This is a genomic window from Streptomyces griseoluteus (genome assembly GCF_004784465.1).
Lineage (GTDB): Bacteria > Actinomycetota > Actinomycetes > Streptomycetales > Streptomycetaceae > Streptomyces > Streptomyces griseoluteus.
This window is the reverse complement of sequence record NZ_SRRU01000004.1, coordinates 1-112,123: the sequence shown is the minus strand read 5'-3', so window position 1 is coordinate 112,123 and position 112,123 is coordinate 1. Positions and strand designations below refer to the sequence as shown.

Below are 112,123 nucleotides of genomic sequence, written 5' to 3'. Positions count from 1 at the left end.
GACACCGGTGGCGACCAGGGCCAGAACGGAGCCGAAGGCCAGCCGGGAGAAGCGCCGCACCGCATCCGTACCGAGCGGGGTGTCGGCGGGCGCCCGGTACAGGGCGACGAGCAGCGCGGTCAGTCCGCCGAACCAGCAGGCGACGGCGAGCAGATGCACGATGTCGACCGGCATGGCGATACCCGGCTGGAGCCCGGTGGACGCGTGCTCGGCCATCGCCCAGCTCGCCGCGAGCCCGGCCCCGACGACGATCCCGCCGATGGCGAGCCCGAAGCCCAGGTCACGGCGCTCGGCGGCCGCGTCCTCGTCGGCCCCCTCCTCTTCTTCCCGCCGCGCGTACGCCCCGAAGAGCACCGCGACGAACAGCGCGGCGGCGGCGAGCAGCAGCAGCCGGGAGACCAGCGCGGCCCCGGTCTTGGTCTGGAGCACCTGCCCGAGCAGGTCGAGGTCGAAGACGTCGCTGAGCTTGCCGGAGGAGGTGTACGAGCCCCGGAGCAGCAGCAGCCCCAGCGTGGCCGCGGTGAGCGTCAGCCACCCCCCGACCACGAGCCGCTGCAGCGCCCGTACCCCCGCGCCCTGCCGCCAGCAGGCCAGCACGAAGGCGGCGCCGCCGGCCAGCACGATGAAGCCCGCGTAGGACAGGTACCGCCCGACGGCGTACAGCCAGCCGACGGGCCCGCTGCCCGCGCCCGCCCCGGTGTCGGAGACGACCGTGCGCGAGGGCGCGCCGATGGAGAAGGTGTAGGCCCCGGCGACGGGGTGGCTGTCGGCCGAGACCACCTGGTAGGCGACGGTGTAGGTGCCGTCCGCCAGCCCGGCGTGCAGCCGGACCGCGTAGGTGGTGCCGCTGACGTTCGCCGGTTCGCCGGACTGGACCGGCTTGCCCTTGGGGTCGAGCACGCGCAGCGAGTTGTCGCCCATCGCCACCTGCTCGGAGAAGGTGAGCGAGATCTGGGTGGGGGCCCGGTCGACCACCACCCCCTGCGCGGGGTCGCTGCCGGTCAGCGCGGCGTGCGCGGAGGCGGGCGCGGCGCCCGCAAACAGCGCGCCGGTGACGGCGAGGAGCAGCAGTACCAGGGTGCGCAGCCGGGGGGTGATGGTCCGCGTCAAGGTGGTCCCTCCCTCAGTGTCCGGTCGACGGGTTGTACGTGGCGGACCGCACCGGCATCTCGACGGTGAGCGGGCCGGACCTGGCGAAGCCCAGCTTGAGCTTGACGGTCTGGCCCTGGCGCGGCTTCTGCTTGAGCTGCTCGAACATCAGGTGGTTGCCGCCGCTTCGGAAGACGAGCCGGCCGTGCGCGGGCACCGCGAAGGAGGTGCGCTCGGCCATGGTGCCGCCGCTGGTGCTGTGCATGGTGACCCGGCCGATGTCGCTGCTGACCGAGGTCAGCTCGTCCTGCTCGCCACCCCTGTTGGTGACGGTGAGGAAGCCGGCGGCCATGTCGGCGGCGACCGGCTGGGGCATGTAGGTGGCGCTCACCGACAGCTCGGGCTCGCCGGCCCCCTGGCCGGAGCCGCACCCCGCGAGGGCGAGGGCGGCTGCGAGGGCGGTGACGGGCAGTGCGGCCCGCTTCACGGCTTCGCCCCGCGCACGAGCTTGGGCAGGTCCTTGGTCCAGTCGTCGACGGTGGCCTCCTCGCCGTAGAGGACGTAGCCGCCGTTCGTCTTCGGGGAGAAGGCGATGACCTGGGTGCCGTGGACGGAGACGGTCTTGCCGTTCTTGTCCTTGCTGGTCGGCTCGACCGAGATGCCGAGCGAGCGGGCGCCCGCCTGGATGGTGGCGAAGTCGCCGGTCAGGCCGGTGAAGCGCGAGTCGATGCTCTTGAGCCAGGTGCCCAGCTCGGCCGGGGTGTCGCGGCCGGGGTCGGTGGTGACGAAGACGACGCGCAGGTCGTCCTGCTCGGACTTGGGCAGCGCCTTCATGGCGACGGCGATGTTGCTCATCGTCGTGGGACACACATCGGGGCAGTGGGTGTAGCCGAAGTAGACGAGCGTCGGGTGGCCCTTGGTCTCGGCCCGCAGGTCGTACTTCTTGCCGTGGGTGTCGGTGAGGACCAGGTCGGGCTTGGCGAACGGCTGGTCGAGGACAGTGGCGGCCTTGTCGGAGCCGCCCTCCTCGGAGACCACGGAGACGGGCGAGGAGGCGGAGTCGTCACCGCTGCCGCAGGCGGACAGGGTGAAGGCGGCGGCGGCCAGCAGCGCGGCCGCGGCCAGGGTCTTCTTGCGCGGAGCAAGCGGAGAGAGCATGGAGAGATGTCCCGGGGGGTCGATGACTCCCGCGCGCACCGGGGCCGTACCGGGCGGGCAAGGCCCCGGTGCGCGCGGATCAGTTGAGGTCAGGCGGTGCGGCGGCGGCCCGCGAGGACGCCGTAGGCCACGCCCGCCACGCCGATCACGATGCCGACGATGCCGAGCACGCGGGCGGTGGTGTCGGTGCCGCCGTCGGAGTCGGCGGCCGCCTCCTGGTGGGCGTCGTCCTTGTCGCCGCCCTTGGCGTCGTCATCGGCGGCAGCGGCCGTGCCGTGGTGGTCGTCGGTAGCGGCGGACAGCGCCAGCGTCGGGGCCGGGTTCTCCGGCTCGTCCTGGCCCTCCTGCGGCACCTCGATCCAGCGGACGACCTCCTTGTTGGAGTACGTCTGGATCGCCTTGAAGACGAGCTGGTCGGTGTCCTCCGGCAGCGCGCCCAGCGAGAGCGGGAACTTCTGGAAGTAGCCGGGCTGGATGCCCTTGCCGTCGGCGGTCCAGGTCACCTTGGTGACGGCCTCGCCGATCTTCTCGCCGTGCACGGTCAACGGCTTGTCCAGCTTGGACTTGGTCACCTTCACGCTCCAGCCGGGCACCGGCTGCGGCATGACGGAAGCCAGCGGGTGGTCGGCGGGGAGGTTGACCTCGACCTCGGTGGTGGAGGCGTTGTCGCGCTCGTTGGGCACCTTGAAGTCGACGGTGGCGTAGCCGCCCTTGGCCGCCGTGCCCTCCGGCTGCACGGAGACGTGCGCGAAGGCGGGGACCGACACGGCGAGGACGGTCGCGCCCGCCACGGCGACGGCGGCGGTGACACGGGAGGCGGTACGGGAGATCTGCATGCTGGGAAAACTCCGCTCTTGAGCGAGATCCGGTGCTGAGCCCGGTGACGGTGAGGGGTGCGCGGGGCGCGTAGGAGAGGCGCACACGCGCGTGCCGCGTGACGGCGGCCCCTCCCCTCCTCGTACGAACGGGAGCGGTGGTCGCGTCAGGCGGCGAGACGGAACGCGTCGGCGGGCGGGCCGCGCCGGATCACCGAGTGCTGGAGCGCGGCGGCCTGCGGGACCGGCGCCTCGTCCCGCTCGGTGCGGCGCAGGCGCGGGGCGGGCCCGGCCGCGGGCAGCAGCCCGGCGTACAGGGCGCGGGTCAGCGCGAGCGCGGCGCGCAGGGAGCGCACGAGTGCGCCCTCCGCGACCCCGTGCGTCGACAGCTCGACCAGCCGCAGCACGGCCAGGTCGCCCCGGCGCAGCAGCCAGCCCAGGGCGAGCGCCGCGAGGAGGTGGCCGAGAAGCATCGGCAGCGAGAGCAGTGAGAGCGCCGACGGCACCGGGCCGGCCGGGGAGCCGGCCATACCGGAGGCGTGTCCGCCGGTCGCCGCGTGCCCGGTGAAGCGGCCCGAGGCGTCGATGAGGCGGGCGTCGAGCAACAGACGGTAGGCCTGGCCGGGGGTCAGGGTGGCCGGGCCGGACCCGCACAGCAGTTGCGCGGCCCGCTGGACCATCTCGTCGTCGGCCGCGCCGGAATGCGCGGTGCCCAGGGACGCCATGGGCTGCGCGGTGTGCTGGCCGAGGCCGAACAGCGTGTGCAGGGCGACCTGGCAGAGGGCGAGGAGGGCCGCGATGGCGGGCACCGACCGGGCCCGTCCGGCGAGCGGCGCCATGACCAGCAGGGACCCCGCGAACCCGGCGCCCAGTGTCCACAGCGGGACGTTCGCGCAGGAGGCCGTGGTGTGCCCGGCGGCGGCCAGCACGACACAGACCGCGGCGAAGACCGCGGCCCGCAGCAGCCGGACGCGGGGTCCGGGTCGCGCCGTGCGCGGACGGGGGGCACTCATGGCGGGGCTCATCATCGCACTGCGCCCGCCGCACCCCCGAGGCAGGGCCGCCGGATCGCGCCACCGCCGGGACGCGCGCTGCGGCGACGGCCGTACCTCATACCCCGATTCGTCCCGGCGCACATCGACCATATGGGCGGCATCACGTCACTTGAGGGCTTACGGGCGCTCACGCACGGCAATAGGTAACGGTATGTCGAGCCGCGGCCAGGAGGCTGGAGCATGAGCATCTGGTGGTCACTCCATCTGCGCCGCGATGCCGCGAGCGTCCCGCTCGCCCGCCGGCTGCTGATCGGCACCATGGAGACGGCCGGTGTCGACCCCGACGTCTCGTACGACATCTCCGTGGCCCTCACCGAGGCGTGCGCCAACGCCGTCGAGCACGGCGGGACCGCGCGTGGGGGGCACACCGAGGCGTACCGGGTGACGGCCTATCTGGACGGCGAGAAGTGCCGCATCGAGGTGGCCGACTCGGGCCCCGGTGTCCCGTCCGCTCCCGCCCCGGACATCCGGATGGCCCGTGTGGACGCCGAGGACGGCCGGGGCCTGTGTCTGATTCGGGAGCTGGCCGACCACGTCCACATCGGCGCCCGGCCGGGCCGCACGGGCACCGTGATCAGCTTCGACAAGATCCTGAAGTGGAAGAAGGACCCCTCGCTGCTCACGGCGTGAGGGGTCCTTCACAAAAGGGCCGGGCACGATGCCCGGCCCTTCGTCGTGTCGTCAGCCCTTGAGCGACGCCATCCACGCCTCGACCTCGTCGGAGCGGCGCGGCAGCCCCGCCGACAGGTTCCGGTTGCCCTCGGCGGTGACGAGGATGTCGTCCTCGATCCGGACGCCGACGCCCCGGTACTCCTCCGGCACCGTCAGGTCGTCGGCCTGGAAGTACAGGCCGGGCTCGACGGTGAGGACCATGCCGGGCTCCAGGGTGCCGTCGACGTAGGCCTCGGTGCGGGCGACCGCGCAGTCGTGGACGTCCATGCCGAGCATGTGACCCGTGCCGTGCAGGGTCCAGCGGCGCTGCAGGCCCAGCTCCAGGACGCGCTCGACCGGGCCCTCGACCAGGCCCCACTCGACCAGCTTCTCGGTGAGCACGCGCTGGGAGGCGTCGTGGAAGTCGCGGAACTTGGCGCCGGGCTTCACCGCCGCGATGCCGGCCTCCTGGGCCTCGTACACCGCGTCGTAGATCTTGCGCTGGAGGTCGGTGTAGGTGCCGTCGACCGGGAGGGTGCGGGTGACGTCGGCGGTGTAGAGGGTGTGGGTCTCCACACCGGCGTCCAGCAGCAGCAGGTCGCCGGAGCGGACCGGGCCGTCGTTGCGCACCCAGTGCAGGGTGCAGGCGTGCGCGCCGGAGGCGCAGATCGAGCCGTAGCCGATGTCGTTGCCCTCCACGCGCGCGCGGAGGAAGAAGGTGCCCTCGATGTAGCGCTCCGAGGTGGCCTCGGCCTTGTCGAGGACCTTCACCACGTCCTCGAAGCCGCGCACGGTGGAGTCGACGGCCTTCTGCAGCTCGGCGACCTCGAACTCGTCCTTGACCAGGCGGGCCTCGGAGAGGAAGACGCGCAGCTCCTCGTCGCGCTCGGCGGTGACCTTGTCGGTCAGGGCCGCCTCGATCGCGGCGTCGTGACCGCGCACCACGCGCACCGGGCCGGTGGCCTCGCGCAGCTTGCCGGCCAGCTCGCGCACGTCGGCGGCCGGGATGCCGTACAGCGCCTCGGACTCGGTCAGCGAGTGGCGGCGGCCGACCCACAGCTCGCCCTGGCCGGACAGCCAGAACTCGCCGTTCTCGCGGTCGGAGCGGGGCAGCAGATAGACGGTGGCGTGGTGACCGTCGGCCGTGGGCTCCAGGACCAGGACGCTGTCCTCGGTCTGGTTGCCGGTGAGGTAGGCGTACTCGGTGGCGGCGCGGAAGGCGTACTCGGTGTCGTTCGAGCGGGTCTTCAGGTTGCCCGCGGGGATCACCAGACGCTCGCCGGGGAAGCGGGCGGACAGCGCGGCGCGGCGGCGCGCGGTCTCGGCGGCCTGCGGGATCGGCTCCAGATCACGCAGCTCGGTGTCGGCCCAGCCGGAGCGCATGTTCTCCGCCAGCTCGTCGGAGACACCGGGGTAGAGACCGTTCTTGCGCTGCTTGATGGGCTCCTCGGCCTCGGTGGCCTCGTCGGTAACGGCGTTGAGCTCGTCGGACACTGATCCTCCTCGGTACGGCGTGTGATCTCCCCCAGCGGGCACGCGGCGCTCGCGTCCACGCCCGAGCGAGGGTGCCTCCATCATCGTACGTTCGTACCGAAACCGGACCGGTCGTGCCTGCCTGGGCTCAGTCGAAGCGGGCCGCCAGGAGCACCACGTCCTCGTCGCCAGCGGCGGTGTCCTCCTCCGGCAGGAGGGTGGCGAGGACGTGGTCGGCGACGGCGCCGGGGTCGGCCCGCAGGGCGCGCGGTACCGCGGCCGCGGCCGCGTGCAACCGGGCGAAGGCCCGGTCCATGGCCGCGCCGGTACGGCGGAGCAGCCCGTCGGTGTAGAGGAGAACCGTCTCTCCGGACTGGACGCCGAACTCCACGCTGGGCGCCTCCCAGCAGGCGAGCATGCCGAGGGGGGCGGACAGGGAGGTCTCGACGTACTCGGTGCGGCGCTCCCCGATGAGCAGCGGCGGGCTGTGCCCGGCACCGGCCAGGGTGACCCGGCGCGCGGCCGGATCGCAGTAGGCGAACAGGGCGGTGGCCGAGCGGGCGGGCTCGGTCAGCCGGAGCAGCAGCTCCAGGTCGGAGAGGACGGCGACCGGGTCCTCGCCCTCCATCACGGCGTAGGCCCGCAGGGAGGCGCGGAGCCGGCCCATCGCGGCGACGGCGCCCGGCCCGCTGCCGGTGACGGAGCCGACGGAGAGGCCGAGGGCGGCGTCGGGCAGCGGCAGCGCGTCGTACCAGTCGCCGCCGCCGCGCGGGCCGGTGCGGTGCCGGACGGCGAGCTGGACACCGGGGACGCGGGGGAGCCGGGAGGGGAGCAGTTCCTCGGTGAGGGTGGCGGTGTCCAGGCGGGCGCGCTCCACCTCCAGCAGCAGGGCGAGGTGCTCGGTGGTCTGGCGGAGGTAGAGCGCGATGAGATGTCTGTGGTGTTCGTCGGGGGCGGCCGGTTCGTCGTAGAGCCAGACGGCGGCGCCGATACGGGTGCTGTCGGTGGCCAGCGGCAGGGCGTGGCTGGCGGCGTAACCGAGGCGGGCGGCGACCTCGCGGTGGCGGGGGTCGAGGCCGGGCTCGGCCAGGAGGTCGGCGGTACCGGCCAGCAGCGCCTCGCGCGGGACGGTCTCGATGTGGCCGAGATCGGCCCGGCCCAGGCCGAGGCCGACGGTGCTGCGGGGGCCGAGTCCGTCGCCGGGTTCCAGTACGACGAGACCGCGCCGGGCGCCCACGAGGGCGGCACCGGCGCGCAGCAGTTCCTCAAGTGCGGCTGGCAGGGCGGATGTTCGGCACATCCGTTCGGTCAGCTCATGAAGAGTGGTGAGGTCGGAGACCCAGCCGGCCAGCCGGTCCTGGAGCAGGCTGCCGGGGGCCTCCGCGGCGGCTACGAGGGGTGGTGTGCCTCCCGGGGCGTCCGGTGCGGGACCGGCTTCCGGGGCGGGGGGTGCGGGCGCGACAGTGTGGGCGGGAGTGGGAACCGTGGGATCGATTCCGGCCACTTTCGGAGGGTGCGGGGCGTTCATGGCGTCCGGCTCTCGGACCGGTGCGTCTTGCTGAAAAGCATCGCAAACCCCCATGTGATTCTGCGCCGCCAGCAGTGTCTCCACATGTACACGCACTCGTGAGGGGATGTCCAGCATTGTCCTGCGGGGATTCCTGGTGTTGGTGGGGTGCGGGAGGGATATCCCGGAACCCCTTGCCCTACTGGCAAGTTGGCTGGAAACTGCCTCGGGTGGAGCGTCATTGCGGTCGACTGGCCCTGCTCGACGGAGCGTCACCACGGTCGTGCGGGGTACGTACTCGAGAGAAGTCCAGGGGTGGCCACAGGCCGCCCGGAACCTGGCGAAGGACCCGGACGTCATAACCACCGACGACCGGGCCCCATCCTCCCGTGGCGGAGGCGGAGAGAAACACGCGCGACGGCAAAACGCCAGACTTCGCCACCCCCGTGCCGTGTCCGTGCTCCTGAAGAACCGCACGTCTGAAGAACCGCACGTCGGACGCGGCCGTTGTTCCATCCCTGGGGGTTCCCCCGCCGTACGCGGGGGCGTGATGCGCCAACAGGTACGCACAGTGAAGTGATCCACACATGTTGTGATGTCCACGGTGTTGCCAGCGGTGCAACGGAAAGGAACGAGCGCTCATGCGCGAGATCCTCGGAAGCCGAAGCGGCCTTCCGCCCCGGCGGGGCGACGACGGCCCGGCGCTGATCGACGCGGCTACGACCTTCGCGGCGATGTGGCGGTGGCCCGTACTGCCGGGCACCGCCCCCGATCCGCAGGGTCCGGCCGGCTGCTCCTGCCCCGACCCCGCCTGCACGGTGCCCGGCGCCCATCCCGGTGACCCCGATCTGCTGGCGGCCACCACCGACGCCCGCATGGTGCGCTGGTGGTGGACCAGCCGGCCGGACGCGCCGATCGTCCTCGCCACCGGCGGCCAGGCCCCCTGCGCGGTCAGCCTGCCCGCAGCGGCCGGAGCCCGCGCGCTGGCGCTGCTGGACCGGCGCGGCATGCGGCTCGGCCCGGTCGTCGCGGCCCCGCACCGCTGGGCGATCCTCGTGAAGCCCTACTCCATGGAGCAGTTGGGCGAACTGCTGTACGCCAAGGACTTCGTCCCCGGCTCGCTCCGCTTCCACGGCGAGGGCGGCTACCTCGCCCTCCCGCCCTCCACCACCGGCCAGGGCGAGGTCCACTGGGAGCGCGCCCCGCTGCCCGGCTCCGCCTCCCCGTGGCTGCCGGACGTGGAGGCCGTGGTGGACGCGGTGGTCGAGGCCCTCACTCGTACGGGTGTGAGCGCGCCCGAGTTGTAGGGGTGTCGGGGGCGCGCGGGGCCTTGGGGCCGCGCGCGCTCGTTATCTTCCGCCCATGCTGCGAAATCACCGGTCCCGCGCGGGCGGGCCGGGAGCCGGTCCGCTCCGTACCTCCGCCCTGGCGGGCCTCGTCGCGGCGGCCCTGCTGCTGTCGCTGGGCGGGGCGTCGGCGGAACAGGGGGCGGACGGGGACGGACGTGCGGCTTCGGCTTCGGTGCCCTCTTCCCCGGACCGGATCACCCTCTCCCGCTGCGGACCCGAACTCGCCTCGCCCGACGGTCTGGAGGCGCAGACCTGCGTCCTGACGCGGGGCGGCGACACCTGGGCGCGGGTGTACTACCGCAACACCACCGGCGACGCCCTGGACGCCGGCCTGAGCCTGCTGGGCCCGGACGGCCGGGCGGTGCGTACGACCTGTGTCACCGGTGCGGACGACGCGCCCGCCACCTGTGAGACTCCGCGCGAGCGCACGCGGGGCGCGGGGGCCGCGTACACGGCCGTCTCCGAGTTCGCGCGCGGCGCCGAGGACCCGCTGCTGCTCCGCTCCGCCAGCAACTCAACTCCGCGGAACTGAACGGAAGTTGGCGAAGGACCATGGCTGACCCGGCCGGGCGCGGGCATGGAAAGGCCCGGTTGCTGGCGACGGGGGATGCACCAGCAACCGGGCTACTGGAACGGTAACAAGAGATCGGCGGTTCGCAAATTCGGTCCTGCTCATTCGGACACCGATTCGCTTGTCACACCGAGGAGTTGTGACAGGAGTCACCTGTTCCTGACAGGCGTCACCCGTCCCCGTCCTCCAGGCCCTGTGGGGGGTCAGCTCAGGGTGACCTGCCGGTTGGTGAGGCCGCCGCGTGCCCGGCGCTCCTCCGGGGTGAGCGGCTCGGTCACCGCGAGGGCCGCGGCCAGCCGCTCGGCGAACTCGGCGGCTGGCTTCTCGATCTCCTCGGCGCCGACCCCGCTCGGCAGGTCCCACACCGGCACGGTCAGCCCGTGCGCGCGGAACGAGCCGACCAGGCGGGTGCCCTCACCCAGGCTGGACGTGCCCGCCGCGTGCAGCCGGGCCAGCGCGTCCAGCAGGTGCTCCTCCTCGTGCGGCATGACCCAGCGCAGGTGGTTCTTCTCCGGGGTCTCGCACCAGTACGCGGCGTCCACCCCGGTCAGCTTGACCGTGGGGATCGCGGCGGAGTTGGCCCGCTCCAGGGAGGCGGCCACCTCGGGCGTCGCGTTCTCCGCGTCCGGCACCCAGAACTCGAACCCGCTGTGCACGACCGGCTCGAAGGGGCCGTCGGCGGCCAGCAGGTCCTGGAGCCGGAGAGCGTCGGAGGGGGCGCGGCGGCCCTCCACCGGGGTGCCCGGCTCGGCCACCAGGGCCCGCTGGAGGGTGTCGGCCAGATCGCGGCTGATGTCGCCGGAGGCGGTGTCGTTCTGCAGGCCCAGCAGCACCGAGCCGTCGTCGCGGCGCAGTGCGGGCCACGCCATGGGCAGCACGGTGGCCAGCGTGACCGAGGGGACGCCCTCGGGCAGGCCCTCCTTCAGGGTGAGTTCGACGGTCGCGGCCGGGACCAGCTCGCGCAGCGCCACCCAGTCGCACTCGCCCGGCAGGCCCTCGAAGGGGCGCTGCACCAGCTCGGTCACGGCGTGCGCGGCCGCGCGGCCGTGGCACGCCTTGTAGCGGCGGCCGCTGCCGCAGGGGCACGCCTCGCGGGCACCGACGACCGGAACCTCGCCCCCGGCCCCGTGCGGCTGCGGGCGGCTGCCCTTGGTCTGGGGTCGCTTCTTGGCCATCGTGGCTGTCTCCCGGTAACGGCTGGTCTCGTACGGTCGGGAGCCTAGCCGTTCGGGCCGCGAGCCACGGGAACCTGGGGACGACGCGGGCGGGGGTGGGCAGTGCCTGTGGACAACCGCCCCTTTCGGGACCCTCGTTCAGTCCAGGCTCTCGAACGCGTCCGTGAAGCCGAGTTGGGCCAGCGCGGCGACCGGCGCGGGGGTGGTGACGCGCGTAGCGAAAGATTCGAGCGGGGCGCCGGCATCGGGATCGTGCACGTCCGCGTGGACCACCACCCAGACGGTCACCTCGCCCGGCACGTCGTCCCGTACGCCCCAGTCGTCGGCGAGCGCGTCGATGATGCTCAGGCCCCGGCCGCCGTGCGCGGTGACCGAGGGGGTGGCCGGGGCGGGGCGGGTCGGGCCGCCGCCGTCGGTGACCTCCACGATGAGCCGTCCGCGCGGGTCGATCCGCCAGTCCGCGCGCACCGCGCCGTCCCCGGCCCGGGCGCCGCCCAGCGGGCGTCCGTGCCGGTACGCGTTGCTCAGCAGCTCCGACAGAATCAGCACGGCGTCGTCCACGACCGGTTCCGGGACCCCGCCGCCGCGCAGTTGCGCACGCATCCGGTGCCTCGCCTTCCCCACGCCGGCAGGGCCATGAGGTACGGCCATGCTCGACGACGCGGGCACTTCCTGTGCCACCACCAACGCCACCCCCGAGACCTCCTTCGCCCCACGCCACGGTGTGGATGCCCCATTGGCCTGAACCGGAAACCGGCCAGTCTCGTTCCGGCGACGCATTCGCAATCCCGGTGCGGGAGGCGAACGCGCCGGAGCACTCCCGGAGTCCGGGGGAGGGTCAGCGGCCGAGGCGGCCGAGCACCTCGCGCGGGCGGTTGGTGATGATGGCGTCGACGCCGAGTTCCACACAGAGGTCCACGTCGGCGGGCTCGTTCACGGTCCACACGTGCACCTGGTGACCGGCCTCCTTGAGCCGTCGTACGTACGCCGGGTGGCCGCGGGCGATGCGGATGGAGGGGCCTGCGATGGTGACGCCCTCGGGGAGGCGTCCGTCACGCAGGCGCGGGGTGGCGAACTGGGCGAGCAGTACCAGGGGCAGGGCCGGGGCGGCGGCGTGCACCCGGTGCAGGGAGCGTGCGGAGAAGCTCATCACGCGCACCGGGGAGGCCTCGGCAGAGGCGGGGGCGTGCAGCCCGTACCGGCGCAGCAGGGCGAGCAGGCGTTCCTCGACCTGGCCGGCCCAGCGGGTGGGGTGCTTGGTCTCGATGGCCAGCTCGACCCGGCGCCCCGCGTCGGCGACGAGTTGGAGCAGGCGCTCCAGGGTCAGGACCGAGGTCTCCTCGCGGTCCTCGGGCCGGTGTTCCCAGTCGGGCTCCTCGTCCCGGCCCGCCCGGCCCTTCCAGGAGCCGAAGTCGAGGGCCGAGAGGTCGGACAGCTCCAGGGCGGAGACGGCGCCCCGGCCGTTGGAGGTGCGGTTCACCCGGCGGTCGTGGACACAGACCAGGTGTCCGTCGGCGGTGAGCCGTACATCGCACTCCAGGGCGTCCGCGCCGTCCTCGATCGCCTTGCGGTAGGCGGCGAGGGTGTGTTCGGGCGCGTCCTCGGAGGCTCCACGGTGGGCGACGACCTGGATCGTGTGGTGTGGTGCGTGGGTCACCGCGTCATGGTGCCACCGACCGGGGGTTGTGCGGGGCGCGCGAGCGGGCAGGCGACCGGGAGGAGTGCGCCACCGGGCGGACCTCCGTACATACTTATCTCACTTATGCCCGAGAAGTCCTATATAAAGGGTCTCCGCGGTCCCACAGGGACCGCTTACGGTGCCCTGACGGCCCGTGGGAAAAGCTGGGTGCGTACAACAGGAACAGGTACGGGACCATGTGCGGCCTTGTCGCGCCGGTCCGCGCGTCTTGGGCGACGGGCGTGCGCACGGCCACGCGCATGACCGACCATGGACGGGCGCGACCGGTCGCGCCCCGTATAAGACGCGGCGCGACCGGTGGGCGACTGAGCATGATCGAGTTCGACCGAGCGCGACCGACGACAACAGCCGTGGATCGAGGAGAGAAGAGCTGTGAGCACCGAGAACGAGGGCAACGCGGTACCCCCGGCCCCGTCCGCACCTCCTGTGCCGGTGGCATCTCCCGCTCCCCCGCAGGGTGACGCGGGTGCGACGGCTCAGCTTCCGCCGGTGCCCTCCGGCCCGCCGGAGCAGCACCCGTACGGGCCCGGCCCCACCCAGTCCTACGGCGCCCCCGAGGGCTCCTGGCCGCCCCCGCCGCCCCCCGGTACGCCGGGTTACGGCGAGGCGGGCGCGGGCGGCGGCTGGGGTGCCTCGTACCAGCAGCCGGCGCCGAAGCCGGCCGGCGGCGGGCGCGGCGGGCTGATCGCGGCGGTGCTGGTGGCCGCGCTGGTCGCCGGTGGTCTGGGCGGCGGCCTCGGCTACACCCTGGCCAAGGACAACGACAGCCAGGGCTCCACCACGATCTCCGCCGCGGACAACGGCGCCTCGCAGGTCAAGCGGGCGCCGGGCACCATCGCGGGCGTGGCCTCCAGGGCGCTGCCCAGCACGGTGACCATCGAGGCGGAGAGCAACAGCGGCGAGGGCGGCACGGGCACCGGGTTCGTCTTCGACACCCAGGGCCACATCGTCACCAACAACCACGTGGTCGCCGAGGCGGTCGACGGCGGCAAGCTGTCCGCCACCTTCCCCGACGGCCGCAAGTACGCCGCCGAGGTCGTGGGACACGCCCAGGGCTACGACGTGGCCGTCGTCAAGCTGAAGAACGCGCCCTCGGACCTCAAGCCGCTCTCCCTCGGCAACTCCGACCAGGTCGCGGTGGGCGACGAGACGATCGCCATCGGCGCCCCCTTCGGGCTGTCCAACACGGTGACGACCGGCATCATCAGCGCCAAGAACCGCCCCGTGGCATCCAGCGACGGCAGTTCCAGCAGCAAGGCGTCCTACATGAGTGCCCTGCAGACCGACGCGTCGATCAACCCGGGCAACTCCGGCGGCCCGCTGCTCAACGCCTCCGGCGCGGTGATCGGCATCAACTCCGCGATCCAGTCGACCAGCGGCGGCAGCTTCGGCTCCGGCCAGTCCGGCTCGATCGGCCTCGGCTTCGCCATCCCGATCAACCAGGCGAAGTACGTCGCCCAGCAGCTCATCAAGTCCGGCAAGCCGGTGTACGCCAAGATCGGCGCCTCGGTCTCCCTGGAGGAGTCCGCCGACGGCGCGAAGATCACCGACCAGGGCGCGGGCGGCGCGGACGCGGTCGAGTCGGGCGGCCCCGCCGCCAAGGCTGGCCTCAAGCCGGGCGACGTCATCACCAAGCTGGACGACTCCGTCATCGACAGCGGCCCCACCCTGATCGGCGAGATCTGGACCCACAAGCCCGGCGACAAGGTCAAGGTCACCTACACCCGGGGCGGCGACCAGCACACCGTCGACCTCACCCTCGGCTCCCGAGTCGGCGACAGCTGAGCCAGGTCCCCCGCCCGCCCCTCGCTCCCGGTACGCTGTACCCCGCTCCGCCCCAGGTGGGCGAAGCGGGGAGGTGTGCCCGAGCGGCCTAAGGGAACGGTCTTGAAAACCGTCGTGGCAGCGATGTCACCGTGGGTTCAAATCCCACCGCCTCCGCGTGGTGAGCAGTGAGAACGGCCCCTGACCTGGAGTTTGGTCAGGGGCCGTTCTTGTGCCCTGTAACCGTGACCGCCCGGTGTTCCCCGTGGTTTCCCGCTCTGTCGGGCACGGCTGGGGCACGAGGAACTTCTGCTCCGTCGCTCTGTCAGTTGATACAGGGCTCCACTGCTTCCGAGACCTCGACCAGGAGTTGTTCGACCCCCGCGCCCCACCGCGAGCTGATTACCAGGTCGCGGGCCGGATCCACCCACAGCAGGTGGCTGCCACCGTTGCCGCGGGCGCAGCGGCCGGTCTCTGGAGCTTTCGGCCACACCGTGCGGTCGTGGTTGAGCCACCAGGACAGGCCGTAGTTCGGCTTGACCCGGCAGGGGGTCCAAAGCTCCTCGATCCAGTCGCGCGAGATGACCTGACGGACGCCCCATACTCCACCGCGCAGACAGAGTTGGCCTAGGCGGGCCAGGTCCAGAGCACTGATCCACAGACCGCCGCCCCAGTGGGCGCCCCCGGAGACTACCGGGACACGGGCGCCCTCGATCTCGGCCACTGAATTCTCGTAGCCGTGCCAGGACCAGCCATCTGAGGCGCCGATTGCCGTCATGACATGGTCGCGCAGCACATCCGGCAGGGCGCGGCCCAGGAGCACCGTGAGCGCGAGGGCAGTGAGGTTCACCCGGACGTCGTTGTAGGCCCAGCCCTCCCCGGGCGGCCCGCCTGCCGACTCCGTGCCCTCGCGCGTGCTTTGTGCGTCTACCTGTGTCGGCTTGCCCCACAGCTCGCCTTCCCACTGGCTGGTCTGGTCGAGGAGATGACGCCACGTGATCGCGCGCCCATGGGGGCCCGCGAACTGGGGGAGGTTCACCGACAAGGACACAGGTTCATCCAGGCGCAGCTTGCCCGTGTCGAACGCGATACCGGCGACCAGGGACAGAACGCTCTTCGTTGCGCTGTAGGCCATCTCCTCGCGCTTCGGGTCGCCCCACGAAGCGATGACTGTGCCGCCCCGCACCACGACACCGCTGGCGCCCTGGCCGTCGAGAAGCGGGCCCACTACCTCACGGTGTGAAGTGTCCGACACCTGTGCGGCGAGGTATGAAGCCATGTCGTCGATGCCGGGCACCGCTCGGTCGGCCTGAGCCCGCACGGACCGCATCAGCATCGCCATGTCAACTCCGTCGAGCGGAGCAACGGGCCCAGGCTCGCCCAATGCCTCACTGTCGGGCCACGACGCCACCACGTCCATCTCAATCTCCGCTCGCCACAGGGGTGTTCTTGGCGATACGCGATCTTGCCGCCTGACGGACACCCGCGGAAGGACATATCCCAGCCCACCACTCACCCCGTACGCCGTCGACCCACACACCGTGGAGCGGGCGTGGTTCATGGCGTCCAGGTGGAGCGCGCCACTGTAGGAACGACCTGGACGCCATGGGCCGCGTCTGCTCGTCTCTGCCTGGGTCGATGGCGTACGGGATGGGAGCACCCGCGCACGCCACAACGGACCCGAGGGCGGCAACGGCGCCCTCTCCCCCCGGTGCCGGCCGATCCCCCGCCGGAGGCATTGCCTTGACCTGGCCCACGCTATGCGGGTGATCGACTCATGGCTTCCGGCCCTATTCACACGTGGGCGCGCGTCGGCGCAGCGCGGGCGGAGCGGGCCGGAGGCAGGAGCGGCGCCCGGAGCGGAGCCGGGAAGCGCGCCCGGCGGGGCGGAGCGCAGCCGGGGCTTGATGAGGTAGAGAAACCTGTAACAGCCCAGGTCACGCGTCGAAGTCGTACTCCAGGATGTAGGACGCGGCGTCGAGCGTCATCTCGTTGATCTCGACGGGGCGGCCTTCGTCCGCGAACGCGGTGCGGCAGATGTGGATGACCGGCGTGCCGGGGGACATGCTCAACTGTGCCGCTTCATCCTTCGACGGCATGCGTGAGCGGATCTCCTCGCGGAAGTGCACTGGCTTGTAGCCGAGTTCGGCAAGCCTGGCGTACGTTCCGCCTGGTCCTGTGTCCTCCTGGGTGATGGCGGGCCCGGCGACCACTGACGAGGGCAGATAGCTCGTCGCGAGCAGGACGGCTTTCCCGTCCAAGACGAAGCGTCGGCGCCTCACGCACACCGTTTCGTCGTCGGCCAGGCCCAGAACCGCGCTGATGCGGTCGGGCGCGGCCTCCTCGGACACGGTGACCTGGTCCACCTCGAGCTCGCGATTCTCGATGTCCGCGGACCAGATGGAACGGTCGCTACCCCATTGCTGCTGGGAAAGTCGCTGGATACCTCGGCGCCGAAGGGGACGGAAGGCTCGGACGAACACGCCGGCGCCCTTGCGGGCCTCGGCGACGCCTTCGTCTCGGAGCACGCTCAACGCCTGTCGGGCAGTCATGCGAGCCACGCCGTGCGCGGCCATCAGGTCGTTCTCTCCAGGGAGGCGATCACCGGGGCCGTATTCGCCCGACTGGATCGCCTCGCGCAGGGAGTCCGCGATCCGCTGGTACTTCGGCCGGCGGTCGTCGTCGGCCACCTGGTTCAGCGGGCAAGACGACCCCAAGGGGCACGCAGGGGGCACGATGACGACGATGACGGCTCCGCTGGAGTGCCCGCACGCGTCTGACCTGCGGCGTCGCGGTCAGCGGCCGTGATCGCAAAAAGGTCTTGAAAACCGTCGTGGCAGCGATGTCACCGTGGGTTCAAATCCCACCGCCTCCGCAGAGGTGAGGGGCGCCCCCGGCCAAGGGGGCGCCCCTACTGCGTGGGGTACCCCGGCCGGTCAGTTCCGCAGGGCTGCCGTAAACGTCTCGCGGCGGTCCGCCAGCCAGGTCTGCACGCGGTCCCAGCGCTCCCAGCCGCCACGCTCAGCCAGTGCCTGGAGGTAGACGGGGTCGCCCTCGGTCACGCGGTGGGTGACAAAGGCGCGGCAGACCTCCGTGGCCTGTTCGATGACGCGGGGCAACTCGGCGCGCTCCTGGGCGGACAGGCCGTATCCGTCGGCGAGGACCCGCAACCGCGCGGGTGCGTCCAGGCCGGCGGGATACAGGGCTGCCGCGGACGCCGGATCGAGCATGGGAACCCAGTAGCGGGCCGTCATGGCCACGTCCCAGAGGGGACGGCCCGGGGCCGCCATGTCGAAATCGATCAGGGCGGCGGCACGGCCGTCCCGGAATACGACGTTCTCCGGGCAGACGTCGTTGTGGCAGAGCATCGTTCCGCCCGCCGGGTCGGCCAGGTCCCTGGGCCACTCGGCACAGGTGTCGATCGCGACGGCCGCGCCGGCCTCGTGCAGGCGCCGCAACAGGCTCCCCACCGACCGGAGGGCGGCCATCGTCATCACCCGGTCCGGGAACGGCGGCAGGGCCACGTCACCCGGGATGAAGGTCAGTTGCTCCCGGCCGTCCACGGTGAGACCGACGGGCACCGGAGCCGCGTGGAAGCCGTGTTCTCTCAGCGAGAGGAGGTAAGGATGCAGCGCACCCGCGTGGGGTGGCGCCGGACGCTCCACCAGCTCACCCCGCCGGAAGACCGCCCCCGCGTTCGCCATGCTTCCGGCCAGCGCGTCACCCCCGGCCTGCACAGCCGTCTGCCTGTCCGGCGTCACGCCCCTTTGTCCTCCGGGTACCACCGCAGCTCGATCGTGTTGCCGTCCGGGTCCTGGACGTAGATCGACGTCGCCTCACCGCGCGCGCCGGAGCGCTGGACCGGGCCCTCCAGGACCGTGAAGTGGCCGGTGGCGATTACTTCGGCCCAGTCCAGGGGGTCCACGACCAGGCAGAAGTGGTCGACGTTGGAGTCGGAGCGGGGGCCCTCGACGATGTCGATGATCGTGTCCGGGGTGATGCGGACGGAGGGAAAGGGGGCCTTGCCGGCGCGCCACTCGTCGACGTTCTCCGGCTGGAGGCCGAGGAGCGTGGTGTAGAAGCCGAGGGAGCGTTCGACGTCGGCGACCTTGAGGACCAGGTGGTCGAATGCCTTGACGTGCAGGGCGGGCACTTTGCCTCCAGAGGCTGTCGGGGACGGGTCCACGATCCACCGGTGCGGGTGCTTCATCAAGGTCCCCCCGCCCTCCGTGCCGCCGACCCCAGCGTCGCCCGTGCCTCCGCCTCCGGCAGGCCGGTGTCCAGGGCCGCGTCCAGGAGGGGGTCCGCCAGCGCGGCCCCCATGCCCTGTTCCCACGCCCGGCACGCCGCCCAGAAGAGGCGGGAGTTGCGCTCGCCCTCGTGCGCGGTGCGGACGAAGTGGAGCAGGGCCGCGCCACCGTCCGCCGAGTGCGCCCGCGAAGACCGTGGCGGCGGGGGCAGGAGGAGGTGCAGCAGGGCCGGGGGACAGGGTGCCGGGCGGAGACGGGCGGTGCCCGGCGCCGTCGCGTACGTACCGCGGGTGCCCCATGAGCCGGGGCCGACCAGGTAGCCGCCCGCGCCCCGGATGTCGATGCCGGGCGCCAGCCGGCTCGCGGAGTTGGGGACCGCCACGTCCGGCGGCCCGGTGAGCCAGAGATGGCGGCCGCCGCTCGGGGTGAGGACGACGACCGTCTCGGGGATCGTGAACCCGTGCCGTACCGCGAGGGCGCGCAGCGCGGCCGGGGAGTCCGTACCGGGCTTGGTGTCCAGGTCGACGCCGATCAGATGGTGCGGGGGCAGCCCGCAGGCGATGCCGTACCCGGTGGCCCAGGGCGCGGCGGCGAACAGGGCGCGCACGCGCGCGGGGTCGGCGGAGGCGTCGTGCACCCCGTGCCCGAGCCGTCCGCACTCGCCGTGGCAGGGCGGGTGCGCGGGGTCGTCGTGGTGCGGGGAACGCAGCGCCGGGAGCTTCCGCCGGGACAGGGGGATGACGGCCAGCCCGCGCTCGGCGGCTGACAGCGCGTGGGCGAGGGCCGGCGGCGTGGTCTGCCGGGCGGAGGTGGCCATGACTCCATGGTCGTACGCGCGTTCGAGTATGGGAAGTGGGCGGGGATGTCCGGTCTGCACCGCAGAGCGAAGAAATGTGGCGATGGGGGTTTATCGACTTGTCCTCACGCTTGCGTGGTAATCGTGCCCCCTGAGGAGATTGGGACGGGGCCGGGCGGGCAGTACTCCGGTGCGACGCCGCAGGAAACGAGTCGGGATGGTCGGCCAACCTCCCCGACTCAAGCCGTAGTCGGTCTGGAGGAAGAGATGGACAGCAGTCACCGCGGACCTCTCCGGTGAGCCGGGGGCGGGGTCCCTGGGGAGGGACTCCGCCGGGGTGTGCTTCGGGGTCATGACAGCGGCGCGGCCGGCACTTCGGTGCCCGCCGCGCCGCTGTCGTACGCCCGGCCCCGTCCAGTCCGTACGCGTGCCGCGCCCCGCCCCGACGACCCCTCCGGGACAACCCCCAGGCCGGGTGGAGGCCCACTCCACCTTCAGGAGGTCCGGCGCACCCCACCCCTACAACCTGAGGCGGACCCGGCTTCGGGACCTCCGGCCGATCCCCGGCGCCGTACCCGCTCCTAGCGTGGAGACATGACCGCACCCGTCTGCATCAGCGCCTCGGCCGCCGCCGCACCAGCGCGGCAGACTCTCCCCCACCCCCGGCTCGCACCGGCCGGGACCTCGCCGTACCCCTCCTTCGCCTCCTACGTCCGTGCCCGCCACCCCGCCCTGCTGCGTACCGCCCGCTCGCTCACCGCCAACCCGAGCGACGCCGAGGACCTGCTGCAGACCGCGCTGGCCAAGACGTACGTCGCCTGGGAGCGCATCGAGGACCACCGGGCGCTGGACGGCTATGTGCGCCGCGCCCTGCTCAACACCCGTACCTCGCAGTGGCGCAGACGCCGGGTGGACGAGTTCGCCTGCGACGAGCTGCCCGAGCCCGAGCCGCGTCCCGGCGCCGACGACCCGGCCGAACGGCAGGCGCTGCGCGACGCGATGTGGCGGGCGATCCTGCGCCTGCCCGCGCGCCAGCGGGCGATGGTCGTCCTGCGCTACTACGAGGACCTCAGCGAGGCCCAGACCGCCGAGCTGCTCGGGGTCTCGGTCGGCACCGTGAAGTCCGCCGTCTCCCGCGCCCTCGGCAAACTCCGCGAGGACCCGGAACTCGGTCTCGCCCGCTGAGTAGCGGAAGCACCGCCACGAGGCGCAGCCCACAGCGCGACTTTCCCTGCCCCTAGTGACATACCGCGCGGTATGTGCGCAGAATCAGCGCGACTCTACTTCCGTACAGGCAACGCTGCCGGGGAGGACGCCCGCTGTGCTGAGCACCATGCAGGACGTACCGCTGCTGATCTCGAGGATTCTGACCCACGGCGCGACCGTGCACGGGTCGTCCCTGATCACCACCTGGACCGGCGAGTCCGAGCCGCACCGGCGCACCTTCGCCGAGATCGGCACCCGCTCCGCCCAGCTCGCGCACGCCCTGACCGGCCTCGGGGTGCGGGACGACGACCGGGTCGCCACCCTGATGTGGAACAACGCCGAGCACGTGGAGGCGTACTTCGCCATCCCGTCCATGGGCGCCGTGCTGCACACGCTCAATCTGCGGCTGCCCGCCGAGCAGCTCGCGTGGATCATCAACCACGCGGCCGACCGCGTGATCATCGTGAACGGCTCGCTGATCCCGCTCCTCGCGCCCCTGCTGGCGCAGCTGCCCACCGTCGAGCACATCGTGGTGTCCGGTCCCGGCGACCGCGCCCCGCTCGCGGGCGGCACCGCCCAGCTGCACGAGTACGAGGAACTGCTCGCCGGCCACCCGGAGACGTACGACTGGCCCGAGCTGGACGAACGCCGGGCCGCCGCCATGTGCTACACCTCCGGCACCACCGGCGACCCCAAGGGCGTGGTGTACAGCCACCGTTCGGTCTACCTGCACTCCATGCAGGTCAACATGACCCAGTCGATGGGCCTGACCGACCAGGACACCTCGCTGGTGGTCGTCCCGCAGTTCCATGTCAACGCCTGGGGCCTGCCGGACGCCGCGTTCATGACCGGCGTCAACCTGCTGATGCCGGACCGGTTCCTCCAGCCGGTACCGCTGGCCGAGATGATCGCGGCCGAGCGCCCGACGCACGCGGCCGCGGTCCCCACCATCTGGCAGGGCCTGCTCGCCGAACTCAGTGCCCACCCCCGCGACGTCTCCTCCCTCGTCCAGGTCACCATCGGCGGCGCGGCCTGTCCGCCCTCCCTGATGGAGGCGTTCGACGCGCTCGGCATGCGGGTCTGCCACGCCTGGGGCATGACGGAGACCTCCCCGCTCGGCACGGTCGCCCGGCCGCCCGCCCACGCGATCGGCACCGAGAAGGAGCTCGCCTACCGGCTCACCCAGGGCCGCTTCCCCACCTCCGTCGAGGCCCGCCTCACCGGCCCCGGCGGCGAACGCCTGCCCTGGGACGGCGAGTCGGCGGGCGAGCTGGAGGTGCGCGGCCCCTGGATCGCGGGCGCCTACTACAACGGCCCCGGTGCCGAACCCCTGCGCCCCGACGACAAGTTCAGCGCGGACGGCTGGCTGAAGACCGGCGACGTCGGCACCATCTCCCCCGACGGCTACCTCACCCTGACCGACCGCGCCAAGGACGTCATCAAGTCCGGCGGCGAGTGGATCTCCTCGGTCGCGCTGGAGAACGCCCTGATGGCCCACCCGGACGTCGCCGAGGCCGCCGTGGTCGCCGTGCCGGACGAGAAGTGGGACGAACGCCCGTTGGCCACCGTGGTGTTGAAGGAGGGCGCGGAAGTCGGCTTCGAGGCGCTGCGGGTCTTCCTCGCCGAGGAGTGCGGGATCGCCCGCTGGCAGCTCCCCGAGCGCTGGACGATCGTCGAGACCGTCCCGAAGACCAGCGTCGGCAAGTTCGACAAGAAGGTGCTGCGCAGGCGGTACGCGGACGGGGAGCTGGACGTCACCCGGCTCTGAGCCTTCTTCGCCGACAGAGGGGCCGGGGGTGTGTGAACACCCCCGGCCCCTCTGTCAGTTGGTGCCGATCCGGGCCAGCAGGTCCACGATCCGCCCCTGCACCTCGTCGCTGGTGGACCGCTCCGCGAGGAACAGCACCGTCTCGCCCGACGCCAGCTTCGGCAGGTCCGCCTGCTCGACCGCCGCCGTGTAGACGACCAGCGGGGTCCGGTCGAGCTGCCCGTTGGCACGCAGCCAGTCCACGATCCCGGCCTGACGGTGCTTGGTCCGCATCAGGTCCATCACCACGAGGTTCGGCCGGAACTGCCCGGCCAGCGTCACCGCGTCGGCGTCGCTCGCGGCCCGCGCCACCTGCATCCCGCGCCGCTCCAGCGTCGCGGTGAGCGCCAGCGCGATCTCCGCGTGCTCCTCGATCAGCAGCACCCGGGGCGGATGCTGCTCGCTGTCGCGCGGGGCCAAGGCCTTGAGCAGTACGGCCGGGTCGGCGCCGTACGCCGCCTCGCGGCTCGCCTGGCCGAGGCCGGCCGTCACCAGCACCGGCACCTCGGCGGCCACCGCCGCCTGGCGCAGCGACTGCAGCGCGGTCCGGGTGATCGGGCCGGTCAGCGGGTCCACGAACAGCGCGGCGGGGAACGCCGCGATCTGCGCGTCGACCTCCTCGCGCGAGTGCACGACCACCGGCCGGTAGCCGCGGGAGCTCAGCGCCTCCGAGGTCGTCACGTCCGGCGCGGGCCACACCAGCAGCCGGCGCGGGTTGTCCAGCGGCTCCGGGGGCAACTCGTCGTCCATCGGCTGCGGACGCGGGGTGTCCGCGACCTCGACCGCGCCGCCGGGACCGTCCAGCGGCTCGGGACCCTCGGCGGCGTTGGCGTCCGGTGCCCCTATGGCGTACGACCGGCCCACGCCCTCGGTGCCCGGAGCCCGGCGCGGCTGCGCGGGTGCCTCCGGGTGCGGACGGGCGCCCGCCTCTGGCTGCGTCTCCGGGCGCGGGGGCGGGGTGCCCAGCTTGCGCCGCCGCCCGCTGCCGTTGGTCGCGTGCGGGGGCGGGGTCGCGGTCGGCTGCTGCACCTGCGCGGCCTGCCGTACGAACGGCACGCCCTGGCCCAGCGTGCGCACGCTGATGGCGCGGCCCTGGGTGGAGTCGGGCGCCTCGGCGGGGAGGGGCTGTGCGGCCCGGGGCTGCGGCGTGAACTGGGGCGGCAGCGCGGCGCCGGGCAGACCCGCGCCCGCCGTGTCGTCGTCCTCGTCATCGGGCCACGGCTGCGGAACGGGCGCCGGGGCGGCGGGCGCGGCGGCGGCCTCGGCGGGCAGCGGCTGCGCGGGTACGGCCGCCTCGGGGGCGGTCGCCTGCGCCGGTACGGGGAGGGGCTGGGCGGGGGGCGCGGCCTGGGCCGGGATCGCCGCCTCCTGCGGCGCCGGCTGGGCCACGGCCCGGCGGCGCCTGCCGGTGGGCGCGGTGGTCGGATGCGGCTGCGGCGGCGTGTGGTCCTCGGACTGGTCCACGGGCACCGCGTCGTGCCGCCCGCCGTCGACGGGGCCGCCCTGGGCGGGGGGCTGCGGGGGTACGGGGGCGGACTGGGCCGGGGCCGCCGGTACGGGAGGCCGAGCCGCGGCGGGGGCCATGCCCTGAGCGGTGCCGGTGGTGGCGGGACCGGGGGTGGGGGCCGGGCCCTGGGCCGGAACGGGGCCCCGGGCGGGGACGGGTACCGCGCCCGGAGCACCCGGCATCGGAGCCTGAGCCTGCGCCGGGACGGGGACCACGCCCGGAGCCGCCCCCGGCATCGGAGCCTGACCCTGCGCCGGGACGGGCGCCGCATCAGGAGCAAGACCCTGCACGGGCACCGGACCAACGCCCGCGGCGCCACCCGGCATCGGAGCCGGAGCGACACCCTGCGCCGGAACCGGTCCCACACCCTGACCGATCCCCCGCACCGGGACCGGACCAACCGCCGGACCGGCGTTCACAGTCATCCCCGGAGCCACCCCGGCCCCCGCGGCCGTACCGGCACCAGGAACCGGCGCCCCTGCCAGCGGGCCCACCCGCACACCCGGCGTCTCCGCCTCCGGGGTCCGGTCCGCCTCGGCAGGCGGCAGGGCGAAGACCGTACGCTCCCCCGTGTCCTGTGCGGCCGCGCGCTCGGCCGCTGCGGCCAGGGCACGGCGGCGCCGCCCGGTCGGCTGGGCATCCCCGGACGGTGCGCCCTCCGCGCTCGGCGCGGGAAGCGCGGGCGGCAGCGCCGCCTGCTCACCGGCGCCCTGCGGAGCCCGCTGCCCGGCGGGCACCGGCACGCCCTGCGGCGGCACCGCGCCACCAAGTCCCGTGTTGGAAGCAGCGGTTCCGGCCGCATGCTCGGCCGCCGTCATCACGGCACCCTCGGCCGCCACTCCGTCCCCGACCTCGGCGGGACGGCCCCGTCGTCGGCCGGTGCCGCTGGAAGCCGCCTCCGCGCTCTCGATCGCGGCCGGGGCCAGTTCCTCGGCCGCCGGGGCACCGCGCCTGCGGCGCCGCCCGGTGGGCGCGGGAGCACCCGGCGCGTCGGCCGCCTCCGCGCCCGCGACCTCGCTCTCCAGGAACGCGTCGGTCGACGACCGCCGTGCCCGCCGCCGGCCGCCCTGCTCGCCGGTGTCGCCCACGAGGGCGACCTCGGCGCCGGTCGACACGGCCTCGCGCGGGTCAGGGACGCGCGCGGCGACCGTACCGGCGCCACCGCCCAGCGGGACTTCGAGGACGTAGGCACGCCCACTCATGCCCGGCACCTCATGTGTCTGGAGCACACCTCCGTGCGCCCGGACGATGCCCCGCACGATCGGCTCGTGCACCGGGTCGCCCCCGGCGTACGGCCCGCGCACCTCGATACGCGCGACCTCGCCACGCTGGGCGGCCGCGACCACCACGGTGTTGTCGAGGTAACCGGCTGAGGAGACAGGGGCGTTGCCGGTGGCGTCCACGCCCGCGACGTCCGCCACGAGGTGGGCGAGCGCGGTGGCGAGCCGCTGCGGGTCGACCTCGGCCTCGATGGGCGGCGCGTGCACGGCGAACTGCACGCGGCCCGGCCCGATCAGCTCCACGGCACCGTCGACACCGGCCGCGACGACCGCGTCCAGCATCACCTTGGTACGGGCGATGTCCTCGGTGCCGGAGTCCAGGCGCTGGTAGCCGAGGACGTTGTCGATGAGGGCGGTGATGCGGGCGTACCCGGCCGACAGGTGGTGCAGCACCTGGTTGGCCTCGGGCCAGAGCTGGCCCGCGTCGTCGGCGGCGAGGGCGGCCAGTTCGCGGCGCAGCTCGTCCAGCGGGCCGCGCAGGGAGGAGGCGAGGAGGGTGAGCAACTGCTCGTGGCGCGCGGCCAGGGCGTCGTACCGGTCCTTCTCGCGCTCGCCGAGGGCGGCGTACCGCTCCTCGCCCGCGGCCAGTTCCTCCTGGAGCTTCTCGCGCAGCCCGGTCAGCTCGGCGGCGCCGCGCTCGGTCAGCTCCTCGACCTCGGTGACGTGCTTCTGGCGCAGCGCGGTGAGGTCGGCGGCGTGCTCCTCGGCGAGCCGCTCCAGCTTCTCGGCGTGTGCCTTCTCCAGCGCCTCCTTCTCGTCGGCGAGGGACTGGTAGGGGCGCCGGTCGGTGAAGGTCATGACGGCGCCGACGAGCTGGTCGCCGTCGCGCACCGGGGCGGTGGTGAGGTCCACGGAGACCTCGTCCCCGCTCTTGGACCACAGCACCTGCCCGCGCACCCGGTGCTTGCGCCCGGAACGCAGGGTGTCGGCGAGCGGCGACTCGTCGTACGGGAAGGGGGAGCCGTCGGCGCGGGAGTGCAGTACGAGGGTGTGCAGCTCGCGGCCGCCCAGCTCACCGGCGCGGTAGCCGAGGATCTGCGCGGCGGCGGGGTTGACCAGCACGATCCGGCCGTCGGTGTCCGTGCCGACGACGCCCTCGGAGGCGGCGCGCAGGATCATCTCGGTCTGCCGCTGCGAACGGGCGAGTTCGGCCTCGGTGTCGACGGTGCCGGAGAGGTCCCGCACGACGAGCATCAGCAGCTCGTCACCGGTGTAGGCCGAACCGTCGTACGCCTGCTGGGGGTTCTCCAGGTTGGCGCTGGTGACCTCGACCGGGAACTCGGTGCCGTCGGTGCGCCGGGCGACCATCCGCGTCGGTTTCGTGCGTCCGGCCGGGTCCATGTGGTCGGGGCGGCGCATCGAGCCGGGGATCAGCTTGGAGTCGAACTGCGGCAGCAGATCGAGCAGGCCCCGCCCCACGAGCGCCGTACCGGGTGCCTCGAACGCCTCCAGGGCGATGGTGTTGGCGTTGACGACCGTGCCGTTGGCGTTGACCAGGAGCAACGCGTCGGGCAGGGCGTCGAGTATGGCTGCGAGGCGAGCAGCGCCTCGGGATGGCCTGCTGCTCACGAGACGCTTCCTCCCTGTCACCGCACCTTGCCGACCGCTCGGGCCATCTTGCCAAGCGGCCCGCGGGGTGTCACGCGAGGGAGTCTAAGGGCTACGCCCGCGCGCACGGCGCCGGATGGGAGGGAGGTACCACGACGAAGTGACGCCGAACATATGCCCGCATCCCACCACGGGTCGCCTTCCGCGGTACGCGACTTGCCCCTGACGTGCACCCCGGTCCGCTGCCGCCCCCTCCGCCCGGCACCCGCCGCCGGCCCTCCCCGGCTGCGCAACCACTCCCTGAGACCTTCGCCGGACCTTTACGGGGATTTCTGCGCCCCGGCACCCGGCAGGAACGGCACCAGCCGGTCCCAGCGGGCGATCTCGCACCCGTTGCGCCGGCTGAAGTCGGCGTCCACGGGGCGGCCGGCCCAGGACCCGGTGACGTGCGCGGTGGCGGGCCCGCCGTCGATCATCGTGCAGATGCTGTCCGGGGGGACGGGGGCGAAGGTGTCCTGACCCCAGCGGGTGTTCTCGTCGAGCACGCGACAGGCGTCGGCGGGGTCGGGGTGATCACCACCCTCGGGATGACAGAAGAGCTGCCGCACACCGTCCCGGCCGGGGCCGGCGCCATGGACGAAGAGGGTGAGGTGATCACCGGTGCGGTCGTCGGGGAGCGGGGGCGGGGGGAGGGCGGGGGTGGTCGCGTGGCTGGGAGTGACGAGGGCCGGGGTGACGGCGGCCGCGTAGGCCGGGAGGGTAGAGGTTGCGGCGGTAGGAGTCGCGTAGGGCGGGACGGCAGAGGTTGCGCGGGTCGGAGTCGCGTGGGCCGGGGCGGCGGAGGCCGCCCGGGCCTGAGCGGCGGCGGGGGCCGCGACGGCCGGGGTGGCGGCGAGGCCGCAGAGGAGGGAGACGGCGAGGGACGCGATGCCGCGCCGCGGGAGAGCACTCATACCCACCCCAACGCGCATCCCCGCCCGACGTTGCGCCTCACCTGCGACACCCCCCGCGGAAGCGGCGCGCGCCTCGCCGGGGAAGCCCTTTGCCCTGCGGGCCAGGTGCCTAGTACCGTGGGGGGCGATTGGTGACACCGCGCTTGCCTGTGTCATCATCTGCACGCACCATTCGCGCGCTCGCGGGAGTGGTTGTGCTGGAGGCGTCGCCTAGTCCGGTCTATGGCGCCGCACTGCTAATGCGGTTTGGGTCTTAAAGCCCATCGAGGGTTCAAATCCCTCCGCCTCCGCCCTGATCCGAAGCCCCGGTCCACTTGGACCGGGGCTTCGGCGTTGCCGGGCTCGTGGCGAGCCCCTGCGTTCGATCTAGGTTTCGACGTTTCCGCAGGTCAGGCAGGGTGCGGGGAACGGATTTCACATGACGGCGGCAGTCATGTAATGTTCTTCCTGTCGCCGGGACGGGCCGAAAGGCCAGGGAAACGGAGACAAAAACAAAAGAACAAGCACTCGTAGCTTAACGGATAGAGCATCTGACTACGGATCAGAAGGTTGCAGGTTCGAATCCTGCCGAGTGCACACAGGTTGAAGGCCCCGGAGAGATCCGGGGCCTTCGGCGTTTCAGGGTCGTACAGCAGCTAAATACAGCAACAGCGTCAGTTGGCGCCGCCCATGGCATCGGAGAGCTTGCCGAGCGCGGCCCGCACCTCTTCCTCACTGGCTTCGGCGTAGACCTCCATCGTCATGGCGATCTGCGAGTGCCGCAGGATCCGTTGAGCCACCTTCGGGTGCACCTTCAGGGCGACCAGGAGCGAGCTGCAGGTGTGCCGGGTGTTCCGGAGCGGGATCACCCGGAGCCCGGCGCGCCGGGCCCGCAGGGCGAACATGCGGGTGAGGTTCCCCGGCTCGATCGGCGTCCCGTACTTCGTCGTGAAGATCAGCCCGCGAGTGTCCTGCCACAGCTCACCGGCCGCATTCCGGTCCCCGGTCTGCTGGGCACGCCGCATTCGGAGCGCCCGGAGGCAGAACTCGGGGAGCGGAAGGAAGTCGTCGGACTCCTCCGTCTTGGTCTCCCGGTGCAGGATCTGTCGGCCCGCGCGCTGGATCTGGTGATCCACGTACAGCTCACCGGCCTCGAAGTCGATCGACTGCCAGGTAAGGCCCAGCGCCTCACCACGCCGCAGACCGAGGCAGAGGACCAGGACCCAGGCCGCGAAGAGCGGATCTTCCCGGGCGACCGAATCGGCTAGGAAGCGCCCCGCCTCGACCACGGACCAGGGCTTGATCCGGCGCCGCCGAGGTTTTGGCACCTTGACCAGGGAGGCCACGTTCTTGTTGATCTCCTCCTCGGTCACGGCGTGCGTGAGCGCGGCCCGCAAGGCGTCACGGGCGGCCTGGACGACCCGCCGGGACGGATAGGCCTCACAGCACTCCCCAACCGCACAGCACCGCTGACGCGGCTTAGCCCGCTTGGCGTCCTTGCCCTGGGCGCAGCACTGGCAGATGCCGGCCAGCTTGGTCAGCCACTCCCGCACGTCCCGGACGGTCAGCTTGTCGAGCCGCTTCCCGCCGAGGTGCGGATTGATGTAGAGCCGCACCGAGCCTTCGTACGACACGTACGACAGCGGAGCGAGGTTGGGCTCCACGATTGACTCGAGCCAGTAGGACAGGAACGCCTGAACCGTCCGGTGCCGAGTCTGCACCGGGCCCTTGCTGGCGTCACTGTGGAGCCTGATCCACTTCTCGTGGGTCTCCTCGCGGGTCTTGCCGTAGACGTACTTGCGCTTGCGGTCGCCGTCCGGGGTAGTCACCCAGGCGTAGGCCGCGAAGCCGTTCTTGTACTGGTAGATGGAGCCCTCGCCGTTGGCCCTCTTTCCGCTCATGCCGCCCGCTCCACGGTCTCGGAGGCGCAGCGGTTCACGTACTCGTCGACCCAGGCCGGGAGGATGCGGCGGTTACGGCCGATCTTCACGGACCGGATCTCCCCGCTCAGGACGAGCGCCTTGGTCTTGGAGAGGCCGAAGCCGAGCATCTCGGCGACTTCGGCCGTGGTGTGCCACTTGCGGGTGATGGTCACTGTCGTCATGCGGTGGGTTCTCCTTCGGTTCCGGGGGCGGGTTCGAGGGTTTCGGCGAGCCAGGCTTCGGCGTCGGTGAGGCCCGTTCCGGCGTAGACCCAGTGGGCGAGGACGAGGGTCGTGTCCGGCTCGGTCCGGGAGTCGGAGGCCGCTTGGGCTCGGCGCCATGCGGCGCGGGCGTCGCGGAGGGCGCCGAGGGTGGTGGAGTAGCGGCGGGACTTGGTGGAGAAGTGGCCGCGGAAGCCGAGCATGTGGGCCCAGGCGCGCAGGCGGAGGTGTTCGAGGTCCTTGCGGGCGCCGAGGGCCCAGGCCGTTCGGATGAGGCGGCGGGCGTGGTCGGTGATGTCTAGCTGGGCGAGTTCGGCGACGAACTTCAGGGGCCGGTCGAGAGCTCCTGTCGCGGTCTCGGCGCCCTTGGTGGCGTACTTGGCGATGTAGGCGGCGACGGCCCGCTCGGTCAGCTCTTGGCCGCCGTCGAAGTCGGCGGAGCGGATGGTGCGTACGTCGAGCTGGCGGCCGAAGGTGAAGACGTGGGACCGGCCTTCAATGACGGGCCCGTCCACGCGGACAGCGGTGGCGGCGGCGTGGATGGCGTCGGTCAGCAGCTCGGCGGTGGCCCAGGCGGGAGGCGGGGTGTCGCCGCCCTCGGGGCCGTCGATGCGGATGACGGCGTGGAAGTGGACGGCGCCCCGCTTCTGGTACTCGGCGACCTTGGCGAAGGACACCCTGGCGTACTCGCGGAAGGTCCGTTGCGTGAGACCGGCGCGCTTGGCGACCTCCCGGCGCAGGTAGGTCGAGAAGCGGCGCCACAGCGGACCGGCGTGCGCGTTCCAGAGGATGGCCGCTTCGTAGTCGTAGGTTTCCGGGTCGAGCGGGGTGCCGAGGGCGGGGTCGTCCTGGTCGTGGCGGGTGCCGCAGCGGCAGGGGCGGACCGAACCGGCCGCGCCGGTGGGGCGGTTGTGGACGGGGCCGAAGCCGGGGGCGGTGAAGGTGGCGAAGACGCGCGGGTGTGCGGCGACACGTTCGGGAACGCCCTTGCCGCCGCGCAGGCCGGAGGTGATCAGGTGGAAGGTGTCCCGGCGGTAGACCTCGGCGCAGGCCGCGCAGCGGGTCGTGCGGCGGTTGTTGCAGCGGACGAGGAGGTGTCCGGCCGGGAGGGCGGCGGAGTCGAGGTGGTGGAGGACGCTCCCGATCTCGCCGGTGCGGGTGTTCACGTCGTATTCGGTGCGGTGGCCGTCGAGGCGGATCGGGTGGGTGCAGCCGCCGAGGCCCGAGAGCTGGCGCAGGAGGGCGGGCATGGTGCCGAGGGCGGGCAGGTCTCGGAGTTCGGTCAGCGGGGGCGGGGTGGCGCGGGTGATGATGGGCTTGCTCCTTCTGGCTTCGGCTGGAAGGGGTGAAGGCCCCCGGGGCGGCGGATGCTTGCCGGTATCGAGGCCGCCCCGGGGGTCTGGTGCGTCAGTGGCGACGCTGATCGCGGAGCATCGAGCGCAGGACCACGACGGCGACGGCCACGGACATGGCCGTGACGGCCACGGCGGCCAGTAGCGCGGTCAGTACGACCCCTCCGACGAGGACGGCCGCGACGGCTCCGGTGCTGACGGAGATCTGCGGGGCCGGGCGCCGGGTGGAGAGTTGGTGGTCGGTCGCCACGGTGTGGGTGTGCGCGGGCGGCGGGGTCGGGGTGTCGGGGTACTTGGGCAGGAACACGGCGAAGCTCTGCTCACCTAGTCGTCTAGTCATGTGAGCCGTTGACGATGCCCACGCCGGAGCGCGTGCCGGACTCGATGGCCGGGGCCATGAAGGTGTGCGAGAGCCAGAAGCCGAAGAGGGCGATCAGGACGACGATCCACGTGCGGACGCCGAGGAACTTGACCGCTCCCCAGGCGAAGAAGCCGAGGACGACGACGAGCGGGAGGCTGACGGTCACGGGAGGCGGGTCCTTTCAGCGGACGGGGCAGCGGTGGGTGCGGGCGGCCAGTTCGGCGGCGGCGCGGCTGTCGTAGTCGGCGGAGAAGCCGCAGCGCGGGGCCGTGCAGGCGGCGGTGTGCTTTTCCCGGCCGAGTCCGTCGTAGGAGGTGCCGACCTGGACGGGGCCGATGCGGGAAACGGAGCGGAAGCGGCGGTTGGCACTCATGGAGGGCTCCTTTCAGAGCTGTGCGGCGATGGCGTCGGCCAGGGGCAGGGGCACGCCGAGGCGGGCGCGCAGGGTCGGGGTGTCGATGGCCGTTCCGGTGCGGTTGTGGTGCTCGGTGGCGACCTTGCGTGCGTGCTCGACCAGGGCCGCCGGGACGGGGACCGCGGGCGGAGCGGGCGCGTCCTCCTGGTCCTCGATGGGCTGCGGTTGCTCCGGTTCGTCGGTCGTCTCGGGGTGGTCGTCCGTCGTCGGCGGGGTCGAGTGGGCGAGGAGGGTGCCGCCGAGGAAGGCGACGGCTGGCCAGCCCGCGACGAGGATGCGGAGCCAGGCCGGTACCTGGTCGATGTCGAGCAGTCCGGCGGTGGCGACGTTCGCGCCGAGGGAGGCGGTCAGCGCGATCACGAACCAGCACCATCTGGCCGCCTTGGCCTCGCCAGAGCGCAGTCGGCGCCAGGCGGCGACGAGCAGCAGGTCGACGGAGACGGGATACGCCCACGCCTTCCATCCGTCCTGACCGGCGGCCGAGGCGATGTCATGCAGGTGGGCGAAGGACAGCGCGGCGGCGATGACCGCCTGAACGAGCACCGCGTCGACGCGGGCCAGGTGGGCGCGCATGCTGCGGCTCCTTCCGGCTTCGGGCATGGGAGGGGTAGGGACGTGGCGCGAGGCGGTCACGCCGACCGGGGGTGAAGGGGGAAGCGCCGGGTCAGTCGGTCACGGGTCGCGGCTTCACGACCGGGGACGGGATCTCGACCGGCGGCGCAGGCACGTCGGGCCGGAAGGGCTTGAGCGCGGGAAGGTCGGGGACCATGTGGGCCCAGGCGCGGCAGATCTCGGCGGCGTCGCCGAGGGAGAGGTAGGGCGTGCGGATGCGGGACCAGCCGCCGGAGGTGTCACCGGCCACGGCGAGGCCGGGACGTTCGGGGGCGATGGCGCAGGCGGCGAAGACGGCTTCCGGGGCGATGTCGCCGAGTGCCATCTTGGCGGAGGCTTCGTCGTTGACGCGGTGGCAGACGCGGCCGGTCAACTGGGCCCGCAGCATGGTCGCTCCCTTGCCCAGCTCGGCGCCGAAGCGCTGCCCGCACACCTCCAGGTGGATGCCGGCGGCGCGGCCGAGCTGGGCGAGCCGGATGAGCTGGGTGACCATCTCGTCCCGCCGTTCCTCGTCCGTCTTCGTGGCGACGAGGAAGAGTTCGGCGACCTCGTCGACGAACAGCACGACGGGTACAGGGCGTTCGCTTTCGGGCAGGCCCCAGATGTCGGAGGTGATCTCCTCGTCCGGCGTGCCGGGGGCGATGCCCTGTCGGGCCTTGATCAGGTCATACCGTTCCTCCATTTCCCCGATGAGCGCGGGCAGTAGTTCGGCGGCCTGCTCCGGGTTCGTGGCGAGGGCCGAGAGCCGTGCGGCGAAGGGCGCGAGTTCGACGCCCCGCTTGCAGTCGATGCCGACCAGGGCGACCGGCTGCCGGGCGAGTCCGGCGACGAGGTGACGCAAGTACATGGACTTGCCGGACAGGGTGGCGCCGAGGGTGAGTTGGTGCGGCACGGTGCGGTAGTCGCGCAGGAAGGGTGTGGCGTCCTCGCGCAGCGCGACCGGCACCCGGAGGAATTCGGCCCGAGTCTTGCGCGGCATGCGCACCCGGCTCAGCACGTCGAAGCCGACGAGCCGCAGCTCGACCACGCCCGGCTTCACCGTGGTGACGTAGACGGCGTGAACTCCCCAGGCGTGCCGCAGCCGTTCGGCGGAGGCGGCCACGTCGGCCGGCTCCTGACCGGGGGCGAGCCGCAGGCGGAGCCGCAGTCCGGTCGTGGTCGGTCGGATGATTCCGCGTCGCGGCGGTACCGGCCGGACCTCGCGGCGGCTGGTGGCCTTGACCGCCAGGACCCGGAGCCGGGACGGGGCCACGGTGAGGCCGCAGGCTTCCATGACGGACCCGTACGAGCCGATCAGCCGGGCGGTCGAGAGCGGTAAGCCGACCGTGGACCAGTAAAGGCCGGGGTGTCGCGCCCGGGCGTAGGCGGCCCCACCGCCCAGTGCGGCGACGGGACCACCCACCTCCAGAAGCGTTGTCAGGTCGGACATCAGGCCGTGGCTCCCACGGTGGCAGGGAAGGTGGCGGGGGTGACGGCGGCGGCCCGGTAGGCGATGCCGTGCCGCTGCTGCCCGTTGAACACGCTCTCCCACGGACGGGCGGCCAGACCGGGCAGCGAGACCGGCGCACCGAGCGCGAGCCCTTCCGACACCCCGCTCTCCGGAACGGTCACCTTGATCAGGGACGACTCCCCCTCCTCGATGTACACGACGCCGATCGTCATCAGCGACTCGCCGCTGACGGCGTCCTTCGCGATCTCGCCCGTCTGCCGGTCACGGACCTTGGGCTCGGGTGCCTCGGTCAGCAGGATCGTCGCGGCCGAGGTCTCCACACGAATGGTGCGCAAGGCTTCTTCCCATCTACTCGTCTATACAAGATGCGATCTGAGAACCCGTCATCGCCGGGAACGAGATCACCTTGCCACACAACTTGCCCACTCGTCTATACGAGTAACCCTGTCGGCGTGTACGAGTCCGAAGAAGTGGCCTCGCGCACCGCCGATCAGGTCGCCGGGAGCTGGTAGGAGAGGACGTAGGCGTCGGCCGCCATCACCGTGTCGCAGACCTCCACGGCCCGCCCTTCGGTGTCGAAGGCGGTGCGGACGAGGTGGATGACCGGCACGCCTGCGGCCAGGCGCAGCGTCTTCACCTCAGCGGGCGAAGGCATCCGGGCGCGGATCTCCTCCTCGAAGTGGTCGAGGTGGTGCCCCAGCTCTTCGAGGCGGGCGTAGATGCCGCCGGGGCCGGGGTTGGGCTCGGCGATCTGGGTACCGCGGGCGATGTCGAGCGGCAGGTAGGAGGTGGCGAACTCCACCGGGCGTCCGTCCAGCAGGTACCGGCGCCGCCGGGCGAGTACACGGCGTACCGAGCCGAGCCGCGTAGAGATGTCCTGGCTCGCCTTCTCCTCCTTGACCTCCAGGCTGTCGACCTGCGGATGACTGCCGGCGGCATCGGCCTCCACGATGAACGCGGACTTGCCCTGCTCGCGATGGCGGCGGGCGAAGCGGTCGGAGGCGAGACGGCGCACGGGCGGACGGGGCCTGACGAAGACGCCCTTGCCGTGCTCGGCGTGCACCAGGCCCTCGCCCGTGAGGATCGAGAAGGAGTTCCGGACCGTCATCCGGGAAACGCCGTAGTGCTCGACCAGTTCGGCCTCGGAGGGCAGCTTCTCCCCTTCTTTGAAGCGCCCACGATCGATGGCCTCGCGCAGCTGGTCGGCGATCTGCCGGAAGACCGCACGATCACTCGTGGGGTCAAGCGTGCCGAGAACGCTCGGTAGAGAGGTCATGGATACTCCTTTAGGTATCTAGACGAGTGGCCGAGTGTTATTGCTACGGTGGAGAGCCTAGCCAGCCGAGAGGGCCGAGGAACGTGAGCACAGAACGCCCGCACTCCGTGAGCGTCGCCGGGGTCATCGTTGACGACAACGGCCGTGCCCTCTTGATCAAGCGCCGCGACAACGGCCATTGGGAACCGCCGGGCGGAGTCCTCGAACCCGAGGAGACCATCCCCGACGGCCTTCAGCGTGAGGTCCTCGAAGAGACCGGCATCAAGATCGCGCTTCCTGCGACCCTCACCGGCGTCTACAAGAACATGACGGGCCTGATCGTCTCGCTGGTCTTCCGCTGCGAAGCGATCGACGGGACCCCCACCACCGGGGACGAGACCAGAGCCCTTCGCTGGGCCACCCGCGAAGAGGTCAGCGAACTCACCGACGAGGCGTACGCGATCCGCGTCCTGGACGCCCTCGACGCGACGAACCCGCCGGCCATCCGCGCCCACGACGGCGTGAAACTCGTCTAGTCCGAACCCGCTGCACATGGCGGCCTACCTGCATGAAGGAACTTGTATGCACGAGTATACGAGTAGTGCTCGGGTCTGGGGGCTGAGTTGCCCAGGATTCCCGGAAGAGGTGAGCCGGGCCCGCCGATGGACCCGCGACATCCTGCGAGGCTCCCCCTTAGCCGAGGACGCCGAGCTGATCGTGAGCGAGCTGAGCGCGAACGCGATCCTTCACACGGCGAGCGGCCGCAAGCACGGTGGCTTCCACCTGGCCGTCGCGGTCTCCGCTCAGGTGGTGGCGGTCTCGGTCACGGATGACGGCGGTACGGGGACGACTCCGAAGGTCGAGCACCAGGACCAGGCCGCCGAGCACGGCCGGGGCCTGAGCATGGTCAGCGTCATCGCTCACCGGGTCGTCGTGCACGACAGCGACCACGGCCACACCGTCACCGCGGAGTTGTACGCGGATGCCCGGTTGGGAGGCCACCCGTGCTGATGAAGCCACCGCAGCGGGGCTACTGGTGCGAGTGCTGGACCGAGAACCTGGCGGAGGAGTGGCCGCCGGCATTGCTGGCATCGTTCGACGCCTACTCCTCAGCCCAGGCGGACCGTTGGGTGGCAGTCGTGCTCCGCACGATCTCACCGGCACTGGACGCGGATGCCTCCGACGCGGCGTGGGAGTGGCTGTACGAGGGGCGCATCGAGACCAGGCGAGCCCTGCTGCGGGCGGAGCCGTGCACGGTGTCTGTCACCCACGCCAGGACCCGGATCACGTGGACCATCCGACCGGTGCTCTTCCTTGCGCTGGCTCACCGTCAGAACACCGAACTACCGGCGTGTGCATACCGGTTCAAGGCCCACGCGACCGACTGAGTTACAACTTTCTCTACTGGTTCAAGCCCCGGCTGCGCTCCGCTCCGCCGGGCGCGCTCCCGGCTCCGCTGCGGGCGCCGCTCCTGCCTCCGGCCCGCTCCGCCCGCGCTGCGCCGACGCGCGCCCACAGGTGGATAGGGCCGGAGGCCATGAGTCGATCACCGCATAGAGCGGCCCGCGGTCAAGGCATTGCCTCCGGCGGGGGATCGGCCGGCACCGGGATGGAGGGGGGCCGTTTGGCGACTGCGGGTCCGTTGTGGCGTGTGCGGGAGCTCCCATCCCGTCCACCGCCGACCCAGGCAGAGCCGAGCAGACGCGGCCCAGGGCGTCAAGGTCGTTCGTACAGTGGCGCGCTCCACCTTGACGCCCTGGACCACGCCCGCTCCACGGTGTGTGGGTCGACGGCGTACGGGATGGGAGCTGGGGTGACTGGGGAGCTGATGTCGTGGGCCACCCAAACCTTCGGCAAGCTCACAGCATCTTTTTGGCCAACTTGCGGTCAGGCGGGTAGGCCCGGGTTCCGTGCCGTTCAGTGCCCTTCAGTGCCGTTCATTGCCATTGAGTGCCCTTCAATGCCCCTCAGTACAAGCGCCCAGTTGCTGGAAGTGAGCGGATGCGCCAACGGCTGGATGAGCACTAAAGCGCACGCTGCTACCGTCTTGAAGCAGCTCGTAGTACAACCTCGCAAGTAGCAACCAGCAAGGCCGAGTTGCGGAGTGACGCCTGTTAGAGTTGGCGAACTGCGCGCACGCCAAAGACCCGTTCGGCGTCTGTCTCTCACCACGTTCGCCGTACGGGTCACTCGACGCCCGAAAGGAAGTCATGTCTACGCACGACGACCGACCGAAACCATCGAAGACGCGAGACAACTGTCTCCCGTCCCGGAATAGTACACCCAGGGCAATGAGCAGAACAGCCGAGACTCCCAACGCAGCCGCGCTGATCTCGTCGCTCGCCAGTCTGATCACGGCCCTGACCGGTCTCGCAGCCCTTCTGCTGCGAAGCTGACCGACCAATCACCGTGCCCCCTGCGGTGCCCGACACTGAGGCACACAGGGGGACTCACGGGGGACGGCAGCGAGCACCCGGAAAACTTGCAGGTCAACGTCTCACCAGGTCAGACGCCATCCACGTACGCGATCTTCCAAACTGGTGCTCAGGGTCTCGAGCGATGCGGCGCTTTCTTAGGGACGGGCGGACAGTCGCGCGCCACGCTCTGAGACTCTGGGCAGATGCTCACTGAAGACGAAGCACGAGGGCTTGTTCTCGCGGAGCTCGCACGGGCCGAAAGAGCAGTACACCTGGAGCTTGCGATCTCCAGGGTTGAACCGGTGTCTTTCGGGTGGGTGTTCTACTGGTGTGCGCGACAGGACATCGGTCGCCCCGCTGGCCAGCGGCCAACACTCGGTGGGAACGGCCCTTTCTTGGTGGATCGGGAGAGCGAGCGGCTTATCCGAGCTGCAACCAGCAGGCCCGTACCCGAACAGATCGCGGACTATGAGCGTCGACTGCGGCATGAGGCTCATGTCCAGAACGCGGCGGCGAAGCAAGCTGTACAGCAAGGAAGTACAGCAACCACGGCAACCGTGGCCATCCGCCACCAACCTCCGACGGCCGACTGACCTGCCGAGCGAGCCTCAGCGACCGCCCCGCCCGTAGTTCGCATCGAGGAGGCCGCAGGGCGTGCCACTTCCGTGCCAGAACGGGCGGGGACTCACGGGGAGTCGAGGTTGCCCAGAGTACGCACGGCCATACGCCGCCCAAGGCAGGGATTCCCAGGTCAGGCCCAGGGTCCCCCAACCTCGCTCCTAAAGCGGTGGCTCCCTGGCAACCAGCGGCAGCGGCCCGCCGGCGCAGGCCACTGCGCGCCGCCGTCCTCGCTGAGGAAGAGCAGGGGGGGCCATGTCCGATCGGCGGCATCGATCAGCCCCGTGCGCAGAGGATGGCCATGTCCACGGATGAGCTGCGCTGCTCGTTGGGTAAGGGGATCCCCCCTTTACGCCTCAGCGATGCTGCGCCTGTTCGGGCACCACAGGAGGTGCCTCACTGAACTGAGGTCCAATCGCAGGCATCTCGGCCCCTGCGAGCTTCATGATCAGTCCAGCTTGCAGACGGGTCTTCACCTCCGGGTCGGTCACTCCTGCAAGTAGCGCGATCGCCTGCTCACCAGCCCGCTCAGCAAGCATGTCGGCACGAAGGGCCTCGGTCTGATCGGCCATGTGTTTCAAGGCGATATCCGCCCGCCGGTGCACCAACTGACCAATCACAGTGGAGACGACACCCGAGCAGCTAGTAACAATCGAAGCGAACATGTCACCACTGGTCTCTGCTCGCCAGATGGCCAGAGTCACGCCGGAAAGGATCACCAGCACGCCGACTGCGGAGATCACCTGGCTTGCATAGAAACTACGGCGCGCCTGCGTGAGCCCGTACGAGTAATACTCGACCAGCACGCTTGCGAACTGATCATCGCGTCTTCGTGCCCCACTGCCCGGTCGAGTGCCATCACCATCCGGTTCGCCACCTTCCCGGTCAACGACCGCGACGTTGCCGCCAGCAAGGTCGCCCCACGTAATGCCGCCTCCGGGTCCCGAGCCAACCAGACGTTTTGCCGTCTCGCGTTGCTCGCGCTCGAAACCTCGCCGGGTAGCCAACAGAGTGCTGACGACCGTGGCTGCTGCGAGAACGGCACCCGCGGAACCCGCCGCGATGTTCAGCCAGTCACCTTGCATTCGCAGCCCCCACCCTGAGCACCTCACTTCGCCGAGACCCAAGCGATCTTACGCACTCGGCTAGAAGGCTCAGCGAGTCCAGACGGACCGCTCCGCCGACCTCAGGGGCGCAAGCGACGCTCGATCTGAGACGATCAAACGGCCCTTCGAATCGCGTCCATAGTCCGGCGACGTTGCTGGCATCACCTGCGGCGGCGCTGATGTCCCCCACCCCCGTCGCTTCGAAGCTGAACCGCCAAGCCACCCGGAGGCGTGTCGGCGGCCCTGGCTGGCCGTCTCAGTTTCCGTCTCATTCAGCCTCGTTCACGGCCGTTCAGGCAAGACCCAGCTTCGCCCCCGAACGAGCGGTTGTTCTCCCATGAACGCACGTGAACGGTCCCGCACGCGCCCCATCACCCCACCAACACAGTTGGAAAGCGTGTTGGCCGTGCAGAGCGCCATCAGGCGCCTGGTCGCGCAGGGCCCGGTTGGGTCTGCCGGACGCCGGGGCATGCCACCAGCGTGCTGCCGTCCTCGTTGAGAAACAGCATGAAGATCCAGGACCGGTCGGCAGCCGTGACTTGGCCGAGTCGAACCGGTCGGCCGTACAGGTCCAGGCGTTGCACGGCTCGCGCTAGGCCGTGCGTCTCGATGCCTCTCCGGAGGGTGTGGCGGAGTCGGCGTGCGTAGATCGTCGCGAGCGACTTGGCTGACGTCGCTCCGTCCCAGACGACGTAGGAAGCGCCGGCGTGGAGAGCAGAGAGAGCGGCTAATGACGTCTCGTCTCCGCGGCCCAGAAGTCGTTCGAGCGCTTCCCGCTTCATGACCCACCCCCGGTCAGGATCCTGCTGTACAGCAGCGAGGTACAGCAACCCCAGCAACCGCCCCAGCCCGGCAGCGGTTTCCACGACCCTCCGCGCGGCCTGTATGACCTTCAACGACCGATCTCTCTAGAGCTACGGATCAGAAGGTTGCAGGTTCGAATCCTGCCGAGTGCACAGTAAAGAGGCCCCGGAGAAATCCGGGGCCTCTTGCGTTTTCCGTGGCGTACAGCAGCGAAGTACGGCAACTCGGCGTTCCGGAGCGGGACGACCCTGGGAGCTTCGGGGTGGACAACAGCCCCCGAGTTGTCAGTGACGGCTGTTAGGTTCCCACTCGCGCTGCCGAGGAGATCATTCGCCGCCCCCCCCGATTTGATCGGTACCTGACATTCGACAGCCGTGTGCGTGATACAGCCCGGTCCATCGGGACCGGGGCCGCTCCTTACGAAGGGGAAGCTTGATGAGAAGCAGTGTGCTGGGCCTCAGCCTGGCCCGTACGGTGGCCGTCCTCACGGCGGCCGTGGCCCTGGCGGTGACGGCGGCACCGCTGACGGGCACGGCGGAGGCCCATGAGGCGGTGACGGGATCACTCAGCTTCAGCGGGGAGCCGGGCGAGTACATCTCCGGCGGCCAGTCGTACAGCTACACCCCCGAGACGACCGAGATGTTCGACATCTCGGGTCCGGTCTCGGGGTCCGCCGTGGGCGCCACAGTCGTCACGCCCGAGGGCGAGCGCTGGTACCTGCACATGGAAGCGCCCTACGGTCAGAAGCTGACTTCCGGCACCACCTACACCAACGCCTCGAGCTGGCCCAACGCTCAGCCCGAGGACCCCAAGCTGGAGCTCAGTTCGACCGACCGGTCCTGCGACACCGGCACCGGCTCCTTCACCATCTCCCACATCGCCTACGGCCCCTACGGCTACATCAGCGAGGTCGACGCCACCTTCGAACGGTATTGCAGCGGCTCCACGCTGCCTGTGCGCGGCGAGCTCCACGCCCGTATGGCCGAGCCGCCGGCGGAGCTCGCCATCGGCATGAGCCTGAACACCACGGGCACGGTCGACACCCACACCCACGAGATCACCGTCGGCGGCTCGGTGACCTGCAACAAGCCTGCCCGCATCACCCTCACCGCCAGCGCCTACCAGACGCAGAAGACTGAAACCGCGTCCGGTTCGTACGAGGACCTGGTCGTCGTCTGCGAGCCCGGGGCCCCGGCTCCGTGGACGGTCGCCTTCCCCAGCAACATCGAGCCCACCGCCTCCTTCAAGCCCGGCGCCGCCGTACTCCGGGGCGTCGGCAGGGCGGACGACCCTGACTACCCGGTGACCGTCAGCACCGGCTTCCCGAGCACCGACATCACTCTCGTCAAGTCCTGATCCCGAAGCGGGCCCGGCCACGTGCAACGGCCGGGCCCGCCTGTCGATCCGGCCCTCCACCACGGGCTCGATCACCGCAGGACCGGGTCATGATCAAAACGAGGCCTGCCAGAGTGCACGTCCTGGATGACGTGAGAGGTCCCTGGCGGGCACGGGTCGTGCGGCGGACAATGGCGTCGTGACGTTGACTATCTGGGTCGATGACTGGCAAATGCAGTGCTGCGGACAGAACTTCGCTGTGGGGGACGTCGTCTCATGGACGCTGGTCGAGGCCGATCCGGAGGACTACGCAGACGTCGTCGGGGAGAAACGTGCGGATGAGATCGGCTTCCGCGAGGAGCACCACGGCCGGGCGGGGCAGCGTGCGGCCACCGCGGTGGAGGTGCTGTCGATCGATGAGGTGCACTGCCGTTACGAGATACCGGCAGGTGCCACGGACCGGCTGAACCTTCCCGTTCGGGGCACGACCGTCCTGGCTCCCGTCGGCAGGGCGGACGGATGGGCCCGGCCCCGCCCGGACGTGGACTTCGCGGGCTACCTGGTGACCGCCCGGCACGTCACAGGTCTGCCGGAGGGTGCCGTCGCATGAAGCCCCTTCCGCAGGAGAACAGCGGGCCTCAGCAGACCGGTGCGTGGCTCGTTCTGCTGAACGTCGCGGCCATGCATCTGAGCGGCGCCCTGCTGTTCGTCGCTCTGGGCCGGCTTCCGTCCGTGTCCACGAAGACCTACGGCCAGGTGTTCGGTCTGTTCGCCTGGTTCCTGGTGCTCCATGTGTCCATCCAGGTGCCGTCCGGCATCCTCGTCTCTCGCTGGGCGGCTCGCGGACAGGTGGTCAAGGCCGGCTCGGTCGCGTTGGCGCTGGCCACCTCGGCTGTCTGCGCTCTCCACTGGTGTGTCGAACGGCAGCCGTCGACATGGGACTTGTGGTGGCAGAGCTGGTGTTGTCTCTGCGTTTCCCTGAGCGGTTACGTCTGGCTGTGTTCCTTGCGCCGCTCCACAGTCCAACGGCTCAGGGAGCGAGTGAGCCGTCATCTGGGCACTGTCGCCGTCTGGGCTCTGCTGCGGCCAACCACGGCATGGCCCCCGCTGAATGGCGAACCGCGTGCTGCCTTCTGGACAGTTTGCTCTGAGGGGTCAGTCGGGCTTTTCCACCGACAGTTCCACTCGGGACTCGTGGGCCAGTGCCGTCGCGCGGGTGAACCAGTCCGTGATGACCGCCAGTTCGGCCGGTGTGTAGTCCGCGAACAGGGTCATCAGGCGGGTGTAGTGGGGGCCGTAGGCCGCCTCCACCCGGGCGACCGCCGAAGGGACCGCCGCCACTCGGACCCTGCGGCGGTCCGTGGGATCGGGGCGGCGGGTCACGAAGCCCGCGCGTTCCAGGCGGTTCAGGATGCCGGTCACCGCGCCCGTCGTGACCTGGATACGGGACGCGAGGTCGCCGGCGGTCAGGAGATCGGGGCCCGCCTGGAGGACGTAGCCGAAGCAGGTGAGGTCGGTGACGGTCAGGTTCAGCCGCCGGGCCATCTCCTGCTGGCCGATCAGGTGCGCGGCGATGAGGTCGTCCATCGCGGTCAGCGCCTGCGCGGGGGTCGCGGGCGGGCGGGACTTGCCGTCCATCTTCCTTGGTTCCTTAGTTTGTGAGATATTCGAGAGGTAAATCTCTTAGTACGTGAGAGATGTATAGGAGGCCGTTCCATGAGTCTGTACGACGAGGGTCACACGATCGCGGGGTGGACCGGGTGCGCCATCGCCACGCTCGGCAGTGGTGTCGGGGGCGCGGGAGTGTGTACGGGGTCCGTTGCGGCTCTCGTGGGCGGCGGGGTGCTCGTCGCGGTCGGCGTGCTGGTCACCTGGGTGCTGCATCTCAGTGGGTGGGGGAAGCCGCCGGGCGTCCGGCCGCGGGCGGAGTGGCGGATGGGGACGCGGGACACGCAGGCCCGCGGTGGCCACGCCGGGTGCGTGGGCTGCGCTCTCGCCGGCCGGCGTCCGGCCTCCGCCCCCGCGGTCACCCGTGCCGAATCGATACCTCTGTCTCCCATCGAGTGAACGTGCCCTGCAACGGCCATAGTTGCTGGTCAGCCTCCCTAGCTTCCGTGGTGGAGGTGATGCTCGATGTACGAGCACAACGACAGGACCCGGCTGCCCGAGCGGGGCGCGATCGACATTGACGACTTCGTGTTCGCAGCCACCGGGGCCCGCGTGCGGAGGTTGACCACTCCGGACGGTGAGCACTGGTTCCCGGCCGTCGACGTGGCGACGAGGCTGGGGTATGTGAACACTCGCCAGGCACTGCTGCACCATGTCCCGAGGGATGGGCACCAGAGTCTCGAAGATCTTGCACGAAGCGTCTATAGCGGAGACGCTTTGCGCAGAATCGCAGGTCACGGGCTCAAGAAGTCGATGCGGATGGTGAGTCTGCGGTCTCTGATCACCCTCGTGAACGCGTGCACCAAGCCCGAATGCGCCCCCTTCAAAGCCTGGGTCTCCGAAGTCATCGTCACCATCCAGCGCGACGGCACATACAGCCTCGACCCCGCCCCGCTCCAGACCGCTCCGGGCACCTCCTACGTCATGCCCGCACAGGTCGCCGACGCCATCGTGCGCCTGGAGGAGCGCAACCTCCGCGCCGACGAAGCCCTCGCCGCCGCCCAGGCCGAGCACCTCGCCGAACTCCGCCGCGCGAACGACGAGCGCAGCAAGGTCAGCGAGCAGCTGGGCGCCCTCACCCACCAAGTAACCGGCGTCCACCACGTCCTCACCCGCATCGCCGACGCCCTCGACCAGATCGCCGACCGCATGCGCCCCGCCCCTCCCCCCGAGCCGCGGCGCGCACCCCTGACCCCCCAGCACCTCCTCGCCACCTGGCGCGACCGCAACCTGGTCGTCACCGAGGACGTGCATGCCGTCGCCGCCCACCTCGCCCCCGCCCTGGTCCACGGCCCCGTCGCCTGCCGTCTGGAGGACGTCGCGGCCCGCACCGGTCTTACACGCGACCGCGTCCACGACTGCGTACGCATGCTGATCAAGCGGGGCTGTGTACGGCAGAGCGGCAGCGCGGCGGACGGGGTACCCGTCTACTCGCTCCCGTAGCCGAAGAGACTCGGTAGCCAAAGAGACAGAGCCCGAAGTCGCACTCAGAGGATGCGGCTTCGGGCTCTCCACGTACCGTACCCGCCTCCGCCGCCGGACCGGCGATGTCGGCGGCATCTCCTACCCTCACGAGTGATGGCAGCACAGATGTGGACGTGTACGGGACTGCGCTGGTCCCCAAAGGGGCCGGAGCTGGTCTGGTCCGGCGGCCGGCGCAGCGCGCTGACGTGGGGGAAACGGGTCGCCTTCGGCGTACCGGAGGACACCGTGCGGCGCTGCGTGGGCGCGCGGGGGAACGCGTGCCCCGCCGGCGCCCCCGTCCCCGCGCGAAGCACCGGCGCCCGCTGCGACGACTGCGCCCGCCTGGACCGCGCGCACTCCGTGGCCGCCGACACGATCGCCGACGACCCCCGCCCGTACCGCGTCTACCTGGCCTGGTTCGGCCCCGGAATGGTCAAGGTCGGCATCACCGCCGTGGAGCGCGGGTCGGCACGGCTGCTGGAGCAGGGTGCCGTCTGCTTCAGCTGGCTCGGCACCGGCCCGCTGATGGCCGCCCGGCGCACCGAGGAGCTGCTGCGGGCCGCGCTCGGCGTCCCGGACCGGATTCCGTACGCCGCGAAGCGCACCGTACGCGCCGCCCTCCCGGCCGGAGCCGAGGAGCGGGCGGCGGAGGTGCGGGAGCTGCACGCACGGGCCGCCTCCCTCGGGAACTGGCCGGAGTCCGTCGTACGAGAACCGTGCCACGTCACGGACCACCTCGCCGCCTTCAACCTCCAGCACGCCGAGCCCGCCACCGGCGCCGTGACCGAGCTGGTCGCCGGAGGACACGTGGCCGGTGAACTCGTCGCCGCCGCCGGACCCGACCTGCACCTGGACACCGGCGGACCCGGAGGCGTACTCGTGCTCGACACCCGTCTGCTCCCCGGCTGGGAGCTGATCCCGGCTCAGGGGAGCAACGAAATCACCCTGCCCGTAAAGGACTTCGCCGCCCGTCAGGACGGCCTCTTCTGACTCTCACCCCTTTCTCAGCGAAATCACAGACTGCCGAAAGGGCTCTCTCAGAGGGTGCGGACAAGGTCTCACCATGACCACGACCTCGCCCCAGGGGCGCACCGAACTGCTGAGGCCGGACGGCAGCCCCGTCCGCGTGCTGGTGGTGGACGACGAGCTGTCGATCACCGAACTGCTGAGCATGGCGCTGCGCTACGAGGGCTGGCGGATAAGGAGCGCGGGGGACGGACAGGGCGCGCTGCGGGCGGCGCGTGAGTTCCGGCCCGACGCGGTGGTCCTGGACATGATGCTGCCGGACATGGACGGGCTGACCGTGCTGAGCCGGCTGCGTCGCGAACTCCCGGACGTGCCGGTGCTGTTCCTCACCGCCAAGGACGCGGTGGAGGATCGTATCGCCGGGCTCACGGCGGGCGGGGACGACTACGTCACCAAGCCGTTCAGCCTGGAGGAGGTCGTGGCCCGGCTGCGCGGGCTGATCCGGCGCTCCGGCGCCACCGACCGGCGCCCGGACTCCGTGCTGGTGGTGGGCGACCTCAGCCTGGACGAGGACAGCCACGAGGTCTGGCGGGGCGAGGAGTCCATCCACCTGACCGCCACCGAGTTCGAGCTGCTCCGCTTCCTGATGCGCAACCCGCGCCGGGTGCTGAGCAAGGCGCAGATACTGGACCGGGTCTGGTCGTACGACTTCGGCGGGCAGGCGAACGTCGTGGAGCTGTACATCTCCTATCTGCGCCGGAAGATCGACGCGGGCCGGGAGCCGATGATCCACACCCGCCGGGGGGCGGGCTACCTGATCAAGCCCGCCGTGTCGTGAGGCCCGTGCGCCGCGCGGGCACCCCACGCACCCTGCGGACGCGGCTGGTCGTCGCGTCCGTCGTGCTCATCGCCGTGGTCTGCGCGGTGATCGGTACGGTGACCACGCTCGCCCTGCACGAGCACCTGTACCAGCAACTCGACGGCAAGGTGCGGGAGATGGCCGAGCGGGCGGTCGGCCGCCCGCGTCCCGGCCCCGGCCCCCTGGACCCGGCCGCCGCCGCGCTCGCCTCGGCGGCGGCCGTCGAGAGCCCCGCCGAACGGGTCACCACCCTGCTCACCCGTGGACCCACCCAGAAGCAGACCGTCGCCGCGTACGTGCGCGACGGCTCGATCGTCTCCGGGGCGGTCTCCGAAGAGCAGAAGGACGGCAGCGGTGTGTTCCGGCGCATGCGCGCGGCCCGCCTCAGCCAGGCCCAGACCGACGCCCTCGCCACCGTCCCCCAGGACGGCGGCGCCCACACCGTCCACCTCCCCGGCCTCGGCGACTACCTCGTCCGGTACGCGGCGAGCCACGACAGCGCCGACCGGTACTACGTCGCCCTCCCCACCGCCGACATGGACGGCGTCGTCGACACCCTGATCCTGGTCGAGGTCTGCGTCACCCTCGCCGGGCTCGTCGCGGCCTCGCTGGCCGGCACGGTCATCGTCGGCGTCGCCACCCGCCCCCTGCGCCGGGTGGCGCGCACCGCCACCCGTGTCTCCGAACTCCCCCTGCACTCCGGCGAGGTGAACCTCAGCGAGCGGGTCCCGGAGTCCGAATGCGACCCGCACACCGAGGTCGGCCGGGTCGGCGCCGCGCTCAACCGGATGCTCGACCACGTCAACGGTGCCCTGCACGCCCGCCAGGAGAGCGAGACCCGCGTCCGGCGCTTCGTCGCCGACGCCAGCCACGAGCTGCGCACCCCGCTCGCCTCGATACGCGGCTACGCCGAGCTGACCCGGCGCGGCGGGGAACAGGTCGGCCCGGACACCCGGCACGCGCTGGCGCGGATCGAGTCCGAGGCGGGCCGGATGACCCTGCTGGTGGAGGACCTGTTGCTGCTCGCGCGGCTGGACGCCGGCCGCCCGCTCCAGTTCGACCGCACCGACCTGGTCCCGCTGGTGGTGGACACGGTCAGCGACGCCCGCGCGGCCGGCCTCGGCCACACCTGGCGGCTCGACCTGCCCGACGAACCGGCGCCGGTGACCGCCGACGCGGCCCGGCTCCAGCAGATCCTGGTCAACCTGCTGGGCAACGCCCGCAGCCACACCCCGCCGGGCACCACGGTGACCGCGCGGGTGCGCAGGCAGGGCGACCGGATGTGCGTGCAGGTGGCGGACGACGGTCCGGGCATCCCCGCCGCGCTGCTGCCGCACGTCTTCGAGCGGTTCGCGCGCGGCGACTCCGCCCGCACCCGCGCCACCGGCTCCACGGGGCTCGGCCTCGCCATCGTGCGGGCCGTCGTCACCGCGCACGGCGGCACCGTGGACGTCGAGAGCCGGCCCGGCCGGACCGTGTTCACCGTACGGCTGCCCGCCGCCGGGCCCGAGCCGGTTCCGCGCTCACAGCCGGGCCACAGCGTCACCACACGGGCGCGACAGGGGAGTTGAGAAGAGTCGGTCCCATGCGAACCGACTCTTCTCCCGGCACCCTCCCGGCACGGGAGCACCTCCCTGCCACGGCCGCCGGCACCCCGGTGCTGGACGTGGTGATCCCCGTCTACAACGAGGAGAAGGACCTGCGCCGGTGCGTCCTCAGACTGCGGGAGCACCTGGCGCGCACCTTCCCCTACGCCTTCCGGGTCACCATCGCGGACAACGCCTCCACCGACGGCACCCCGCTCATCGCCGCCGAACTCGCCGCCCGCCACCCGGACGTGACCAGCGTCCGGCTGGAGCGCAAGGGCCGGGGACGCGCCCTGCGCACGGTGTGGTCCGCCTCCGACGCGCCGGTCCTCGCGTACATGGACGTCGACCTCTCCACCGACCTCAACGCCCTGCTCCCGCTGGTCGCCCCGCTGATCTCGGGCCACTCCGACCTGGCGATCGGTTCCCGGCTCAGCCGGACCTCGCGGGTGGTGCGCGGGCCGAAGCGGGAGTTCATCAGCCGGGCCTACAACCTGATCCTGCGTGGCTCGCTCCAGGCGCGGTTCTCCGACGCGCAGTGCGGCTTCAAGGCGATCCGGCGCGAGGTGGCCCGGGCGCTGCTGCCGCTGGTGGAGGACACCGGCTGGTTCTTCGACACCGAGATGCTGGTGCTGGCCGAGCGGGCGGGACTGCGCATCCACGAAGTGCCGGTCGACTGGGTCGACGACCCGGACTCCACCGTGCGCATCGTGCGCACCGCGACCGAGGACCTGAAGGGCGTGTGGCGGGTGGGGCGGGCGCTGACCACCGGTTCGCTGCCGCTGGACCGGCTGGCCCGGCCGTTCGGCGACGACCCCCGCGACCGCGAGATCACCGACGTGCCCAAGGGGCTGGCCCGCCAGCTCGTCGGGTTCTGCGTGGTCGGCGGGCTCTCCACCCTCTTCTACCTGCTCCTCTACAGCCTGTTCCGGCAGTTCGGCGGCTCGCAGGCGGCCAACGCGCTCGCCCTGCTGCTCTCCGCGCTCGCCAACACGGCCGCCAACCGGCGCCTGACCTTCGGGGTGCGCGGCCGGGGCGGAGCGGTACGGCACCAGGCGCAGGGCCTGGTCGTCTTCGCCATCGGACTCGCCCTGACCAGCGGCTCGCTGGCCGCCCTGAACGCGGCCACCGCCGGCCCCGCGCACAGCACCGAGATCGCGGTCCTGGTCGTCGCCAACCTCGCCGCGACCGTCCTGCGCTTCCTCCTCTTCCGCGCCTGGGTCTTCCCCGACCGCCGCGACCCCGCACCCGCACCCGTACTCGCCCCGGCCGTACCCGCCGCCCTCTCCGAACCCACCACCATCTCCACGGGGGACCCCCGATGACCACCCACTACGACCAGCCCCCGCAGACCGCCGAGACGCCACCCGCACCGGCCGCCGCTCCCAAGGCCACCTTCGCCCGCCGTCTGTGGCGCGGCCGTCCCCAGGACCCGGGCTGGGTCCGTCCCGCCTTCTGGGCACTGCTGGCGGCGACCTTCGTGCTGTACCTCTACGACCTGAGCGCCTCCGGCTTCGCCAACTCCTTCTACTCGGCGGCCGTCCAGGCGGGCAGCACCTCCTGGAAGGCCTTCTTCTTCGGCTCGCTGGACGGCGGCAACGCCATCACCGTCGACAAGCCCTCGGCGTTCCTGTGGCCCATGGAGCTGTCGGTCCGGGTCTTCGGCCTGAACTCCTGGGCGGTCCTGGTCCCCCAGGTCCTCATGGGCGTCGGCTCGGTGGCGGTCGTGTACGCGGCCGTACGGCGCCGGTTCAGCGCGGTGGCCGGGCTGGTCGCGGGCACGGTGCTGGCGCTGACCCCGGTCGCGGCGATGATGTTCCGCTTCAACAACCCGGACGCGATGCTGGCCCTGCTGATGGCGCTGGCCTGCTACTTCACCGTCCGCGCGGTCGAGGACGGCCGGACCCGCTGGCTGGTCTGGGCGGGCGTGGCCATCGGCTTCGCCTTCCTCGCCAAGACCCTCCAGGCCTTCCTGATCCTGCCTCCGCTGGCGATCGTCCACGCGGTCTGCGCGCCGGTGCGGTTCGGCAGGCGGCTGGTCCAGCTCGCGCTGGCCACCCTCGCACTGGTGGTGTCCGGCGGCTGGTGGGTCGCGGTGGTCGAGCTGTGGCCGGCCTCCTCCCGCCCGTACATCGGCGGCTCGCAGCACAACAGCTTCCTGGAGCTGACCTTCGGCTACAACGGGCTCGGCCGGATCAACGGCGACGAGACCGGCAGCGTCGGCGGCGGAGGCGGCGGCATGGGCGGCGGCGGTGGCCGCTGGGGCTCGACCGGCTGGGACCGGATGTTCGGCGCCGAGGTCGGCGGCCAGGTCTCCTGGCTGCTTCCGGCCGCGCTGATCCTGCTGGTCGCGGGCCTGTGGGCCACCCGGAAGCTGGGCCGCACCTCTGTCACCCGTGCGTCGTTCCTGGTCTGGGGCGGCTCACTGCTGATCACCATGGCGGTCTTCAGCTACATGGCCGGCATCTTCCACCAGTACTACACGATCGCCCTCGCCCCGTACCTCGCCGCCGTGATCGGCATGGGCACCGGGCTGCTGTGGGAGCGCCGCGAGGAGACCTGGGCGGGCTGGGCGCTGGCGGCCGCCTCGGTGGCCGCGGGCGCCTGGGGGTACGTGCTGCTCAACCGCACCTCCGACTACCTGCCCTGGCTGAAGTGGCTGGTGCTGGTCGGCGGGCTGCTCGCCGCGCTCGGGTTGTTGTTCCTCGGCCGCGCGCCCCGGAACCTGGCGCTCGGCGCGGCCGCGCTGGGCCTGGCCGCGGCCCTGGCGGGGCCGACGGCGTACACGCTGAGCACGGTGAACTCCGCTCACACCGGGTCGATCCCGACCGCCGGACCGGCGGGCGCGAGCATGATGGGCTTCGGCCGTCCGGGTGGCCGGGGCGAGGGCATGCGCGGCGGCTTCCCCGGCGGGATGCCGGGCGGGCAGGGCCAGGGCCAGACGCCGCCCGGCGGTACGGGCGGCCAGGGCTTCCCCGGCGGTGGCTTCCCCGGCCAGGGCGGTCAGGGCAACAGCAACGGCAACGGCCAGAGCAAGGGCCAAGGCGGGCAGAACGGCCAGGGCTTCCCCGGCGGCGGTTTCCCGGGCGGCCCGGGCTTCCCCGGCGGTACCGGCGAATCCGGCCGCATGGGCGCCCCCGGCGGCGCGGGCGGCCTCCTCAACGGCGCCACCGTCTCCGCCAAGGCCAAGAAGCTCCTCCTGGCCGACGCCGACTCCTACACCTGGGTAGCCGCCTCCACCGGCTCGCAGAACGCGGCCAGCTACCAACTCGCCACCAACAAGGCGGTGATGGCGATCGGCGGCTTCAACGGCACCGACCCGTCCCCGACCCTCGCCCAGTTCAAGCGGTACGTCGCCGACGGCAGGATCCACTACTACATCGCGGGCGGGGGCATGGGCGGTGGCATGGGCCGCACCGGCGAGGCGCGAGGCGGCATGGGTGCCGGCGGCACCGCCACCTCCATCAGTACCTGGGTGGAGGCCAACTTCAAGAAGGTGACGGTCGGTTCGGCCACCTTCTACGACCTCACCCGGAAGCAGGCCGGCTGACCGGGAACACCTTCGGCCGATAATGCCGTACACCGTATAGGGAAAGCGCTATACGGTGTACGGCATGTCCGCTCCCGACGTCTCGGCACCACCGCACCCGAAGGCCCCCGCGGGCCACCCCCGCCGCTGGCTGATCCTCGGCGTGATCTGCCTCGCCCAGCTCACCGTGCTGCTCGACAACACCGTGCTGAACGTGGCGATCCCCTCGCTCACCCACCGGCTGCACGCGGCCACCTCCGACATCCAGTGGATGATCAACGCGTACTCGCTGGTCCAGTCCGGCCTGCTGCTCACCGCGGGCAGCGCCGCGGACCGCTACGGCCGCAAGAAGATGCTGATCGCGGGCCTCGCGGTGTTCGGTCTCGGCTCACTGGCCGCCGGACTCTCGACCACCACGGGGCAGTTGATCGCGGCCCGCGCGGGCATGGGCATCGGCGGCGCGCTGCTGCTGACCACCACGCTCGCCGTTGCCATGCAGATCTTCGCGCCCGAGGAGCAGCCGAAGGCGATCGGCATCTGGGCCGCGGTCAACTCGCTGGGCTTCGCGGCCGGCCCGCTGATCGGCGGCTTCGTGCTCGACCACTTCTGGTGGGGCGCGATCTTCCTGATCAACCTGCCCGTGGCCGCCCTGGGCCTGGTCGCCGTGGTGGCCCTCGTACCCGAGTCCAAGGCCACCCGTGCCGTCGGCGCCACGGGCCTGCCCGCCCGCCCCGACCTGCTGGGCGCGCTGCTCTCCACGATCGGCATGACCGCCCTGGTCTTCGCGGTCATCTCCGGCCCGCACCACGGCTGGTCCTCGGCCCGCGTGCTCGGCTCGGCGGCCGTGGCGGTGGCCGTGCTGGCGGTGTTCGCGTACTGGGAGAGCCGGGTCGAGGAGCCGATGCTCGACCTCGCGTTCTTCCGGGACCGCCGGTTCACCGGAGCGGTCGCGGGCGCGGTGCTCATCACCTTCGGCATGGGCGGCGCGCTGTTCCTGCTCACCCAGCACCTCCAGCTGGTCCTCGGCTACGGCCCCTTGGAGGCGGGCGCGCGCACCGCGCCGCTGGCGCTCACCGTGGTCCTGCTCAACTTCAGCGGGCTCTCCGCCAAGTGGGCGGCCAGGCTGGGCACGCCGGTGGCGATCGCGCTGGGCATGGCGCTGATGGCGGGCGGCCTGGTCTCCATCGCCGAGCTGGCCTCCTCCGGGTACGCCGGGACGCTGCTCGGGCTGGTGCTGATCGGCGCCGGGTGCGCGCTGGCCAACCCCGCCATGGCGCACGCGATCATGAGCGCCATCCCCCCGGAGAAGGCCGGGGTCGGTGCCGGGATCAACGGCACGCTGGCCGAGTTCGGCAACGGTCTCGGGGTGGCCGTGCTGGGCGCGGTGCTCAGCTCCTTCCTGGCCCACGGCCGCACCCTGTCGGCCGGGCTCAGCGCCGGCCAACTGGTCGGCTCCGTCTCTGTGCTGGCCGGTGGCCTGGTCGCGGCGGCACTGCTCAAGCGGGCCCAGCGCGATGCCGCCTGAACCGGGGTGGTTGAGCCGCCCGGACCTGGCAAGGTGTGCGGTGAGCGACGGCCCACGGAGGGAAGCCCGGTGGTGAAGGAAGACGGCCCCCATGAGGACCGCCCCAAGGCCGGGCGGCGCGGCAGCGTCTGGGTGACCGGCAAGGAGCGGCGCGGCCGGGGCGGCCAGCCCTCCGGCCTGGACCGGGACCGGATCACCGCGACCTCGGTCGCCCTGCTGGACGCCGAGGGCCTGGACCGCTTCTCCATGCGCCGCCTGGCGGGCGAGCTGAATGTGACCGCGATGTCCCTGTACTGGTACGTCGACACCAAGGACGACCTGCTCGAACTCGCCCTGGACACCGCCTTCGGCGAGCTTCCGCTGCCCGACGCGGAGGACACGGAGGCCGACTGGCGCGAGCAGTTGCGCGCCCTGGCGACCGAGTACCGGGCGATGATGGTCCGCCACCCCTGGCTGTCCCCGATCGCGGGCCGCTTCCTCAACATCGGCCCGAACTCCCTGGCCTTCTCCCGCGCGGTGCAGCGGGTGGTCGGCCGGGCGGGGCTGCCCGCGCACGGGGTGACGGGCGCGATCTCGGCCGTCTTCCAGTTCGTGTACGGCTACGGCACGATCGAGGGCCACTTCCACGCCCGCATCGCGGACACCGGGCTGAGCGCGGACGAATACTTCCAGCAGTCCCTCAACGTCGCCTCCGAGGTGGCCGGCACCTCGGAGGTCCTGCGGGAGTCCCTCGCCCTGATGGACGCGCGCGGCGGTGACACGGTGCAGGAGATGCTCGACCGGGACTTCGTCTTCGCCCTTGACCTGCTGATCGCGGGCATCGAAGCGATGGTGGCCCGCGGCTGACCCCCCGAGGGCCGGCCACGGGCCACCAAGGTGTTGCTCTACGAGCCGGACGCCAGCCGCGCCGGGAACCCGCCCGTCGCCACCGGCCCCCACCGCTCCGGCGTGACCCGGATGATGGACTTGCCCTGCTCGGCCATGGCCTTGCGGTACTCGTCCCAGTCCGGGTGCTCACCGGCGATGTTCCGGTAGTACTCGACCAGCGGCTCGATGGACTCCGGGGTGTCCAGCACCTCGGCCGTGCCGTCGATCTGGACCCAGGGCCCGTTCCACTCGTCGCTCAGCACGATCAGGCTGACCCGCTCGTCCCTCCCCCAGTGCCTTGAGGGCCTGGGAGGTGCCCCCACGCGTTCCGGGTCTTGGCCCGCTCCGGATACGTGGAGGCCACGATCCGGCCGGAGTCGTCCACCCCGCAGGTCAGCGGGGAGCCCTGGGGCGAGCCGTCGGAGCGCCGGGTCAGCAGGATGGCGCGATGGCGGGGTCGTACGAAGTCCAGCAGTTCCGGCAGGGTCACTTTGGTGTTCGTAGCGATGTCGGGTGCCATGCGCCGAGCCTAAAGGCTGTTGCACAACGGCTGGTCGATCTTCCGGGTCTCCTTCCTGCGGCGTTCCAAGACGGCAGAAAGACGGGCACATTCGGGCAGTTGACCTTGCTGCCGATGGCTGGATCTGAGCGTGATCGCCGTTGTGCAACACCCTTTAGGGGGTGTCTCGTCAGAGCGACGGCAGCACGTCGCCCTGGACCGCCTGGATTTCCAGCTCGATCCGCAGGGTGGTGCCGATGGCGGCGATGCCGGCCTGGAGAACCTGGTTGTAGTTCATGGCGAAGTCGTCCCGGTGCAGCTCGGCCGTCGCCCGGAACGCGGCCCGCGTACCGCCCCAGGGATCGGCGCCGGTGCCGAGGTAGGCGAGGTCCAGGTCGACCGGGCGGGCGATCCCGCGCATCGACAGCTCGCCGTGCACGGTCCACCGGTCGGGCCCGGCCTGGGTCAGCCCGGCCGAGCGGTAGGTCAGCTCCGGGTACTTCGCCACGTCCAGGAAGTCGGCCGAGCGCAGGTGGGTGTCCCGCATCCCGTTGCCGGTGTCGATGGACTCGGCCCGGATGACCGCCTCCACGCGGGACTTGGTGATGTCGTCGGGCGCGATCTCGATGCTCCCGCCGAACTCGGTGAACCGGCCCCGCACGCTGGAGATGCCCAGGTGCTGCGCGACCGCGCCGACCGAGGAGTGCACCGGGTCGATGGTCCACGGGCCGGGCGGCGGCAGCTCGCTGCCGCCCTGCCGGGCCAGGGTGACCGCGCCGACCTCGGCCCGGCCGCTCGCGGTGACCAGCGCGCTGGAGGCGACGGGCGCGTACCCGACGGCGGTCACGATCACCGTGTACGCCCCCGGAGCCAGCGCGGTGTCGTCGCGCACCACGCCCTCGGCGTCGGCCTCGGCCCGCAGCACCTGCGTACCGGTCATGTCGGCCACCGTGACCACCGCGTGCGAGACGGCCCAGCCGTCACGGGTGCGGATTCTCGCGGTCAGTGCCATGGCGTTCTTCTCCCTGCGCGGCTGAGCGCGCGTCGGTCAGGGGACCGGCCCGTGGCCCGCTTCTTCGAAGGCGGGCCACGGGCCGGTCGGGTGAACTACTCGCCGGGGTGGGCGAGTTCGATGTCGTGGCCGTCCGTGCCGGTACCGGCGACGGTCAGCGCGGTGGCCACCGGCGGGTAACCCGTGGCGATCACGGTGTACTCGCCGCTGTCCAGGTCGGTGAAGGCGTACGCGCCGTCCGCACCGGTGGTGGCGGTGCCGACCACGTTGCCCGCCTGGTCGACCAGGGTGACGCGGGCGTCGGCCAGCGGCCCGTGCGGGGCCCGGACGACACCGCTGAGCAGCGCGCCGGTGTCCAGGTCGACCTCCACGCGGGTGACCCCGGTGGTGGCGACCTCCACGGGCAGCGCGCGCGGCCGGTAGCCGGCGGCGTTGACCGCGATCGTCACGGTGCCGGGCACCAGCTCGGTGAACCCGAACTCGCCCTGCTCGCCGGTCTGCGCGGCGGCCAGCAGATCACCGCGCACATCGGTGACGACGACCATCGCGTCCTTCACCGGCTGGGCGCTCCCGGCCGCCCGGACCACACCGGTCAGCCCGCTGGTGCCACTGAGCAGGATGTCGTACGACAGCGGCTCCTCGCCCACCACGACGGTGGACGCCTGCGGCTGGAAGCCGTCCGCGGAGGCGATCAGCACGTACGAGCCGGTGCCGGGGGCGGCCAGCGCGTAGGAGCCGTCGGCCTGGGCGACCGCGCGGCCGAGCTGGCGGCCGGCCAGCGAGATCAGCGTGACCGCCGCACCCGGGACCGGGGCGCTCTCGGCGCCGCGCACGAAGCCCTGCACCGGGGTGCCGCCGGCCGGAGCGGTCTCGCCGGCCATGGCGACGGCCGTCACCCGGGGGGCGGTCGCGGCCGTGGTGGCCGTGCCGTCGGCCGAGGAGGCGCTCTCGGTGGTGGCGAAGGCCATGGCCGGGACCTGCTGGGCCTCGGCGACCGCGGGGGCGGCGGCCGGGTCCGTGACGGGGGCCTCGGACTCGGAGGACTGCGCGAGCGCGCCCTTCGTCTTCAGCGGGACCTCCTTGATGAACAGCGTGATCAGGAAGGCGACGGCGGCGAGGCCGCCCGCGATGAGGAAGACATCGGCGATGCCGTGGCCGTAGGCGCTCTCCAGCAGGTTCCGGATCGGGCCCGGCAGCGTGTTCATGTCCGGGATGGTGTCGGTCGAGCCGGACTGCGCCATCGCGGCCTGGTACTTCGGGCTCAGCGAACCGATGCCGTCCGTGACGTAGTGCGTGATCCGGTGGGCCATCACCGCGCCGAGCGCCGAGACGCCCACCGCGCCGCCGAGGGAGCGGAAGAAGGTGACCGTGGAGCTGGCCGAGCCGAGGTCGGAGGGCGCCACCTGGTTCTGCGTGGCGAGCACCAGGTTCTGCATCATCATGCCGATGCCGAGTCCCAGCAGGGCCATGAAGATGGCCATCTTCCAGTAGTCCGTGTCGTAGCGGATGCCGCCCAGCAGGAGCAGTCCGGCGGTGACCAGGACGCCACCGCTGACCAGCCACGCCTTCCAGCGGCCGGTACGGGTGATGAACTGGCCCGACACGGTCGAGGAGACGAACAGACCACCGATCATCGGGATGGTCAGGACGCCCGACATCGTCGGGGACTTGTCGCGGGCGAGCTGGAAGTACTGGCTGAAGAACACGGTGCCGCTGAACATGGCCACACCGACGAACAGCGAGGCGAGCGAGGCCAGCGTGATGGTGCGGTTCTTGAACAGGCGCAGCGGGATGATCGGCTCGCTGGCCTTGGCCTCGACGAGCACGAACAGCGCGCCGAGCACGATCGAGCCGGCCACCATCGCGTAGGTCTGCCAGGACAGCCAGTCGTACTTGTCACCGGCGAAGGTGACCCAGACCAGCAGCAGCGAGACGGCCGCGGAGATCAGCGCGGCGCCGCCCCAGTCGACCTTGACCTCACGCTTGACCACGGGCAGGTGCAGGGTCTTCTGGAGCACGATCAGCGCGATGACCGCGAAGGGGACACCGACGTAGAAGCACCAGCGCCAGCCCAGCCAGGAGGTGTCGGTGATGACACCGCCGAGCAGCGGGCCGCCGACGGTGGCGACGGCGAAGGTCGCACCGAGGTAGCCGGAGTACCGGCCGCGCTCACGGGGGGAGATCATCGCCGCCATGACGATCTGCGCCAGGGCGGACAGACCGCCGACGCCGATGCCCTGGACCACACGGCAGGCGATCAGCATGCCGGGGTTCTGCGACAGACCGGCCGCCATCGAGCCGACGACGTAGATCACCAGGGCTATCTGGACGAGCGCCTTCTTGCTGTACAGGTCGGCGAGCTTGCCCCACAGGGGGGTGGCGGCCGTCATGGACAGCAGGGCCGCGGTGACGACCCAGGTGTAGGCGGACTGGCCGCCGCCGAGGTCACCGATGATGTGCGGGAGCGCGTTGGAGACGATCGTGGACGACAGGATCGCCACGAACATGCCGAGCAGCAGCCCGGAGAGCGCCTCCATGATCTGCCGGTGGGTCATCGGGGCCTCATCGGCCCCGCCCCCGTGCTTGGCGTGAGCCCGCACACCGGATGGTGTGGTCGTTGCCATGGGCTTCCTTTACTTACGTGATCGCGGGTGTACGGGTTTCTGCGGAAACGGGGGCGGCCGGTCTCGGCACACCGGAGCGGCAGTCGCCGAACGACGCGCGCAGCCGGGTCATGAGCTGGATGAGCTGGGCGACCTCGTCGTCGGTCCAGTCGCTCAGCCGCTCGGCGAGCAGTCGGCTGGTGCGCAGCGACAGCTCCACGAGCTGGTCGTTGCCCGCGGGCGTCAGGCGCAGGATGCGCGAGCGCTTGTCCGCCGGGTCCGGGGACCGCTCGATCCAGCCGCGCGCGGCCACGTGGGCGACATGCCTGCTGGTCACCGACATGTCGACGGCGAGCAGCTCGGCGAGCTTGCTCATGCGCATCTCCTCGTGGCGGCCGAGCAGGGTCAGCACGGCGGCCGAACCGGCCGGGCAGTCGGGCGGGAGTATCCGCCCGATGTCGCGCTTCACGGCGCCGACGGCACTGAGCTGACGTGCCAGCTCCTCGAACTGCGCCTGCTCGGCCATCACACCTCCCGTATTCGTTGCTTTGGGCAACCATAGAGATACTTGGTTGCTGTAGGCAAATAGATCGGTGGCCGATGGCGCAAAAACTTGGCAAAGGCAAGTATTGCGATCGTAAATGTGCAGGTGAACGCGGGTGACCTGCCCGCCTCTGTCCCCATGGCCCCGCACTTGGGGTGGGCACCCGGATTCGCTAGTGTCTCGGCCCATGGCTAACACCCAGGGCCCCCAGGGCAATTACGACCCCGCAGGCAGCACTCAGATGTTCCGCGCGTTCGTCGACGAGACTCCCCCGGCTCGCCAGCAGGAGGCGGCTTCCTCCGGTCCCCGCGTCGGCCTCATCATCGGCGTCATCGTGGCCGTGGCCGTCGTCGCGGCCGTCGCCTGGCTCGCGCTGAAGTGACCCCCGGCTCCCTCTGGGAGCCCCCTCAAAAGCCCGCGGCCCGCGTCCGCGCCGAAGCGCGCGACACGGGCCGGGCGGGCCTTTCGGTCCGTCGGACTCCGGGTCCCTCAGTCCGAGACGAGACCCTCGCGGAGCTGGGACAGCGTGCGGGTCAGCAGCCGCGAGACGTGCATCTGCGAGATGCCGACCTCCTCGCCGATCTGTGACTGGGTCATGTTGGCGAAGAAGCGCAGCATGATGATCCGGCGCTCGCGCGGCGGCAGCTTGGCCAGCAGCGGCTTGAGCGACTCCCGGTACTCCACGCCCTCCAGCGCCGTGTCCTCGTAGCCGAGGCGGTCGGCCAGGGAGCCCTCCCCGCCGTCGTCCTCGGGGGCCGGGGAGTCGAGCGAGGAGGCGGTGTAGGCGTTGCCCACCGCCAGACCGTCGACCACGTCCTCCTCGGAGACACCGAGCGCGACCGCCAGCTCCGGCACGGTCGGGGAGCGGTCGAGCCGCTGGGACAGCTCGTCGCTCGCCTTGGTCAGCGCCAGGCGCAGCTCCTGGAGCCGGCGCGGCACCCGCACCGACCACGAGGTGTCGCGGAAGAACCGCTTGATCTCGCCCACGACCGTCGGCATGGCGAACGTCGGGAACTCCACGCCCCGTTCGCAGTCGAAGCGGTCGATCGCCTTGATCAGCCCGATGGTGCCGACCTGGACGATGTCCTCCATCGGCTCGTTGCGCGAGCGGAAGCGGGCCGCCGCGTACCGCACCAGCGGGAGGTTCAGCTCGATCAGGGTGTCCCGGACGTAACCCCGTTCGGGGCTGTCCTCGCCGAGCGCGGCGAGCCGCAGGAACAGCGAGCGGGACAGCGTGCGGGTGTCGATGTCCCCCGAGGGCACCGGCAGTTCTGCGGCCTCCCCGGCGGCCGGGGCCGCGTCGGGCGCCGGTGCCGGGACGGCGGGGGCGGGCGCGGCGTCGAGGGCCTCAGCGCCCTCGAAGCCGTCGAGGACGTCGAGAGCGTCGAGCTTCTGCGGCGCTGCCACGGTCTTCGTGAGCACCTTCGAGCTGCCCTGTTCTGCGGACATGCCACCCCCTTTGGGTCGCGGGACGGTCGCGGCGCACTGTCCTGATCGAACAGCACGGCCTTCACCTGAATACCGGAGCCGAAGCCTCGGCAAACGCGCTTCCCGCAGAATGTCACATGTCGGCAACGCGCTGTAGTGACATGTCGACACGTGAGACGCCAAGAAGCCCTGGCAGAACGGGGTCTGACGGGCTTTCGGCGCACAATTGCCGACACTGCCGACGTGCCGTGATTCGCTCCTGACGGTGATCATTCGATCCCGCATGCGAACGGCTGCTACCTGCTGTTTTCCGTTCCGTGCTCCCGTGCGCCGGTCATGCCTCGATCCGGTTGGCCGATCTGAGCCGCTGGAAGCTCCGGGCGAGCAGCCGGGAGACGTGCATCTGGGAGACACCGAGTTCGGCGCTGATCTGCGACTGGGTCAGGTTGCTGTAGTAGCGGAGCAGCAGGATGCGCTGCTCACGCTCGGGGAGCTGGACCAGCAGGTGCCGGACCAGGTCGCGGTGCTCGACGCCGTCCAGCGCCGGGTCCTCGTACCCGATGCGGTCCAGCAGTCCGGGCAGCCCGTCGCCCTCCTGAGCGGCCTCCAGCGAGGTCGCGTGGTACGAGCGTCCCGCCTCGATGCAGGACAGCACCTCCTCCTCGCTGATCCTCAGGCGCTCGGCGATCTCGGCGGTGGACGGTGATCTGCCGAGCGCGGTGGTGAGGTCCTCGGTGGCCCCGTTCACCTGCACCCACAGCTCGTGCAGTCGGCGCGGTACGTGCACGGTGCGGACGTTGTCCCGGAAGTACCGCTTGATCTCGCCGACCACGGTCGGCATGGCGAAGGTCGGGAACTGCACGCCCCGGTCGGGGTCGAAGCGGTCGATGGCGTTGATCAGCCCGATGGTGCCGACCTGGACCACGTCCTCCATCGGCTCGTTGCGGGAGCGGAAGCGGGCGGCCGCGTAGCGCACCAGCGGGAGGTTGGCCTCGATGAGTGCCCCGCGGACCCGGTTGTGCTCCGGGGTGCCGGGCGTCAGGTTCTTCAGCTCGCCGAAGAGCACCTGGGTCAGGGCGCGGGTGTCGGCGCCCCGGCGCTTCTCGGGAGGAGGTGCGGCGGAGGGCTCGGGGAGGTTCGCGGGCGCCTCCGCCTGGGGCGGCGCAGTACTGGCCGACACGGTCAACGCCACCTCTTCATCGGTCAATCATCCGTCAAAAGCGGTCATAGCATCACAAGACATGTGCACTGTGTGCAAGCACCGCATAACGCCGTGTTGGCCCTCAAACGACGCCAATGGATGGATCGCCGGACACGAAACAGCCCCCCGCCGTAACGGCGGAGGGCTCGCGTTCCGGGCCTGCCCGGCCCTCAGAACTCGTAGTCGGCGATCACCCACGTGGCGAACTCCCGCCACAGCGCGACGCCCGCCTGATGGGCGGGGTGGTCCAGGTAGCGCTGGAGGGCGCCGGTGTCCTCGACGGAGGAGTTGATGGCGAAGTCGTAGGCGATGGGGCGGTCCGTGACGTTCCAGCCGCATTCCCAGGAGCGCAGCTCGTCGATCTGCCCGCCGAGGGCGCGGAAGGCGGCCACGCCCTCCTGGACGCGCGGGTCGTCGCGCTCGACACCCTCGTTGAGCTTGAACAGGACCAGGTGCCGGATCATGCGGCGTACCTCTTGCTCTTTCGGCCGGTCAGTTCTTCGCGCCGTCCACGACCCAGGTCATGAAGTCCCCGATGGCCCCGGCGGCGTCCGATATGCCCTCGAAGGCTATCTGGACGTAGTCGGCCGCCTTGGCCGGGTCCGTGATGATCACGTACATGGCGAAGACCACGAGCGCGAACACGACGATCTTCTTGGCGTTCACCGCCACCGCGGCCTCCCCTGTCCCATCGGCCCCACTGACCTGCCTGCGGCGGCGAGTGTAACCGCCACGGGCCTTCGCGCACCCAACAGGACGGCCACGATTGTCAATTGGAAGCGCCGAGGCGGGACGCACGAAGGGCCCCGTCCGAAGACGGGGCCCTTCTCAAGCGGTAGCGGAGGGATTTGAACCCTCGGTGACTTGCGCCACACTCGCTTTCGAGGCGAGCTCCTTCGGCCGCTCGGACACGCTACCGAGGGAGACCTTACAGCAAGGTGCCCCGTCGGCAGAAATCGATGGCCGGAGCCCCTCCCAGCAGGGCTTTCGGGACTTCTTCAGCGCCCTCTGAAGAACTCCGTCAGCGGCCGGGCGCACTCCTCGGCGAGCACGCCCTCCACGACCTCCGGCCGGTGGTTGAGCCGCCGGTCGCGTACGACGTCCCAGAGCGAGCCGGCCGCGCCCGCCTTGTCGTCGCGGGCGCCGTAGACGACCCGTTCGACGCGGGACTGGACCAGGGCGCCCGCGCACATCGTGCACGGCTCCAGCGTCACCACCAGCGTGCAGCCGGTCAGCCGCCACTCGCCGAGCGCGGCGGCGGCCCGGCGCAGTGCCAGTACCTCGGCGTGGGCGGTCGGATCACCGGTCGCCTCACGCTCGTTGTGCCCGGCGCCCAGCACGGTGGTGCCGTCCGGGCCGAGCACGACGGCGCCCACCGGGACGTCACCGCCGAGCGCGGCCCGCCCGGCCTCGGCCAGGGCGAGCCGCATCGCGGGACGCCAGGGGTCGCGCACCGGGTCCGCGCTTCCTCGGATCTCGTGCGGCGCGGTCAGCGGACGGTCTCCAGTACTTCCGAGGCGCCCAGCACCTCGGCGATCGTGCCCAGGGCGTCGTTCGCGTCCAGGGCGCGCAGCTCCTTCTCGCCGATCCCGAGATCGCCGAGGATCTCGCGGTCGCCGACCGGGCTGTGCGGGACGGCGTCGGTGTCCGGGGACTCCTCGTCGTCCTCCGTCTCCTCGGCCTCCCCGTCCTCGGTGCCGTCGAGGTCCAGGGAGTCCAGGTCGGGCCCGTCGTCCGCGCCGGGCTCGCGGCCCAGCAGCTCATCGGTGAGGAGCAGCTCCCCGTAGGCGCTGCGGGCGGCGGCGGCCGCGTCGGAGACATAGATACGGGGGTCCTCCTCCCCGTCCACCCGGACGACCCCGAACCAGGAGTCCTCCTGCTCGATCAGGACGAGCACCGTGTCCTCCTCCGGCGAGGCCTCGCGGGCGAGGTCGGCCAGATCGGACAGGGTCTCCACATCGTCGAGCTCCGTGTCGCTCGCTTCCCACCCGTCTTCGGTGCGCGCGAGCAGTGCGGCGAAGTACACCGTGACTCTCCCACTGGTCATAGGTGTGCCGGTCGGGGGGTCCCCCCGGCGGAGGTCCGGGCGGGGGAGCAGCTGCGCTCCGGGGTCCGCCCACTGGGAATCGTGGCAGAAACAAGTCGTTCAGGGGACGTCTTCGGCTCCCTGTGTCCGGCTGTTTCGGCCGACCGTCACCAAACGGCCGACCGTGGGTCCGTAAAGAGCTCACCAGCGCATGCCGCCACCTGCGGATCGTACGTGGCCTCGTGAGCGCCGATCATCCTCGCCGGGAGCTTTCCCCGGTGCCTGCTGACAGGACCGTACGACGGCCGGGGCTACCAGCGGAACGTTCGCATGCGCATGGCGTGGCGCAGCCGGGCCGCCTTGGCGCGGCGCGGCTGGACCCGGTCGCGCAGTTGCCGGGCCTCGGCCAGGTCGCGGAGGAACTGGGCCCGGCGGCGCCTGCGTTCGGCGTCCGTCTCGGGCCGCGGAGGCCTGAAGGGCCCGATCTCCCCGGTCGTCGCCGGGCCGTTGTTCGGCAGGTTCGGCAGGTCAGCCACGGTTTCACCACCCCGGTCGGTCCTGTGCGCATTCCCCCGGACGGGCGTTTTGATGCCGAGACGAGGCACAGGGCGGGCACGGTTACTGTTGAAGGCATGCGTCTCCACGTCGTCGACCACCCCCTGGTCGCTCACAAGCTCACCACGCTGCGCGACCAGCGCACCGACTCCGCGACCTTCCGCCGTCTCGCCGACGAGCTGGTCACCCTGCTCGCCTACGAGGCCACGCGGGACGTGCGCACCGAGGCCGTCGACGTCCAGACCCCGGTCGCCCGGACCACCGGCGTCAAGCTCGCCCGTCCGCGCCCGCTGGTGGTGCCGATCCTGCGCGCCGGCCTGGGCATGCTGGACGGCATGGTCCGGCTGCTGCCGACGGCCGAGGTGGGCTTCCTGGGCATGATCCGCAACGAGGAGACGCTCCAGGCGGAGACCTACGCCTCCCGCATGCCGGACGACCTCTCCGGCCGCCAGGTGTACGTCCTGGACCCGATGCTGGCCACGGGCGGCACCCTGGTCGCGGCCATCCGCGAGCTGATCGGCCGCGGCGCCGACGACGTGACCGCCGTGGTCCTGCTGGCCTCCCCCGAGGGCGTGGAGATCCTGGAGCGCGAGCTGGCCGGCACCCCGGTCACCGTGGTCACCGCCGCGGTGGACGAGCGCCTGAACGAGCAGGGCTACATCGTGCCGGGCCTGGGCGACGCGGGCGACCGCCTGTACGGCGCCGCCGAGTAGGTACGAGGACAGGAAGGGGGGCCGCCCGGTCGGGTGGCCCCCCTTCCTCGTGCTGTCGGGTTCAGCAGGTCTTCTTCTTGGTGGTCGTGACCGCGGCCACCTGTTCCGGCGCGGTCAGCCTGGTCACCGCGCTGTCGGCCGCCGGCCGCTGGGTGAGGGCCTTGAACTTGTCCCCGATGACCAGGTCCAGCTCGGTGCCCTTACGGGCGGCGTCGGTACGCCGCTCGGCGTCGGTGAGCTGGGTGCCCAGCACCGGCAGCGTGGTGTCGAGGGCGGTGGCGGGACCGATGAGCATCCCGGTGCCCTTGACCTTCTTGTCGAACTGCTTGTCCGCGTTGCCCACGTCGCCGATCTTGAAGCCGCGCTTCTTCAGCTCGTCCGCCGTCTGCTTGGCGAGCCCGGAGCGCGTGGTGGCGTTGTAGACGTTCACGGTGATGGTGCCGGGCTTGGGCAGGGCCTTGACCGGAGCCGCCTTGGCGACCTTGGTGCGGCAGTCCGCCGCGTGGCCGGACACCGAGCCGTCGCCGCCGGTGAAGACGTCGATGAGCTGCAGCGTGCCCCAGCCGGCGACGCCCAGCGCGGCCACGGAGGCCACGACGGCGGCGACGAGCCTGCCGCGTCGCCGGGGCGGGCGCATCCGAGGGTAGGTGTCCCCTGTGATCCGGTATTTACCGCCCATGCCGGGGGGAGTCAGCATGCTCATGAGCGCAGCGTAGTGCGCCGAGGCCGCGATGCCTATTAGATGATCAGTCCATCCGGCGTAGCCGAACCCGAAAGGGGTAACCGGCGGGCCGTACGGGCCAGTCGGGCTTGCCCGGAACGCCCGTCAGCCCAGTTCGAGGACGCGGGCGTGCAGCACCTGGCGCTGCTGGAGCGCGGCGCGGACCGCGCGGTGCAGCCCGTCCTCCAGATAGAGGTCGCCCTGCCACTTCACGACGTGGGCGAAGAGGTCGCCGTAGAACGTGGAGTCCTCGGCGAGCAGCGTCTCCAGGTCGAGCTGCTGCTTGGTGGTCACGAGCTGATCGAGGCGGACCGGGCGCGGCGCGACGTCCGCCCACTGCCGGGTGCTCTCCCGGCCGTGGTCGGGGTACGGCCGGCCGTTTCCGATGCGCTTGAAGATCACACGGAAAGCCTACCGGCCCAGACGTTCCGGGCGCAGCCATGGCGGCGGAGTGCGACGCTGAAAAAGACACGGCAAAGCGGGCATTACGGCGACTACCGGCAGTGGCGGTGGCCGGGACGAGGGGCCTTGAGATGAGCGACAGCGCGACCACGCCCGCCCCCGACGGTTCCGGCGCGGCACAACTGCCCGACGTGGCCCGCCCGATCGCGGCCGGCTATACCTTCACCGGTCCGGCGCTGGACCTCGGCGCGCTGCTGTGGGACGGGGTGTGCCACCCGGACGCGCAGGTACGGGTGCCGCTGCCGATGCTGAACCGGCACGGACTGGTCGCGGGCGCCACCGGCACCGGCAAGACCAAGACGCTCCAGCTCGTCGCCGAGCAACTCTCCGCCCAGGGCGTCCCGGTGTTCCTCGCGGACGTCAAGGGCGACCTCTCCGGCATCGCCCGGCCCGGCCAGGGCGGGGACCGGGTGAGCACGCGCGCGGCTCAGACCGGGCAGAGCTGGTCGGCCGAGGGGTTCCCGGTGGAGTTCCTGGCGCTCGGCGGGATGGGCCACGGCATCCCGGTGCGGGCCACCGTCACCAGCTTCGGGCCCGTACTGCTCTCCAAGGTGCTGGGCCTGAACCGTACTCAGGAACAGTCCCTCGGCCTGATCTTCCACTACGCCGACATAAAGGGCCTGGAGCTGATCGACCTCAAGGACCTGCGCGCGGTCGTCGCCTTCCTCACCTCCGACGAGGGCAAGCCCGAACTGAGGGACATCGGCGGCCTGTCCACCGCAACGGCCGGGGTGATCCTGCGGTCGCTGACCGCGTTCGAGGCGCAGGGCATGGCGGACTTCTTCGGCGAGCCCGAGTTCGACACCGCCGGCCTGCTGCGCCTCGCCCCGGACGGGCGCGGCCTGGTCTCCGTACTGGAGCTGCCCGCGGTGCAGGACAAGCCGCAGTTGTTCTCCACGTTCCTGATGTGGCTGCTGGCCGACCTCTTCCACGATCTGCCCGAGGTGGGGGACACCGACAAGCCGAAGCTGGTGTTCTTCTTCGACGAGGCACATCTGCTCTTCCACGGCGCCTCGGCCGCGTTCCTGGACGCCATCACCCAGACCGTGCGGCTGATCCGGTCCAAGGGCGTCGGCGTCTTCTTCGTGACCCAGACCCCCAAGGACGTCCCCTCCGACGTGCTCGGCCAGCTCGGCAACCGGGTCCAGCACGCCCTGCGCGCCTTCACCCCGGACGACCAGAAGGCGCTGAAGGCGACCGTGCAGACCTTCCCCGACTCCCCGTACGGCCTGGAGGAACTGCTCACCGGGCTCGGCACCGGCGAGGCCGTGATCACCGTGCTCAGCGAGAACGGCGCTCCCACCCCGGTCGCCGCCACCCGGCTGCGCGCCCCGGAGTCCCTGATGGGCCCGGTGGACGCGGCCGAGCTGGACCGGGCGGTGCGGGAATCGCCACTGTACGGACGTTATGCACAGGCTGTGGACCGCGAGTCGGCGTACGAGAAGCTGACGGCGGCCCGGGCCCGGCCTCCCGCCGAGGCGCCCGGGGCCAGGCGGGAGAAGGCGCCGGCCGAGGAGCCCTCGCTGGTGGAACAGGTCGTCGGCAGCGGGATGTTCAGGTCCCTGGCGCGCTCGGTGGGCACGCAGCTCGGCCGGGAGATCACCCGTTCGCTGTTCGGCACGGCCCGGCGGGGGAGGTAGGGGGCGTCGTCCGGATCAGTTCGACGACGCGGGGTCTGGCACGCATTCCCCCCAGCTCTCCGAGCAGGGGACCCCCATCGCGTCGACTCCCTCCTCCGCCTTGCAGCCGCACGCACCAGACCCCGCTCGGGCCGGCCCATAGGCGCCGCATCCATCCGCCGGCCTGATCCGGACGACACTCCCCTGGCCCGCCCCCCCCGGGTGCGTCAGCGGCGCTTCTCCTTGGGCGGTCGCTGCTCCTGGGCCGTCTCGTTCCGCCGGCCGGGCGCGTTGCGCCGGGCCTCGGCGCGCAGCAGGGCGCGCAGGACCGCGTAGGGGTCGATGGGCATGGCTGTGGTCCTCCTGGTTCGGGCTGACGTGGGCGGTGCCGACTGCTCGGCCCGCTCAGCAGCGCAGGACGACCGTGCTCAGGAGGGGTGCGGTGTGCGGGGGCCGCGTGCGCTCCGGGTCCGGTGCCGCGCCGGCCGGGGCGGACGCGGGGGCGGGCGGGGGAGCGGTGCGGTCGGGGGTGTCGGCGTGGTGCCGGGGGCGGGCGCCGGGGCGGGCCGGGGTGGCGGGCAGGTCGTGCTCGCACTCCTGGGCCGTGCCCGGCACCGGGCCGGTCTGCGCGAGGGCCACATGGCCGCCGGACACCGACAGGGCGAGCAGCAGCACGAGCGCCCGGAACCAGCTCCGGGCGCGCGAGGCACGAGGACGCGCGGTGCTCACGCAGGTCCTCTGCCCGCCGGAACCCCCCCGCTCCGCCTCCGGCCGCCCAAGTCCGCCCGCACGGCGTACGACGGTGGCGGGAGGTTGACGACGGGAAGGGAGCGGGAGCCGGGGGATCAGACCGTCTGCGGGATGTCCTTGGCGCGGCCCTTGATCCGGATGGAGGTGATGATCTCGACGATGCCGACGACGATCAGCCACCAGCCACCGACCAGGGTCAGCACGGCAATCGACTGGAAGGGGGAGTCGATCAGCACGATGCCGGCGATGAAGGTGACGATGCCGAGGAAGATCTGCCAGCCGCGCGCGGGCATCCCCTTGTCGGAGATGGCGGCCATGGTCTGGGTGATGCCCCGGATCAGCCAGCCGATGCCGATCCACAGCGCCAGCAGCAGGATCGACTGCATCGGCCCTCTGAAGCAGAGCAGGCCCAGCAGGATCGACAGAGTGCCGCTGAGGAAGGCCAGCACTCGCAGCGAGGTCTTCTTGTGCGTGCCGAAGGCGGAGACCAGCTGGAAGACGCCGCTGACCAGCAGGTAGAGGCCGAACAGCACGCCGACCGCCAGCAGGGTCGCACCCGGCCAGATCAGCACCAGGATGCCGAGGATCAGCGAGGCGATGCCGGTGAGCAGCACGACCTGCCAGGCAGCCTGGGACAGCATGTGCAGCGGTCCCTCGAACGGCTCCTCCTGGTCGTGGCGCTCCCGCTCCGCGCGCTCGCGGTCCTTGTCCATCCGGACCGCGTCGGGGCCGGGGGCGGTGCCGGGCTGGGCCTGGCCCGCGCCGGCGTTCGGTTCGTACGGGCCGCCCTGCGTGGGGCCGCCGATGGGAGGCTCGGTCATATTCCATGCTTGGACCGAATGGGGACATTCCGCCACTCGGGGGGCGCCCGACGGGTGTTACTCCTTCGTCCTGGCCGCCTTCGCCGCCTTGGCCGCCGCCTTCATCTCCTGCTTGTGCGCCCGCACCTTGGCCAGCGACTCCGGCCCGGTGATGTCGGCGACGGAGCGGTACGACTTCGTCTCGCCGTACGCCCCGGCCGCCTCCCGCCACCCCTTCGGCGTCACCCCGAGCTGCTTGCCGAGCAGGGCGAGGAAGATCTGCGCCTTCTGCTTGCCGAAGCCCGGCAGCGCCTCCAGGCGCTTCAGCAGTTCGGCCCCGCTGCCGGCGTCCCGCCACACCGCCTCGGCGTCACCGTCGTAGTGCTCGACCAGGTACTGGCACAGCGCCTGCACCCGCTTGGCCATCGACCCCGGATAGCGGTGCACGGCCGGCTTCTCGGAGAGCAGCGCGGCGAACTCCTCGGGGTCGCGGGCGGCGATGTCGTGCGCGTCCAGGTCGTCGGCACCCATGCGGCGCGCGATGGTCTCCGGGCCCTTGAACGCCCACTCCATAGGGATCTGCTGGTCCAGCAGCATTCCGGTGAGCGCGGCGAGCGGGCTGCGGCCGAGCAGCGCGTCGGCGTCGGGGTCCTGGGCGAGGTGCAGGGTGACATCCATGCGGCCATGATCCCGCGCGCGGGATCAGTCCGCCCGCCAGTACCCCAGCGCGTGCACGCGCTGCCTGGGCACGCCGAGTTCCTTGCGGACGTACGAGCCGAGGGCGCGGGTGGTCGCCGTGTCGCAGGCGATCCACACGTACGGGTGCCCGGTGCTGGACAGGATCCCGGGCAGCTCGGCGCGGACCCGCTCGACCAGGTGCTTTCCGGCCTCCCGGCGCGGTACCTCGCGGATCTCGTGCCGCTCGGGGTCGGCGCCGGAGGGGAGCCCGTCGAGGGTGCCCTCGAACCAGACGGTCGCCGGGGCCGAACCCAGGTTTTTGAGCAGGGAGTTGATCGCGGGCAGCGAGGCGGTGTCGCCGACCACCAGGACGCGCGAGGGATCGGGTTCGGGGCGCTGGAAGCCGGTGCCCTGGACGGTCGCCTCGACGGTGTCGCCCTCCTTGGCCGCGCGGGCCCAGTCCGAGGCGCATCCCTCGTGCAGGGCGAACTCCAGGGCGAAGGTGCCGGTCCCGGGGTCGGGGTCGACCAGGGTGTACGCACGCTGGTGGGGGCGGCCGTCGGCGGAGAACCACAGGCGGACCCACATCGTGGGGTGCACGCCGGTCGCCGCGAGCAGTCCGCCGTCGGTCATCCGCAGCCGGCGGTAGTGCGGGGTGACGTCCTCCGCGCCGGTCACCGTGCACGTGAAGTCCTTCGCCCGCAGCAGTCTGAGTACCGCACCCTCCCAGCCCCGGCCCTGACCCATCGTGTCCCCGCCCCTCGCGTACGATTCCTCCACTTGGCTGTGAAGTTAGGCAAGGCTAACCTAAAAGGGAAGGGCTCCAGGGTGACCACCGAGACCTACCGCGACGCCTGGGGCATCCCCCATCTGCGCGCCACCGGTGCCCGCGAACTCGCCCGTGCCCAGGGCCGGGTGACCGCGGCCGACCGCGCCTGGCAACTGGAGGTCGAGCGGCACCGCGCGCAGGGCACCTCCGCGTCCTTCCTCGGCGCCTCCGCGCTCTCCTGGGACGTCTTCGCCCGCCGCGCCCGCCTCGACGACACCGCGAGACGGTGCTTCGCCGCGCTGGAGAGACGGGACCCGGAGACGGCGGACTGGGTCCGCGCCTACGTCGACGGCGTCAACGCCGGCCTCGCCGAAGGGGCCGTGCGCACACCGGAGTTCGCGCGGGTGGGCCTGGCGCCCGGCCGCTGGGAGCCGTGGACCCCGCTCGGCGTCTGGCTGGGCACGCACATCCTGTTCGCCGGGTTCCCGGCCAAGCTGTGGCGCGAGGAGGCGATACGGCACCTCGGTCCCGACGCGGTCGGTCTCTTCGCCACCGACGGCCCCGGCACCTCGGGCAGCAACGGCTGGCTCCTCTCCGGCACCCGCACCACCACCGGTCTGCCCCTCCTCGCCGGCGACCCCCACCGCTTCCTGGAAGAGCCCGGCGTCTACCAGCAGATCCGCCTGTCCTGCCCCGAGTTCGACGTCGTCGGCCTCGCCGTCCCCGGCGTCCCCGGCACAGCCCACTTCGCCCACACCGGCCTCGTCGCCTGGTCCATCACCAACGCCATGGCCGACTACCAGGACCTCTACCGAGAACGCCTCCGCCGCACGGGGGCCGGGGTGGAGGCCCTCTCCCCCGAGGGGACCTGGCAGCGGGCCGTCCGTCGCGTGGAGGTTGTCGAGGTCGCGGGCGAGGGGGCGGTGGAGGTCGAGGTCATCGAGACGGCGCGCGGGCCGGTGATCGCGGGGGGCCCGGAGGGACTTGGCGGGCTGGAAGGAACGCCGGCCCCCTCAGGGTGTACAGGTGAAGTTCCCCCCATGGCCATCGCCCTCCGCTACCCGCCCCGAGTGACGGAAGACCTCGGCTTCAGCGCCCTCCTCCCCCTGCTCAGGGCGCGCACAGTCGCCGACGTGGACAGGGCTCTGGACGCCTGGACCGAGCCCGTCAACGTCGTACAGGCCGCCGACACCACGGGCGCCGTACTCCACAGAGTCGCCGGCCGAGTCCCCGTACGCCCCCGCACCAACAGCCTCCGCGTGGTCCCCGCCTGGGAAAAGGGCCACGCATGGCAGGGCTGGCACACACCCCCCTACGGCACGCTGGACAACGGCACAGCCGTGATGGCGAACCAGCGCGGCCCCGCCACCCCCCTCGGCGTCGAGTTCGCCCCGCCCCACCGGGCCAACCGCATCCGCACCCTCCTCGGCCAACGCCCCACCTGGTCCGCCACCGACCTCCCCGCCATCCACACCGACACCCACCTGGCCTCGGCGGCCCCCCTCCTGGCCCACCTCACGACCCTGACCACCCTCACTCCGGAAGCCGGCCGCCTACGCGACCGCCTGTTGTCCTGGAACCGCCACATGGACGCCGACAGTACCGAAGCAGCCGTATACGCGGCCCTCCGTACAGCCGTGGTCCGCCGCCTCGCCGCCCACCCGGCATTCGCGGCCCTCACGGAACCACCGGCCTACCCAGAGGTTCTCCTCCCCTGGATGTCCCTCACGGCCCGCATCGGCTTCGCCCTCGAACATCTCCTGAATGCGGAGGAGTTGTACGGCACAGACCGCCGCGAGACCGTACGCGAAGCCCTGGAGGAGATCGCGGAAGCGCCCCCCACCGCCCCCTGGTCCAGCACCCACCGAGTGGCCCCCTGGCGCGCTCTACCTGAACCCCCGTACACAGATCCGGGTTTGGCCGGCGACCACGACTGCGTCAACTGCACCACCGCGGTCCCCGGCATCACCGACCTGGCGGCCCGAGGTCCCGCCGCCCGCTACGTCTGGGACCTGAACGACCGCGAGAACAGCCGCTGGATCGTCCCCTTCGGCGCGGACGGCGTACCCGGCAGCCCCCACCACCGCGACCAACTCCCGCTATGGCTCAAGGGAGATCTCGCCCGGGTCGTCACCGACTGGACCCGACTCACCCTCGAACGCACCGACAACCCCGAGGAAGCCCATGCCTGAGACCGCCCCTCACGAACAGCACCTCCCCGACTACGGCACCGTGGCCATCCGCCCCCTGGACCCCGAGACGGACGCCCGGGTGATCCACACCTGGGTCAGTCAGGAAAGAGCCGCCTTCTGGGGAATGACGAACCTCACCGAGGCCCAAGTGGCGCAGGTCTACGCCCACATGGCCACCCTCGCCACCCACCACGCCCACCTCGTCACCAAGGACGGCGAGCCCGTGGCCCTCCTCCAGACCTACGACCCCGCCGCCGACCGCGTGAGCGAGTGCTACGAGGTCCGCCCCGGAGACATAGGCGTCCACCTCCTCGTCGCCCCCGCCGCCCCCGGCGCCCACCGCCCCGGCTGGACCTCGGCCCTGCTGACCGTGGTCGCGGACTACGTCCTGCGCGTACTGGACCGGACCCGCGTCGTGGTCGACCCGGACGTCCGCAACACCAAGGCCATCACCCGCTTCGAACGCCAGGGCTTCACCACCGGTCCCGAGGTCGTCCTCCCCGAGATCGACCTGCCGGACGTGTATCTGCCGAAGAAGCGCGCCCGCCTCGCCTTCCTCACCCGCGAGACCGGCTTCACGGAGGCCACCGGTACCGTTTGAGCGCCCCGCCGCCGGCATCCGTACAGGCGGGGGACAGGGCGGGGTCGAAGACGGAGGCGGAACGACGTGCGCGACCGTGAAAGAGCGCTGCGGCGCGTGCTGCTGGCGGCCGCGAGCCTCCTCCTGCTCGTCCTCGGCACCGCGTCCCCCGCTTCCGCGCACGCGGCCCTGCGCGCGACCGACCCCGAAGACGGAACGATTCTCCAGCGCGCCCCGCGCACGCTGACGCTGACGTACACGGAGTCGGTCGGCCTGCTCACCGACTCGTTCCGCGTCTACGACCCGGAGAACCACCGCCTGAGCACCGGCCGGGCCGACCACGCCCCCGGCCGGGCGGACACGGTCCGCGTCCCGCTGCCGGCGCGGATGGCGAAGGGTACGTACGTGGTGGCGTGGCGCGTGGTCTCCGCCGACAGTCACCCCGTCTCCGGCGCGCTCACCTTCTCGGTGGGCGAACGCACGGTGACGACGGCGAAGGCTCCCGGCGAGGCGGAGAACGGTACGACCACCAGCCTGTACAACATCGCCCGCTACCTGGCGTATCTCGCGGTGGCGCTGGTGCTGGGGGCGGCCGCTTTCGTCGCGTACTGCCGCCCGCCTCAACGGGTCTGGCTGCGGCCGCTGTTCGTCGTCGGCGCCGCCACTCTGCTCGTCTCCACGCTGGCCCTGCTCCTGCTGCGGGGTCCGTACGAGGAGGGCACGGCACCGGCGTTCACCTCGCTGGGCCGCACCCTGACCACACGGCCCGGTGAACTGCTGCTCGCCCGGCTGGCGTTGCTGCTGCTGGCGGTGGTCGGCGCGCTGGTCCTGCGCCGCCGTCCCGTGCCGCGTCCGGCCGCCCTGACGGCGGGCGCGGCCCTGGCCGTGGCCCTCGCCCTGACCTGGTCGGCCGCCGAACACGCCTCGGCCGGCATCCAGGTGCCCCTCGCCATCGCCTCCACCACCCTCCACCTCCTGGCGACGGCGGCCTGGCTGGGCGGCCTTGCGGCCCTGCTCCTCACCCTGCGAGCGTCGGCCGTCCCCCCGCAGGTGGTGACCCGCTTCTCCCGCCTCGCGCTGACCTCGGTGATCGTCCTGGTCGTGACCGGCGTCTACCAGTCCTGGCGCGGCCTCGGCACGTGGCAGGCGCTGACGGACACGACGTACGGGCGGGTACTGCTGGCGAAGCTGGTGGCGGTGGGGGTGCTGCTGGGGGCGGCGGCGTGGTCACGGAGATGGACGGGACGGCTGCCGAGGACGGCGGAGGTGGCGGTGCTGGTGCCGGTGCCGGCAGGCGGCCCCGCGCTCCCCCCGGAGTCTGACGCCCCCGTACCGGACCTCCCGGTGCGACACCTGCGCCGCTCAGTACTGGCAGAGGCGGCCGTGGGCGTGGTCGTCCTGGTCCTGACAACCCTCCTGACCAGTACGCTTCCGGGCCGGGCGGCCGAGGAGGCGGCCACGGCGGAGACGGGCATCCCGGCGGCCTCGGTCACGACGGTCCCGTTCACGGTGGGCGACAACGGCCGCGGCAAGGTCCAGATCACCTTCGACCCCGGCCGAGTGGGCCCGAATTCCGTCCAGGCAGTGGTCTACGGCGCGAACGGCGCCCTGGCCGCCGTCCCCGAACTCCGCATCACCATGACCCTGCCGGCCCAGCGCCTGGGGCCCCTCGACACGGGTATCACCGACCGAGGCGGCTACTGGGCCACGAACTCCTTCAACCTTCCGATCCCCGGCACCTGGACCATGAAGGTGACGGTCCGCGTCTCCGACTTGGACCAGGTGACGGTCACCCGCGAGGTACGGGTGACACGCTGAGGGGCGATGCACACGGAGCGAGTGACGATCGAAGGCGTGACCTTCCTGACCACGCTGCGCCTAGGAGGCCCCATCGGCCTGCTGGCCCTGCACGGCGCGGTGGAAGGCGGCACAGCGGAACTGGCGAGGGAGGTGGCGACCCGCACCGGAGCCACCCTCCTGACCTTCACCCAGCCGACGGGCCCCCCGCAGCACATCCCGTCCATCCGCATGTCCCCCAGCACCCCCCTGACCGCCTTCCTCACCCACGCGAGCCTGACGATCTCCCTCCACGGCCACAACCGCCGCTCCGCCCCCCGAACGATCTACGTAGGCGGCTCCAACCGCCCGGCAGCGAGGGTCCTCGCCACCGCCCTGGCCGGCTGGGCCCCAGCTTTCGTCCCCATCACCACCCTGTCCGAAATCCCCAACCCCCTACGGGGCCTCCATCCGGACAACCCGGTCAACCAGACCCGCGAGGGCGGAGTCCAACTGGAACTCCCGGTGCTGGCGCGCACGAGTCACCCGGTGCCGACCGACCCGGAGGTCCCACCGAGGGAAATGGCGGACGGGATCGCGGCGGGGGTACGGACGCTGATGGAAAAAGAGGGAGCCCGTTGGTGATCCCTCTGGCCACGTGCGACGGCCCGCGGAACCAGGCCATGGACGCCCACCGGGCCAAGGGCACAACCCCGGAGTGGATGAGCACCCACATGGGCCGGGAGCTCTCCGCCGCGGCCAGTGTGGGGCCCGAAGAGGGACAGCAGCCCGCACTCGGGTGCCGGTTACTTCCCCGGCTCGGGGCCGTACCACTGGAGTGCTTGGCCGGTGACGGCGGCGATGCAGTCGAAGTCACGGTCGCGGTGGAGCAGGGTCAGGCCCTGAAGTTCTGCCGTGGCAGCCACCACAAGGTCCACGGCCCCCGCGCTGCGATGCCGGCCTTGTGCGGTCAGGGCGTCCTGTACCTGCCAGGCGCGGGCGTAGGCGCGATCGTCGACCGGAACCCAGCCGAAGATCATGCGCATGTCCTCGATGCCTCGCGCCCGGTCTTCGATGGAACGGGCGCTGTGGAAGAACTCGAGCTCGGTGATGGGGCAGGTGGCGATCAGCCCGGCAGCGGCGGCCTGGTCCCATCCGTACTGTTCCGCGTCGGCGCGCATGAACCGGGCGAGCGCGCTCGTGTCGATCAGGAACTGGGCCGCGTTCACCGGCGGTAGTTCCCCTTGTCCTCGAAGAGGTCCAGATCGAAGGCACCCTCACCGGCCGCAGTCCGCAGCCGCGTGATCGCGAGCGCTCGCCGGCGGTTCTCCAGCACCTCTCGAAGGGCGGTGTTCACCGTTTCCTTCTTGGTGCCGGTGCCGAGTGCCTTGGCCACAGCGGCCAAGAGGTCGTCATCGAGATCGATCACGGTACGGCTCATGTGTGCACCTCCTTATATCGAAGATGCCACCGAGTATATCTCCGTCGGCTGCGCGGCCTGGGTTGGGCACTGTCGGAGCGTTGGCGGGTCACCAGTCCGTGCGGCCAGCCACTTGAACGCACACACGTCGATGGGCCCCGCTGCAAGCAACGGGGCCCATCGACATCGTGCCGGTGAGGCACTGGCGATTCGAACTCAGCCGCAGGCGCATCCGGCCGCTGCCGGGCTCTCCTCGGTGGCCTGGCCGGTGCAGCAGCCGTCGCCGGTGGCGTTGGGGTCGGCGCTCTTGCCGAGGGTGCCGGCGTCGGCCTTCACGACGTAGACCTCCCAGGGCTCCTTGCCGGGGCCGTGGACCCAGACCTTGTCCTGGAGGGCGTAGCAGCAGGAGGTGTCGTTCTCCTTGAACGTCGCCAGGCCGGCGTCCTTGAGGCGGATGGTGGCGGCGTTGACCTGGTCGGTGGACTCGACCTCGACGCCCAGGTGGTCCAGGCGGGTCTCCTCGCCGGGCTCGCCCTCGATCAGCACGAGCTTCAGCGGGGGTTCGGTGAGGGCGAAGTTGGCGTAGCCCTCGCGCCGCTTGGCCGGTTCGGTGCCGAACAGCTTCGAGTAGAAGGTGATCGACGCTTCGAGGTCGCTGACGCGCAGGGCGAGCTGAGCACGGGACATGACGGGCTCCCATCCGGTTGCATTGACGTCTGTCGATGCAAGATTGCGTGCTGGATCGAAGGCTGTCAACATAGAGACATGTCGAATCAAGAGCTGGTGGTGCTCGGTCAGATCGATGACGCCGGAGCGTGCTGCCCCGGGCTGCTGACCGCTCCCCTGGACGAGAGCCAGGCCGTGGAGCTGGCGAAGGTGTTCAAGGCGCTGGGTGATCCGGTGCGGCTGCGCCTGCTGTCGATGATCGCCTCCCGTGCGGGCGGTGAGGTGTGCGTCTGTGACCTGACCCCGGCGTTCGAGTTGTCCCAGCCGACGATCTCGCACCACCTGAAGCTGCTGCGTCAGGCGGGCCTGATCGACTGCGAGCGGCGCGGCACCTGGGTCTACTACTGGCTCGTGCCGGAGATGACCGACCGTCTCGCCGGCATCCTCACGCGTCCTGCGGGTGAGCCGCTGCCCGGGCGCACCGCAGCGGCGGGAGCTGCCTCGTGAGCACTGCCGTACCCGAAGGGAACGTGGCCGGACGCCTGTCCTTCGTCGACCGCTACCTGGCCGTCTGGATTCTCGCGGCCATGGCCGTAGGGCTCGGACTGGGCCGCCTGGTCCCCGGCCTGGGGGATGCGCTGGCCAAGGTGACCGTGACGGGGGTGTCCCTGCCGATCGCCCTGGGCCTGCTGGTGATGATGTACCCGGTGCTGGCCAAGGTCCGTTACGACCGCATCGGCACCGTCACCCGCGACCGCCGCCTGCTGCTGCCCTCCCTGCTGCTGAACTGGGTGGCCGGCCCGGCGCTCATGTTCGCCCTGGCCTGGCTGTTCCTGCCCGACCTGCCCGCCTATCGCACCGGCCTGATCATCGTGGGCCTGGCCCGCTGCATCGCCATGGTCATCATCTGGAACGACCTCGCGTGCGGCCACCGGGAAGCCGCCGCCGTCCTGGTCGCCCTGAACTCCGTCTTCCAGGTGATCGCGTTCTCGGCGCTGGGCTGGTTCTACCTCTCCGTCCTGCCCGGCCGGCTCGGCCTGGAGCAGACCGCACTGGACGTGTCGGTGTGGGAGATCGCCCGCAGTGTGCTCATCTTCCTCGGCATCCCGCTCGCCGCCGGCTACCTCACCCGCCGCATCGGCGAGAAGACCAAGGGCCGCGCCTGGTACGAGACCAAGCTCGTCCCACGCATCGGCCCCTTCGCCCTGTACGGGCTGCTGTTCACGATCGTCATCCTCTTCGCCCTGCAAGGTGACGCGATCACCTCACAGCCGCTGGACGTCGCCCGCATCGCCCTGCCGCTGCTGGTCTACTTCGCTGTCATGTGGGCCGGGTCCATGGCCCTGGGCCGCGCGGTCGGCCTCGACCACTCACGGACCACGACGCTGGCGTTCACCGCTGCGGGCAACAACTTCGAACTGGCCATCGCCGTCGCCGTCGCCACCTTCGGCGCCACCTCCGGCCAGGCCCTCGCCGGCGTCGTCGGCCCCCTCATCGAGGTGCCCGCTCTGATCGGCCTCGTGTACGTCGCCTTGTACGCGCGCCGCTACTTCACCGCCCCAGCCGCTCTCCCCGCACCCCAGGAAGATTCAGCCCATGTCTGACACCGCCATCCCGTCTGTTCTGTTCGTGTGCGTTCACAACGCCGGACGCTCGCAGATGGCAGCCGCCTTCCTCACCCACTTCGCGGGCGACCGCGTACAGGTGCGCTCCGCGGGCTCCGCGCCCGCCGACACCGTCAACCCGGCGGTCGTCGAGGCCATGGCGGAGGCGGGCATCGACATCAGTGCCGAGGTGCCCAAGGTGCTCACGGTGGAGGCGGTCCAGGCGTCCGACGTCGTGATCACGATGGGCTGCGGCGACACCTGCCCCGTCTTCCCCGGCAAGCGCTACCTCGACTGGGAGCTCCCCGACCCGGCCGGGCAGGGCGTGGACGCCGTTCGCCCGATCCGCGAGGAGATCGAGAAGCGCATCCGCGGTCTGGTCGACGAGATCGCTCCGGTGAGCTGACCATGGGCACGGCCGGTGAATGCCGCATCGCCGCGCTGGGTGTCGAGCATGCCTACGACGTCCTGACCATCTATCAACTCGGCATCGACGAAGGCCATGCCACCTTCGAGACCGCCGCTCCCACCTGGGAGGAGTTCGACGCCGCCAAGCTCCCGCAACACCGACATGTCGCCCTGGACGACGCGGGCCGGGTGCTTGGCTGGGTCGCCGCCGTGCCGGTCTCCGACCGATGCGCGTATGCCGGCGTCGTCGAACACTCGGTGTACGTCCACCCCGAAGCCCGCGGCCGAGGGGTGGGCTCAGGTCTTCTGCGGGCCTTGTTCGGATCGACGGAGGCGGCGGGTATCTGGACGATCCAGTCCGGCATCTTCCCCGAGAACACCAGCAGTCTCACTCTGCATCAACGGGTGGGGTTCCGTGTCATCGGCACTCGCGAGCGCATCGGCCGGCACCACGGCGTATGGCGCGATGTCGTCCTGGTCGAACGCCGCAGCCCGCTTGTCGCATAGAGCGAACGCGGACCGACAAGTCAGGCCCCGGACCAAGCCGGGGCCTGCCTGCTTCGGGACGCCGGTGTCCGCGACGGCCGTCTGCACCACGCTCACCGACACGGACAACGACGAAGGGCCCCGCTGCAAGCAGCGGGGCCCTTCGACATCGTGCCCGGTGAGGCACTGGCGGAGGATACGAGATTCGAACTCGTGAGGGGTTGCCCCCAACACGCTTTCCAAGCGTGCGCCCTAGGCCTCTAGGCGAATCCTCCGAGGGAGACATTACATGACCGGAAGGAGTGGTCGCGAACTCGTCCCCCCGCCCCCGGATCAGGTACTCTTTGCGCAGCCCCTCACGCGGCGCTATCTGACTGAACTCCCCCAGGGCCGGAAGGCAGCAAGGGTAGGTTGGCTCTGGCGGGTGCGTGGGGGGCCCTTGTGTTTCCGGGGGCAGAGGGATCGCGGCCGGTCCGGGTGACCCGGGTGGGTGTACGGGCGGCCAGGAGATGCCCAAGCCGCTGACCTGCGCCGGAACCCGCGTCGAGTCCGGATGTCGGTGGGCGCCTATAACCTCGTATGCGTGTCGTCTCTCGCCTTGTACCGCCGCTACCGCCCGGAGACCTTCGCCGAGGTCATCGGGCAGGAGCACGTAACCGACCCGCTGCAGCAGGCGCTGCGGAACAACCGGGTCAATCACGCGTACCTGTTCAGCGGGCCGCGCGGCTGTGGCAAGACGACCAGTGCCCGCATCCTGGCCCGTTGTCTCAACTGTGAGCAGGGTCCCACCCCCACCCCCTGCGGCGAGTGCCAGTCCTGCCGCGACCTCGCGCGCAACGGGCCCGGTTCGATCGACGTCATCGAGATCGACGCCGCCTCCCACGGTGGTGTGGACGACGCCCGTGAGCTGCGTGAGAAGGCGTTCTTCGGGCCCGCCGGCAGCCGGTACAAGATCTACATCATCGATGAGGCCCACATGGTCACGTCGGCCGGCTTCAACGCGCTGCTGAAGGTCGTCGAGGAGCCGCCGGAGCACCTCAAATTCATCTTCGCCACCACCGAGCCCGAGAAGGTCATCGGGACCATCCGGTCGCGTACGCACCACTACCCCTTCCGGCTCGTCCCGCCCGGCACCCTGCGCGAGTACCTCGGCGAGGTGTGCCAGAAGGAGGCCATCCCGGTCGCGGAGGGCGTACTGCCGCTGGTCGTGCGCGCGGGTCAGGGGTCCGTGCGTGACTCCATGTCCGTCATGGACCAGCTCCTCGCCGGTGCCGGTGCGGACGGTGTGACGTACCCCATGGCCACCTCCCTCCTCGGCTACACCGACGGGTCCCTCCTCGACTCCGTCGTCGAAGCCTTCGCCACGGGGGACGGGGCCGCGGCCTTCGAGGTCGTCGACCACGTCATCGAGGGCGGCAACGACCCCCGCCGCTTCGTCGCCGACCTGCTGGAGCGGCTGCGCGACCTGGTGATCCTCGCCGCCGTGCCCGACGCCGCCGACAAGGGACTCATCGACGCCCCTGCCGATGTGCTGGAGCGGATGCAGGCCCAGGCCGAGATCTTCGGCGCCGCCGAGCTGAGCCGCGCCGCCGACCTCGTCAACGAGGGCCTCACCGAGATGCGCGGCGCCAACTCGCCCCGTCTCCAGCTCGAACTCATCTGCGCGCGTGTGATGCTTCCCGCCGCGTACGGCGACGAGCGTTCCGTCATGGCCCGGCTCGACCGCATCGAGCGGGGCGTGAACTTCTCGGCGGGTACCGGCGCGCCGGCCATGCAGTATGTGCCTGCGCCCGAGGCGCACCCCGGCGCGGTGGCCCCGGTCGCGAGTCCTGTGCCGCCCGGTGGAGGGCCGGCTGCCGCTCGTGCGGCGGTACGGAATCCCGTGGGACCCGGCGGGGGTACGGCGCCTGCTCCTGCCCCGGTGGCGCAGGCCCCCGCTCCGACCCCGCCGCCCGCTCCGGCTCCGGCGCCTGCCCCGGAAGCCGCGCCCGCCGCTCCGGCTGCTCCCGGCGCCTGGCCCACCGCGGCTCCCGCCGGTGGCGGCCGGCGCTCCGGCGCGTGGCCCACCGCCACCCCGGCGGGCCAGGGCCCGAGCCGGCCGCAGCAGACCCCGCCCAGCCGGTCGCAGGCCCCGAGCCCGCCCCAGCAGCCCGCTGCCCCCGCGCCCGCCCCTTCCGGCGGGCTCGACCCCCGCACGCTCTGGCCGAACATCCTGGAGGCCGTCAAGAACCGTCGCCGCTTCACCTGGATTCTGCTCAGCCAGAACGCCCAGGTGACCGGCTTCGACGGCACCACCCTCCAGCTCGGCTTCGCCAGCGCCGGCGCCCGCGACAACTTCTCCGCCAGCGGCAGCGAGGACGTACTGCGGCAGGCGCTGGCCGAGCAGTTCAACGTCCAGTGGAAGATCGAGGCGGTCATCGACCCCTCCGGCGGCGGCTCGGCACCCCCGCCCTCGGGTGGCGCCCCCGGCTTCGGCGGAGGCGGCGCGGGCGGCGGCTACGGCGCCCCGGCCCCCTCCCGCCCCGCTGCCCCACAGCAGAGCGCCCCCTCCCAGAGCGCCCAGCCGGCCCCGGCCCCGAGACCCCCGGCCCCCGAACCGCCCCCCGTCTCCCCCGAGGACGACACCCCCGCCGACGACGACCCCGACCTCGACGAATCCGCCCTCTCCGGCCGGGACCTGATCGTCCGCGAACTCGGCGCAACCGTCTTGGACGAGTTCTCCCACGACCAGTAAGGAGCGCGTGGGCGGCTGCGGGTTCGCTGAGGCCGGTCGCGCAGTTCCCCGCGCCCCTGGGGTGGCTGCAGCGGAAGCAGGGCAGGCCCCCTGTCTGCTCACTCGCCGGAGGACCGGGTCGTAGGTGTGCAGGCGCGTGGCGACTGGCGGGCCGTCATGGCCGGTCGAGCAGTTCCCCGCCCCCCCGAGGCGGGGACAGCGGGAGTGGGCTGGAGGCGTCGTGGCTCGTCGCACCCCATGAGGCGCGGCTCGGCGCGCGGAGCGACAAGGCGTTTCGACCCACTTCCGCCATGCCACCCCTCAGGGGCGCGGGGAACTGCGCGACAAGCCACCACGGACCCGCAGCCGCCCACCCGCAAGGCGTGCCTCGGCGACTGAGCGGGCCCAGCTTCCCGGCCCCCTCCCACCGCACCCACCCAGGGGCGCGGGGAACTGCGCGACAAGCCGCCACGGACCCGCAGCCGCCAACGAACCCACGCCCCCGACCCCGCGGCGCCCCGCCCCCGCCAGACCGCCTCGTAGGTTCCCACAACTTCCCCACCCCCCGACCTTCGGCAACCCAGCCGATAAGCTGACCCCCGTGAAGGTCCTCGTCATCGGCGGCGGCGCCCGCGAACACGCCCTGTGCCGCTCCCTGTCCCTCGACCCCGACGTCACCGAAGTGCACTGCGCGCCAGGGAACGCGGGCATCGCCGAGGTGGCCCAGCAGCACCAGGTGGACGCGCTCGACGGCAAGGCTGTCGCGGCGCTGGCCACGGAGCTGGAGGCCGGCCTGGTCGTGATCGGCCCGGAGGCCCCGCTGGTGGCGGGCGTCGCCGATGCCGTGCGCGAGGCGGGGTTCCCGGTGTTCGGCCCGTCCCGCGAGGCAGCCGTGCTGGAGGGCTCGAAGGCGTTCGCGAAGGACGTCATGGCCACGGCCGGCGTGCCCACCGCGCGCTCGTACGTCTGCACCACCCCCGACGAGGTCGCCGAGGCGCTCGCCGCCTTCGGGGCGCCGTACGTCGTCAAGGACGACGGGCTGGCCGCGGGCAAGGGCGTCGTCGTCACCTCGGACGTCGAGGAGGCCAGGGCGCACGCTGCCGGGTGCGAGCGGGTGGTGATCGAGGAGTTCCTCGACGGCCCCGAGGTCTCGCTCTTCGCGGTGACGGACGGCGAGACGGTCGTACCGCTCCAGCCCGCGCAGGACTTCAAGCGCGCGCTCGACGGCGACGAGGGCCCCAACACCGGTGGCATGGGCGCGTACTCCCCGCTGCCGTGGGCCGACCCGGAGCTGGTGGACGACGTGCTGCGCACCGTGCTGCAGCCGACCGTGGACGAGCTGCGCAGGCGCGGCACCCCCTTCTCCGGCCTGCTGTACGCGGGGCTGGCGATCACCTCGCGCGGGGTACGGGTCATCGAGTTCAACGCCCGCTTCGGCGACCCCGAGACCCAGGTCGTGCTGGCCCGCCTGAAGACCCCGCTCGCCTCCCTCCTGCTCGCCTCCGCCAACGGCACCCTCGCCGACCTGGAGCCGCTGCGCTGGAGCGAGGACGCGGCCGTCACCGTGGTCGTCGCCTCGCACAACTACCCCGGCACCCCCCGCACCGGCGACCCGATCACCGGCCTGGCCGAGGTGGCCGCCGAGGACGCCCCGCACGCCTACGTCCTGCACGCCGGGACGAAGCAGGACGGGGACACCGTCGTCAGCGCCGGCGGCCGCGTGCTGTCCGTCACGGCCACCGGCGAGGACCTCGCCGAGGCCCGCGAGCGGGCGTACCGCGCGGTAGGCCGGATCGGTCTCGACGGCTCGCACCACCGCACCGACATCGCGGCGAAGGCGGCCGAGACGGCCGCGACCGTGGCGTAAAAGCCCCTCGCTCGACCCCAGGCCCCGGACCCCGAAATCCGGGGCCTGACCTTTGCCGTCTGTCACTCAGCTCTGACCAAGGCCATTCCATCGAGTGAGCAATGCGCTATCCGGCTGACGGGGGCCGGGGCCCCAACTATGGTGCGGCGCAAGCGGTCCGGCACTTGGCCCACCGGCATTGCGATGTCAGTGACGGGTGCCACAGTGGGGGAGTGGGCACCGCCATGACAGCACGCGATCGGCAGGCAGGGGGTGAGCGTCGCGTATGACCGGAACCGGTGGGGAGCTGGGCGCCAGGGCCGCGCGTTCGCGCGCGCTGGCCGTGCTGCGGGTGCGCAGCAGGGCGCTGGCCGTGGCGCTGCTGCCGGCGGCCGCCGAGGTGATCCTGCTGACCGGCGCGGCCACCGGCCAGTTCACCGGCCAGGGCTGGGACACGGCCCGCTGGGTGGTGGGCGTCCTCGCGGTCCTGGTGCTGCTGGCGGCCGGCGGCATCGCCCTGGTCGTGGCCCGCGCGCGCCCCGCCGCGAGCCCCACGGTCCCGGTGTCCGAGCACTCCGCCCCCGACCTGTACCGGATGGTGCGCGACCTGGCCGACCGGCTGGACGTGCCCGCGCCCTCCGCCATAGCGCTCACCCCGGACTGCGACAGCTGGCTCGAGGACCGTACGCACCCGGCGCACGCCCCGCCCGTCACCCGCGCGCACGACGAGCCGGTGATCCCCGGCGCCCGCCCCGAGCGGCGGTTGGCCGTCCCGGCGCCGGTGCTGGTGATCGGGTCGCCCTTCCTGTGGTGGATGCGAGTCGCGGAACTGCGCGCGGTGCTCGCCCCGGTCGTCGCCGGTACGGGCCCGTCCGCGCAGCCCGACATAGCCGCCGCCCGCCGCTTCGTGCGCGGTCTGGACGCCGCGGTGGCCGTAGCCGACGCGCCGGGCCGCAGCCCGCTGACCCGTGGGGTGTACGCGGCTCTCGGCAGGGTCGCCCGGCTGCTGCTGCGGGGCTGCCGGGAGCATGCCGCGCTGATGGAGCGCGGGGTCGCCACGGCCGCCGCCGAGCGCGCTCATGCCGTGGACTACGGCCCCCGGATCGCCGCCCAGGAGCAGGTCGGCCTGGCGTACGCGGGCTGGGACCGGCTGCTGACCAAGGTGGCGCTGCCCGCGTGGCGGATGGGCCGCTGGCCGTCCCGGCTGGACGTGGGCGTGGCCGCCGCGCTGACCGAGCTGTCCCGGCGTGACCGGCTGGCCGACGGCTTCGCCGCCCGGCTCGGCGAGCGCCCGGCGTGCGATCTGCTGGAGGAACCCGGCTCGGTGGACGAGGCGGTGTCCCTGCTCACCGCCCGCCTCTTCCACGGCGGCCCGGCGGAGTCGGGCCCGAGCTGGGCGCCGGTGGACTGGCAGGCGTACCCGGAGGAGGTCGTGGACCGCACCTGGCGCGCGGAGGCGGCCCGGCTGCACCGGGTGCTGGACTCCCTGGGCGTCAGCCCCAGCCTGGACCCGGCCACCCCCGACCCCGGCGGCCCGACCCTGGCCCGCGTCCTGGACCACCTCACCGAGCCCGCCGCCGACACCGCCCCCACGGTCCCGGCCCCCACCGCTCCCCTCGACAACGAAGACAGCGAAGACAACGCGGACACCCCCGACAGCCCGGACGCCGACCCCGACCCCGCCACCGAGCGCAGCGCCCTCCTCGCCGCCCGCCTGAGTGCTGCCCTCGCCCGCGAGGAGCGCGAGGAGAGCGCCGTACCGCGGGGGGCGAGGGCCCAGGGCCCCGACAGCGCGCTCTGGGAGGACGGCGACCTGCCGCTGTTCCCGCTCCAGCCCCCGCGCACCGGACGCGAACTGCTCGCCGCGCACATCACCGCGATGATCTGCTGCGCGGCCGTCGACACCGCCGGAGCCGCCCCCGGCCTGGACTGGCTGGACGGCCCCACCCTGCTTCTGGACGGCGAGCGCGCCGCCGACCTCACCCCCAAGGTGCACAGCCTGATCGAGGAGGGCGATCCGGCCCCGCTGCGCGCCTGGCTGGCCGAGTGCGGGATACGGCCGGAGAAGCCGGTCCGGCTGGTCTGAGCCAAGCGGCACAGAAGTCGTCACCGGGCACCAGGAGTCCCGGCCGTCCACCGGTGTAACGGAGCAGCCCCTTCCACTTCAGGCCAATTCGCAACGAACTGTGACCGGAGTCGTGCGTTATGTGATGTGCTGGGACCGGCACGCACATGGCACGGGCATACGACACGCGCCCACACGGCCGAGCGATCCGGCGCACCGAGCACACCCGAGACGGCAGGCGACGACACCGGGTTCCGGTCCTGGCACCACAGACAACGCCATTTTGGCAACGGGGGACACGAGGGAGGGGGCGTCCATGACCTCGGAGCACATCCGCCGGTGGGAGTCGGGAGCGCTGGCGCACGCCGTCACCGATCCCTTCGGCCTGGGCCCGGTGCCCTGGCTGCGCGGCAGTGAGACCTACTTCGACGACACCGGACACGTGGTGCCCTGGTACGTCGACCCCATCCAGCCGGCCACCACCCGGTCCGGCCGGCCCGGCGCGCGTGTCCCGGCGCCGCGTTCGGCCGGACCCGGCCCGCGCTCGGCCGACGACGTGGGCCGCCAGATCAAGGGGTTCGCGTCCACCGGCGCGGTCGCCCCCGGCGAGGCGATCGACTTCCACATCACGGTCGACCCGCCGCAGGAGTTCAGCGTCGACATCTACCGGATCGGCCACTACGCCGGGCACGGCGCCGCGAAGATCACCACCAGCCCCCGGCTCTCCGGCATCGTCCAGTCCGCGCCGCTCGCCGCCGACCGTACGGTCTCCTGTCACCACTGGTGGCTGTCCTGGCGCCTGCAGGTGCCCGCCGAGTGGCGGGTCGGGGCGTACGTCGCGGTCCTCACCACCGCCGACGGCTACCGCTCCCACATCCCCTTCACGGTCCGCGACGACGAGCCCGCCGACCTGCTCCTGCTGCTCCCGGACATCACCTGGCAGGCGTACAACCTCTACCCGGAGGACGGTCGCACCGGGGCCAGCCTCTACCACGCCTGGGACGAGAAGGGCTCCCTGCTCGGCGAGGCCGACGCCGCCACCACCGTCTCCTTCGACCGCCCCTACGCCGGTGCGGGCCTGCCCCTGCACGTGGGCCACGCATACGACTTCATCCGCTGGGCCGAGCGCTACGGCTACGACCTCGCCTACGCCGACGCCCGTGATCTGCACGCCGGCCGGATCGACCCCACCCGGTACCGGGGCCTGGTCTTCCCCGGCCACGACGAGTACTGGTCGGCGCCGATGCGGCGGGCGGTGGAGGAGGCCCGCGACCGGGGGACCTCGCTGGTCTTCCTGTCGGCTAACACCATGTACTGGCAGGTGGAGTTGTCGCCCTCCGCGTCCGGGGTGCCGGACCGGCTGCTGACCTGCCGCAAGCGCAAGGGCCCCGGAAAGCCGGTGCTGTGGCGGGAGATCGACCGCCCCGAACAGCAGGTGATCGGCATCCAGTACGCGGGCCGGGTGCCCGAGCCGCATCCGCTGATCGTCCGCAACGCCGGGCACTGGCTGTGGGACGCCACCGGCGCCCGCGAGGGCGACGAGATCGCGGGCCTGGTCGCGGGCGAGGCCGACCGGTACTTCCCGCGCACCGCCCTGCCCGAGCACGAGGAGCGCGTGCTGCTCGCGCACTCCCCCTACACCGACGGCGAGGGCGTCCGGCGCCACCAGGAGACCTCCCTGTACCGCGCCCCCTCCGGCGCCTGGGTCTTCGCCTCCGGCACCTTCGCCTGGTCCCCCGCGCTGGACCGGCCCGGCCATGTGGACGCCCGTGTCCAGCGCGCCACCGCCAACCTGCTGGACCGTATCTGCAAGCGGGACTGACCCTGCCACCTGCCCCGTCCCCGGCATACGGGAGAATCGAGGCAGTTGGACAGAACCACGGGGAGGAACCGTGTCCGGATTCGTAGAAAAGCCCGAGCCGATCCAGGTTCCGGGTCTGGTGCACCTGCACACCGGCAAGGTGCGCGATCTGTACCGCGACGAGGCGGGCGACCTCGTGATGGTCGCCAGCGACCGCATCTCCGCGTACGACTGGGTGCTGCCCACCGAGATCCCGGACAAGGGCCGGGTGCTGACCCAGCTGTCCCTGTGGTGGTTCGACCAGCTCCGTGACCTGGCGCCCAACCACGTCATCAGCACCGAGCTGCCCGAGGGCGCCCCGGCCTACTGGGCGGGCCGCACCCTGGTCTGCAAGTCGCTGGACATGGTCCCGGTGGAGTGCGTGGCGCGCGGCTATCTGACCGGCTCGGGCCTCGCGGAGTACCGGGAGTCGCGTACGGTCTGCGGGCTCGCGCTGCCCGAGGGGCTGGTGGACGGCTCGGAGCTGCCCGGCCCGATCTTCACCCCGGCCACCAAGGCCGAGGTCGGTGAGCACGACGAGAACGTGTCGTACGAGGAGGTGGCCCGCCAGGTCGGCGCGGAGACCGCCGCCCAGCTCCGCCAGCTCACCCTGGCGGTGTACGGCCGCGCCCGCGACATCGCCCGTGAGCGGGGGATCGTGCTGGCGGACACCAAGTTCGAGTTCGGCTTCGACGACGGCACCCTGGTCCTCGCCGACGAGGTGCTCACCCCCGACTCGTCGCGCTTCTGGCCGGCCGAGTCCTGGGAGCCGGGGCACGCCCAGCCGTCGTACGACAAGCAGTTCGTGCGGGACTGGCTGACCGGCCCCGAGTCCGGCTGGGACCGCAAGAGCGAGCAGCCCCCGCCCGCGCTGCCCGGGCAGGTGGTGGAGGCGACCCGCGCCAAGTACATCGAGGCGTACGAGCGCCTGACCGGCACCCGCTGGTCCTAGGCCCTGTCGGCCCAGGACGAGAGAAGCCCCCCGGTGAGAACCGGGGGGCTTCTGCATGGAGCGGACGACGAGGCTCGAACTCGCGACCTCAACCTTGGCAAGGTTGCGCTCTACCAACTGAGCTACGTCCGCAGTGCGCCGTGGCGCGGAGCCAACTATACCCAACCCCGGTGGTGTGCGAGACACACCGCGGTGGGCCGGTTCTCCGTGCCCGGCGTGGCGACGGCCGAGGACAGGCAGGTCCGGGCCGTTCCCGGTGACAGCGCGGCCCGGTCGGCGATCTCCCTGACCGGCGCCCCGCCGGCCGTCAGTTCCAGCACCTCGGCCTTCGCACGGTCAGCGGGGAGTCTCCGGCGGAGATCGCGGCGGCGGCCAACTCGGGTTCGGCATAGCGGCTTCCGGCGTGCACGGTGCGGATGATCCCGGCGACCCGAACGGCGCTGACCGTCTTCGGCACGCACCCCCGCACCCCGGCCGAGAGCGCCCGCTTCAGGTGACCCGGCCGCCCGCACCCGGTCGCGATCAGCACCTGGCAGCCGGGCAGTTCGGCCCGCGGGGCTGTGGCGACCCTCACACCGCCGGCGCCCGGCATCCGGAGATCCAGTACCGCCCCGGTGGTCCGGGAAAATCTCAGCCTCATGACGGCATGCAAAAGGCCCCGGTCCGAAGACCGGGGCCTTTTCACTGAGCGGACGACGAGGCTCGAACTCGCGACCTCAACCTTGGCAAGGTTGCGCTCTACCAACTGAGCTACGTCCGCACTGCTCCCGACCGGCTCCCACCGATCGGTGCGAGCACCAGCCTACCTGATCCAAAAGGATGGTCATGACCGGTGCCAGAGCGGGTGACAGGAATCGCACACTGCGCCTCCCCCCTGGAAGGGGGGTGTTCTACTACTGAACTACACCCGCACGGTCCGTGGGTTTCGGCCTTTCGGCCTTGCCCTTCGGCGTGAGCCAGACATTAGCCGATCAGCAGGGGGGTTGCGCAAGTCGGGTCCCTGCGGCGACAGGTGAACGAGTCTCAGGGCCCGCGGGTCCAGGCCCTGAGGGGTGAAGCCCGTTCGGGCTCAGCGGGCCTCGCTGAACGCCTCGTAGACCTTCTTGGGGATGCGGCCGCGGGCGGGCACGTCCATCTTGTTCGCCTGGGCCCAGGCGCGGATGGCCGACGGGTCGGGGGCGACCTCGGTCTGCCGGTACGCCTTGCCGGACCGGGCGCGCTTGCGGCCGGCCTCCACGTAGGGCGCGAGCGCCTTGCGCAGTTTCTTGGCGTTGGTTTCGTTCAGGTCGATCTCGTACGACTTGCCGTCGAGTCCGAAGGCGATCGTTTCCGCCGCTTCCGAGCCGTCGATGTCGTCGAAGAGCGTGACCACGACCTTTTGCGCCACGGATATCGGTCCCTTCGTGCGGCACGTCGGTACCGGTGTCGAGCCGGCAATGACGTGCCGAGTATCGGCTATTGCCAATTCATTTGTACAGTGCGCGCCAATGAAATGGGAAGCCCTACTGAATACCTCCGCGTGTCCGGACTCAATAGGCATCACCAGTGGCCCGCAGAACTTTCCCAGAAATTTTCACCGGGGTCGGTCTTCGACACCCGATCGTGATGCGGGTCACGTAGAAACCTCCAACTCTACCCGCGTAGAAATTTTGTACGGGTAGTCTGAAGGAACCTGCTCAGCACCACACACCGGGAGTGCCAGTGGCACGCGTCGTAGTCGACGTCATGCTCAAGCCGGAGATCCTCGACCCCCAGGGCCAGGCGGTCCAGCGTGCGCTGCCGCGCCTGGGTTTCACGGGGATCTCGGACGTCCGTCAGGGAAAGCGATTCGAGCTGGAAGTAGAGGGGCCGGTCGACGAGGCCGCGCTCGCCCGCATCCATGATCTGGCGGAATCCTTCCTCGCCAACACCGTGATCGAAGACTTCACCGTGAAGGTGGAGGAAGTAGCGGGGGCCGCCGAGTGACCGCTCGTATTGGTGTCGTCACATTTCCGGGAAGTCTCGACGACCGTGACACCCGGCGGGCGATCACCCTCGCCGGCGCCGAACCCGTAGCCCTCTGGCACAAGGACAAGGACCTCAAGCAGGTCGACGCCGTGGTGCTGCCGGGCGGTTTCTCCTACGGCGACTATCTGCGCGCCGGAGCGATCTCCCGCTTCTCGCCGGTGATGGAGTCCGTCATCGGGCAGGCGAAGGCCGGCCTTCCGGTCCTCGGTATCTGCAACGGCTTCCAGGTCCTCACCGAGGCGCACCTGCTGCCCGGCGGGATGCTCGGCAACGACCACCTCCACTTCATCTGCCGCGACCAGAAGCTGCGGGTGGAGAACGCGGGCACGGCCTGGACCGGCGACTACCGCCAGGGCCAGGAGATCCACATCCCGCTGAAGAACATGGACGGCCGGTACGTCGCCGACGAGTACACGCTCGACAAGCTGGAGGCGGAGGGCCGGGTCGTCTTCCGCTACCTGGACGTCAACCCCAACGGCTCGCTGCGCGACATCGCCGGCATCACCAACGAGGCCGGGAACGTGGTCGGCCTCATGCCGCACCCCGAGCACGCCGTCGAGCCGCTGATCGGAACCGGCCGCACCGACGGCCTCCCGTTCTTCACCTCGATCCTGAAGAAGCTGGTCAACGCATGAGCCGGACGCCTCTGGACACGGTCGACAACGCGGCCGCGACCCCCGACGTCGAGCTGCCTTGGGCCGAACTGGGCCTGAAGAAGGACGAGTACGAGCGCGTGGTCGAGATCCTCGGCCGCCGCCCGACCGGCGCCGAACTCGCCATGTACTCGGTCATGTGGTCCGAGCACTGCTCGTACAAGTCCTCCAAGGTCCACCTGCGCCAGTTCGGTGAGAAGGCGCCCCAGTCGGACGCCATGCTCGTCGGCATCGGTGAGAACGCCGGTGTGGTGGACGTCGGCCAGGGTTACGCGGTCACCTTTAAGGTCGAGTCGCACAACCACCCCTCCTACGTCGAGCCCTACCAGGGCGCGGCCACGGGCGTCGGCGGCATCGTCCGCGACATCATCGCCATGGGCGCCCGCCCGGTCGCGGTCGTGGACCCGTTGCGCTTCGGCGCCGCGGACCACCCCGACACCAAGCGCGTGCTGCCCGGCGTGGTCGCCGGCATCGGCGGCTACGGCAACTGCCTGGGCCTGCCCAACATCGGCGGCGAGGTCGTCTTCGACGCCTGCTACCAGGGCAACCCGCTGGTCAACGCCGGTGCCATCGGCGTCATGCGGCACGAGGACATCCACCTGGCCAAGGCGTCCGGCGCCGGCAACAAGGTCATCCTCTACGGCGCCCGTACCGGCGGCGACGGCATCGGCGGCGCGTCGATCCTCGCCTCGGAGACCTTCGACGACGCCAAGCCCTCCAAGCGCCCCGCGGTGCAGGTCGGCGACCCCTTCCAGGAGAAGCTCCTCATCGAGTGCACCCTGGAGGCGTTCCAGGAGAAGCTCGTCGTCGGCATCCAGGACCTCGGCGCGGCGGGCCTGTCCTGCGCGACGAGCGAGCTGGCCTCCAACGGCTCCGGCGGTATGCGCGTCACGCTGGACGACGTACCGCTGCGCGACTCCACGCTCTCGCCCGAGGAGATCCTCATGAGCGAGTCGCAGGAACGCATGTGCGCGGTGGTCGAGCCGGAGAAGGTCGACCGCTTCCTGGAGATCTGCGAGAAGTGGGACGTCATCGCCACCGTCATCGGTGAGGTCACCGACGGCGACCGGCTGGAGATCTTCTGGCACGGCGGCAAGATCGTCGACGTCGACCCGCGCACGGTCGCCCACGACGGCCCGGTCTACGAGCGCCCCTACGCCCGCCCCGACTGGCAGGACGCCCTCCAGGCCGACGACGCGAACAAGCTGCCCCGCCCGGCCACCGCCGAGGAGCTGCGCGAGCAGGTCCTGAAGCTGGTCGCGTCGCCCAACCAGGCGTCGAAGAAGTGGATCACCTCGCAGTACGACCACTTCGTGCAGGGCAACACCGTCCTCGCCCAGCCCGAGGACTCCGGCATGATCCGCGTGGACGAGGAGACCGGCCTCGGCGTCGCCATCGCCACCGACGGCAACGGCCGCTACGCCAAGCTCGACCCGTACACCGGCGCGCAGCTCGCGCTGGCCGAGGCGTACCGGAACGTGGCGACGACCGGTGCCAAGCCGCTCGCCGTCTCCGACTGCCTGAACTTCGGCTCGCCCGAGGACCCGGCGGTGATGTGGCAGTTCGCGGAGGCCGTGCGCGGTCTGGCGGACGGCTGCCTCCAGCTCGGCACCCCGGTGACCGGCGGCAACGTCTCGCTGTACAACCAGACCGGCGAGGCGGCCATCCACCCGACCCCGGTGGTCGCGGTCCTCGGCGTCATCGACGACGTGGCCCGGCGCACCCCGGTCGCCTTCCAGGAGGAGGGCCAGCTCCTCTACCTGCTGGGCGACACCTCCGAGGAGTTCGGCGGCTCGGCCTGGTCCCAGGTCGTCCACGACCACCTCGGCGGGCTGCCCCCGAAGGTCGACCTGGAGCGGGAGCGGCTGCTGGCCGAGATCCTGATCTCCGCCTCCCGCGACGGGATGATCGACTCCGCGCACGACCTTTCCGACGGCGGTCTGATCCAGGCCGTGGTCGAGTCGGCGCTGCTCGGGGAGAAGGGCGCGCGGCTGATCGTCCCGGACGGTCTGGACGCGTTCACCTTCCTCCTCTCGGAGTCGGCGGGCCGCGCGCTCGTCGCCGTACCGCGCTCGGAGGAGCTGCGCTTCACCGACATGTGCGGCGCGCGGGGCCTCCCGGCCACGCGTATCGGTGTCGTCGACGGTGACTCGGTCGACATCCAGGGCGAGTTCACCCTCTCCCTGGCCGAGCTGCGCGAGGCGCACGAGAACACGATCCCGGCGCTGCTGGCGTGACGACCGCGGACGGCCCCCGCCCCACCCGGGCGGGGGCCGTCCCGGCATAGGGTCGCTCCATGCCTCCGGCCAAGAAGCGTGCCCGCAAGTACGACCCCCTCCGGACCCGTGCCGCCGTGCTCGCGCAGCTCGGCGCGGTGCGGGAGGCCGTGGAGGGGCTCGATCCCGGTCAACTCGCCCTGCCCACGCGGCGGGAGGGGGCGACCGTGCGGGAGCTGGCCGAGCAGGTCGCCGCGTCCGTGGTGGCCGTGCGGCAGGCGGTGGAGCGGCCGGCGCAGTTCAAGCAGACGCTGCCGCTCGCGGAGTGGCCGCTGCGCAGGGCCGTCGCCATCACTCCCGTACCGCTCGATCTCGGCGCCGCCGAGGACGATCTGCGGGCCCTGCTGGCCGACCATCCGGGCAGCCCGCTGGTGGACACCGGTGCCGGGGTGCTCCCGCTCAACGAGTACCTGGTCACCCGTGCCGTCGAGCTGGTCCTCGCCGCCGACGACCTCTCCGGCGCGGTGCCCGGACTCGAGGTGCCGCTGGACCGGCACGCCCTGGCCGCCGCGACCCGGCTGCTCGCCGACGCCCTCGCCGTGAAGGCGCCCGGCGGCTCCACCGAGGTGCGGGTGCCGCCGTACGCCGTGGTGCAGTGCGTCGAGGGGCTGAGGCACACCCGGGGGACACCGCCCAACGTGGTCGAGACCGGCCCGCTCACCTGGGTCCGCCTCGCCACCGGACGCCTGGCCTGGGCGGACGCCGTCGCGCGGGCCGAGGTGAGCGCGAGCGGGGAGCGCGCCGACCTCTCCGGGCTGCTGCCACTCGGCGGATAGCGGGGAACCCGGGCCGCGCCGCGCACGTCGGAGGGGTATGGACCGGCACACGCAGCGCATGACACTGACCGTGGCCGCCGCGCTCGTACCGCTCGCGGTGGCCTGTGGGACGGACACCGCCGACACCGGCAGCGGCTCGGTGGCCCCGCCCCCGAAGCTCACCGGCACCGACTGGCGGGTGGACAGCGTCACCGAGGGCGACACCACTCACCGCGCCCCCGCGGCCGCCCGCATCCGCATCGACGACGAGGGCCGCGCGACCGGCAACCTCGGCTGCAACACCTTCTCCGCGCCCACCACCATCGATGACGGCCGGATCGACTTCGGCACCCTGCGCACGACCCGCATGGCCTGCGACGAACCGCGGATGACCTTCGAACGCGCGCTGACCCGCGCCCTCAACTCCGGTGCGCTGACCGCCCGTACCGACGACGGCGCGCTCACCCTCACCACGGGCGAGGGCGGGCGCGTCCAGCTCACGCCGAGCGCGTCCGAATGATGTGCGACAACTCACTCAGGACGGCCCCCAGAGGCCCCCGGAGCGCTCACCTGAGCTGCGGCCATCCCTGAGCCGGCGGGCGGCCACCTCTCTGACCTGGGCAAACGCAGAATCCGCCAAAGTGATCGCGACTCCGGGTTCGGCGAGGGCCACATATCCCCAATTCGGCCCAGCGGTCGGCCTCGCCTACACTCGGAAACGTGCCACGTGGTGACGGTCGACTCAATCACGATCTGCTTCCCGGCGAAAAAGGCCCCCAGGACGCTTGCGGCGTCTTCGGTGTCTGGGCGCCGGGTGAAGAGGTCGCAAAGCTCACGTACTTCGGGCTCTACGCCCTCCAGCACCGGGGTCAGGAATCCGCGGGAATCGCGGTCAGCAATGGCTCCCAGATCCTCGTCTTCAAGGACATGGGCCTGGTCTCCCAGGTCTTCGACGAAACCTCGCTCGGTTCGCTCCAGGGTCATATCGCGGTCGGTCACGCCCGCTACTCGACCACCGGCGCCTCCGTGTGGGAGAACGCCCAGCCGACGTTCCGTGCCACCGCGCACGGTTCGATCGCGCTCGGCCACAACGGCAACCTGGTCAACACCGCCCAGCTGGCGGAGATGGTCGCCGACCTGCCCAAGGACACCAACGGCCGCTCCACCCGGGTCGCGGCCACCAACGACACCGACCTGCTGACGGCACTCCTCGCCGCGCAGGTCGACGAGGACGGCAAGCCGCTGACCATCGAGGAGGCCGCCCACGCGGTGCTCCCCAAGGTCAAGGGCGCCTTCAGTCTCGTCTTCATGGACGAGCACACCCTCTACGCCGCCCGTGACCCGCAGGGCATCCGCCCGCTGGTCCTCGGCCGGCTGGAGCGCGGCTGGGTGGTCGCCTCCGAGTCCGCCGCGCTCGACATCTGCGGCGCGTCCTACGTCCGGGAGATCGAGCCGGGCGAGTTCATCGCCATCGACGAGAACGGTCTGCGCACCTCCCGGTTCGCGGAAGCGAAGCCCAAGGGCTGTGTCTTCGAGTACGTGTACCTGGCCCGCCCGGACACCGACATCGCCGGCCGGAACGTGTATCTGTCCCGCGTCGAGATGGGCCGCCGCCTGGCCAAGGAGGCGCCCGCCGAGGCCGACCTGGTCATAGCGACGCCGGAGTCCGGCACCCCGGCCGCGATCGGGTACGCCGAGGCGTCCGGCATCCCCTTCGGCAACGGTCTGGTGAAGAACGCCTACGTCGGCCGGACCTTCATCCAGCCCTCGCAGACGATCCGCCAGCTCGGCATCCGGCTGAAGCTGAACCCGCTCAAGGAAGTCATCAAGGGCAAGCGCCTGGTCGTCGTGGACGACTCCATCGTGCGCGGCAACACCCAGCGGGCCCTGGTCCGCATGCTGCGCGAGGCGGGCGCCGCCGAGGTCCACATCCGGATCTCCTCGCCCCCGGTGAAGTGGCCCTGCTTCTTCGGCATCGACTTCGCCACCCGCGCCGAGCTGATCGCCAACGGCATGACGATCGAGGAGATCGGCACCAGCCTGGGCGCCGACTCGCTCGCGTACATCTCCATCGACGGCATGATCGAGGCGACCACCATCGCCAAGCCGAACCTGTGCCGCGCCTGCTTCGACGGTGAGTACCCGATGGACCTGCCCGACCCCGAGCTGCTCGGCAAGCAGCTGCTGGAGACCGAGCTGGCGGCCGGGCCCGCCACCACCGCCGCGGCCGACGCCATCCGGCGTCCCTGAGCTGCGCCGTCCGAGCCGTACGACAGGAAAGTTCTCTCAAGCATGTCCTCTGAGACCACGGGCGCCAGCTACGCGAGCGCGGGCGTCGACATCGAGGCGGGCGACCGCGCCGTCGAGCTGATGAAGGAGTGGGTGAAGAAGACCCGCCGTCCCGAGGTCCTCGGCGGCATCGGCGGCTTCGCCGGCCTCTTCGACGCCTCCGCCCTCAAGCGCTACGAGCGCCCGCTGCTGGCCTCCGCCACGGACGGGGTCGGCACCAAGGTCGACATCGCTCGCCGCCTCGGCGTCTACGACACCATCGGGCACGACCTGGTCGCCATGGTCATGGACGACATCGTGGTGTGCGGCGCCGAGCCGCTGTTCATGACCGACTACATCTGTGTCGGCAAGGTCCACCCCGAGCGGGTCGCCGCGATCGTCAAGGGCATCGCGGAGGGCTGTGTGCTCGCCGGGTGCGCCCTGGTGGGCGGCGAGACCGCCGAGCACCCCGGTCTGCTCGGCCCGGACGACTTCGACGTGGCCGGCGCCGGCACCGGCGTGGTGGAGGCCGACCGGCTGCTGGGCCCCGACCGCATCCGCTCCGGTGACGTGGTGATCGCCATGGCGTCCTCCGGGCTTCACTCCAACGGGTACTCCCTGGTCCGCCACGTCCTGCTGGAGCGGGCCGGGCTGGCGCTGGAGAGCGAGGTCGCGGAGCTGGGCCGGACGCTCGGCGAGGAGCTGCTGGAGCCCACGAAGATCTACTCCCTGGACTGCCTGGCGCTGACCCGCACCACCGAGGTGCACGCCTTCTCGCACATCACCGGCGGCGGCCTCGCGGCCAACCTGGCCCGAGTGATCCCGGACGGGCTGTACGCCACCGTGGACCGCTCCACCTGGACGCCTGGCCCGGTCTTCGACCTGGTCGGCCGGAGCGGCGACGTGGCCCGGCTGGAGCTGGAGAAGACGCTGAACATGGGCGTCGGCATGATGGCCGTCGTCCCGGCGGAGTCCGCGGAGGCGGCGCTGACCACGCTGGCCGACCGGGGCGTCGAAGCCTGGGTGGCCGGCACGATCGCCGAGCGCGGCGAGCAGGAGAGCGCCGCCGGGCTCGTCGGCGACTACGCGGTCTAGCGCGGCCGCCGGCCGGTTTCCGGACAGCACAGAAGCCGGTCGGTGGCAGTGCCACCGACCGGTCTTCCGCTGTTCATGCTCAGTGCAAGGTCAAGCGCCGCGACGGTGCTGTGAGGGACCGTCGTCCTCGTCCTCGTCGTCGTCCTCATAGAGGTCGGCGTAACGGGAGTAGAGGTCTTCCTCGTCGTCCTCATCGTCTTCGAACGGCTCGCTGTTCGGCGGCTGGTTCGAAGTCGATGCGCCCAGTTCACTGGCCAGACGCGACAGATCAGTCCCACCGCTGTTGTACTTCAGCTGGCGGGCGACCTTCGTCTGCTTGGCCTTGGCCCGGCCGCGCCCCATGGCTCGACCCCCTCGGTGACGGGGCTCAACGGCCCCAGAGTCTGACACGCGTTCATGATCCGAAACGGACTCCCCGTAGAGAGGCCGGTCCGTAGGGCTTCCACGGTACCTGAGCCCGCGCCCATACGGTACGTCGCCCGCAGCACGCGCGTGTGCACAGGACCCACGAGGAGCCCTGTCCTCGCTGGTCAATGCCGATTTTAACCACTTATCGGGGTACGACCCGCCGACGGAAGTGACAGTTCTCTCCAAGTTGCCCCCGGCGGGTACCGCCGGGGGCCTCGGGTGCCCGCCCGCACGCGGGCGGGACAAGATCGCCGGGTTCGCGTTCTTCCGGCGTGTCGGTCAGCGCGAGGCGCGCGCGTCGGCCATCCGCTGCTCGGCGATCCGGTCGGCCGCGGCAGCGGGCGGAACGCCGTCCGACTTCGCGCGTGCGAAGATCGCCAGCGTGGTGTCGAAGATCTTCGCCGCCTTCGCCCGGCACCGCTCGAAGTCGAAGCCGTGCAGCTCGTCGGCCACCTGGATGACCCCGCCCGCGTTCACCACGTAGTCCGGCGCGTAGAGGATGCCCCGGTCCTGGAGGTCCTTCTCCACGCCGGGGTGGGCGAGCTGGTTGTTGGCGGCGCCGCACACCACGGACGCGGTGAGCACCGGCACCGTGTGGTCGTCCAGCGCCCCGCCGAGTGCGCAGGGCGCGTAGATGTCGAGCCCCTCCATCCGGATCAGCGTCTCGGTGTCCGCGACCCGGCGCACGGCGGGGTGGGCCTCGACGATCTGGTCCACGGCCTCGCCGCGGACGTCGGTCACCACGACCTGCGCGCCCTCCGCGAGCAGATGCCCGACCAGATGCCGGCCGACCTTGCCGACGCCCGCGATGCCGACCACCCGGTCCCGCAGGGAGGGGTCGCCCCACAGGTGCTGGGCGGAGGCGCGCATGCCCTGGTAGACGCCGAACGCGGTGAGCACCGAGGAGTCGCCGGCGCCGCCCTGCTCGGGGGAGCGGCCGGTGGTCCAGCGGCACTCGCGGGCCACCACGTCCATGTCGGCGACATAGGTGCCGACGTCGCAGGCGGTGACGTAGCGGCCGCCGAGCGAGGCCACCATGCGGCCGTAGGCGAGCAGCAGCTCCTCCGTGCGGTCCCGCGCGGGGTCACCGATGATCACGGCCTTGCCGCCGCCGTGGTCGAGCCCGGCCATGGCGTTCTTGTACGACATCCCGCGCGCGAGCTGGAGCGCGTCGGCCACGGCCGCCGCCTCGTTCGGGTACGGGTGGAAACGGGTGCCGCCGAGCGCGGGGCCCAGCGCGGTGGAGTGGATGGCGATGACGGCCTTCAGGCCGGTGGCGCGGTCCTGGCAGAGCACGACCTGCTCATGGCCGCCCTGGTCCGAGTGGAACAGGGTGTGCAGGACATCTGTGGTGACGCCGGTTACCTCGGTCACTGTGGTGACTCCTGTGCAAGAAGCGGCGGGCGGGGCCGAAGCCCCTGGGGGTTCCCCCACACTTTTGGTGGCGGGGGAGGCGGCTGGGTGCTGCCACGCGGCGGTTGGGCCGCACGGCTGAGAGTAGAGCCTGCGCCCGGCCCACGACCGGCCTCCGCCGAGGATCACCCGCAGGTGCGACGCCCCGGCGGTGGCGTGGCACGATTTGCAGTGGTTTCGAGGTGACCCCGACGGGGAGGGAGCAGGCGTGGCCAAGGTGTCCTCGGTGGCGGTCCCCTACGCCGCCTACCTGCGCGTGTACGAGCCGCTGGCCGCCTTCCCGGAGCCGGAGCGCGATCACTGGGCCCGCTACGCCCGCCGCGCGGACCGCCCCACCTACCAGGACGAGCTGCGCCGCTCGCTGGCCGACCTGCTGGCCACCCCGCCCGTCGCGGTGCCGGTGCACGAGAGCGCCGACGCGTTCGTGCTGGAGCGGGACGGTGTGGTCTGCGTCTGCCCCTGGCGCACCCGGCTGCGCGGCTGGCAGGCGCTGGCGGGCCTGGGCGAGGAACTGCCCACCCCGGTGCTGGACGCGGTGCTGCCGCCCCTGGTGCGCGACCAGGCGGCCCAGGACTACGAGCGCTGGCTGGAGCGCAATCCCGAGGCGCGGCCCTGGATTCGCGGAGCGACCTGGCAGATCCCGCTGAACTGGTTCGTGCTGGTCGCCGACGAGGAGCGCCGTTTCGAGCCGCGCAGCGGCGAGACCCCGGCCCTGCTGCGCTACCGCACGCCGATGGTGCAGGCCCGGCGCCGGGTGGCGCGGGCGCTGCGCACGCTCCAGGACACCGTGCGGGAGAGCCCGCTGATCGACGGCGTGCTGGACGTCGGCCGCTGGCTGGAGGAGTTCCACCCGCGTTCGGTGGTGGAGCTGGACTACGGCGGCCTGGTGCACGCGGTGCCGGGCGGGACGCTGGAGGAGGACCACTCGGCGGCGGACGTGGCCGCCGGCATCGACGCGCTGCGCCGGGGCGACGAAAGTGCCGCAACTCACGCCTACACCCGTCTGGCGACCCGCTGGCGGTCGATCCGGGACCTGCGCTCGGCGAACTGAGCCCGTCCTGCGTGACGCACGTCACGGTCGAAATGGGCTCGAACAGCGTACGGTCTACGGAACTTGGACCGTTTGACGGGGCGTTGGCCTCGAACCGGGCTTTTGCCTCATTGGGTGATGGACGGCACTTACACGGCCCTTGCGTCTCTTGCCACTCCTCGTGCCAAAATAGGACAAGGAGTCCGGGGAGGACTCCGTCTGTCCATCTGTGCTCCACTGTGGGCGGATTCTCCGCATTGCTAGCTTTGGGGGGTCTTGTGACTCCCGAGCGCCATGTGACTGATCGTCACGTCGGCGTGACTGTCCGCTATGGCATGGTCCATCGGCTTCCGTCGTGGATGAACACCTGGGAGGGCAATTCCATCGGTTTGGCCGACGCGGCTGGACAGATGGTGTAGTTGTAGTGCCGAGGACAAGCCGTTCGTCCTATAACCGACTCGACTCGCGTCCGCCATTTCGGGCAACGCGGGTCAAGGTGCAGAATTTAGAGGAATGAACCGAGAAGGTTCGGTTCTCCCGAGGAGGCCGCTCATGACCGCTCGCACCCCTGATGCCGAGCCGCTGCTGACCCCGGCTGAGGTCGCCACCATGTTCCGTGTCGACCCCAAGACGGTCACGCGGTGGGCGAAGGCCGGCAAGCTCACGTCGATCCGCACGCTCGGCGGGCATCGCCGCTACCGCGAGGCGGAGGTCCGCGCCCTGCTCGCGGGCATCCCGCAGCAGCGCAGCGAGGCATAACAACTGAACAACCGGGCAAAACGACCGGTCCCCCAACCGGTCGAAGCGCCCGAACCCTAGCTCCACAACGACGCGGGCCTGCCCCAACAGGCCCCATGCCCACGCCGGACGAAGTCCGGAGGCACGTGGCACCGAGCGCGTCATAGGTCGCGCTGGACTCCGCCGGGTCCAGCGCGATCTTTTTTGTGCGCTCACGGGCGCCCGCCGGCCTCCTGTGTGAGCGGCCCTGTCGAAGTCTGGGGAGGGCTGTGGGAAGTGCCCCGCACCTGCTCCGGGAGCCCGCCAGGCCACCCTCGGGGAGAGTGCAATTGCACATATTAAATCGACCTGTTGTAGGGCAGCAGTAAAAACCTGGGTTTCCAAAACTCATGCCGTGACACCCGTCACACGCGGAGACGCTTGTTGTCCCCTGCATGGGTGCGCTATTGATGCTCTCCCGCCTCACCGCCCCCTGCGGGAACGGGTGTTGGGGCATCGGCCGGTGCGGCGCCGGCAGGGCGGGGCGGCCGCCAGGTGCGCCCTCAGGGTGCCCGCGCCTCGTGCCGGGCCGATGGCGCCATGCGCCACCTCCGCAGGCCGCACAGGGTGCACAGGGCCCACAGGGCGCACGCGGGCGCCTGCGAGCGCCGGGAACGGCGGAAGGGCCCCCGGAAATCCGGGGGCCCTTCTCTTTGCTGCGGTCCTGACGGGATTTGAACCCGCGGCCTCCACCTTGACAGGGTGGCGAGCACTCCAAACTGCTCCACAGGACCATCTGGTGCGGCGCTTCACTTCTGCGTTGCGCTGCGAGAAGGACTGTACAGGAGTCCGGGTGCCCGGGTCGAACTCACCCGGTGCGATCGTGCGGTTACGGTACGGCGGCGTCGATCGCCTTCACGATCCGCTTGTCGGAGATGGCGTACGCGGTGCCCAGCGCGTGGGCGAAATAGCTGACCCGCAGCTCCTCCAGCATCCAGCGGATGTCCAGCACCTGCCCGGGGACGGGCCGGCCCTGGGGGAGTTGCTCCAGCAGCCAGGCGTACTCGTCCCGCATCTCGTGGACCTTCTGCATCCGGGTGGTGTCCCGCTGGACGTTGCCCGGCATCTGCTGCAGACGCCGGTCGGCGGCCACCAGGTAGCGCATCAGGTCCGGCAGCCGCGCGATCCCCGCCCAGGTCACGAAGCCGGGCTTCACCAGCGCGTCCAACTGCTGCCGGACGTCGGTGAGGTTGGCCAGCAGCGCGGGGCTGGAGACGGCCTTCAGGCGCCGTTCGGCCGCCTGCCAGGCGGCCAGCACCTGCTGCACCTGGCCCACCGCACGCACGGTGGTGTCCACGATGTCGGCCCGCACCTTGTCGTAGAGCTTCCGGTACGACTCCTCGTCCCACACCGGACCGCCGAAGTCCGCGATCAGCTTGTCGGCCGCCGCCATCGCGCAGTCGTCGAACAGCGCCTGCACCGAGCCGTGCGGGTTGGCGGAGAGGGCGAGCTTCTGCGCGTTGGTCAGCTTGTCGGAGGCGAACTTCGCCGGGTTCACCGGGATGTTGCGCAGGATCAGCCGGCGTACGCCCTTCCACATCGCCTCGGCCTGCTCCTCCTCGGTGTCGAAGAGGCGGACCGAGACGGTGTCGCCGTCGTCCACCAGCGCCGGGTACGCCTTCACCGGCTGTCCGGCCCGGCGGGTCTCGAAGACCCGGCTGAGGGTGCCGATCGACCAGTCGGTCAGGCCCGAGCGCTCCAGCGAGGGCCCGCCCTGCCGGGACGCGGTGGCGGCGGCAGCCTGCGAGATCGCCTTGCGGGCCTTCGGCCGCAGCTGGAGCTTGAGCGCCTCCAGATCCTTGGCCTCGGCCAGCTTGCGGCGCCGCTCGTCCACGATCCGGAAGGTGACCTTGAGGTGGTCCGGCACCTTCGCCCAGTCGAAGTCCTCGGCGTCGAAGGGCACGCCCACCATGCGCTTCAGCTCACGCGCCATGGTCGTCGCCAGCGGCTCCTGGAGGGGAACCGCCCGCTCCAGGAACTTCTTGGCGTAGTTCGGCGCCGGGACGTAGTTGCGGCGGATCGGCTTGGGCAGCGAGCGGATCAGCTCGGTGACGACGTCCTCGCGCAGCCCCGGGATCTGCCAGTCGAAGCCCTCGTCGGTGACCTGGTTGAGCACCTGGAGCGGGATGTGGACGGTCACACCGTCGGCGTCCGCGCCCGGCTCGAACTGGTAGGTCACCCGGAACTTCAGCTCGCCCTGGCGCCAACTGTCGGGATAGTCGGCCTTGGTGACCGCCTCCGCCGACTCCCGGATGAGCATCTCCCGCTCGAAGTCCAGGTATTCGGGCTGCTCCTGCCGCTTCCGCTTCCACCAGGAGTCGAAGTGGGCGCCGGAGACGACGTGTTCGGGCACCCGCTGGTCGTAGAAGTCGAACAGCGTCTCGTCGTCCACGACGATGTCCCGGCGCCGCGCCCGGTGCTCCAGCTCCTCGACCTCGCTGAGCAGCTTGCGGTTGTCGGCGAAGAACTTGTGGTGGGTGCGCCAGTCGCCCTCGACCAGGGCGTTGCGGATGAACAGCTCGCGGGAGACCTCGGGGTCGATCCGCCCGTAGTTCACCTTGCGCTGGGCGACGATCGGCACGCCGTACAGCGTCACCTTCTCGTACGCCATCACGGCCGCCTGGTCCTTCTCCCAGTGCGGTTCGCTGTACGTGCGCTTCAGCAGGTGGCCGGCGAGCGGCTCGACCCACTCGGGCTCGATCCTGGCGTTGACGCGCGCCCAGAGGCGGGAGGTCTCCACCAGCTCGGCGGACATCAGGAACTTGGGCTGCTTCTTGAACAGCGAGGAGCCGGGGAACACCGCGAACTTGGCGTTGCGGGCGCCCAAGTACTCGTTCTTGTTGCCGTCCTTCACGTCCTTCATCCCGACGTGGGAGAGCAGGCCCGCGAGGAGGGAGACATGGACGCGGTCGGCGGGGGCGTCGTCCTCGTTGAGATGGATGTCCATCTGCTTGGCGACCGTGCGGAGCTGGAGGTAGATGTCCTGCCACTCGCGCACTCGCAGGAAGTTCAGGTACTCCTGCTTGCACATCCGGCGGAACGAGGAGGAGCCGCGCTCCTTCTGCTGCTCCCGCAGATACCGCCACAGGTTGAGGTAGGCCAGGAAGTCGCTGGTCTCGTCGCGGAAACGGGCGTGCTGCTGGTCGGCCTGGGTCTGCTTGTCGGCCGGGCGCTCGCGCGGGTCCTGGATGGACAGGGCGGCGGCGATGACCATGACCTCGCGGACACAGCCGTTCTTCGCGGCCTCCAGCACCATCCGGGCCAGGCGCGGGTCGACCGGCAGTTGGGCGAGCTTGCGGCCGGTTTCGGTGAGCCGCTTGCGCGGGTCCTTCTGCGCCGGGTCGAGCGCGTGCAGCTCCTGGAGCAGCTGGACGCCGTCGCGGATGTTGCGGTGGTCCGGCGGGTCGATGAAGGGGAACTTCTCGATGTCGCCGAGGCCGGCCGCGGTCATCTGCAGGATGACGGAGGCCAGGTTGGTGCGCAGGATCTCGGCGTCGGTGAACTCCGGCCGGGCGAGGAAGTCGTCCTCGGAGTACAGCCGGATGCAGATGCCGTCGGAGGTACGGCCGCAGCGGCCCTTGCGCTGGTTGGCGCTGGCCTGCGAGACCGGCTCGATGGGCAGCCGCTGGACCTTGGTGCGGTGGCTGTAGCGGCTGATCCGGGCGAAGCCGGGGTCGATCACGTATTTGATGCCGGGCACGGTCAGCGAGGTCTCGGCGACGTTGGTCGCCAGCACGATCCGGCGCCCGGTGTGCTGCTGGAAGACCCGGTGCTGCTCGGCGTGCGAGAGCCGCGCGTACAGCGGGAGCACCTCGGTCGAGCGGTACTTCTTCTTCTCCAGCGCGTCCGCGGTGTCCCGGATCTCCCGCTCGCCGGAGAGGAAGACGAGGATGTCGCCGGGACCCTCGGCCATCAGTTCCTCGGCCGCGTCGGTGATCGCGGTGATCTGGTCCCGGTCGGCGTCGGAGGAGTCCTCCTCCAGCAGCGGCCGGTAGCGCACCTCCACCGGGTACGTCCGCCCGCTGACCTCGATGATCGGTGCGTCCCCGAAGTGCCGGGAGAACCGCTCCGGGTCGATGGTCGCCGAGGTGATGACGACCTTCAGGTCCGGCCGCTTCGGCAGCAACTGCGCGAGGTAGCCCAGCAGGAAGTCGATGTTGAGGGACCGCTCGTGGGCCTCGTCGATGATGATCGTGTCGTAGGCGCGCAGCTCGCGGTCGTTCTGGATCTCCGCGAGCAGGATGCCGTCGGTCATCAGCTTGATGAAGGTGGCGTCCGGGTTCACCTGGTCGGTGAAGCGGACCTTCCAGCCGACGGTCTCGCCGAGCGGGGTGTGCAGCTCGTCGGCCACGCGCTCCGCGACGGTACGGGCGGCGATCCGGCGGGGCTGGGTGTGCCCGATCATCCCGCGCAGGCCCCGGCCCAGCTCCACGCAGATCTTGGGGATCTGCGTGGTCTTCCCGGAGCCGGTCTCACCGGCCACGATGACGACCTGATGATCGCGGATGGCGGCCGCGATCTCGTCCTTCTTCTGGCTGACCGGAAGCTGCTCGGGATAGCTGACCGAGGGCACGCGGGAGCGCCGTTCGGCCATCCGGGAGGCGGCCTTGTCGACCTCCCCCTCCAGCTCGGCCAGCACGGCGGCACGCGCCTCCGGCTTACGGATCTTGCGTGCGCCTTCGAGCCTGCGCCCGAGCCGGTGCGCGTCACGCAGCGACAGCTCGGTCAGACGGGAGGCGAGAGACCCCAAGGCGGGGGCGGGATGCGTAGACATACGCGATCCAGGATCTCACCTCGGGGAAATTCCGCGCGAATGAATTGACGCGGGGGGTCGCCCCAGGGGGCCGGGGGTCAGCAGGAGTCCAGACCGAGCCGGAAGCCCGACTTGTAGCCGTTCTTGAATCCCTGCTGGTAGTCGCGGCGCGGGTCCTTCAGCGACACGCCTCTCCCGTCGTGGTGGTCACGGTGGTGATGGCAGTGACGGCCGTCGCGGTACCCGGACTGGAACCCGTCCCGGAACCCGCGCTGGTAGTCCCCTTGCGAGGCGGGCGCCTTGGCCGACGTACCGACGTGGGACGGAGCGGGCGTCGCCGAGGCCGCCTGCTGGAAGCCGATCGGAGCGAGGACGACGCCGGCGGCCATGAAGACCGAACACAGGGCAGCCGTCCGTTTTCTGTTCGTGGCGGGCATGGAACGTCCCCTTGGGTAATTTCTCCACGAATAGATGCCTTTTCACTCTAGCCCCGCGCTACTCACCTGCAACCGCGCTCCCAGGGCCCGGAAACGCAAGAACCCCCTCCAGAGACTGGAGGGGGTTCGGCCCGGATCGGGCGGTTGTGGCTGGGGCCGGGGTCGAACCGGCGACCTATCGCTTTTCAGGCGATCGCTCGTACCAACTGAGCTACCCAGCCACGAGGTTTCACGTGAAACCTCAGCGGTCCTGACGGGATTTGAACCCGCGGCCTCCACCTTGACAGGGTGGCGAGCACTCCAAACTGCTCCACAGGACCAGGCGCTGTACGACAGTGTCGCACAAGGTTGCGGGCCTTCCCAACGCGTTTCCCACCGGGGTGAGGTGCGTATCTGCTGGGCTGACGTCGCTGGAGAAGCGTATCAGAGCAGGGGTGGTGCTCCGTACCGTGCTTTTCGGCGGCGAGCGGGGCCCGGACGTGGGGAAACATGAAGGCCCGCCCTGGATCAGGGCGGGCCTTCATGACAAGTCCGCTGTGGTGCCCCCAACGGGATTCGAACCCGTGCTACCGCCTTGAAAGGGCGGCGTCCTAGGCCGCTAGACGATGAGGGCTATCGGCCCGCCTGGGCGCCGCATCGCGGCGCGTCGGGGACGTGTGCAGCATAGGGGATCGTGAGCGGTATGGGCAAAACCCTTCGCCGCTGTGCGGGCGCCGGGCCGGGGATTCAGCGCTGCACCAGATGCCGGCTGACCTCGGCCGTGGTCCGCCCGAGCCCGCCCAGCTTGATCGCGTCCCACGCCTGTAGCCGGCGGGTGTCCCGGTCCAGATAGAGCACCGACGCCTCGATCGGTGCCGGGTACTGGCCCTCCACCGCGCGCAGTCCGCTGCCGCCGGTCGAGCCCTCGCGGCGCAGCCGGGTGCCCAGCGGGAGGACCTTGGTGCCCTGGGTGTGCAGATGTCCGCAGAGCACCAGCGGCACCGTGCCGTCGGTCTCGGCGGCGGCCAGCGGCTCGTGCGCCACCGCGATGTCCACCGGGGTGCCCTTGGCCTTCTGGTCCCGCAGCGCCGAGGCGAGCCGGGCGCCCGCGAGCCGTTCCGCCGCGTCGCCGCCGGTCGCCCGGGAACGGTCGGGGGTGAACTGGGGGTCGCCGGTGCCCGCGAAGCGCACTCCGGCGATCGTCTCGGCCTCGCCCTCGTCCAGCACGTGCGCGTTCTTGATGCCCTCCAGATAGCGCTGGGTGGCCCGCGAGTCGTGGTTGCCCCGGACCCAGACGTACGGCACGCCCAGGTCCTTCACCGGGTCGAGGAAGCCGTTCTCCGCCGAGGTGCCGTGGTCCATGGTGTCGCCGGAGTCGACGATCACGTCCACCTTGTACTGGTCCACCAGCGATCCGATGATCTTCCACGCGGCCGGGTTGAGGTGGATGTCGGAGACGTGCAGGACCCGGATCGTGGAGGGGTCGGGCTGGTAGGCGGGGAGCGTGGAGGCGACGTCGTACAGCTTGGTCACGTTGGTCACCAGGCGGGCCAGCTCCTGCTGGTAGACGTCGAAGTCGGTGACGATGCTGCGGGCGTTGCCCACCACGGACGGCGCCGAGGAGAGCAGGCCGGAGAACTTGGGCTCCAGTACCGACTTCGGATTCCAGGTGGCCCACGCCGACACCCCGGAGGCCGCGAGCAGCGCCAGGGCGAGACCGCCGGCCGCCAGCGCGGGGCGCGTCCGGCGGTAGACGGCGAGGCCGAGCGCGGTCGCGCCGGTGACGACGGCCACGCACGAGCGCACCGCCAGGTCGAGCGTGCCGCGCTCGACGTCATGGGCCACCTCGTCCTGGAGCCCGGACAGCCGCTCGGGGTGGTCGACCAGCGCCTGTGCGCGTCCCGGGTCGAGCTGGTCCACGTCGACGTCCAGCCGGACGGGCGCGACATGGCTGTCCAGGGTCAGCGCGCCGAGCGGGGAGACGTTGACCTTGGTGCCGCCGCTGAGCGAGGGCCGCAGGGCCATCGTGGTGTCCATCGGGCCGACCGGGGTCCGTACGCTGCCGACGATCAGCAGGCCCAGCCAGGCCCCGACGAGCACGACACCCATCAGGCCGAACGCCTTCAGCCAGCGGCCGCCGCCTCTCCGGCGCGGCAGATGCCACCACTTCCGGTCGCGGGGCGGGTCCGGGACGGAAGCGACGGGGACTTGGGGCATTGGTGCCGTATGCCCGTACGAACGCCCGGACATGCGGGGTGGTCAGCCCCAGCCCAGTTCGTGCAGCCGGGCGTCCTCGATGCCGAAGTGGTGGGCGACCTCGTGGATGACGGTGACGGCCACCTCGTGGACGACCTCCTCGGCGGTCCCGCAGTACCGCAGGGTGGGGCCCATGTAGATGCTGATGCGGTCCGGGAGGACCCCGGCGTACCACTCGCCGCGCTCGGTGAGCGGGGTGCCCTCGTAGAGGCCGAGCAGTTCGGGGTCGTCGGCGGAGGGTTCGTCCTCCACGAAGACGGCCACGTTGTCCATGACCCGCGTCAGTTCCGGCGGGATCTGGTCCAGGGCCTCGCTCACCAGCTCTTCGAACCTGTCGCGTGTCATCTCCAGCACACGGCCATTGTCGGCCAAGCGCACCCGGCGCGGGGCGTGTACGCGCGGTCCGCCGCGCTTCGGCCGGCCGGGACGGTGGCGTGTCCTCCCGCGTGCGGCGGGAGTTGGGCAGGGCGTTCCCGATTCCCCGCTGTCGGAGGTGGCCGTCGTGCGCCGCTTGTACGTACCCGTCCGTCTGGTTGTCGCGGTGCTGGCCGTGGCCGCCGCCTCCGGCTGTGTGCACGTCGGTGACGACGCGGGCCCCCGCCGCACCCCGCACTCCGCCGCCCAGCGGGAGGGCGCGGATTCCGGGGGCGGGCCGGTGTCCGGGGGCGGCGGTGCCGAGGCGGACGGCGAGGACGGGGGCGACGGCAAGCACGGGCACGGCGGCAAGAAGAAGAAACACGGGGAGTCGGCCTCCGCCTCGGCGGACGAGCGCGAGCCAGGCAAGAAGGTTTCGGCGGCGCCGTCCAAGCCCGGGCAGACGGTGCGGCCCGGTGAGCCGGTGCCGACGGGGGAGCCGACCCCGCCCCCGGTGACCTCCGCGCCGCCCGAGCCGCCCGCGTCGACCCCGCCCCCGCCGGACACCGAGCCGCCGTCGGCCGAGCCGTCGTCCTCGGCCCACGAGGACCCCGCCCCGCAGCTCGGCGGACGGGTTCCGGTGCCCGCCGTACGGGTCGGCGTGTGAGCCGTGAACGGGCGTCGGAAGGGGGCTGACGAGCCGGTTTGCCTTCAGGGGTGGGGGGTGCGTATGGTGGTAGATCGTTTGATCCCATTTGCCCGGCGCCATCGCAGAGCGCGCCGTGTGGCGCGTACTCTCCTTTGCCGTGACGGACCGCATTGAGGCGGTTGTGTTGTGCGAATCACGGAGTTGACGGGCGCGTGCCGAGAGACTCCGGAAGGTTTCGCATTCGCATGTCCGTTTCCAGTACTGACCAGTTCGTCGCGCCCGAGAACGGGGACGCCCCCGTCGACGGGACGAACGAGGTCACCGCTGTCGTCGAGGCCGACGACACCACCGACACCACCCCCGAGCTCACCTTCGCCGACCTCGGTCTCCCCGAGGGCATCGTGCGCAAGCTCGCCCAGAACGGTGTCACCACCCCCTTCCCGATCCAGGCCGCGACCATCCCGGACGCCCTGGCCGGCAAGGACATCCTCGGCCGTGGCCGCACCGGCTCCGGCAAGACCCTCTCCTTCGGTCTGCCCACCCTGGCCACGCTGGCCGGCGGCCGCACCGAGAAGAAGCGCCCGCGCGCCGTCATCCTGACGCCGACCCGCGAGCTGGCGATGCAGGTCGCCGACGCCCTCCAGCCCTACGGCGACGTGCTCGGCCTGAAGATGAAGGTCGTCTGCGGCGGCACCTCGATGGGCAACCAGATCTACGCCCTCGAGCGCGGCGTCGACGTCCTCGTCGCCACTCCGGGCCGCCTGCGCGACATCATCAACCGCGGCGCCTGCTCGCTGGAGCACGTCCAGATCGCGGTCCTCGACGAGGCCGACCAGATGTCCGACCTGGGCTTCCTGCCCGAGGTCACCGAGCTGCTCGACCAGGTCCCGGCCGGCGGCCAGCGCATGCTGTTCTCCGCGACCATGGAGAACGAGATCTCCACGCTGGTCAAGCGCTACCTGAACGACCCGGTCACGCACGAGGTCGACAGCGCCCAGGGCAACGTCACGACCATGTCGCACCACATCCTCATCGTGAAGCCCAAGGACAAGGCGCCGGTCACCGCCGCGATCGCCTCCCGCAAGGGCCGCACGATCATCTTCGTCCGCACCCAGCTCGGTGCCGACCGCATCGCCGAGCAGCTCCGCGAGTCGGGCGTGAAGGCCGACGCGCTGCACGGCGGCATGACCCAGGGCGCCCGTACCCGGACGCTGGCCGACTTCAAGGACGGCTACGTCAACGCGCTCGTCGCCACCGACGTCGCCGCGCGCGGCATCCACGTCGACGGCATCGACCTGGTCCTGAACGTCGACCCGGCGGGCGACCACAAGGACTACCTGCACCGCTCCGGCCGCACCGCCCGCGCGGGCCGTTCCGGCACGGTCGTCTCGCTGTCCCTGCCGCACCAGCGCCGCCAGATCTTCCGGCTGATGGAGGACGCGGGCGTCGACGCCGCGCGCCACATCATCCAGGGGGCCGGCGCCTTCGAGCCCGAGGTCGCCGAGATCACCGGCGCCCGGTCCATGACCGAGGTGCAGGCCGAGTCCGCGGGCAACGCCGCGCAGCAGGCCGAGCGCGAGGTCGCCGGGCTGGTCAAGGAGCTGGAGCGCGCCCAGCGCCGTGCCGGTGAGCTGCGCGAGGAGGCCGACCGCCTGGTGGCGCGGGTCGCCCGCGAGCGCGGTGAGGACCCGGAGGCCGCCGTGGCAGAGGCGCAGGCCACCGCCGAGCAGGCCGTGGCCGAGGCGACCGCCGAGGCCGAGCGTCCGGCCGTCCGCGAGACCGAGCGCGACGAGCGTCCGGCCGGCCGCCGTTCCTTCGACCGCGACCGTGGCGAGCGCCGCGACGACCGTGGAGGCCGCGGCTTCGAGCGTCGTGACGACCGTGGCGGCCGTTCCTTCGAGCGCCGTGACGACCGCGGTGGCCGTGGTTTCGAGCGTCGTGACGACCGTGGCGGCGAGCGCCGTTCCTTCAACCAGGACCGGGGCGAGCGGGGTTTCGAGCGTCGTGACGACCGTGGCGGCCGTTCCTTCGAGCGCCGTGACGACCGCGGTGGCCGTGGTTTCGAGCGTCGTGACGACCGTGGCGGCGAGCGCCGTTCCTTCAACCAGGACCGGGGCGAGC

Annotated in this window: 103 protein-coding genes, 12 tRNA genes, 1 other RNA gene and 2 pseudogenes (1 of these 118 cut by a window edge); 51 read left to right on the top strand and 67 right to left on the bottom strand. The window is 71.4% G+C overall.

Annotated elements, in window-relative coordinates; translation table 11 throughout:
• The 5 genes from E5082_RS12425 to E5082_RS12405 form a co-directional block, all read right to left on the bottom strand.
• Positions 1–1,110: the 5' portion of a copper resistance CopC/CopD family protein gene (locus E5082_RS12425; protein WP_135791323.1), read on the bottom strand. The gene continues 879 nt to the left of window position 1, outside the view; only the first 1,110 of its 1,989 coding nucleotides appear in the window; the start codon lies at positions 1,108–1,110; the stop codon falls past the left edge of the window.
• 13 nt (positions 1,111–1,123) lie between these two features.
• Positions 1,124–1,576, bottom strand: a complete 453-nt coding sequence (locus E5082_RS12420) for a copper chaperone PCu(A)C (protein WP_135791322.1) — start codon at positions 1,574–1,576, stop codon at positions 1,124–1,126.
• A complete protein-coding gene (locus E5082_RS12415) occupies positions 1,573–2,247 on the bottom strand; it encodes an SCO family protein (protein ID WP_135791321.1) in 675 nt (224 codons plus the stop codon). The genes E5082_RS12420 and E5082_RS12415 overlap by 4 nt, the downstream gene beginning before the upstream one ends.
• Positions 2,248–2,336: 89 nt before the next feature.
• A complete protein-coding gene (locus tag E5082_RS12410; RefSeq protein WP_135791320.1) occupies positions 2,337–3,083 on the bottom strand; it encodes a YcnI family copper-binding membrane protein in 747 nt (248 codons plus the stop codon).
• 146 nt (positions 3,084–3,229) lie between these two features.
• The gene (locus E5082_RS12405; RefSeq protein WP_135791319.1) at positions 3,230–4,075 is read right to left on the bottom strand and encodes a hypothetical protein; all 846 of its coding nucleotides are present in this window, start codon (positions 4,073–4,075) and stop codon (positions 3,230–3,232) included.
• A 222-nt stretch (positions 4,076–4,297) separates the two neighbouring features.
• Between E5082_RS12405 and E5082_RS12400 the strand changes: the two genes are divergently transcribed.
• Positions 4,298–4,747 carry an ATP-binding protein gene (locus E5082_RS12400; protein ID WP_135791318.1) on the top strand — a complete coding sequence of 150 codons (450 nt, stop codon included), beginning with the start codon at positions 4,298–4,300 and terminating at the stop codon, positions 4,745–4,747.
• Positions 4,748–4,798: 51 nt separating this feature from the next.
• Here the strand turns inward: E5082_RS12400 and E5082_RS12395 are convergent, their stop codons facing one another.
• Together E5082_RS12395 and E5082_RS12390 are read right to left on the bottom strand one after the other, a co-directional pair.
• Positions 4,799–6,262 (bottom strand): aminopeptidase P family protein, encoded by a 1,464-nt coding sequence (locus tag E5082_RS12395; RefSeq protein ID WP_135791317.1) that lies wholly within the window; start codon positions 6,260–6,262, stop codon positions 4,799–4,801.
• A gap of 127 nt (positions 6,263–6,389) precedes the next feature.
• Complete coding sequence (locus E5082_RS12390; RefSeq protein WP_190045262.1) at positions 6,390–7,886, bottom strand: PP2C family protein-serine/threonine phosphatase; 1,497 nt, start codon at positions 7,884–7,886, stop codon at positions 6,390–6,392.
• Positions 7,887–8,389: 503 nt separating this feature from the next.
• On the opposite strand from E5082_RS12390, the gene E5082_RS12385 reads away from it, so the two are divergent.
• On the top strand, positions 8,390–9,055 hold the full coding sequence (locus tag E5082_RS12385; protein ID WP_135791315.1) for a bifunctional DNA primase/polymerase: 666 nt from the start codon (positions 8,390–8,392) through the stop codon (positions 9,053–9,055).
• Between the two features lie 55 nt (positions 9,056–9,110).
• Complete coding sequence (locus E5082_RS12380) at positions 9,111–9,629, top strand: hypothetical protein (RefSeq protein WP_190045261.1); 519 nt, start codon at positions 9,111–9,113, stop codon at positions 9,627–9,629.
• 242 nt (positions 9,630–9,871) lie between these two features.
• On the opposite strand, the gene E5082_RS12375 is transcribed toward E5082_RS12380, so the two are convergent.
• The 3 genes from E5082_RS12375 to E5082_RS12365 all read right to left on the bottom strand — a co-directional run bounded on the left by E5082_RS12375 (position 9,872) and on the right by E5082_RS12365 (position 12,500).
• Positions 9,872–10,843 (bottom strand): DUF5926 family protein, encoded by a 972-nt coding sequence (locus tag E5082_RS12375; RefSeq protein ID WP_135791314.1) that lies wholly within the window; start codon positions 10,841–10,843, stop codon positions 9,872–9,874.
• 138 nt (positions 10,844–10,981) lie between these two features.
• Complete coding sequence (locus E5082_RS12370) at positions 10,982–11,623, bottom strand: ATP-binding protein (protein WP_135791313.1); 642 nt, start codon at positions 11,621–11,623, stop codon at positions 10,982–10,984.
• A 58-nt stretch (positions 11,624–11,681) separates the two neighbouring features.
• Positions 11,682–12,500 carry a glycerophosphodiester phosphodiesterase gene (locus tag E5082_RS12365; RefSeq protein ID WP_135791312.1) on the bottom strand — a complete coding sequence of 273 codons (819 nt, stop codon included), beginning with the start codon at positions 12,498–12,500 and terminating at the stop codon, positions 11,682–11,684.
• A gap of 414 nt (positions 12,501–12,914) precedes the next feature.
• On the opposite strand from E5082_RS12365, the gene E5082_RS12355 reads away from it, so the two are divergent.
• Complete coding sequence (locus E5082_RS12355; protein WP_135791311.1) at positions 12,915–14,327, top strand: S1C family serine protease; 1,413 nt, start codon at positions 12,915–12,917, stop codon at positions 14,325–14,327.
• A gap of 69 nt (positions 14,328–14,396) precedes the next feature.
• A tRNA-Ser gene (locus E5082_RS12350) sits at positions 14,397–14,483 on the top strand.
• 148 nt (positions 14,484–14,631) lie between these two features.
• On the opposite strand, the gene E5082_RS12345 is transcribed toward E5082_RS12350, so the two are convergent.
• The 5 genes from E5082_RS12345 to E5082_RS12325 all read right to left on the bottom strand — a co-directional run bounded on the left by E5082_RS12345 (position 14,632) and on the right by E5082_RS12325 (position 19,373).
• Complete coding sequence (locus E5082_RS12345) at positions 14,632–15,648, bottom strand: serine hydrolase domain-containing protein (RefSeq protein ID WP_229918814.1); 1,017 nt, start codon at positions 15,646–15,648, stop codon at positions 14,632–14,634.
• A gap of 595 nt (positions 15,649–16,243) precedes the next feature.
• Complete coding sequence (locus tag E5082_RS12340) at positions 16,244–16,996, bottom strand: GntR family transcriptional regulator (protein WP_135791309.1); 753 nt, start codon at positions 16,994–16,996, stop codon at positions 16,244–16,246.
• Positions 16,997–17,242: 246 nt separating this feature from the next.
• Positions 17,243–18,010: a phosphotransferase gene (locus E5082_RS12335; protein WP_190045282.1), complete on the bottom strand. Its 768-nt coding sequence runs from the start codon at positions 18,008–18,010 to the stop codon at positions 17,243–17,245.
• A 53-nt stretch (positions 18,011–18,063) separates the two neighbouring features.
• Positions 18,064–18,450: a VOC family protein gene (locus E5082_RS12330; protein WP_229918834.1), complete on the bottom strand. Its 387-nt coding sequence runs from the start codon at positions 18,448–18,450 to the stop codon at positions 18,064–18,066.
• A 65-nt stretch (positions 18,451–18,515) separates the two neighbouring features.
• Positions 18,516–19,373, bottom strand: coding sequence for a bifunctional DNA primase/polymerase (locus tag E5082_RS12325; RefSeq protein WP_135791307.1), 858 nt, complete (start codon positions 19,371–19,373; stop codon positions 18,516–18,518).
• Positions 19,374–19,946: 573 nt separating this feature from the next.
• Here E5082_RS12325 and E5082_RS12320 point away from each other — a divergent pair.
• Positions 19,947–20,537 (top strand): SigE family RNA polymerase sigma factor, encoded by a 591-nt coding sequence (locus E5082_RS12320; RefSeq protein WP_135791306.1) that lies wholly within the window; start codon positions 19,947–19,949, stop codon positions 20,535–20,537.
• Positions 20,538–20,673: 136 nt separating this feature from the next.
• Positions 20,674–22,326, top strand: a complete 1,653-nt coding sequence (locus E5082_RS12315; RefSeq protein ID WP_190045260.1) for a long-chain fatty acid--CoA ligase — start codon at positions 20,674–20,676, stop codon at positions 22,324–22,326.
• Between the two features lie 54 nt (positions 22,327–22,380).
• Here the strand turns inward: E5082_RS12315 and E5082_RS12310 are convergent, their stop codons facing one another.
• Together E5082_RS12310 and E5082_RS12305 are read right to left on the bottom strand one after the other, a co-directional pair.
• Positions 22,381–26,721: a PAS domain-containing protein gene (locus E5082_RS12310; RefSeq protein WP_135791305.1), complete on the bottom strand. Its 4,341-nt coding sequence runs from the start codon at positions 26,719–26,721 to the stop codon at positions 22,381–22,383.
• Positions 26,722–27,020: 299 nt separating this feature from the next.
• Entirely contained in the window at positions 27,021–27,653 is a 633-nt protein-coding gene (locus tag E5082_RS12305) for an SSI family serine proteinase inhibitor (RefSeq protein ID WP_135791304.1), read from the bottom strand.
• A 199-nt stretch (positions 27,654–27,852) separates the two neighbouring features.
• Between E5082_RS12305 and E5082_RS12300 the strand changes: the two genes are divergently transcribed.
• Together E5082_RS12300 and E5082_RS12295 are read left to right on the top strand one after the other, a co-directional pair.
• Positions 27,853–27,943, top strand: a tRNA-Ser gene (locus E5082_RS12300).
• Between the two features lie 213 nt (positions 27,944–28,156).
• Positions 28,157–28,229, top strand: a tRNA-Arg gene (locus tag E5082_RS12295).
• A gap of 77 nt (positions 28,230–28,306) precedes the next feature.
• Here E5082_RS12295 and E5082_RS12290 read toward each other — a convergent pair.
• The 10 genes from E5082_RS12290 to E5082_RS12245 all read right to left on the bottom strand — a co-directional run bounded on the left by E5082_RS12290 (position 28,307) and on the right by E5082_RS12245 (position 35,241).
• Positions 28,307–29,533, bottom strand: coding sequence for a site-specific integrase (locus tag E5082_RS12290; protein WP_135791303.1), 1,227 nt, complete (start codon positions 29,531–29,533; stop codon positions 28,307–28,309).
• On the bottom strand, positions 29,530–29,736 hold the full coding sequence (locus E5082_RS12285; RefSeq protein ID WP_135791302.1) for a helix-turn-helix domain-containing protein: 207 nt from the start codon (positions 29,734–29,736) through the stop codon (positions 29,530–29,532). The genes E5082_RS12290 and E5082_RS12285 overlap by 4 nt, the downstream gene beginning before the upstream one ends.
• Positions 29,733–31,025 (bottom strand): replication initiator, encoded by a 1,293-nt coding sequence (locus tag E5082_RS12280; RefSeq protein ID WP_135791301.1) that lies wholly within the window; start codon positions 31,023–31,025, stop codon positions 29,733–29,735. The genes E5082_RS12285 and E5082_RS12280 overlap by 4 nt, the downstream gene beginning before the upstream one ends.
• Before the next feature lie 157 nt (positions 31,026–31,182).
• Positions 31,183–31,434, bottom strand: a complete 252-nt coding sequence (locus E5082_RS12275) for a SpdD protein (protein ID WP_135791666.1) — start codon at positions 31,432–31,434, stop codon at positions 31,183–31,185.
• A 25-nt stretch (positions 31,435–31,459) separates the two neighbouring features.
• Positions 31,460–31,654: a hypothetical protein gene (locus E5082_RS12270; protein WP_131567478.1), complete on the bottom strand. Its 195-nt coding sequence runs from the start codon at positions 31,652–31,654 to the stop codon at positions 31,460–31,462.
• A 15-nt stretch (positions 31,655–31,669) separates the two neighbouring features.
• Positions 31,670–31,861: a mobile element transfer protein gene (locus tag E5082_RS12265; RefSeq protein ID WP_135791300.1), complete on the bottom strand. Its 192-nt coding sequence runs from the start codon at positions 31,859–31,861 to the stop codon at positions 31,670–31,672.
• Positions 31,862–31,873: 12 nt separating this feature from the next.
• Positions 31,874–32,476, bottom strand: coding sequence for a DUF2637 domain-containing protein (locus E5082_RS12260; RefSeq protein WP_135791299.1), 603 nt, complete (start codon positions 32,474–32,476; stop codon positions 31,874–31,876).
• A 91-nt stretch (positions 32,477–32,567) separates the two neighbouring features.
• Positions 32,568–33,944, bottom strand: coding sequence for an FtsK/SpoIIIE domain-containing protein (locus E5082_RS12255; RefSeq protein WP_135791298.1), 1,377 nt, complete (start codon positions 33,942–33,944; stop codon positions 32,568–32,570).
• Positions 33,944–34,300, bottom strand: a complete 357-nt coding sequence (locus E5082_RS12250; RefSeq protein ID WP_135791297.1) for an SCO3933 family regulatory protein — start codon at positions 34,298–34,300, stop codon at positions 33,944–33,946. The genes E5082_RS12255 and E5082_RS12250 overlap by 1 nt, the downstream gene beginning before the upstream one ends.
• A gap of 155 nt (positions 34,301–34,455) precedes the next feature.
• A complete protein-coding gene (locus E5082_RS12245; protein ID WP_135791296.1) occupies positions 34,456–35,241 on the bottom strand; it encodes a GntR family transcriptional regulator in 786 nt (261 codons plus the stop codon).
• A gap of 107 nt (positions 35,242–35,348) precedes the next feature.
• Here E5082_RS12245 and E5082_RS12240 point away from each other — a divergent pair, with 107 nt between their 5' ends.
• Genes E5082_RS12240 through E5082_RS12230 form a run of 3 tightly spaced genes read left to right on the top strand, consistent with a single transcriptional unit; the run spans position 35,349 to position 36,608 of the window.
• A complete protein-coding gene (locus E5082_RS12240; RefSeq protein ID WP_086693546.1) occupies positions 35,349–35,756 on the top strand; it encodes an NUDIX hydrolase in 408 nt (135 codons plus the stop codon).
• A 46-nt stretch (positions 35,757–35,802) separates the two neighbouring features.
• On the top strand, positions 35,803–36,231 hold the full coding sequence (locus E5082_RS12235) for an ATP-binding protein (RefSeq protein ID WP_135791295.1): 429 nt from the start codon (positions 35,803–35,805) through the stop codon (positions 36,229–36,231).
• The gene (locus E5082_RS12230; RefSeq protein WP_135791665.1) at positions 36,231–36,608 is read left to right on the top strand and encodes a hypothetical protein; all 378 of its coding nucleotides are present in this window, start codon (positions 36,231–36,233) and stop codon (positions 36,606–36,608) included. The genes E5082_RS12235 and E5082_RS12230 overlap by 1 nt, the downstream gene beginning before the upstream one ends.
• Positions 36,609–38,611: 2,003 nt before the next feature.
• On the opposite strand, the gene E5082_RS12220 is transcribed toward E5082_RS12230, so the two are convergent.
• Positions 38,612–39,340, bottom strand: coding sequence for a TRADD-N-associated membrane domain-containing protein (locus E5082_RS12220; RefSeq protein ID WP_229918813.1), 729 nt, complete (start codon positions 39,338–39,340; stop codon positions 38,612–38,614).
• 1,260 nt (positions 39,341–40,600) lie between these two features.
• Between E5082_RS12220 and E5082_RS12210 the strand changes: the two genes are divergently transcribed.
• Both E5082_RS12210 and E5082_RS12205 read left to right on the top strand, forming a co-directional pair.
• The gene (locus E5082_RS12210) at positions 40,601–41,521 is read left to right on the top strand and encodes a hypothetical protein (protein ID WP_167514044.1); all 921 of its coding nucleotides are present in this window, start codon (positions 40,601–40,603) and stop codon (positions 41,519–41,521) included.
• 178 nt (positions 41,522–41,699) lie between these two features.
• Positions 41,700–42,110: a DUF6578 domain-containing protein gene (locus E5082_RS12205; protein ID WP_135791293.1), complete on the top strand. Its 411-nt coding sequence runs from the start codon at positions 41,700–41,702 to the stop codon at positions 42,108–42,110.
• A 545-nt stretch (positions 42,111–42,655) separates the two neighbouring features.
• Here the strand turns inward: E5082_RS12205 and E5082_RS12200 are convergent.
• The gene (locus E5082_RS12200) at positions 42,656–43,138 is read right to left on the bottom strand and encodes a MarR family transcriptional regulator (RefSeq protein WP_135791292.1); all 483 of its coding nucleotides are present in this window, start codon (positions 43,136–43,138) and stop codon (positions 42,656–42,658) included.
• Between the two features lie 78 nt (positions 43,139–43,216).
• Here E5082_RS12200 and E5082_RS12195 point away from each other — a divergent pair, with 78 nt between their 5' ends.
• From E5082_RS12195 to E5082_RS12155, 9 genes are all read left to right on the top strand, one after another.
• Positions 43,217–43,567: an HGxxPAAW family protein gene (locus E5082_RS12195; protein ID WP_135791291.1), complete on the top strand. Its 351-nt coding sequence runs from the start codon at positions 43,217–43,219 to the stop codon at positions 43,565–43,567.
• Positions 43,568–43,633: 66 nt separating this feature from the next.
• Positions 43,634–44,611 carry a BRO-N domain-containing protein gene (locus E5082_RS12190; protein ID WP_135791290.1) on the top strand — a complete coding sequence of 326 codons (978 nt, stop codon included), beginning with the start codon at positions 43,634–43,636 and terminating at the stop codon, positions 44,609–44,611.
• 135 nt (positions 44,612–44,746) lie between these two features.
• Entirely contained in the window at positions 44,747–45,622 is an 876-nt protein-coding gene (locus tag E5082_RS12185; protein ID WP_135791289.1) for a DUF2797 domain-containing protein, read from the top strand.
• 73 nt (positions 45,623–45,695) lie between these two features.
• Positions 45,696–46,436, top strand: a complete 741-nt coding sequence (locus E5082_RS12180) for a response regulator transcription factor (protein WP_030806287.1) — start codon at positions 45,696–45,698, stop codon at positions 46,434–46,436.
• 5 nt (positions 46,437–46,441) lie between these two features.
• Positions 46,442–48,028 (top strand): sensor histidine kinase, encoded by a 1,587-nt coding sequence (locus E5082_RS12175; RefSeq protein ID WP_135791288.1) that lies wholly within the window; start codon positions 46,442–46,444, stop codon positions 48,026–48,028.
• 14 nt (positions 48,029–48,042) lie between these two features.
• The gene (locus E5082_RS12170; protein ID WP_135791287.1) at positions 48,043–49,368 is read left to right on the top strand and encodes a bifunctional glycosyltransferase family 2/GtrA family protein; all 1,326 of its coding nucleotides are present in this window, start codon (positions 48,043–48,045) and stop codon (positions 49,366–49,368) included.
• Positions 49,365–51,593 carry an ArnT family glycosyltransferase gene (locus E5082_RS12165; protein ID WP_135791286.1) on the top strand — a complete coding sequence of 743 codons (2,229 nt, stop codon included), beginning with the start codon at positions 49,365–49,367 and terminating at the stop codon, positions 51,591–51,593. The genes E5082_RS12170 and E5082_RS12165 overlap by 4 nt, the downstream gene beginning before the upstream one ends.
• 64 nt (positions 51,594–51,657) lie before the next feature.
• A complete protein-coding gene (locus E5082_RS12160; protein WP_135791285.1) occupies positions 51,658–53,097 on the top strand; it encodes an MFS transporter in 1,440 nt (479 codons plus the stop codon).
• Between the two features lie 69 nt (positions 53,098–53,166).
• Positions 53,167–53,943, top strand: a complete 777-nt coding sequence (locus E5082_RS12155) for a TetR/AcrR family transcriptional regulator (protein WP_229918812.1) — start codon at positions 53,167–53,169, stop codon at positions 53,941–53,943.
• Between the two features lie 38 nt (positions 53,944–53,981).
• Here the strand turns inward: E5082_RS12155 and E5082_RS12150 are convergent.
• From E5082_RS12150 to E5082_RS12135, 4 genes and pseudogenes are all read right to left on the bottom strand, one after another.
• Positions 53,982–54,484 (bottom strand): annotated as a pseudogene (locus tag E5082_RS12150) (PPOX class F420-dependent oxidoreductase).
• Positions 54,485–54,653: 169 nt separating this feature from the next.
• Entirely contained in the window at positions 54,654–55,475 is an 822-nt protein-coding gene (locus tag E5082_RS12145) for a YceI family protein (protein ID WP_135791284.1), read from the bottom strand.
• A gap of 95 nt (positions 55,476–55,570) precedes the next feature.
• Positions 55,571–58,030 (bottom strand): MFS transporter, encoded by a 2,460-nt coding sequence (locus E5082_RS12140; protein WP_167514043.1) that lies wholly within the window; start codon positions 58,028–58,030, stop codon positions 55,571–55,573.
• Between the two features lie 82 nt (positions 58,031–58,112).
• Positions 58,113–58,604: a MarR family winged helix-turn-helix transcriptional regulator gene (locus E5082_RS12135; RefSeq protein WP_086690073.1), complete on the bottom strand. Its 492-nt coding sequence runs from the start codon at positions 58,602–58,604 to the stop codon at positions 58,113–58,115.
• 205 nt (positions 58,605–58,809) lie between these two features.
• Here E5082_RS12135 and E5082_RS12130 point away from each other — a divergent pair, with 205 nt between their 5' ends.
• Positions 58,810–59,004, top strand: coding sequence for a hypothetical protein (locus E5082_RS12130; protein WP_030806323.1), 195 nt, complete (start codon positions 58,810–58,812; stop codon positions 59,002–59,004).
• Between the two features lie 107 nt (positions 59,005–59,111).
• Here the strand turns inward: E5082_RS12130 and E5082_RS12125 are convergent, their stop codons facing one another.
• From E5082_RS12125 to E5082_RS12090, 8 genes are all read right to left on the bottom strand, one after another.
• Complete coding sequence (locus E5082_RS12125) at positions 59,112–60,071, bottom strand: RNA polymerase sigma factor SigF (RefSeq protein ID WP_135791282.1); 960 nt, start codon at positions 60,069–60,071, stop codon at positions 59,112–59,114.
• Positions 60,072–60,384: 313 nt separating this feature from the next.
• Positions 60,385–61,236, bottom strand: a complete 852-nt coding sequence (locus E5082_RS12120; RefSeq protein WP_135791661.1) for an RNA polymerase sigma factor SigF — start codon at positions 61,234–61,236, stop codon at positions 60,385–60,387.
• Positions 61,237–61,421: 185 nt separating this feature from the next.
• Positions 61,422–61,715, bottom strand: coding sequence for a Dabb family protein (locus tag E5082_RS12115; RefSeq protein WP_135791281.1), 294 nt, complete (start codon positions 61,713–61,715; stop codon positions 61,422–61,424).
• A 28-nt stretch (positions 61,716–61,743) separates the two neighbouring features.
• On the bottom strand, positions 61,744–61,923 hold the full coding sequence (locus tag E5082_RS12110) for a hypothetical protein (RefSeq protein WP_030806336.1): 180 nt from the start codon (positions 61,921–61,923) through the stop codon (positions 61,744–61,746).
• Positions 61,924–62,084: 161 nt separating this feature from the next.
• Positions 62,085–62,169: transfer RNA gene (locus tag E5082_RS12105), tRNA-Ser, on the bottom strand.
• 80 nt (positions 62,170–62,249) lie between these two features.
• On the bottom strand, positions 62,250–62,681 hold the full coding sequence (tadA, locus tag E5082_RS12100; protein WP_030806339.1) for a tRNA adenosine(34) deaminase TadA: 432 nt from the start codon (positions 62,679–62,681) through the stop codon (positions 62,250–62,252).
• 59 nt (positions 62,682–62,740) lie between these two features.
• Positions 62,741–63,277, bottom strand: a complete 537-nt coding sequence (locus E5082_RS12095; RefSeq protein ID WP_135791660.1) for a tRNA adenosine deaminase-associated protein — start codon at positions 63,275–63,277, stop codon at positions 62,741–62,743.
• Between the two features lie 311 nt (positions 63,278–63,588).
• Positions 63,589–63,813, bottom strand: a complete 225-nt coding sequence (locus tag E5082_RS12090) for a hypothetical protein (RefSeq protein WP_107483878.1) — start codon at positions 63,811–63,813, stop codon at positions 63,589–63,591.
• A gap of 96 nt (positions 63,814–63,909) precedes the next feature.
• Here E5082_RS12090 and upp point away from each other — a divergent pair, with 96 nt between their 5' ends.
• The gene (gene upp, locus E5082_RS12085; protein ID WP_086690086.1) at positions 63,910–64,545 is read left to right on the top strand and encodes a uracil phosphoribosyltransferase; all 636 of its coding nucleotides are present in this window, start codon (positions 63,910–63,912) and stop codon (positions 64,543–64,545) included.
• Positions 64,546–64,606: 61 nt separating this feature from the next.
• Here upp and E5082_RS12080 read toward each other — a convergent pair whose 3' ends face one another.
• Both E5082_RS12080 and E5082_RS12075 read right to left on the bottom strand, forming a co-directional pair.
• Positions 64,607–65,248 carry a LytR C-terminal domain-containing protein gene (locus tag E5082_RS12080; RefSeq protein ID WP_229918811.1) on the bottom strand — a complete coding sequence of 214 codons (642 nt, stop codon included), beginning with the start codon at positions 65,246–65,248 and terminating at the stop codon, positions 64,607–64,609.
• Positions 65,249–65,371: 123 nt separating this feature from the next.
• Positions 65,372–65,668 carry a type II toxin-antitoxin system VapB family antitoxin gene (locus tag E5082_RS12075; RefSeq protein ID WP_003986294.1) on the bottom strand — a complete coding sequence of 99 codons (297 nt, stop codon included), beginning with the start codon at positions 65,666–65,668 and terminating at the stop codon, positions 65,372–65,374.
• A 131-nt stretch (positions 65,669–65,799) separates the two neighbouring features.
• Between E5082_RS12075 and E5082_RS12070 the strand changes: the two genes are divergently transcribed.
• Positions 65,800–67,368, top strand: a complete 1,569-nt coding sequence (locus tag E5082_RS12070; protein ID WP_135791280.1) for a helicase HerA-like domain-containing protein — start codon at positions 65,800–65,802, stop codon at positions 67,366–67,368.
• A 206-nt stretch (positions 67,369–67,574) separates the two neighbouring features.
• Here the strand turns inward: E5082_RS12070 and E5082_RS33420 are convergent, their stop codons facing one another.
• From E5082_RS33420 to E5082_RS12050, 5 genes are all read right to left on the bottom strand, one after another.
• Positions 67,575–67,697: a hypothetical protein gene (locus tag E5082_RS33420; RefSeq protein ID WP_268255622.1), complete on the bottom strand. Its 123-nt coding sequence runs from the start codon at positions 67,695–67,697 to the stop codon at positions 67,575–67,577.
• 55 nt (positions 67,698–67,752) lie between these two features.
• Positions 67,753–68,076: a hypothetical protein gene (locus tag E5082_RS12065; RefSeq protein ID WP_135791279.1), complete on the bottom strand. Its 324-nt coding sequence runs from the start codon at positions 68,074–68,076 to the stop codon at positions 67,753–67,755.
• A gap of 116 nt (positions 68,077–68,192) precedes the next feature.
• Positions 68,193–68,810: an HdeD family acid-resistance protein gene (locus E5082_RS12060; RefSeq protein WP_373310042.1), complete on the bottom strand. Its 618-nt coding sequence runs from the start codon at positions 68,808–68,810 to the stop codon at positions 68,193–68,195.
• A 165-nt stretch (positions 68,811–68,975) separates the two neighbouring features.
• Positions 68,976–69,575 (bottom strand): HhH-GPD-type base excision DNA repair protein, encoded by a 600-nt coding sequence (locus tag E5082_RS12055; protein ID WP_135791277.1) that lies wholly within the window; start codon positions 69,573–69,575, stop codon positions 68,976–68,978.
• Positions 69,576–69,599: 24 nt separating this feature from the next.
• Positions 69,600–70,322 (bottom strand): siderophore-interacting protein, encoded by a 723-nt coding sequence (locus E5082_RS12050; RefSeq protein WP_135791276.1) that lies wholly within the window; start codon positions 70,320–70,322, stop codon positions 69,600–69,602.
• Between the two features lie 81 nt (positions 70,323–70,403).
• Between E5082_RS12050 and E5082_RS12045 the strand changes: the two genes are divergently transcribed.
• From E5082_RS12045 to E5082_RS12030, 4 genes are all read left to right on the top strand, one after another.
• Positions 70,404–72,536, top strand: a complete 2,133-nt coding sequence (locus E5082_RS12045; protein ID WP_135791275.1) for a penicillin acylase family protein — start codon at positions 70,404–70,406, stop codon at positions 72,534–72,536.
• Positions 72,529–73,137 carry a GNAT family N-acetyltransferase gene (locus tag E5082_RS12040; protein WP_135791274.1) on the top strand — a complete coding sequence of 203 codons (609 nt, stop codon included), beginning with the start codon at positions 72,529–72,531 and terminating at the stop codon, positions 73,135–73,137. The genes E5082_RS12045 and E5082_RS12040 overlap by 8 nt, the downstream gene beginning before the upstream one ends.
• Before the next feature lie 99 nt (positions 73,138–73,236).
• Positions 73,237–74,934 carry a copper resistance CopC/CopD family protein gene (locus E5082_RS12035; protein WP_135791658.1) on the top strand — a complete coding sequence of 566 codons (1,698 nt, stop codon included), beginning with the start codon at positions 73,237–73,239 and terminating at the stop codon, positions 74,932–74,934.
• Between the two features lie 6 nt (positions 74,935–74,940).
• Positions 74,941–75,537, top strand: coding sequence for a poly-gamma-glutamate hydrolase family protein (locus E5082_RS12030; protein ID WP_135791273.1), 597 nt, complete (start codon positions 74,941–74,943; stop codon positions 75,535–75,537).
• A gap of 161 nt (positions 75,538–75,698) precedes the next feature.
• On the opposite strand, the gene E5082_RS12025 is transcribed toward E5082_RS12030, so the two are convergent.
• The 3 genes from E5082_RS12025 to E5082_RS12015 form a co-directional block, all read right to left on the bottom strand.
• Complete coding sequence (locus E5082_RS12025) at positions 75,699–76,121, bottom strand: PIN domain nuclease (protein ID WP_135791272.1); 423 nt, start codon at positions 76,119–76,121, stop codon at positions 75,699–75,701.
• Positions 76,118–76,333, bottom strand: coding sequence for a type II toxin-antitoxin system VapB family antitoxin (locus E5082_RS12020; protein ID WP_135791271.1), 216 nt, complete (start codon positions 76,331–76,333; stop codon positions 76,118–76,120). The genes E5082_RS12025 and E5082_RS12020 overlap by 4 nt, the downstream gene beginning before the upstream one ends.
• Positions 76,334–76,528: 195 nt before the next feature.
• Positions 76,529–76,999, bottom strand: coding sequence for an ArsI/CadI family heavy metal resistance metalloenzyme (locus E5082_RS12015; protein WP_135791270.1), 471 nt, complete (start codon positions 76,997–76,999; stop codon positions 76,529–76,531).
• 78 nt (positions 77,000–77,077) lie between these two features.
• Between E5082_RS12015 and E5082_RS12010 the strand changes: the two genes are divergently transcribed.
• From E5082_RS12010 to E5082_RS11995, 4 genes are read left to right on the top strand one after another with little or no spacing between them, the layout of a single operon-like run.
• A complete protein-coding gene (locus E5082_RS12010; protein WP_135791269.1) occupies positions 77,078–77,485 on the top strand; it encodes an ArsR/SmtB family transcription factor in 408 nt (135 codons plus the stop codon).
• Entirely contained in the window at positions 77,482–78,582 is a 1,101-nt protein-coding gene (gene arsB / locus E5082_RS12005) for an ACR3 family arsenite efflux transporter (protein ID WP_268255621.1), read from the top strand. The genes E5082_RS12010 and arsB overlap by 4 nt, the downstream gene beginning before the upstream one ends.
• Entirely contained in the window at positions 78,575–78,988 is a 414-nt protein-coding gene (locus E5082_RS12000) for an arsenate reductase ArsC (protein WP_135791268.1), read from the top strand. Before arsB ends, E5082_RS12000 begins: the two co-directional genes overlap by 8 nt.
• Positions 78,989–78,990: 2 nt before the next feature.
• A complete protein-coding gene (locus E5082_RS11995) occupies positions 78,991–79,497 on the top strand; it encodes a GNAT family N-acetyltransferase (RefSeq protein WP_135791267.1) in 507 nt (168 codons plus the stop codon).
• Between the two features lie 166 nt (positions 79,498–79,663).
• Here E5082_RS11995 and E5082_RS11990 read toward each other — a convergent pair.
• Positions 79,664–79,751 (bottom strand) — tRNA-Ser (locus E5082_RS11990).
• A gap of 73 nt (positions 79,752–79,824) precedes the next feature.
• Between E5082_RS11990 and ffs the strand changes: the two genes are divergently transcribed.
• The 6 genes from ffs to E5082_RS11960 all read left to right on the top strand — a co-directional run bounded on the left by ffs (position 79,825) and on the right by E5082_RS11960 (position 88,892).
• Positions 79,825–79,919: signal recognition particle sRNA small type (gene ffs, locus E5082_RS11985), an RNA gene on the top strand.
• Positions 79,920–80,059: 140 nt separating this feature from the next.
• On the top strand, positions 80,060–82,210 hold the full coding sequence (locus tag E5082_RS11980) for a DNA polymerase III subunit gamma and tau (protein ID WP_135791266.1): 2,151 nt from the start codon (positions 80,060–80,062) through the stop codon (positions 82,208–82,210).
• 580 nt (positions 82,211–82,790) lie between these two features.
• On the top strand, positions 82,791–84,056 hold the full coding sequence (purD, locus tag E5082_RS11975; RefSeq protein WP_135791265.1) for a phosphoribosylamine--glycine ligase: 1,266 nt from the start codon (positions 82,791–82,793) through the stop codon (positions 84,054–84,056).
• Between the two features lie 265 nt (positions 84,057–84,321).
• Complete coding sequence (locus E5082_RS11970; RefSeq protein WP_135791264.1) at positions 84,322–86,121, top strand: hypothetical protein; 1,800 nt, start codon at positions 84,322–84,324, stop codon at positions 86,119–86,121.
• Positions 86,122–86,416: 295 nt separating this feature from the next.
• Positions 86,417–87,922 (top strand): N,N-dimethylformamidase beta subunit family domain-containing protein, encoded by a 1,506-nt coding sequence (locus E5082_RS11965; protein WP_135791263.1) that lies wholly within the window; start codon positions 86,417–86,419, stop codon positions 87,920–87,922.
• Between the two features lie 70 nt (positions 87,923–87,992).
• Positions 87,993–88,892, top strand: a complete 900-nt coding sequence (locus E5082_RS11960) for a phosphoribosylaminoimidazolesuccinocarboxamide synthase (RefSeq protein ID WP_135791262.1) — start codon at positions 87,993–87,995, stop codon at positions 88,890–88,892.
• 56 nt (positions 88,893–88,948) lie between these two features.
• On the opposite strand, the gene E5082_RS11955 is transcribed toward E5082_RS11960, so the two are convergent.
• The 5 genes and pseudogenes from E5082_RS11955 to E5082_RS11935 all read right to left on the bottom strand — a co-directional run bounded on the left by E5082_RS11955 (position 88,949) and on the right by E5082_RS11935 (position 90,279).
• A tRNA-Gly gene (locus E5082_RS11955) sits at positions 88,949–89,024 on the bottom strand.
• Between the two features lie 23 nt (positions 89,025–89,047).
• Positions 89,048–89,502, bottom strand: a pseudogene (locus E5082_RS11950) (DNA-binding response regulator); the annotation flags it as partial.
• Positions 89,503–89,579: 77 nt separating this feature from the next.
• Positions 89,580–89,652: transfer RNA gene (locus E5082_RS11945), tRNA-Gly, on the bottom strand.
• A 79-nt stretch (positions 89,653–89,731) separates the two neighbouring features.
• Positions 89,732–89,803 (bottom strand) — tRNA-Gly (locus tag E5082_RS11940).
• A 158-nt stretch (positions 89,804–89,961) separates the two neighbouring features.
• On the bottom strand, positions 89,962–90,279 hold the full coding sequence (locus E5082_RS11935; protein WP_030816899.1) for a histone-like nucleoid-structuring protein Lsr2: 318 nt from the start codon (positions 90,277–90,279) through the stop codon (positions 89,962–89,964).
• A 314-nt stretch (positions 90,280–90,593) separates the two neighbouring features.
• Here E5082_RS11935 and purS point away from each other — a divergent pair, with 314 nt between their 5' ends.
• The 7 genes from purS (at position 90,594) to purM (ending at position 97,946) form a co-directional block, all read left to right on the top strand.
• Positions 90,594–90,857 (top strand): phosphoribosylformylglycinamidine synthase subunit PurS, encoded by a 264-nt coding sequence (purS, locus tag E5082_RS11930; RefSeq protein ID WP_030816897.1) that lies wholly within the window; start codon positions 90,594–90,596, stop codon positions 90,855–90,857.
• The gene (gene purQ, locus E5082_RS11925) at positions 90,854–91,534 is read left to right on the top strand and encodes a phosphoribosylformylglycinamidine synthase subunit PurQ (RefSeq protein WP_135791261.1); all 681 of its coding nucleotides are present in this window, start codon (positions 90,854–90,856) and stop codon (positions 91,532–91,534) included. Before purS ends, purQ begins: the two co-directional genes overlap by 4 nt.
• Positions 91,531–93,789, top strand: coding sequence for a phosphoribosylformylglycinamidine synthase subunit PurL (purL, locus tag E5082_RS11920; RefSeq protein ID WP_135791260.1), 2,259 nt, complete (start codon positions 91,531–91,533; stop codon positions 93,787–93,789). The genes purQ and purL overlap by 4 nt, the downstream gene beginning before the upstream one ends.
• A 59-nt stretch (positions 93,790–93,848) precedes the next feature.
• Positions 93,849–94,604 (top strand): sterol carrier family protein, encoded by a 756-nt coding sequence (locus E5082_RS11915; RefSeq protein ID WP_135791259.1) that lies wholly within the window; start codon positions 93,849–93,851, stop codon positions 94,602–94,604.
• Positions 94,605–94,662: 58 nt separating this feature from the next.
• Complete coding sequence (locus E5082_RS11910) at positions 94,663–95,103, top strand: META domain-containing protein (protein ID WP_229918809.1); 441 nt, start codon at positions 94,663–94,665, stop codon at positions 95,101–95,103.
• Between the two features lie 200 nt (positions 95,104–95,303).
• Entirely contained in the window at positions 95,304–96,833 is a 1,530-nt protein-coding gene (purF, locus tag E5082_RS11905) for an amidophosphoribosyltransferase (protein WP_135791257.1), read from the top strand.
• Positions 96,834–96,875: 42 nt separating this feature from the next.
• Complete coding sequence (gene purM, locus E5082_RS11900) at positions 96,876–97,946, top strand: phosphoribosylformylglycinamidine cyclo-ligase (protein ID WP_086692257.1); 1,071 nt, start codon at positions 96,876–96,878, stop codon at positions 97,944–97,946.
• A 90-nt stretch (positions 97,947–98,036) separates the two neighbouring features.
• Here purM and E5082_RS11895 read toward each other — a convergent pair whose 3' ends face one another.
• Together E5082_RS11895 and E5082_RS11890 are read right to left on the bottom strand one after the other, a co-directional pair.
• Complete coding sequence (locus tag E5082_RS11895; RefSeq protein WP_030816885.1) at positions 98,037–98,288, bottom strand: DUF3073 domain-containing protein; 252 nt, start codon at positions 98,286–98,288, stop codon at positions 98,037–98,039.
• Between the two features lie 345 nt (positions 98,289–98,633).
• Positions 98,634–99,728, bottom strand: a complete 1,095-nt coding sequence (locus E5082_RS11890) for a Leu/Phe/Val dehydrogenase (RefSeq protein ID WP_135791256.1) — start codon at positions 99,726–99,728, stop codon at positions 98,634–98,636.
• Positions 99,729–99,975: 247 nt separating this feature from the next.
• Here E5082_RS11890 and E5082_RS11885 point away from each other — a divergent pair, with 247 nt between their 5' ends.
• Both E5082_RS11885 and bldC read left to right on the top strand, forming a co-directional pair.
• Complete coding sequence (locus E5082_RS11885; RefSeq protein WP_135791255.1) at positions 99,976–100,818, top strand: DUF8083 family protein; 843 nt, start codon at positions 99,976–99,978, stop codon at positions 100,816–100,818.
• Positions 100,819–101,349: 531 nt separating this feature from the next.
• Positions 101,350–101,556 (top strand): developmental transcriptional regulator BldC, encoded by a 207-nt coding sequence (bldC, locus tag E5082_RS11880; protein ID WP_003949541.1) that lies wholly within the window; start codon positions 101,350–101,352, stop codon positions 101,554–101,556.
• Positions 101,557–102,233: 677 nt separating this feature from the next.
• Here bldC and E5082_RS11875 read toward each other — a convergent pair.
• From E5082_RS11875 to E5082_RS11840, 8 genes are all read right to left on the bottom strand, one after another.
• Positions 102,234–102,308, bottom strand: a tRNA-Asp gene (locus E5082_RS11875).
• Between the two features lie 95 nt (positions 102,309–102,403).
• A complete protein-coding gene (hrpA, locus tag E5082_RS11870; protein WP_135791254.1) occupies positions 102,404–106,348 on the bottom strand; it encodes an ATP-dependent RNA helicase HrpA in 3,945 nt (1,314 codons plus the stop codon).
• Between the two features lie 77 nt (positions 106,349–106,425).
• Positions 106,426–106,764 carry a hypothetical protein gene (locus tag E5082_RS11865; RefSeq protein WP_135791253.1) on the bottom strand — a complete coding sequence of 113 codons (339 nt, stop codon included), beginning with the start codon at positions 106,762–106,764 and terminating at the stop codon, positions 106,426–106,428.
• A gap of 147 nt (positions 106,765–106,911) precedes the next feature.
• Positions 106,912–106,985: transfer RNA gene (locus E5082_RS11860), tRNA-Phe, on the bottom strand.
• A gap of 24 nt (positions 106,986–107,009) precedes the next feature.
• Positions 107,010–107,084 (bottom strand) — tRNA-Asp (locus E5082_RS11855).
• A 217-nt stretch (positions 107,085–107,301) separates the two neighbouring features.
• Positions 107,302–107,377 (bottom strand) — tRNA-Glu (locus tag E5082_RS11850).
• 113 nt (positions 107,378–107,490) lie between these two features.
• Complete coding sequence (locus tag E5082_RS11845; protein ID WP_135791252.1) at positions 107,491–108,960, bottom strand: metallophosphoesterase family protein; 1,470 nt, start codon at positions 108,958–108,960, stop codon at positions 107,491–107,493.
• Between the two features lie 42 nt (positions 108,961–109,002).
• A complete protein-coding gene (locus tag E5082_RS11840) occupies positions 109,003–109,353 on the bottom strand; it encodes a metallopeptidase family protein (RefSeq protein ID WP_135791251.1) in 351 nt (116 codons plus the stop codon).
• A gap of 148 nt (positions 109,354–109,501) precedes the next feature.
• Here E5082_RS11840 and E5082_RS11835 point away from each other — a divergent pair, with 148 nt between their 5' ends.
• Together E5082_RS11835 and E5082_RS11830 are read left to right on the top strand one after the other, a co-directional pair.
• A complete protein-coding gene (locus E5082_RS11835) occupies positions 109,502–110,020 on the top strand; it encodes a hypothetical protein (RefSeq protein ID WP_135791250.1) in 519 nt (172 codons plus the stop codon).
• 227 nt (positions 110,021–110,247) lie between these two features.
• On the top strand, positions 110,248–112,123 hold a 1,876-nt coding region (locus E5082_RS11830; protein WP_167514042.1), incomplete at its 3' end, for a DEAD/DEAH box helicase.

What these genes read in the sequence shown, in the direction of transcription:
- E5082_RS12265 (WP_135791300.1), bottom strand. Translation starts at nt 31,861, where the DNA reads ATGAGTGCCAACCGCCGCTTCCGCTCCGTTTCCCGCATCGGCCCCGTC.
- E5082_RS12070 (WP_135791280.1), top strand. Translation starts at nt 65,800, where the DNA reads ATGAGCGACAGCGCGACCACGCCCGCCCCCGACGGTTCCGGCGCGGCA.
- E5082_RS12130 (WP_030806323.1), top strand. Translation starts at nt 58,810, where the DNA reads ATGGCTAACACCCAGGGCCCCCAGGGCAATTACGACCCCGCAGGCAGC.
- E5082_RS11995 (WP_135791267.1), top strand. Translation starts at nt 78,991, where the DNA reads ATGGGCACGGCCGGTGAATGCCGCATCGCCGCGCTGGGTGTCGAGCAT.
- E5082_RS12280 (WP_135791301.1), bottom strand. Translation starts at nt 31,025, where the DNA reads ATGCCCGCCCTCCTGCGCCAGCTCTCGGGCCTCGGCGGCTGCACCCAC.
- E5082_RS12305 (WP_135791304.1), bottom strand. Translation starts at nt 27,653, where the DNA reads ATGAGTGCTCTCCCGCGGCGCGGCATCGCGTCCCTCGCCGTCTCCCTC.
- E5082_RS12370 (WP_135791313.1), bottom strand. Translation starts at nt 11,623, where the DNA reads ATGCGTCGCCGGAACGAGACTGGCCGGTTTCCGGTTCAGGCCAATGGG.
- E5082_RS12285 (WP_135791302.1), bottom strand. Translation starts at nt 29,736, where the DNA reads ATGACGACAGTGACCATCACCCGCAAGTGGCACACCACGGCCGAAGTC.
- E5082_RS12180 (WP_030806287.1), top strand. Translation starts at nt 45,696, where the DNA reads ATGACCACGACCTCGCCCCAGGGGCGCACCGAACTGCTGAGGCCGGAC.
- E5082_RS12060 (WP_373310042.1), bottom strand. Translation starts at nt 68,810, where the DNA reads ATGGACAAGGACCGCGAGCGCGCGGAGCGGGAGCGCCACGACCAGGAG.
- E5082_RS12190 (WP_135791290.1), top strand. Translation starts at nt 43,634, where the DNA reads ATGTACGAGCACAACGACAGGACCCGGCTGCCCGAGCGGGGCGCGATC.
- E5082_RS11915 (WP_135791259.1), top strand. Translation starts at nt 93,849, where the DNA reads ATGCCTCCGGCCAAGAAGCGTGCCCGCAAGTACGACCCCCTCCGGACC.
- E5082_RS12345 (WP_229918814.1), bottom strand. Translation starts at nt 15,648, where the DNA reads ATGGCGATGCTGATGCGGTCCGTGCGGGCTCAGGCCGACCGAGCGGTG.
- E5082_RS12260 (WP_135791299.1), bottom strand. Translation starts at nt 32,476, where the DNA reads ATGCGCGCCCACCTGGCCCGCGTCGACGCGGTGCTCGTTCAGGCGGTC.
- E5082_RS12185 (WP_135791289.1), top strand. Translation starts at nt 44,747, where the DNA reads ATGGCAGCACAGATGTGGACGTGTACGGGACTGCGCTGGTCCCCAAAG.
- E5082_RS12405 (WP_135791319.1), bottom strand. Translation starts at nt 4,075, where the DNA reads ATGAGTGCCCCCCGTCCGCGCACGGCGCGACCCGGACCCCGCGTCCGG.
- purL (WP_135791260.1), top strand. Translation starts at nt 91,531, where the DNA reads ATGAGCCGGACGCCTCTGGACACGGTCGACAACGCGGCCGCGACCCCC.
- E5082_RS12015 (WP_135791270.1), bottom strand. Translation starts at nt 76,999, where the DNA reads ATGTCCCGTGCTCAGCTCGCCCTGCGCGTCAGCGACCTCGAAGCGTCG.
- E5082_RS12040 (WP_135791274.1), top strand. Translation starts at nt 72,529, where the DNA reads ATGCCTGAGACCGCCCCTCACGAACAGCACCTCCCCGACTACGGCACC.
- E5082_RS12385 (WP_135791315.1), top strand. Translation starts at nt 8,390, where the DNA reads ATGCGCGAGATCCTCGGAAGCCGAAGCGGCCTTCCGCCCCGGCGGGGC.
- upp (WP_086690086.1), top strand. Translation starts at nt 63,910, where the DNA reads ATGCGTCTCCACGTCGTCGACCACCCCCTGGTCGCTCACAAGCTCACC.
- bldC (WP_003949541.1), top strand. Translation starts at nt 101,350, where the DNA reads ATGACCGCTCGCACCCCTGATGCCGAGCCGCTGCTGACCCCGGCTGAG.
- E5082_RS12390 (WP_190045262.1), bottom strand. Translation starts at nt 7,886, where the DNA reads ATGCTGGACATCCCCTCACGAGTGCGTGTACATGTGGAGACACTGCTG.
- E5082_RS12115 (WP_135791281.1), bottom strand. Translation starts at nt 61,715, where the DNA reads ATGATCCGGCACCTGGTCCTGTTCAAGCTCAACGAGGGTGTCGAGCGC.
- E5082_RS12125 (WP_135791282.1), bottom strand. Translation starts at nt 60,071, where the DNA reads ATGTCCGCAGAACAGGGCAGCTCGAAGGTGCTCACGAAGACCGTGGCA.
- E5082_RS12210 (WP_167514044.1), top strand. Translation starts at nt 40,601, where the DNA reads ATGAGAAGCAGTGTGCTGGGCCTCAGCCTGGCCCGTACGGTGGCCGTC.
- E5082_RS12080 (WP_229918811.1), bottom strand. Translation starts at nt 65,248, where the DNA reads ATGAGCATGCTGACTCCCCCCGGCATGGGCGGTAAATACCGGATCACA.
- E5082_RS12400 (WP_135791318.1), top strand. Translation starts at nt 4,298, where the DNA reads ATGAGCATCTGGTGGTCACTCCATCTGCGCCGCGATGCCGCGAGCGTC.
- E5082_RS12415 (WP_135791321.1), bottom strand. Translation starts at nt 2,247, where the DNA reads ATGCTCTCTCCGCTTGCTCCGCGCAAGAAGACCCTGGCCGCGGCCGCG.
- E5082_RS12325 (WP_135791307.1), bottom strand. Translation starts at nt 19,373, where the DNA reads ATGGCCACCTCCGCCCGGCAGACCACGCCGCCGGCCCTCGCCCACGCG.
- E5082_RS12245 (WP_135791296.1), bottom strand. Translation starts at nt 35,241, where the DNA reads ATGACCTCTCTACCGAGCGTTCTCGGCACGCTTGACCCCACGAGTGAT.
- hrpA (WP_135791254.1), bottom strand. Translation starts at nt 106,348, where the DNA reads ATGTCTACGCATCCCGCCCCCGCCTTGGGGTCTCTCGCCTCCCGTCTG.
- E5082_RS12010 (WP_135791269.1), top strand. Translation starts at nt 77,078, where the DNA reads ATGTCGAATCAAGAGCTGGTGGTGCTCGGTCAGATCGATGACGCCGGA.
- E5082_RS12170 (WP_135791287.1), top strand. Translation starts at nt 48,043, where the DNA reads ATGCGAACCGACTCTTCTCCCGGCACCCTCCCGGCACGGGAGCACCTC.
- E5082_RS11865 (WP_135791253.1), bottom strand. Translation starts at nt 106,764, where the DNA reads ATGCCCGCCACGAACAGAAAACGGACGGCTGCCCTGTGTTCGGTCTTC.
- E5082_RS12160 (WP_135791285.1), top strand. Translation starts at nt 51,658, where the DNA reads ATGTCCGCTCCCGACGTCTCGGCACCACCGCACCCGAAGGCCCCCGCG.
- E5082_RS12140 (WP_167514043.1), bottom strand. Translation starts at nt 58,030, where the DNA reads ATGACCCACCGGCAGATCATGGAGGCGCTCTCCGGGCTGCTGCTCGGC.
- E5082_RS12255 (WP_135791298.1), bottom strand. Translation starts at nt 33,944, where the DNA reads ATGTCCGACCTGACAACGCTTCTGGAGGTGGGTGGTCCCGTCGCCGCA.
- E5082_RS12320 (WP_135791306.1), top strand. Translation starts at nt 19,947, where the DNA reads ATGACCGCACCCGTCTGCATCAGCGCCTCGGCCGCCGCCGCACCAGCG.
- E5082_RS12335 (WP_190045282.1), bottom strand. Translation starts at nt 18,010, where the DNA reads ATGGCGAACGCGGGGGCGGTCTTCCGGCGGGGTGAGCTGGTGGAGCGT.
- E5082_RS11845 (WP_135791252.1), bottom strand. Translation starts at nt 108,960, where the DNA reads ATGCCCCAAGTCCCCGTCGCTTCCGTCCCGGACCCGCCCCGCGACCGG.
- E5082_RS12165 (WP_135791286.1), top strand. Translation starts at nt 49,365, where the DNA reads ATGACCACCCACTACGACCAGCCCCCGCAGACCGCCGAGACGCCACCC.
- E5082_RS12055 (WP_135791277.1), bottom strand. Translation starts at nt 69,575, where the DNA reads ATGGATGTCACCCTGCACCTCGCCCAGGACCCCGACGCCGACGCGCTG.
- E5082_RS11910 (WP_229918809.1), top strand. Translation starts at nt 94,663, where the DNA reads ATGACACTGACCGTGGCCGCCGCGCTCGTACCGCTCGCGGTGGCCTGT.
- E5082_RS12375 (WP_135791314.1), bottom strand. Translation starts at nt 10,843, where the DNA reads ATGGCCAAGAAGCGACCCCAGACCAAGGGCAGCCGCCCGCAGCCGCAC.
- purM (WP_086692257.1), top strand. Translation starts at nt 96,876, where the DNA reads ATGTCCTCTGAGACCACGGGCGCCAGCTACGCGAGCGCGGGCGTCGAC.
- E5082_RS12200 (WP_135791292.1), bottom strand. Translation starts at nt 43,138, where the DNA reads ATGGACGGCAAGTCCCGCCCGCCCGCGACCCCCGCGCAGGCGCTGACC.
- E5082_RS12230 (WP_135791665.1), top strand. Translation starts at nt 36,231, where the DNA reads ATGAAGCCACCGCAGCGGGGCTACTGGTGCGAGTGCTGGACCGAGAAC.
- E5082_RS11965 (WP_135791263.1), top strand. Translation starts at nt 86,417, where the DNA reads ATGACCTCGGAGCACATCCGCCGGTGGGAGTCGGGAGCGCTGGCGCAC.
- E5082_RS12050 (WP_135791276.1), bottom strand. Translation starts at nt 70,322, where the DNA reads ATGGGTCAGGGCCGGGGCTGGGAGGGTGCGGTACTCAGACTGCTGCGG.
- E5082_RS12020 (WP_135791271.1), bottom strand. Translation starts at nt 76,333, where the DNA reads ATGAGCCGTACCGTGATCGATCTCGATGACGACCTCTTGGCCGCTGTG.
- E5082_RS12195 (WP_135791291.1), top strand. Translation starts at nt 43,217, where the DNA reads ATGAGTCTGTACGACGAGGGTCACACGATCGCGGGGTGGACCGGGTGC.
- E5082_RS12145 (WP_135791284.1), bottom strand. Translation starts at nt 55,475, where the DNA reads ATGGCACTGACCGCGAGAATCCGCACCCGTGACGGCTGGGCCGTCTCG.
- E5082_RS12410 (WP_135791320.1), bottom strand. Translation starts at nt 3,083, where the DNA reads ATGCAGATCTCCCGTACCGCCTCCCGTGTCACCGCCGCCGTCGCCGTG.
- E5082_RS12290 (WP_135791303.1), bottom strand. Translation starts at nt 29,533, where the DNA reads ATGAGCGGAAAGAGGGCCAACGGCGAGGGCTCCATCTACCAGTACAAG.
- E5082_RS11970 (WP_135791264.1), top strand. Translation starts at nt 84,322, where the DNA reads ATGACCGGAACCGGTGGGGAGCTGGGCGCCAGGGCCGCGCGTTCGCGC.
- E5082_RS12380 (WP_190045261.1), top strand. Translation starts at nt 9,111, where the DNA reads ATGCTGCGAAATCACCGGTCCCGCGCGGGCGGGCCGGGAGCCGGTCCG.
- E5082_RS11895 (WP_030816885.1), bottom strand. Translation starts at nt 98,288, where the DNA reads ATGGGGCGCGGCCGGGCCAAGGCCAAGCAGACGAAGGTCGCCCGCCAG.
- E5082_RS12030 (WP_135791273.1), top strand. Translation starts at nt 74,941, where the DNA reads ATGCACACGGAGCGAGTGACGATCGAAGGCGTGACCTTCCTGACCACG.
- E5082_RS12235 (WP_135791295.1), top strand. Translation starts at nt 35,803, where the DNA reads ATGCACGAGTATACGAGTAGTGCTCGGGTCTGGGGGCTGAGTTGCCCA.
- E5082_RS12220 (WP_229918813.1), bottom strand. Translation starts at nt 39,340, where the DNA reads ATGCAAGGTGACTGGCTGAACATCGCGGCGGGTTCCGCGGGTGCCGTT.
- E5082_RS12135 (WP_086690073.1), bottom strand. Translation starts at nt 58,604, where the DNA reads ATGGCCGAGCAGGCGCAGTTCGAGGAGCTGGCACGTCAGCTCAGTGCC.
- E5082_RS12000 (WP_135791268.1), top strand. Translation starts at nt 78,575, where the DNA reads ATGTCTGACACCGCCATCCCGTCTGTTCTGTTCGTGTGCGTTCACAAC.
- tadA (WP_030806339.1), bottom strand. Translation starts at nt 62,681, where the DNA reads ATGCGGCTCGCCCTGGCCGAGGCCGGGCGGGCCGCGCTCGGCGGTGAC.
- E5082_RS33420 (WP_268255622.1), bottom strand. Translation starts at nt 67,697, where the DNA reads ATGCCCATCGACCCCTACGCGGTCCTGCGCGCCCTGCTGCGCGCCGAG.